This window comes from Mesorhizobium sp. 113-1-2 (assembly GCF_016756475.1).
Lineage (GTDB): Bacteria > Pseudomonadota > Alphaproteobacteria > Rhizobiales > Rhizobiaceae > Mesorhizobium > Mesorhizobium loti_C.
This window is the reverse complement of sequence record NZ_AP023242.1, coordinates 4,278,936-4,394,278: the sequence shown is the minus strand read 5'-3', so window position 1 is coordinate 4,394,278 and position 115,343 is coordinate 4,278,936. Positions and strand designations below refer to the sequence as shown.

Genomic DNA, 115,343 nt, shown 5'->3' with positions numbered 1-115,343 from the left:
ATCGACGCGCTGCGCGACAAGTTCGGCCGCAAGGCGGTGGAGACCGGCTATACGTTCGGCCGAGGCCGCGACGCCCACCCGCCGGAACCGCTGGAGGACTGAGCGCGGTCAGGTCCGCGTCAAGTCTATACGGCTCGTCACCACGCTCTTGCCGGTTTTCGGATCGGTATCGGTGACCGTCAGCCGGATGCCGTTCTCGCCTCGCTTCTCGACCGTCATCTGGGCCTTGCGATCGCCGTTGACCTCCTTCGCCCAGCGGATGCCAAGATTGATCGCGTTGCCCGCTCGGCTGCCGTTCAGCTGTGCCGGTCCGGTGCGGGACCCGACGTAGATGCCGCTGTATTTCGCGCCCGTAACCTTCAGATTGGCGCTGATGGCCCGAGACACCACAACGAGACCGCGACAATTGCCATCCAGGGAGAGCGAGGTCGGGGTCGCATTCGAATTGAAGCTGCAGGAAACACTGACATTCGGAACATCCGTGGTCACCTGGACAGTGCCCTTGCCGGCGAAGTTACCTTGGAACGACTGGAGAAATTTGGTCTCGTCGGCACGAGCTGCACCCGCGACAATCACGAGGCAGCCGGCGAGCGCGACTTGCACGAATGGTCTCATGAAACTCTCCTTGTCGATATTGGAAAGGCGGGTTTGCAATGCAGGGACAAAATATCGGGACTCAACGTCCATGGCCGTATCGGGTTCCGCCCGCGGCACGACTGTTTTTGCAACGCCATCGCTGCGACTGGCCCAGAAGAATGGAGCAACTAACGATTGCGGGAGAGGCCTGGGCCTGCGAGATAGCTGCCATGGCACCCACCCCCTCGATCCCCAAGGCCGCGTTCTGGATGGCGCTGTCGATTACCTCGTTCCTGGTGATGTCGGTCGCCGGCCGCGCCACGACGGCCGAGCTCAACGTCTTCCAGGTGCTGGAACTGCGCTCGGTGATCGGGTTCTTCATTCTGCTGCCGCTGGTTATGACGAGCGGAGGCTTTGCGGCAATGCGCACACGGCGCCCCGTCGCCCATATCGCCCGCAATGTCATCCACTATACCGGCCAGGCGGCCTGGCTCTATGCACTGACACTGATCCCGCTGGCCGTGCTGATCTCGATCGAATTCACCACGCCGATCTGGACCGCAATCCTGGCGGTGACGTTTCTCGGCGAACGGCTGAGCCGGCCGAAACTGGCGGCAGTTGTGCTCGGGCTGATCGGCGTGGTGGTCATCGTTCGCCCCGGTGTCGGCTCGGTCGATCCGGGACATCTCGTCGTGCTCGGTGCCGCGGTCTGCTTCGGCATCTCGGTGGTCATGGTCAAGTCGCTGACGCGCACCGACAGCGTCGTGCGCATCATCTTCTGGATGCTGATCATCCAGTCGGTGGTCGGCCTCGTTCCGGCGCTCTATACGTGGCGCAACCCGCCACTGGAGCTGTGGCCGTGGATCGTACTGATTGCCTTCACCGGCATGTCGTCGCATTTCTGCATGGCCCGCGCGCTCGGCTATGCCGACGCCACCGTCATTTCGCCGATGGATTTCCTGCGCGTACCGCTGTCGGCCCTGATCGGCTGGCTGCTTTACCACGAGCAGATCGACGCCTTCACCGCCGGCGGCGCGCTGCTGATCCTGATGGGCAATCTGCTCAACCTGCAGCGCAAGCCGGCACAAGCGGCCGAAGTAGCGGCGTCGTAGCGCTGCCGCCGGTCAGTCGCCTGCATCCGGTATGTTGAGAACATGCCCGCAGGCCTTGCGATGCCAAAGCCGCCGTCCGCGCGTCCACGGCCCTCCAGCTTCCAGCGAATCGGCTCTATACAAGCTCCACTTCGACCACGCCGGGCACGGCGCGCATCGCCGAGGCGATCTGCGGCGAGACGCGGTAGCCGCCCTGCAAGGCGATCTCGACCTCGCCCTGCGCCTCTTCCTTGATGACGATGATGCTCACCTGGCTTTCGCCACGCTGGGTGAGCTGGGACTGGATGATCGCGGCCGGTCCATCATTCCTGACGAAAATGCGCAGCGCCTTCTGGATGCGGCTTGCCTCGTCCTCCAGCGATTGCACGGAGTTGATGCGCAGATTGACGCCCTCGGGCCTGTCCTCCGCCTGAACGGTGATGACGACGGAGCGGCCGGCTTCCAGGAGGTCACGGTACTGCGCCAAGGCTTCAGAAAACAGCACGGCCTCGTACTGGCCGGAGGTGTCGGAAAAGGCCACCACACCCATCTTGTTGCCGGTGCGCGTCTTGCGCTCCTGCTTGCTGGTGACCGTGCCGGCCAGGCGGCCGGCGGAAGCGCCGCGCTTGACGGCAGCCGAGAACTCCGCCCAGTTCTGCACCCGCATCTTCTGCAGCGCCGCCTTGTACTCGTCGAGCGGATGGGCCGAAAGATAGAAGCCGACGACCTGGAATTCGCGGTGCAACCGGTCGGCTGCGAGCCACGGATCCGTCTGCGGCAGATTGAGCGCCTGCGACTGTGCGCCGAGCGAGGCGCCGAAAATATCGGCCTGGCCGGAAACGGCATTCTGCTGGGCGAGCGACGCCAGCCCCATCATCCGTTCGACACCGGCCAGCATCTGGGCGCGGTCGTGGCCGAAACAGTCGAGCGCGCCGGCCATGATCAGGCTTTCGAAGACCCGCTTGCCAACGATCTTGGGATCGACCCGCTCGCAGAAATCGGCGAGGTTCTTGAACGGCTTTTCGCCACGCACGGCAACAATGTGTTCGACCGCCGCATCGCCGACGCCCTTGAGCGCCGCCATCGAATAATAGATGCGGTTCTCGCCGACCTCGAACGGCCGGAAACTCGTCATCACCGACGGCGCCAGCACCTCGATGCCGAGGCGCAGCGCATCCTGACGGAAATCGGCGAGCTTGTCGGTATTGCCCATGTCGAGCGTCATCGACGCCGCCAGGAACTCGACCGGATAATGCGCCTTGAGATAGGCAGTCTGGTAGGAGACGACGGCGTAGGCGGCGGCGTGCGATTTGTTGAAACCATAGTCGGCGAATTTGGCCAGCAGGTCGAAAATGAAGTCGGCTTGCGGCTTGCTGACGCCGCGCTCGACAGCACCGGTGACGAAGCGCTCGCGCTGCTTGTCCATCTCGGCGCGGATCTTCTTGCCCATGGCGCGGCGCAGAAGGTCGGCTTCGCCTAGCGAATAGCCGGACAGCTCCTGCGCGATCTGCATGACCTGTTCCTGGTAGACGATGACGCCTTGCGTCTCCTTCACCAGATGGTCGATCTTGGGGTGGATCGACGCCATCTCCTCCTCGCCATGCTTTCTGGCGTTGTAGGTCGGGATGTTCTCCATCGGGCCCGGCCGGTAAAGCGCGACCAGGGCGATGATGTCCTCGATGCAGTCGGGCCGCATGCCGATCAGCGCCTTGCGCATGCCGGCACTTTCCACCTGGAACACGCCGACCACTTCGCCGCGCGACAGCATGGCATAGGTGTCCGGATCGTCGAGCGGTATCGTCGCCAGGTCGATGTCGATGCCGCGCCGGCGGATCAGCTTGACCGCCGTCTCCAGCACGGTCAGCGTCTTCAAGCCGAGGAAGTCGAACTTCACCAGCCCGGCCTGCTCGACATATTTCATGTTGAACTGGGTGACCGGCATGTCCGAACGCGGATCGCGATACATCGGCACCAGTTCCGACAGAGGCCGGTCGCCGATGACGATGCCGGCGGCGTGCGTCGAAGCGTGGCGATAGAGGCCTTCCAGCTTCTGCGCCATGTCGAGCAGCGTCTGGACGATCGGCTCTTTCTCGGCCTCTTCGGCAAAGCGTGGCTCGTTGGCGATGGCATCCGCCAGCTTGACCGGATTGGCAGGGTTCTGCGGCACCATTTTCGACAGCTTGTCGACCTGGCCGTAAGGCATCTGCAGCACGCGGCCGACGTCGCGCAGCACGGCGCGGGCCTGCAACGTACCGAAGGTGATGATCTGGCCGACCTGGTCACGGCCGTATTTCTGCTGGACGTAACGGATCACCTCCTCGCGGCGATCCTGGCAGAAGTCGATGTCGAAGTCGGGCATCGACACGCGGTCCGGATTGAGGAAGCGCTCGAACAGCAGGGAGAAGCGCAGCGGATCGATATCGGTGATGGTCGTCGAATAGGCGACCAGCGATCCGGCGCCCGAACCACGGCCCGGTCCGACCGGAATGCCTTGCGCCTTGGCCCATTTGATGAAGTCGGCGACGATCAGGAAGTAGCCCGGAAATTTCATCTTCTCGATGATGCCGAGCTCGAATTCGAGCCGCTCGCGATATTGCTCGATGGTGTAGCCCGGGGTCGGTCCGTGCAGCGCAAGCCGCGCGTCGAGCCCCTCGCGCGCCTGGCGGGCGAGTTCGGCGGCCTCGGCCTTTTCGGCCGCGTCCTTGTCGGAGGCATCGCCGCCGGTGAAGCGCGGCAGGATCGGACTGCGGGTCTTTGGATAGTAGGAGCAACGCAGTGCGATCTCGACCGTGTTGTCGATGGCTTCCGGCAGGTCGGCGAACAGCTTTGCCATGTCGGCCTGGCTGCGCAGGAAATTGTCCGGTGACAGCCGGCGGCGGGTGTCGACGGCGACAACGGAGCCCTCGGCGATGGCGATCAGCGCGTCATGCGCCTCATAATCGTCGCGCGAGGAGAAAAACGCCTCATTGGTGGCGACAAGCGGAAGTTCGTGCGCATAGGCGAGATCGATCGTCTGATGTTCGACGACCCGGTCGTAACCGGCAACCCGGTCCAGTTCGACATAAAGCCGGTCGCCGAACAGCGCCTTGAGCGTCAAAAGCCGCACTTCGGCCAGATCGCGGCGATCCTCCTTCAAGGCGTTGCCGATCGGGCCGCGCGGCCCACCGCTGAGGCAGATCAGCCCATCGGCCTTGCCCTCCAGCATCTCGGTTGTTAGGTGCACCGCCTCGCCGGGCGGTGTTTCCAGATAGACGCGGCTTACCAGCCTGACCAGGTTAGAATAGCCGGCTTCGGTAGCCGCGAGCAGCACGACCGGCCGCATCTCCGGGCCTTGCCGCCGGCGGTCGCGCTGGCCGTCGCTGTTCTCGCCGGAAAAGGCGAGCGCGATCTGGCAGCCGATGATCGGCTGGATACCGTCCTTGACCGCCTTCTGTGCGAACTCCAGGGCACCGAACAGATTGTTGGTGTCGGTGACGGCGATGGCCGGCGCTTCGTCTTTCACGGCGTGGCCGACGACCTTGCCGAGCTGAAGCGCGCCCTCGAGCAGCGAATAGGCGGAATGCACGCGCAGATGGACAAACGGCCGCGCCGGCACCTCCGGACGCGCCGCCGCAATCGCGGCTTCGCGCTTCAGGGGATCGCGTGGAAGTCTGTCATCCGCCATGGTTTCTTGCGCTGCCTAAGGCTCTGAGTCGATGGAGATGTATTGTCCGGGACCGGGCGATACCAGTCCAGCACAAACGACTGCTGACCACAGAGTTCCAGCCTGATCAGGCAAACTCCATGATCACCGCGTCCACCGCCAGGCTGTCGCCCGGCTTAGCGTTGAGTTTCGACACCACAAGGTCGCGCTCAGCACGCAGCACGTTTTCCATTTTCATCGCCTCGACCACGGCCAAGGTTTCGCCGGCCTTGACCTCCTGGCCTTCGGCGACGGCGATCGACACCACAAGGCCGGGCATCGGGCAAAGCAGCAGTTTCGACGTGTCGGGCGCCACCTTCTCCGGCATCAATCTTTCAAGCTCGGCGATGCGCGGCAGCATGGCGCGGGCGGTCACCGACATGCCTTTCCAGGCGATCCGGAGGCCGTTGGCGACAGGCCTGATCTGGGCGACAACGGAGCGCTTGCCGACCGTGCCGCGCCAGATCAGGTCGCCGGGCCGCCAGTCGGATGAAACGGTCAGCGCCTTGCCGCCGTCGATCGACAGGTCGATCTCCATCGGAATGGAAATCATGCCTTCGAGGATGGATGCCTGGAGATAGTCGTCGCCCAGCTTCACCACCCAGTCGCGCTTGAGCACCCCGGAATGCGGTGCCAGCCGCCCACCCAGCCGGTCGAGCCGGTCTCGGCGCAACAGTTCCACCGCGGTCACGATCGAGGCAAGAACGGCCTTTTCTTCGCTGTTCGGCACGACAGGCGCAAAGCCGTCGGGATATTCCTCGGCGATGAAGCCGGTCGATATCGCCCCTTCCCGCCAGCGCGGATGCTGCATCAGCGCCGCCAGGAACGGAATGTTGTGCTCGATGCCGTCGACGACAAAACTGTCCAGCGCTTCCGACATGGCATCGATTGCTTCGATGCGCGTCAGCGCCCAGGTGCACAGTTTGGCGAGCATCGGATCGTAGAACATCGAAATCTCGGAGCCTTCGGTGACGCCGGTGTCGTTGCGGATGACGACATCGCCGAACTGCCCCTCCTCCGGCGGCCGGTAGCGGGTCAGCCGGCCGATCGACGGCAGGAAATTGCGATAGGGATCCTCGGCATAGAGCCGGCTTTCCACCGCCCAGCCATTCAGCTTGATGTCGCTTTGCTTCAAAGCGAGCTTCTCGCCGGCGGCGACACGGATCATCTGTTCGACCAGATCGATGCCGGTGACGAGCTCCGTCACCGGATGCTCGACCTGCAATCGTGTATTCATTTCAAGGAAATAGAAGTTCTTGTCCTTGTCGACGATGAACTCGACCGTGCCGGCGCTCTGGTAGTCGACGGCCCTGGCCAGCGCCACCGACTGCTCGCCCATCGCCTTGCGTGTCTTGGCGTCGAGGAATGGCGACGGCGCCTCTTCGGCCACCTTCTGGTTGCGGCGCTGGATCGAGCACTCGCGCTCGCCGAGATAGAGCGCATTGCCATGCGCGTCGGCCAGCACCTGGATCTCGATATGGCGCGGATCGACGACGAATTTTTCGATGAAGACGCGATCATCGCCGAACGAGCTCTTTGCCTCGGATCGAGCCCGATCAAAGCCGTCACGCACTTCCGACTGGTTCCAGGCAATGCGCATGCCTTTGCCGCCGCCGCCGGCCGAGGCCTTGATCATCACGGGATAGCCGATCTCGCCGGCGATCTGTTCGGCATGATCGGCATTCTCGATGACGCCGAGCCAGCCGGGCACGGTCGAAACCTTGGCGGCGTTGGCGAATTTCTTCGATTCGATCTTGTCGCCCATCGCCTTGATCGCCTTGGGCTTCGGGCCGATGAAGACGATGCCTTCCTTCTCCAACGCTTCGCAGAAGGCCGCCCGCTCCGACAGGAAGCCATAGCCGGGATGCACGGCCTGAGCCCCGGTCTCCTTGCAAGCGGCAATGATCTTTTCAGGGACAAGATAACTCTGCGCGGCGGGCGAAGGCCCGATATGCACCGCCTCGTCGGCCATCTCGACATGCACGGCATCGCGATCGGCGTCGGAATAGACGGCGACCGTGGCAATCCCCATCTTGCGCGCCGTCTTGATGACACGACAGGCGATCTCGCCACGATTGGCGATCAGGATTTTCGTGAACATGCTGAGGTCATTCCCCTCCGGTCAGTCGTTCCTTTTATGGCCTGTGCTTGCGGGGTCAAGCCGACCATGCAAATCACTGCCTTTCAATCGATTTGCGATTCCAATTCATCGCTGTGGCCCAGTCTCGGCACCAGCTTCCAGTTGATCGTGTCGATAAAACCTGAAACCTTAGAAAAAAATTCGCATTGGAGGACGCCTGATGAAAACCCGCGCCGCTGTCGCTGTCGCCGCCGGAAAGCCGCTGGAGATCATGGAGGTCGACCTCGACGGTCCGCGCGACGGCGAGGTGCTGGTCGAGATCAAGGCGACCGGCATCTGCCACACCGACGAGTTCACTTTGTCGGGTGCCGATCCCGAAGGCTTGTTTCCAGCCATTCTCGGCCATGAAGGCGCCGGCGTGGTGGTCGATGTCGGCAAAGGCGTCACCTCGGTCAAGAAGGGTGATCATGTCATCCCGCTCTACACGCCGGAATGCCGGCAGTGCCCATCCTGCCTGTCGAGAAAGACCAATCTGTGCACGGCCATCCGCGCCACGCAGGGACAAGGCTTGATGCCGGACGGCTCGTCGCGCTTCTCGATCGGCAAGGACAAGATTTTCCACTATATGGGCTGCTCGACCTTCTCCAACTTCACCGTTCTGCCCGAGATCGCGGTGGCCAAGGTCAACCCCGACGCCCCCTTCGACAAGATCTGCTACATCGGTTGCGGCGTCACCACCGGCATCGGCGCCGTCATCAACACCGCCAAGGTCGAGCAAGGCGCGACCGCTGTCGTCTTCGGCCTCGGCGGCATCGGCCTCAATGTTATCCAGGGTCTGAAGCTGGCCGGCGCCGACATGATCATCGGTGTCGATCTCAACAACGACAAGAAGCAATGGGGCGAGCGGTTCGGCATGACGCATTTCGTCAACCCGAAGGAGATCGACGGCGACATCGTCCCCCACCTCGTCAACATGACCAAGCGTGGCGCCGACCAGATCGGCGGCGCCGACTACACATTCGACTGCACGGGCAACACCAAGGTCATGCGCCAGGCGCTTGAAGCCTCGCATCGCGGCTGGGGCAAGTCGGTCATCATCGGCGTTGCCGGCGCCGGCCAGGAGATTTCGACCCGGCCGTTCCAGCTGGTCACCGGCCGCACCTGGATGGGCACCGCCTTTGGCGGCGCGCGCGGCCGCACCGACGTGCCGCGGATCGTCGACTGGTACATGGACGGCAAGATCCAGATCGATCCGATGATCACCCATTTGCTGAAGCTGGAAGACATCAACAAGGGGTTCGACCTCATGCATGAGGGCAAGTCGATCCGCAGCGTCGTCGTTTATTGAAGCAAGCCACACGCCGCCGACCGACCGGCCAGCGACCTCTGTGGTTCAAAACTGGGAGGAGAAAAGAATGGCGGAGAAACTGCATCCGAAAATCGACAATGGCCTGCCCAAGGAAAGCGCGAGCTTTGCCGGCGGCACGCTGGTCTGTGCGTGCACCAGCAAGCCGGTCAAGGTGAAGGTCAAGGGGCAGATCGCCCACAACCATGCCTGCGGCTGCACCAAATGCTGGAAGCCGGAAGGTGCCATATTCTCGGTGGTTGCCGTTGCCGGCACCGGCGACGTCACCGTCACCGAGAACGGTGACAAGCTGAAAGTGGTCGATCCCTCGGCGCTGATCCAGCGCCATGCCTGCACCGGCTGCGGCGTCCACATGCATGGCCCGGTCGAGCGCGACCATCCGTTCAAGGGCTTGTCCTTCATCCACCCCGAACGCTTCGTCGAGGACGGCTGGTCGCCGCCGGGCTTCACCGCGTTCGTCTCGTCCATCATCGAATCCGGTGTCGATCCCAAGCGGATGGACGGCATTCGGGCTCAACTGAAGTCAATCGGGCTGGAGCCCTATGACTGCCTCAACCCCGGCCTGATGGATTATATCGCCACCTGGACGGCGAAGAAGTCAGGCGCCTTGCCGGCCTGAACGCCATAAGATTTCAGGCAGGGGCCGGAAACGCTTCCGGCCCCTGTCCGTTTCGGAGAGACAATGCCTGCACCTGCCATCTACGTCGACGCCGATGCCTGCCCGGTCAAGGCCGAGGTCGAGAAAGTCGCCGAGCGCCTCGGCGTCGTCGTCACCTACGTCTCCAATGGCGGTTTGCGGCCATCGCGCGACCCAATGATCCGCAATGTCGTGGTCTCCAAGGGTGCCGACGCCGCCGACGACTGGATCGTCGAGAATGCCAAATCCAATGATATCGTGGTGACTGCGGATATTCCACTCGCCGCTCGCGCCGTGGCGCTCGGCGCGCATGTGCTCGGGCCAACCGGGCGCCCGTTCACGCCCGAAACCATCGGCATGGCGGTGGCCATGCGCGACCTCAAGCAGCATCTGCGCGAGACCGGTGAGAGCAAGGGCTACAATGCCAGCTTCGCACCGCAGGACCGTTCGCGGTTCCTTGGTGAACTCGACCGCATCTTGCGGCGCGCGCTGAAATCCGCCACACCCAGCTAGAAACCGAGCGCCATCCAGGGTGGAGACCGCCATGGCCGCCGCGATCCAGAAACCCATGCAGCGCCATATGCTGTTCGCAATGTCGGCGTGTTTCGGTGCGTTTGCGCTCCTTGTGGCATTGCTGCTGCACGCCCCGCTCGCCTACTCGATCGGCGCCAACGCATTTTTCGCCGCTTACGTCATTCTTGTCGTCAGCCATATGCCAACATTCACCGGCAAGTATCTGAGCAAGAATGCGCGTGCCACCGACATGCCAGTGCTGGTCATCTTCGCGGTGACGCTTGTTGTCGTCGTGTTCGCCGTTGTCTCGTTGTTCCTGCTGATCAATCAGAAGGACAGAGGCAACTCCGTCGAGCTCGGCTTCGCGCTGCTGTCGATCCCGCTCGGCTGGTTCACCATCCATGCGATGGCCGCACTTCATTATGCGCATGTCTACTGGATGGACGGCGATGCGGTCGACGCTGAAACCAAGAAGAAAATCCCGGTCGGCGGATTGCTGTTCCCAGGCGACAAGCGGCCGGAAGGCTGGGATTTCCTCTACTTCTCGACGGTGATCGGCATGACGGCGCAGACCGCCGACACCAATATCTCGACGACGCATATGCGTTGTGTCGTGCTCGTCCACTCGATTCTGTCGTTCTTCTTCAACACCGTCATCGTCGCGGCGGCCGTCAATCTCGCCGTCAGCCTGGGTGGTCCGTAATAAATCCGTGATCGGATGAAACATCGGTTTGGATCGCGACGTATCAGGAGGACAATGAACGCGCAGGCCACGCCGTGAGGCCGGGAGACGAGACAAGATGGAATCCGTTGCCAGAAGCCAATCCGCCACCGGACCGGACGCTCCCGTGTCGAGCGACAGCACACTGATCTACCGGCAGTCGCGCTGGACGCGGCTGACGCACTGGATCTGGGCGATCTCGCTGTTCTTCATGCTGCTTTCCGGCCTGCAGATCTTCAACGCCCGGCCGCAGCTCTACATCGGCAAGCAATCCGGCTTCGGCTACAACAACACCATCTTCGAAATTGGCGCGGTGAACACCGATGCCGGTCCGCGCGGCTACACCGAAATCTTCGGGCACCGCTTCGACACGACGGGCGTGCTCGGTTGGTCAGGTCCGCCAGGCAACGAAACGGCGCGCGGCTTCCCGTCCTGGGCGACCATCCCGTCCTATTATGATCTCGGCACCGCCCGCGTCATCCATTTCTTCTTTGCCTGGATCCTGACGACGACCTTGCTCGTCTGGCTGGTCGCCAGCCTGGTCAACGGCCATATCAGGCGCGACCTCGCCCCGCGCCTTGACGACCTCAGGCGCCTGCCGCGCGACATCGTCGACCACGCCAAGCTGAAATTCCACCACACGCGCGAATACAACACGCTGCAGAAGATGGCTTATGGCGGCGTGCTGTTCGTGCTGTTGCCGCTGATGATCATCACCGGCCTTGCCATGTCGCCCAGCATGAATTCGGTGCTGCCGTTCCTCAACGAGTTGCTCGGCGGCCGGCAGACGGCACGCACCATCCATTTCACCGTCATGCTGCTGCTCGTCGGCTTCTTCATCATCCACATCCTGATGATCCTGGCCGCCGGCCCGATCAACGAACTGCGCTCGATCATCACCGGCTGGTATCGCACCGACCCTCCCGCGCATGACGACAAGACGACCGAGAGGAGTGCCTGACATGGCGAAGTTTGAGATCAGCCCCAATTTTCAGATCAGTCGAAGGAAATTCCTGACCGCCGCCAGCCTCGGCGCCTCCGGCATCATGCTGTCGGGCTGCGACGCCTTCGACAGCCAGTTAAGCATCGGCAGCGGCCTGCGCGGTTTCCTCGAAAACGCCAATGGCCTGACCTATCGCGCGCAACGCCTGCTTGCCGGCCGCGATGCATTGGCGCCGGAATTCACAGAAGCCGATATCCGCCAGCCGCAGCGGCCGAATGGCGTCACCGCCCCTGACGATGACACCTACAAGGGTCTGCTCGCGAACAATTTCGCCGACTGGCGGCTGGAAGTCTCGGGCCTCGTGGAAAAGCCGCTGTCGCTCAGCCGCGAGCAACTTCAGAACATGCCGAGCCGCACCCAGATCACCCGCCACGACTGCGTCGAAGGCTGGAGCTGCATCGCCAAATGGACCGGCACCCCGCTGTCGCTGGTGCTCGACCAGGCGGTGGTCAAGCCACAGGCGCGCTATGTCATGTTCCATTGCCTCGACACGATCGACCGCAGCCTGTCCGGTGACATCAAATATTACGGCACGATCGACCTGATCGACGCCCGCCACCCGCAGACGATCCTCGCCTACGGCCTGAACGGCAAACCGTTGCCGGTCGAGAACGGCGCGCCGTTGCGTGTCCGTGTCGAGCGCCAGCTCGGCTACAAGATGCCGAAATATCTCTACAAGATCGAACTGGTCGACGGCTTCGCCAATGTCGGCGGCGGCCGCGGCGGCTATTGGGAAGACAATGGCTATGACTGGTATGGCGGGATTTGATGACCGGTCGCATAAAGGCCGAGCACGATTTGTCGCCGATAGAGTTGAGTTCGCTCGAGGAACGTCTCCACAGCGCCAACCGACGTGCGACAGACTGCGCCGATGACCGTGGCTTGGCTTTCGTTATTCGCGACGGTGCAGGGAACGCAGTCGGTGTTGCTGCCGGGTACTCTTGGGCGAGCACGTCCGAGCTGACATTGATGTGGATTGACGAGGCCCATCGAGGCCGCGGCTATGCAAGGCAGTTGCTCAGCGCTTTTGTCGCCGAGGCAGCCGAGCGCGGCGTCACGAGAATTTGGGTCTCCAGCCACGACTTCCAGGCACCGGGCCTCTACGAGAAGGCTGGCTTCCAACGCATTGCCGAACTCGCGGAATGGCCCGAAGGCCATTCCAACATCATCCTCTGTAAAACGATAGCAGCGGACGGCGCGCTTTAGGCAACCTTGTCGAGCAGCGGCCTCAACGCGGGATGGATCTCCGGCGAGGCATGCTTGATGAGCGTCAGCAGCGCGCGCTCGTTTTCGTAGAGAGGCCGGTTCGCCCCGATATGCTCGACAAGCCATTTGGCTTCGCCGGCACCGATCGTCTCGGCGCGGCGGGCCAGCGCCTCGGCCGCCCTGTTCTTGGCCTCCCATTCGGCCTCGATGTCATCCGGGGACCGATAGGCCTCGATGATGCCGGCAAGACCACCGGAAACCATGCGGCTGAAGAAACCGCCGATTTGCGGATCGGCGTGTTCGAGGAAGTTTTCCTGGCGCAGCGCCACGTCGCGGGTCGGCGCTTCATAGCCGGCCGAGCACATCACGAAATTGGCGATCGCCTTGACGAAGAGGTCGTTCCAGGACGGATCGTTCTTGGCCTGCGCGGTCTGTTCGTTGATCTTGAACAGCACCTCGGCCTCGCCCTGGGTGATGGCGATGTTGCCGTCGCCGCCATGGGCGTGGAGGATGCGCCGCAGCAGCTCGACTTCCGCCTTGGCGATCAGTCCGGGCACCAGCGCGCCACCCAGCATCAGCGGCCCCTTGCCGTCGATGACGGCGTGCGCAACTTGCTCCAGCGCATAGACGCAAAGCTTGCCCGGCGAGGATCTCGCCTCTTCCAGCACATGGACCAGCAATTCGAGTTCGGTGCGGCTGTCGACCATGCCGTCGCGCGAGATGGTGCGGACCAGCCAGTCGGCATTGTCCTGCGAAATATAGCCCGACGGCTTTTCCTGATGGACGATGTAGTCGGTCACCGCCTCGACGAAGAAGGGCGCCCACTCCGCGCATTTGTCCCGCGCCGTCTGGTCGAGCGCGAACAAGGCCTCGGCCTCGTCGCGGGTCACCACGCCATCGGCGAACACGTCGCGGCGCAGCATCACCACATCTTCCGAGGCAATGCGATTCTTCGACGTCAGCCCTGCCACCGGCGCGCTCATGATCAATTCGCCCATTGTCGTCCCCGTCCGCCCCAAAGCGTTACATCGGCCTGCTATATCAGGAGTGTCTTGAAAAACCGGCAAACGGCGTGGTTAGCGAAGACTTGTCGGCGCGGCGCGCTTTAGGTGTGTTGAGATTCAGGTCAGGCCGAGTCGAAAATGGCTGATACCGAGAACCGGAGCGGAGCGTACTTTTCGTACGTGAGCACAGTTCTATTGCGACGCAATAGAACGGGGAAGCGCAGGTATCAGCCATTTGCAGGCCGGCCTCACCTGAATATCAACGCACCTTTGATGTCGCTGGGAGGTGACAAGGTGTCGCCGACAGGCTATGGATGGCGCGTCGAGGGCTCAGTTCTGAGTCCTACCTGTTTGCGGGAGAGAGCAGCGAGAGCTGCCGCCGAAGGGGAAATCGCCCGAAATCTCTCAGGCAAAAGAACCGTAGACGGGAAAGACACTCTGGAAAGTCGGGGCTTGCCCCCGCGCCGAAGGTGTAAGCGCCGCTGACAGAGTTCCGGCTGCGCGAGTCTCTCAGGCTTCAGACAGAGGGGCACGGACTGGTCGCCATTCGCGGCCGATTGCGTGCGACTCTGGAGACGACATGACGGGCGACGACTCAAAACACCTTCCCCTCGAAGATATCCACACAGCCGCCGGTGCGCGCTTCGGCGCCTTTGCCGGTTGGTCGATGCCGCTGACCTATCCGGCCGGCGTCATGAAGGAGCATCTGCACACCCGCGAGCATGCCGGCCTGTTCGACATCTCGCACATGAAGCTGTTCGAGGTCAGCGGACCGCAAGCGGTTGCGCTGCTCAACCGCGCTTGCCCGCTGGATGCCGGCGCGCTCGAAATCTCGCAGTCGAAACTGTCCTTCTTCCTCAATGAGGCAGGTGGCATCCTTGACGACCTGATCGTCACCCGCCTCGGCGATACCAGGTTCATGGTGGTCGCCAATGCCGGCAACGCCGTCGCCGACGAAAAGCATCTGCGTGAGCTGGCCACGAATTTCGATGTGAAGGTCGAACCGCTCGACCGCGTCTTCCTGGCCATCCAGGGACCCGAGGCCTGGGCTGTGCTGTCCCGCGCCGGCATCGAGACCGGCTCGCTGTTGTTCATGCACGGGGTCGAACCGCGGAAAGACTGGTTCATGAGCCGGTCGGGCTATACCGGCGAGGACGGTTTCGAGATCGGCCTGCCTGAAGCCGATGCGCGCGCCCTAGTCGCGAAGCTGCTCGAAGACGAGCGCGTTCTGTGGATCGGCCTTGCCGCGCGCGACAGCCTGCGGCTGGAGGCCGGGCTTTGCCTGCATGGCCAGGACATCACGCCGGAGACCGACCCTGCCGCCGCCGCGCTGATGTGGGCGATCCCCAAGGAGATCCGCGCGTCCGGCGCCTTCATCGGCGCCGATGCCTTGCGCGCCGCCGTGGAACGCGGCCCGGCGCAAAAGCGTGTCGGCCTGAAACCCGAGGGCCGCCAGCCGGTGCGCGCCGGTGCTGCTCTGTTCGACGCCGACGGCAATCCCGCCGGCCATGTCACGTCAGGCGGCTTCGGGCCCTCGGCTGGCCATCCGGTCGCCATGGGCTATGTCGCCACAGCGCTGGCAAAGCCCGGCACAAAACTGTTCGCCGATGTTCGCGGGACAAAAATCCCGATCGAAATCAACCCCTTGCCTTTCACTCCTCATCGCTACCGCAAAGGATAATCCCGATGGCAACGACCTATTTCACCGCCGATCACGAATGGCTCCGCGTCGAAGGCGGCATCGCCACCGTCGGCATCACCGATTACGCCCAGGAGCAGCTCGGCGACCTCGTCTTCGTGGAACTGCCGGAGACCGGAAAGAAGCTTGCCAAGGGCGATACAGCCGTCGTGGTCGAATCCGTCAAGGCGGCCTCGGACGTCTACGCGCCGGTCGACGGCGAGATCACCGAGGCCAACGGCACGCTGTCGTCCGACCCGTCGCTGGTCAACTCGGCCGCAACCGGCGCCGGCTGGCTGTGGAAGATGAAGCTTGCCGACGAAAGCCAGCTCGCCGGCCTCATGGATGAGGCCGCCTACAAAGCCCATATCGCCTGAAATCAGGACCAGAGATGATGACCACAGCACTCACCCCCTTCTCGGCCCGCCATATCGGTCCTGGTGTCAACGACGTCCGGGCCATGCTTGCCGTGATCGGCGTTCCCTCCGTCGAGACGCTGATCAGCCAGGCCGTGCCGCAGTCGATTCGCCTGGACCTGCCGCTGACCTTGCCGGCGCCAGCCAGCGAGGCCGAGGCATTGGCCGAATTGTCGGCTACGATGGCGAAGAACACGGTGCTGAAGAGCTTCATCGGCGCCGGCTATCACGGTGTCCATGTGCCGCCGGTCATCCAGCGCAATCAGTTCGAGAATCCGGCCTGGTATACGGCCTACACGCCCTATCAGGCCGAGATCAGCCAGGGCCGTCTGGAAATGCTGTTCAATTTCCAGACCTTGGTCACCGAATTGACCGGCCTGCCGGTGGCGTCCGCCTCGCTGCTCGACGAGGCAACCGCCGTCGCCGAAGCGGTCGGCATTGCGCTTCGCCACCACCGCGACAAGCGCACCAAGGTGGCGTTCGCCGGCACGCCGCACCCGCAGACCCTGGATGTCGTGCGCACCCGCGCCGAACCGCTCGGCATCGAGATCGACGGCGAGACGATCGACGACAACACGGCCGCTTTGCTCGTCTCCTGGCCCGACACGTTTGGCGTCTATGGCGACCACAAGGCAGCGATCGACAAGGCACGCGCCACCGGCGCTCTGGTCGTCTTCATCGCCGACCCGCTTGGCCTGACGCTGACAGACGCGCCGGCGAAGCTCGGCGCCGACATTGCGGTGGGCCCGATGCAGCGCTTTGGTGTTCCGATGGGCTTTGGTGGCCCGCACGCCGCCTATTGCGCCGTCTCCGACAGACTGACCCGACTGATGCCCGGCCGCCTGGTCGGCCAGTCGACAGACAGCAAGGGCCGGCCCGGCTATCGCCTGGCCTTGCAGACGCGCGAGCAGCACATCCGCCGCGACAAGGCGACCTCCAACATCTGCACCGCGCAGGCGCTGCTCGCCAACATGGCGACGGCCTACGCCATCTGGCACGGCCCCGCCGGCCTGCAGGCGATTGCCGGGCGCATCCACGCGCTGGCCAACCGTCTGGCAGGCGGCCTCCAGGCGGCGGGCGTGTCGGTGCTCGGTGCCAGCCGTTTCGACACGGTGACGGTGGAGGTAAAAGGCAAGGCCGCTGAAATCGCTGAAGCCGCCGAAAAGACCGGCCGGCTGCTGCGCGTCCTCGATGCCGACCATGTCGGCATCGCCTTCGACGAGACCTCGACGGATGCCGATCTCGACGCGATCGCTTCCCTGTTCGGCGCCAAGGCCGCTCCCTCGGCCGACCGCACCGTTCCCGGCAAGCCGCGTGGAAAAGAGTTTCTGACGCAACCGGTCTTCAACGAGAACAAGTCGGAAACCGACATGATGCGCCTGCTGCGTCGGCTGGCCGACAAGGATCTGGCGCTCGACCGCTCCATGATCCCGCTGGGCTCCTGCACGATGAAGCTCAACGCGGCGGCCGAAATGATGCCGGTGAGCTGGCCAAGCATCGCCAATCTGCATCCCTTCGCGCCGGCCAGCCATTCGGCCGGCTATCGCGCCATGATCGGCGAACTGGAGGGCTGGCTGTCGGAGATCACCGGCTTCGACGCGGTCAGCCTGCAGCCCAATGCCGGCAGCCAGGGCGAATATGCCGGCCTGCTCGCCATTCGTGCCTATCACCGCTCGCGCGGCGAAGGCCATCGCACCGTCTGCCTCATCCCCTCCTCCGCGCATGGCACCAATCCGGCAAGTGCGGCGATGGCTGGTATGAGCGTTGTCGTCGTGCGCTGCCTGGAAGACGGCAACATCGACATGGACGATATGCGGGCCAAGGCCAACGAGCATTCCAAGAATCTCGCCGCGCTGATGTTCACCTATCCCTCGACGCACGGCGTCTATGAAGAAGGCGCCCGCCATCTCTGCGCGCTCATTCACGAGCATGGCGGCCAGGTCTATTTCGACGGCGCCAACCTCAACGCGCTGGTCGCGCTCGCCCGGCCCGCCGATATCGGCGCCGATGTCTGCCATATGAACCTGCACAAGACCTTCTGCATCCCGCATGGCGGTGGCGGCCCCGGCATCGGCCCGATCGGCGTCAGGGCGCACCTGAAACCCTATCTGCCGGGCCATGTTACCGAGGGCTCGGCGCATGCCGTGTCGGCGGCACCGTTCGGCAGCGCCTCCATCCTGCCCATCACCTGGATGTATATCCGCATGATGGGCGCCGCCGGCCTGAAGCAGGCGACGGAGACCGCCATCATCTCGGCCAACTACGTGGCGACCCGCCTCGCGCCGCACTTCCCGCTGCTCTACAAGGGCCGGCACGATCGCATCGCGCATGAATGCATCCTCGACACCCGCGTGCTCAAGGAGAGCGCCGGCATCAGCGTCGACGACATCGCCAAGCGCCTGATCGACTACGGTTTTCATGCGCCCACCATGTCGTTCCCGGTCGCTGGCACGCTGATGGTCGAGCCGACGGAATCCGAGCCCAAGCGCGAGCTCGACCGTTTCTGCGAGGCGATGATCGCCATTGCGGGCGAAGCGGCGAAAGTGGCGAAGGGTGAATGGCCTTTGGCCGATAACCCGCTGGTCAACGCACCGCACACCGCGGCGGAAACGCTGGCCGGTCAGTGGAACCACCCCTACTCGCGCCTGGAAGCGGCCTATCCCGCCGGCGACGCCGACACGGCGGCCAAGTACTGGCCACCCGTGTCGCGCATCGACAATGTCGCCGGCGACCGCAATCTGGTCTGCTCCTGCCCGCCGCTGTCTGATTATCTGGGAGCGGCGGAATAACTACGCTGAGCGCAAGGCCGGCTTGACCGGTTCGGCCTTGCCGATCCTTTTGCGGCTGATGACGCAATTGCGGCCGGCGCGCTTGGCCGCGTAGAGTGCTGCGTCCGCCTCAGCCAGCACCTCGTCAAGGCTGCTGCCGTCGGCGCCGCCAAAGCCGATGCCGCCGCTGACCGTGCTGCGCAACGGACCGTGCGGGGTGGCAACGACTTCGGTGCCAAAGGCAACGCCGATCTTGCTGGCGAGATCATAGGCGCGCTCTTCCGTCATCCGCGACATGACGATGGCGAACTCCTCGCCGCCGAGGCGAAAGGCGTCGACACCGGTCCTGGCATATTTCCGGATGACGGCGGCGAAGCGGCACAGGACCTGGTCCCCGACCGGGTGACCGTAGACGTCATTGGTCCTCTTGAAATGATCGAGGTCGAACATGACGACCGCCATGAACGGGCCGAACTGCCGCTCGCCGTGCAGCGACATCAACCCGCGACGGTTCATCAGCCCGGTCAATGGATCGGTCATGGTCTCGGCCTTCAACTCGATCTGTGCCTGCAGATGGTGAAGCGAGAGCGTCAGGGCGCCGAGGCCGGTCATGCAGGCCACCGCCACGACGGAATTCAGGCGTTCGGCCCAGTTGTCGGGCGCCGCCCCGAGCGTCCATTGCCCCTTGGCCACCAGAACCGCGCCGCAAAGCGCAAACGACACCGCGCAGGTGCCGCTCAGGAACGAGACCACCAGCAGGATCCGGCGATCGTGACTGCCATTGACCCAGAACATGGCTCCGATCGTCGACAAGAGCACGGTGACCGTTGCGTAGGTGACGATGAAGCCGACACCGTCAAGGCCGAGGAAGGTCACGGCCGCGCAGATCGCCATGGCGGCAAGGGTCGGCACGGTCGCACGCCTGTAGTCCCGCACGCCGAGATACTGCATGGCCGAAAGGCAGATGATCAGGAAGCCCAGGCTGAGCAGCGCCAGCGCTATCTGGCAAAGCAGCGGATCAGGCCCCTTGGTGTAGCGCCAGAACAGGGTCACATGCGCGACAAGCACGAGGATGCCGCACGCCACCGTCAGCACGAAACGCGCCCGCGGCGCGGTGAGCCAGATGGCAAACATGGTGACGGCCAGGCAGGTGCCCGACAGCGCGGCCGCGAGCAGGAGCGAACTGAAATCCAGCATATCGGGCGGGGGCCTCTCGAGCGTCGGCGGTTACGCCGCATTCTAGGTCAGCGGCTGCCCTCGGACATGGTTTTCAGCCGATCTTTCGACCCAAGCTGCGGTTACGGTTTACAAAGCGTCGACACCGCCTGTCTGGAAATCGCGCCCTTAGCCGGCGCGAGGATCAAGCGCGCGTCAGCCTTTGTTCAGCAGTGCGAGATTGGCGTTGACGACCGTCGGGTCGGCCATGCCGGCCTTCGCCTCGAGCAGCAGCGCCCTGGCCTTCTTCTTGTTGCCGCGCAACAGTTGCGAATAGCCCATATTGTTGACGATCTGCGGCTTGCGGCCGGCGACCTTCAGGAGCTGGCCGTAGGCGCGGTCGGCAAAATCGAAGCGGCCGAGCTCGTCATAGGAGGCGGCAAGCCCCATCCAAGCCTCGGCATTGTCGGCCTTTAGCTCGACGGCCTTGCGGAAATGCTGTTCGGCGAGACCATAATTGGCGTCGCGAAACTGCGCCTTGCCTTGCGCCAGATCGGATGTGTCGACATCCCTGGCCGCCGGCTGGATCGCGGTCGTCTTGGTCGTGTCGACGTTGGTGTTCGTCGTGCACCCGGTGATCATCATAACGGCCGCCATCGTGGCCACCGCCGCAAATTTTGTCTGACGCATGCCCTGCCCCGTCGCCCGATTTGCCGGGTCGTTCTTCGGGAAAGACACTACAGCACAGCCGTTAAGCTTCGGTGCCGAAATGCATCCAAGATTAGGGCCCAGGAAAACCGGCCATTAACCACTGGGCGGCAACGCTTCAAGCGGATGTGAGCGGCGGTCTCACGGCGGGTCCATTGCCTTGAGCGCGGCCGGAACCGGATAGCGGCTGCCGTCATAGCGCAGCCAGTAGGTCCGGCTCACCGACTTGCCGGGATGCGACTGGCACTCGCCATCCTTGTCAGGAGCCGGCTCGTCGGTATCCTTCCGCTCGACCACGATGATGTCGTGGTAGCCGCGATGGATCGTCGGGCTCATCGCCAGGCTGACCTGGCTCGAATGAAAGGATCCCGCGCAATTGGTGTCGCCTTCGCCGCCAAAGCCGGCCACGGCAAGCCCGTCGAGCACCCCTTGCAGCGCATTGCCGGCGAGGGCGTAGAGCCGCAGGTCGGTTTCGTTGAAGGGATTGGGCTGCGAATGATTGGCCATGTCGATGCGCAGGCCGAAGGCGGTGACACCGGGCGCCAGCCCATAACGGGCGGTATCGAATTCGATGCCGCGGATGGCGACGGCATCGTCGTTCATCAGCCTGGGCTGGAGCAGGCGCTGGCGTGGCTGCAGGGTCTTCCTGTCGACGACCAGAAGCTCGATGTCGCCAACATGCTGGCCGTCGACGGATTGGACGCTGTCGATCAGCGGCACAGCGACCAGCAGCAGATCGTCATGGGCAGGCCAGACCTTGCAGACCAGGCCCGGCATACCGTCCTGCGGGACGGCGAGCGGGATGCTGGTATGCGGCTCGAGCGTGAACGAGCGGCCGTCGGCGCTTTTTTGAACCGTGGGATAAGCCTGCCGCAACAGCGCAGCGGCATCGCCGCAATCGTCGGCAGAGGCCAGGGCGGGCGACAGGCCGGCGGCGGCGAGGCCGAGGGCAAGAAACAGTATTCGCATGGGGTTCTCATGTCGCAGGGCCGCGTCCGGGCAGGATGATGGTTGTCGGCCCCGGCTCTGGATTTGTCGACTCGCATTTGCTGAGTTTGCAAGTATCCGTAAACCTCATCCAAGCGTTCGGGCGCGCCTGCTTCCCACTGGCAATGCCGAATTGCCGGCAATTCCCTTCACCGTAATTCGGATTCTCAGTTGGAAAACATCCTGGCGCGATTGAAGTGCGTCAGAAGCGCCCTTGTCTGGAACAGAGACAGCATTGCTAAGACCTAAGAACGGTTTTTTCTGCCAGCACCTGATGGCCGATTGCACACAGATCACCGAGTGGGTTTGTCATTCTTTCTAAAAGGAAAGAAATAATTTATAAAGACAAGCATAACCATAAGTATTCCAGATATTATTGTGACATGTCTTAAAATAGATAAGACATACATCTGCTCAGAAGTTACATAAACAACAATACCCTTGACATTATAAGGGATAATTAGCCCCCTATCAGGATCAGTAACTCTTGGATACCCTACGTATGTATTGTCTAGTAGCGTATTTGCGGCAACGGCTGCTATCCAGGCAGTAGCGATAGCTACCACCAACGCAGATCTAAACCTTTTGAGCATGTTTCACCATTATTCGAATGGATCGTAGACCGTCGTATAAGTTCCTGCTGCGGTAAATGATGCGCCTGCTGCAGCCCCTACCGTTGCGCCGCCGCCCGTCACCGGGCCATGAGGACTATCTCCAGTAAAGTAGTCCATAGACCCACCGAGCCCAAGCCCGCCGTGACCCGCAATGTTGCCAAACCATCCTCGTAGGTCGCCAATTGTCTGGGCATTTGGAATTACGGTGACAGTGCACTTTAATCCCTCTTTGCCCCGTATAGACTCACTGCATGGCCGCCTCTGAACATCAGTGAAACTGGCCGTTCGTCATTTTGACGATGATTGGAATGACCGCGATCATCAGCACCACCGGCAGGATGCACACCGTCACCGGTATCGACATCTTGGCCGGCAGGGCATGCGCTTTTTCCTCGGCCAGCGACATGCGCTTGTGGCGCATTTCGTCGGAGAAGACGCGCAGCGCGCCCGACAGGCTGGTGCCGAGTTCCTTCGACTGCTGCAACAGCGTGGCGAAGGAGCGGACCTCGTCCAGGCTGAGGCGCTCGGCGAGTGCCTTCAGCGCATCGTCGAGGCTGCGCCCGGCCCTCAGTTCCAGTGACACCAGCTGCAAATTCTGGCTGAGTGCTGGATAGGTCTTGGCGAGCTCCTTCGAGAATTACGGTGACAGTGCACATTAATCCCTCTTCGCCCCGTATAGACTCACCGCACGGCGCCTCTGAACATCAGTGAAACTGGCCGTTCGTCATTTTGACGATGATCGGGATGACCGCGATCATCAGCACCACCGGCAGGATGCAGACCGTCACCGGTATCGACATCTTGGCCGGCAGGGCGTGCGCCTTTTCCTCGGCCAGCGACATGCGCTTATGGCGCATTTCGTCGGAGAAGACGCGCAGCGCGCCCGACAGGCTGGTGCCGAGTTCCTTCGACTGCTGCAGCAGCGTGGCAAAGGAGCGGACCTCGTCCAGGCTGAGGCGCTCGGCGAGAGCCTTCAGCGCGTCGTCGAGGCTGCGCCCGGCCCGCAGTTCCAGCGACACCAGTTGCAGGTTCTGGCTGAGTGCCGGATAGGTCTTGGCAAGCTCCTTCGAGACGCGCTCGATGCCGGCCTCCATGCTCATGCCGGCATCCGAGCAGACGATCATCAAATCCATGAAGTCGGGAAAGCCGTTGCGGTATTCGCGCATCTTCTCCCGCACCTTCTGGGTCAGCACCAGACCAGGCAGGAAATACCCGGCAACGCCCGACAGGATGACGAACGCCCAGCGGCTGGCCATCGTCGCTTCGGCGCTGGCCATCCACTGGTTGAGGACAAAGGCGCCGAACGCGGCGCCGATCAGCGCCGAGAAGCGGATGATGAAGAACGTGCCGACGGCGCGCGGCTCCATATAGCCGGCCTGGATCAGCTTCATGCGCAACCGCGCGACATTTTCCGGATCGCTCTTGGCGTAGAATTCCTGCGCCCGCTTGACCGCCTTCTCGCGCACGACGCCGGTGTTCTTCTTCTGCAGCGGCTCGGGCTTCGCGGTCACGGCACTTTGGTCGACCTTGAGCCGGCGCTTCACCTCGTTGCGGTCGCCCTTCGCCATGACCATCGGCCAGGCAACCGCGACACTGCCGAGCGCCAGAAGCAGGATGGCCACCGGTATCAGGGAGGTCGGCGCAAGCGAGGCGAGGAACTCGATGAAGCCCTGCATGTCAGAACCTGAAATTCGACATTTTGAACATCATCAGATTGCCCAGCATCAGCCAGGCGACCGACCCGCCGATCAGGTACCAGGTTTTCGGCTCGCCCCAGACATCGCGGTAGAAGCCCGGCATCAGCGCCATGATGGCGGCAAACAGCAGCGCCGGTATCGCCGTCAGGATGTAGGCCGACATGCGGCCCTCGGTCGAGATGGCGCGCACCTTGCGGCGCAGCTTGCCGCGCTCGCGGATCGTCAACGCCAGGCCGTCGAGGATCTCGCGCAGATTGCCGCCAGAACTGGACTGGATCGAGACGGCGGTGATGAACAGCGGCAGGTCCTCATGACCGACCCTGTCGAACAGCGAATTCAAAGCCGAGACCAGATCGGAACCATAGGTCACTTCATCGGCGATGACGCCGAACTCTGTGCCGATCGGATCGGGCATTTCGCGCGACACCATGGCGACGGCCACCGGCACCGGGTGACCGGCCTTGAGGCCGCGCGTGATCAGCTCCAGTGCCTCGGGCAACTGCATGCCGAAACGCTTGAGCCGGCGCTTGCGCTTGAAGCGCATCACCATCACCGGCAGCAGCGGCAGCAGCACGACGAACAGCAGAAGCCCCATCAGCAGCGGCAAGCCATACCAGATGGCGACCAGGGCCATGGCCATCGCCACGCCCGAGGTGATCATCAGGAATTTCGACAGCGGCATGATCATGCCTGACTGCGTGCGCAGCGCGCGGAACCGGTCCGGCGAGAACAGCGAGGTGCCGGCGTCGAGGCCGCGCTCCTTGCGCAGCTGGATCAGCACCTGCTCCTGGCTGATCTTGTTTTCCTGCAGCTTCATGCGCCGGTTGATGGCGGTGCGCTTGTCACTGCGGCCGGCATAGAGGAGATAACAGGCCTCGGCGATCATGATGCCGGTGAGCGCTGCTCCGGCGTAGACGACATAGATCGCGCTCAGCCCATCGAACACCTGGCTTACTCCTGCGGCCGGCCGGGTTCGAAATACCGCCCGGGAAACTCGATGCCCATGGCGCGCATATCCTCGAGGAAGCGCGGCCGGATGCCGGTCGCCTCGAAATGACCGAGAATGCCGCCATCGGCATCCATGCCGGTGCGTACGAAGCGGAAGATCTCCTGCGTCTGGATGACGTCGCCTTCCATGCCGGTCACCTCGGCGACGCTTGTCACCTTGCGCTTGCCGTCGGAAAGCCGGGTCAGCTGAACGATGATGTCGATGGCGCTGGCGATCTGGCTGCGGATCGACTGCACCGTCATCGGCATGCCGGTCATGCCGAGCATCTGTTCGAGGCGCGAAATGGCATCGCGCGGCGTGTTGGCGTGGATGGTCGCCATCGACCCTTCATGGCCGGTGTTCATCGCCTGCAGCATGTCGAAAGCCTCCTCGCCGCGGCACTCGCCGAGGATGACGCGGTCGGGGCGCATGCGCAGCGCGTTCTTGACGAGATCGCGTTGCTTCAACTCGCCATGGCCCTCGATGTTGGCGGGGCGCGTCTCCATGCGCGCGACATGCGGCTGCTGCAGCTGAAGTTCGGCCGCGTCCTCGATGGTGATCAACCGCTCGTCTTCGGGAATGAAGGCCGACAGTGCATTGAGCATCGTCGTCTTACCGGTGCCGGTGCCGCCCGAAATGATCGTCGTCTTGCGGGCGTGCACCGCCGCCGCCAGCACTTCGGCCATGTTCTGGGTGATGGCGCCGAATTCGACCAGCTTGTGCAGGCCGAGCTTGTTCTTGGAGAATTTGCGGATCGATACCAGCGGCCCGTCGACGCCAACCGGGCGAATGGCGGCGTTGAAGCGCGAGCCATCCAGCATGCGGGCGTCGACCATCGGCTGCGATTCGTCGACGCGGCGGCCGACAGCGGCGACGATCTTGTTAATGATTCTAAGCAGATGCGCCTCGTCCTTGAACGGGATATGGACCTGCTGCAGCTTGCCTTTCTTTTCGATGAAGCAGTTCTGGTGGCCGTTGATCAGGATGTCGTTGATGTCGGGGTCCTTGAGCAGTGGCTCGAGCGGACCGAGGCCAACCATCTCGTCGACGATATCGTCGACCAGCGCTTCGAGTTCGACGGTGTTGATCGCCATCCGCTCCTGGCGGGTTTTTTCCGAAACGAAATCATGCACCTGCCGGCGCATCTCCTCCTTGGGCAAACGCTCCAGCGCCACGAGGTTGATTTCTTCGAGCAGCATCCGGTGAATGCGCACGCGTGCATCGAGCACCTTGTTGGCACTCTTTGCCGGCGCGACGTCAGGCTTTGCCGGCGAGGCTTTCCGGTTGGTCGGGATGACGACCGCGTGATGTGCCACCGGCGTTGTATCAGCCGGACGTAGCGGGCGCGCGTCGCGGTTCTGCAGGGTGGAAAAACGGCTGGTCATCCGGCCTTCCTCCTCAAGAAGCCCTTGCCGAGACCGAACAGCGACTTCGACTTGGCGCCAGTCGCGGCCGCCTCTTCCGGAAGGATGATCTTCTTCAAATCGTTGACGACATTGGCATTGGGGTCGATCTCGTGCAGTGGCACGCCGCGGTCGACCGCCTCGCGCACCAGCCGGTAGTTGTTGGAGATACCGCCGACGAAATGCTCGCCGAGGATCTCCTGGACGTCGGCCTGCTTGATGCCATTGTCGAACATCTTCTGCTCGAAACGGTTGACGATGACGTTCGGCTTCACTTCCTTGCCGGCGGTCTCATAGACCGCCTGGATCAGCCTTTGCGTGTGGCGCAGGCACGGCACCGTCATCTCGGCGACGATGTAGAGCTTGTTGGAGCCAAGCAGCACGGTCTCCGTCCACGGAAACCAGGTGCGCGGCATGTCAATGACGACATTGTCGAAATAGGCCGAGACGAGGTCGAGCATGCGCACCACCACATCGGTCTTGAACGAGCGCATCTCCGAGGGATGCGTCGGTGCCGCCAGCACGCACAGCCCGCTGGCATGCTTGGACAGCATCACATCGAGCAGTTGCCGGTCGAGGCGTTCGGGCTGGTTCTCGATCTCGGTGATGTCGAAACGCGGCTCGAGGTCGAGATATTCGGCGCAGGCACCTTGCTGGAAATTCAGGTCGACCACGCAGGTCGAAGCGCCACGCGTCACCGAATGATGCAGCTGGAACGCGGTCTGCAGCGCCAGTGTCGTGGTGCCGACACCGCCGGCGGCCGGCATGAAGGTGTAGATCTGCGACTCGGTGTTTTCCTCACGCCCCGGCCCTTGCAGCGCCCGCACCACCGAGCGCACCAGATCGGCCGTGGTGATCGGCTTGACCAGGAAGTCCGCGACCTTGAGCTGCACCAGGATGCGCACGGCAGCGGCGTTGAACTCCTGGGTGACCACGACCACCGGCGCCTTGCCCTCCAGCCGGCGCATGATGCGCTGCAGCGACTCGACCTCCTCCAGCCTCGCCGCGTCCATGTCGACGATGATGGCGCCGAAGTCCGTCTCCTGGATCTCGCCGCGCAATTCGATGACATTCTTTTCCACCGTCGAGAGCTGGATGATCTCGGAGGCGGCGAATGCGGTCCGCGTGTCCTGCACGAAGGTCCTGTCCGTCGATACGAGCAGGATTTTCCGGGTCTTGATGCCATTTGCCATTTTTGTCAGCCTGCGGGCTCGATCGCCCTTTGAGATCAGTTGCCCGAGGTGCCCGTGGTCGGCTGAGATGCCTTCGCGCCCGCCGCCTGATCGGGCGTGACAGGTCCGGCATCGCCACGCTTGGCAGGCACGAGAAGCCTGGTGTTCTGGACGCCGTATTTCCACGGATCGACCATCTGCATGACGGTATTGGCGGCCTGGGCGTTGCCGGCGCCTGGCGTCACCCCTTCGCTGCGGACATAATCGTCGCTGGTGCAGCCGCCGGCCAAACCGGCAAGAAGCAAGGCGATGCTCGATCTCAGGACCAGTCGCATGGCTTCAGTCCTTCGGCAGGTCGAGGAAATGCCCGACCGTGGTGGTGGGAGCGGTCCGTGCGGTGTTGCCATCGGCCAGCGCCAGCGCGCGGCCGCTGTCCGACGTCTTCACTTCCTCGGTGTTGTTGAGGAAATAGTCGGCATTGCTGGCCGGCTGCGTGCCGCCAGTCGGCTCGGCCATCTTCTTCGACGGATCGACCGGCTTGACCAGGTAGGGCGTGACGATGATGACCAGATCGGTCTCGCGCCGCTGATAGGATTTCGACGAGAACAGCGCCCCGAGCACCGGCATCTTGCCGAGGCCAGGAATGCGCGATGTGGTGATGTCGTTTTGCGACTGCAGCAGTCCCGCGATCATGAAGCTCTGGCCGTTCTTGAGATCGACCGACGTCCTTGCGCGGCGCACGATGAAGCCCGGCACGGAGATAGTGCCGATGTTGTAGGAGGACGACGCATCGATCGAAGAGACTTCCGGCGCGATGTCCAGGCTGACCAGCCCGTCCTTGAGCACGGTCGGCGTGAAGTCCAGGCTGACACCGTATTTCTTGTAGGTGACGGAGATCTTGCCGTTGTCTTCCGAAACCGGGATCGGGAACTCGCCGCCGGCCAGGAAGCTCGCCGTCTCGCCGGAACGGGCAATAAGGTTTGGTTCCGCCAGTCGCCGGGCGAGGCCGCGCTCTTCCAGCGCCTTGATGGCGATGTCGATCGACACACCGTTCGACAACAGCCGGCCGATGATCTCGCCGGTGCCTGCCGCCGGCACGGTTCCCGGATCGATGGTGACGTCGCGCCCGCCGAGGCCATAGGCGAAATTGGCGCTGTATTTGGCACCGAGATCCTGGCCGGCCTGGCGGTTGATCTCGACAAAGCGGACGTTGAGCTGAACCTGCTGCGAGGACGAGATGTTGACCGAGTTGATCACTTCCTCATTGCCGGAAAAGCGGCTGGCGATCTTGCTTGCCTTGTCCGCCGCCACCGCGTCATCGGCCTCGCCCGACAGCACGACACGGCCATTGGCCGAGCCGACCTTGATCTTGGCGTCCGGCACGCTGGCGCGGATGGTGCTGGCCAGCTGGTCGGTGTCGAGCGTCACCTCGATGTCGATGGTGCCGACAAGCTGTTTTTTGTCGTCGAACAGCGCGATGCCGGTGGTGCCGAGATTGTTGCCCAGCACATAGAAGGATTTGTCGGTCAGCGGGTTGACGTTGGCGATCTCCGGATCGCCGATGACGATCTGGTAGAAGGCGGCGCTCGTCATGATTGTCTTGGGCTTGCCCTTGGCGACCTTGATCGACGCATTCTTGGTCGACGAGACATAGACCACATCATTGCCCGCCTTGGCCGCGCCGGGCAAGGTGAGCATCCCGCCCGTAGCCAGAGCAACCGCCATCGCCAGGATGCGCACGAAGCGCAGCCGGCCCGTCATTCGATATAGGGTACGCATCAACATTGCCCTGTCCCGTCCGGTCCCCACCGGCCTTTACTTCTGGTCCCGCGCGGGAACCTGATATTCCTCGGCCTTCGTGCCGCGCGTCACGATGATTGTCTTGAATTTCGGCTTCTCAGGCTCCTTGGTCATCGCATCGAACAGCGAGCCGGCCGCGGCCTGAGCCTTGGCCGCCACCGATCCGCCGAAGGAAGAGATGGTGGTGACGCCGTTCTTGCCATCCCCGCCTTCGCCCGCGGAACGAAGCGACAGCGACAGTGTGCCGACGGTGCGGGCAAGCGCCACTTTCTGCGCACCTTCGGTCGTCACCTCGATGGTCACCGAATTGGAGATCTGTGGCGTCGTCTGGCGCACATCGGCACCCTGGCCGACGCTCAGTACCTTGGCGTCGGCAACGACGATCTCGGACGTGACGGTCGACCCGGCCGCCCCTTGCGCGTTCTTGGCCACTTCCTGGATTTCGCCGGCATCGCGCGTCAGCACGACATCGACGCGGTCGCCCGGCGTGACGAAGCCGCCGACACCGGCGATCTCATCGGTGCGGATGGTCACCGCCCGCATCCCGGGCGTCATCATGTTGGAAAGCGTCGCACGGCCATTTGGCCCCGACAGCTTGGTCAGCAGCACCGGCTCGTTGACCTCGATCGGCGACAGCACGATGCGATTGCCCGCGCCGAGCAATCCATCGATGGTGGCAAAGGCGCCCTGCGGCAGCGAATCCTGCGGCCAGGGGATTTCGATCAGCTTGGCACGGTCGAGTTCCATGCCGTAGCGCAACGGCGCGCTCGCCACCACGATGGTCTTGAACTCGATCCTGGGCGGTGCCGGAGCGGCGATTGACGCCGTCTTCTCCTCGGCATTGGGCTTAGCCTGGCTCTTGACCCAGAAATCCGCGGCAAAGATCGAGATCGCGCCGAAAACGGCGGCGATGCCGATCATCGTTATGGCCTTGCCCCTCACGCCGAAACCCCTGATGCCCGCAGTTTCTTGTTATGTTGGGCTCACGCTAGGCCGCTTTGTTAAAGAATCAGGAATGCAGAATGGCGGCATTCGATCTATTTCCGCCCGCTTGGTTATCGAATGGTTTTAGGATATGAGGGGGTCAAATCCCCGAACGTAACAGGAACCTCCGTCGCTTGGCGCCGAAAAGCGTGGCAGTATCGACGGGTGATTCGCAGCACCGGACCGTATGGCAGGCATGGACGACAACAACGACCTCTTCGGTAATATGGACAAGCAGCCTCAGCCGGTCCGCACACCGGCGCGCCCGGCGGATCCGCTGGTGCAGGCGGCAGCCAAGCGCCCGGCCGCGACCAAGGACGGCAGCGAAGGCTATAGCGCCGCCGACATCGAGGTGCTCGAAGGCCTGGAGCCGGTGCGGCGCCGGCCGGGCATGTATATTGGCGGCACCGACGACAAGGCGATGCATCATCTGTTCGCCGAGGTCATCGACAATTCCATGGACGAGGCGGTTGCCGGCCATGCCACCTTCATCGACGTCGAGCTTTCAGCGGACGGGTTTCTGACCGTTACCGACAATGGCCGCGGCATCCCGGTCGATCCGCATCCGAAATACAAGAAGCCGGCGCTCGAAGTCATCATGACGACGCTGCATTCGGGCGGCAAGTTCGACTCCAAGGTCTATGAGACCTCGGGCGGCCTGCACGGCGTCGGCGTTTCCGTCGTCAACGCGCTGTCGGACCATCTTGAGGTCGAAGTCGCGCGAGGCCGCCAGCTTTACCGCCAAAGGTTCTCGCGCGGCATTCCTGTAAGCGGTCTGGAGCATCTCGGCGAGGTGCACAACCGCCGCGGCACCAAGACCCGCTTCCATCCCGACGAGCAGATTTTCGGCAAGGGCTGCGCCTTCGAGCCGGCCCGGCTCTACCGCATGACGCGCTCGAAAGCCTATCTGTTCGGCGGCGTAGAAATCCGCTGGACCTGCGATCCCTCGCTGATCAAGGAAAAGGATCCGACGCCGGCCAAGGCTGAGTTCCATTTTCCGGGCGGCCTGAAGGATTATCTGAAAGCGTCGCTCGGCGACGACTTCCAGGTGACGCGCGAAATCTTCGCGGGAAAAAGCGAAAAGCAGGGCGGCCATGGCTCGCTCGAATGGGCGGTGACCTGGTTCGGCGGCGACGGCTTCATCAATTCCTACTGCAACACCATCCCGACGGGTGAAGGCGGCACCCACGAGGCTGGCTTCCGCAACGTGCTGACCCGGGGCTTGCGCGCCTATGCCGATCTCGTCGGCAACAAGCGCGCCTCCGTCGTCACCTCCGAGGACGTCATGATCTCGGCGGCCGGCATGCTGTCGGTGTTCATCCGTGAGCCGGAATTCGTCGGCCAGACCAAGGACAGGCTGGCAACGATCGAGGCCATCCGCATTGTCGAGACCGCGATCCGCGACCCGTTCGACCATTGGCTGGCCGACAATCCGCAGGAAGCCTCGAAGCTGCTCGATTGGGTGATCGCGCGCGCCGACGAGCGGGTGCGCCGGCGCCAGGAAAAAGAAGTGTCCCGCAAGAGCGCGGTGCGCAAGCTCAGGCTGCCCGGCAAGCTCGCCGACTGCACGCAGAACGCGGCGGCGGGTGCCGAACTCTTCATCGTCGAAGGCGACTCGGCCGGCGGCTCGGCCAAGCAGGCACGCGACCGTGCCAGCCAGGCCGTGTTGCCGTTGCGTGGAAAAATCCTCAACGTCGCCAGCGCCGGCAATGACAAGCTGGCCGCCAACCAGCAGATATCGGATCTGATCCAGGCGCTCGGCTGCGGCACGCGCTCGAAGTACCGCGACGAAGATTTGCGCTACGACCGCGTGATCATCATGACCGACGCCGACGTCGACGGTGCTCACATCGCTTCGCTGCTGATCACCTTCTTCTACCAGGAAATGCCGGCGCTGGTGCGTGGCGGCCATCTCTATCTGGCGGTGCCGCCGCTTTACTCGATCAGACAAGGCGGCAAGGTCGCCTACGCCCGCGACGATGCACACAAGGACGAGCTTTTGCGCACCGAGTTCACCGGGCGCGGCAAGGTCGAGCTTGGCCGCTTCAAGGGTCTGGGCGAAATGATGGCCTCTCAGCTCAAGGAGACCACCATGGATCCGAGGAAGCGCACGCTGCTGCGTGTCGATGTGATCGACGCCGAGGCGGCGACCAAGGACGCGGTCGACGCACTGATGGGCACCAAGCCGGAAGCCCGCTTCCGCTTCATCCAGGAACGTGCCGAATTCGCTGAAGCGGAAGTGCTGGATATCTAGCCTCCGGCCAGTCCATAACAGGCTCAATTTGCGGAGACGAGCATGTGACCGGCGCCCGGCTGAAGGCCTATTTCGAAACGAGTCTGGCCGGGCTGACGCAGCCGACGCGCTCGGACTGGATTTTCGCCTTGCGCACCGTTTCGGCCGGCCTGATCGCGCTGCTCGCCGCCTACGCCCTCAAGCTCGACCACCCGCAATGGGCGATGATGACGGTGTTCATCGTTGCCCAGCCTGTTGCCGGCATGGTGCTGGCCAAGGGTTTTTACCGGCTGCTCGGCACGCTTGCCGGCGGCCTGGCGGCGATCGGGATCACCACCGTCTTCGGCACCAACCCATGGGTGCTGGTGACGGTACTCGCCGTCTGGATCGGCATCTGCACTCTGGTTTCCTCGCTGCTGCGCAATCCCGAAGCCTATGGCGCGGCACTTGCCGGCTACACCGCGATGATCATTGGCCTGCCCGCCTTCGGACAGCCGCATCTGGTCGTCGACCTCGCGGTCGCGCGCTGCGCCGAGATCGTGCTCGGCATCGTCTGCGCCGGCGTGACCAGCCGGCTGATTCTGCCGAAACTGGCCAGTGACGCGATCATCTCGCGGCTGAAACGCTGCATTCTCGACCTTGCCACCTACGCCGCGGGAGCCTTCTCGGGAGGTGATCCAGCGACACTTTCCGCGCTGCATCGCAAACTCGTCGCTGACACCCAGACGCTCGGCGAAATGCGCGCCTATGCCAGGCTGGAAGCGCCGAGCTTCGCGCCGCGCGCCCATCCCGTCCGGCGCACCATCGGGCAACTGCTCTCGGCCCTATCGGCGGCCCGGGCACTGCACTCGCACACCGCTCCGAAGAACGCAGCCCTTATCCCGGTGCGCTCGGAATTGCAGGCGCTTGTCAGCGAGCTAGCCGCCAAGCCCGGCGCCTTGGATGACACCACGCCTTGGGCGGCACGCCTCGACGCCATCTCGGCCAAGGCCCGGCAAATGCCCGATGCCGCGACCGATCAGGGCGACGACAGGGTCGGCACCATCACCCGCCTCACCATCGCCGCCGATTTCGCCGAAGCGCTGAAGCAGGTGCTGCGCGGGCTCGACGCACTGCGCGCGCCGGTTACGCGCCGGCCGGGCCCCGGCAACCGGCAGCCGGCCCTGGTGGTGCATCGCGACTATCCCGGCGCGGCGCGCAATGCCATCCGCGCCGCCCTTGCCACACTGCTGGTCGCGGCGTTCTGGCTGACGACGAAATGGTCGGAAGCCGCCGGCACCGTCATTCTCGTTGCCGTCGTGTCGAGCCTGTTTGCGGCTCGCCCCGACCCCGTGCAGGTGTCCTGGGGCTTCTTCAAGGGAACGTTGCTGGCTTTGCCCTTCGCCTTCCTCGTCGGCCAGATCGCATTGCCTGCCCTGCCCGGCTTCGGCTGGTTCGTCCTGTTTGTCGTGCCGATCCTGGTGCCGACGGCACTGGGCATGGCCAATCCGCGCTATGTCGGGGTAGCCACAGCCTTCGCCATCAACTTCCTCGCTTTCCTCAGCCCGCATCAGGCGATGATTTACGATCCCGGCCCCTTCTTCGCCGGCTCGGCGTCGGTGCTGGTGGGCATCCTGCTGGCAATCGGCGTCTTCATTGTCGTGCTGCCCGCCGATCCATGGCTTGCCGCCAACCGCATCGTGCGGGCCATGCGCGAGGATCTGGCGCGGCTTTGCCTGCACGAGCGCGTGCCGAGGCGTTCGGCCTTCGAAAGCCTCGCCTATGACCGGATCAACCAGCTGATGCCGCTGGTGCAGAATTCCGGCAGAAAGGGCGAGGCGGTTCTGGGCGGCGGCGTCGCCGCCGTGACGGTCGGCCTGGAGATCCTGCGGCTGCGCGATGCCAGCCAAAACCATGCCATCCCGTCCGAAACCACGCTTTCGATCGCCAACTTCCTGAGAGGGCTGGCGCGCGAACTGCTCTTTCGCGCCCCCGGCGATCCGCAGACAGCGACCATCGCTGTCGCCCGGCAATATGCGGCGGGCATCGCTCAGCGAAACGCCACCGGCGACATGCTGCAGATCGCGGCATCACTGCGCATCATTGCCGCCGCGATGGAGGATTTTCCCGATTTCTTCGCAAAGGACCGAGGCTAGGCAGCAGCGATCGCCAGTGCATGCCCACGCGCATTCTCGCGCAGCGCGTCGAGGTGGATCGACTTGACCAGGGTGGCGAGATCGCCCTCCGCGGATTGCCCGCCCAATTCCTTGAGCATCAGCCAGCTGACTTCCTGCACGCCGGCGACGCGCTTGCCATTGGCAACCTCGCGCCAGATTTTCAGCGCACGCAGGATGACCGCATGCGTTGCCGCAGCCAGGCCCGCGCTGCGGAACAATGCCTGCAGGGCCACGTCGTGGCCGCCGGCCAGCAGCGCCCTCACCCGTGGCTCGGATTGCTGGCCGAGTGCCACCAGCGTGGAGCCAAAGAAATCGACCTTGCCATGCGCGATGGTGCGGATGAGGAAGCTCGCGGTGAGGTCGCCGCGCAGCCTGAGATGCTCGATCAGCGCCGCATGTTCCTCCTGGCGCGTACCCTCGATCAGCGTCACCGAGGCCTTGACGCAGGCGTCCCGCATGACGCGATCGGCACGCGCGGCGCCCATCAACGCCATCACCAGTGGCGACGTCTTCAATGTCTCGCCGAGCTTGATGAGCAGCATATGCCTGCAATCGGCCGGCAGCCTGATATCCGATATCAGCGCCTCGCGCACCAGCGGCAGATGCCCATGGCGCTCGGCCATGCGGCGGAAGCTCAGCGAAGCGATGTCGGCGCCGCTGTTGGCCAGCAGCACGGCGCAGGCTTCCGCCTCGCCGATCTCGGCGATCGCCGCCGACAGCGCCATCGAGACGAGCGGGCGGTCGGCGATAAGCTTCTGCGTTGCCTTCTGGCTCGCCGCGACACGGTTGATCAGATCAGCGTCGGTGAGCAGCGGCGAGCGCGCCAGCACGACACCGGCGACTTCCGGTTGGTCGGAGGCCAGCGCACTGATGATCTGCAGCGGCGCGTGGTGGCTCATGGAGAGCGCTTCGGCCATCGCCAGCCGCACTTTCGAGGAGGCATCATCGAGCAGCAGCGTCAGTGCCGCTTCCGCCGCGCAGCGATCCTCGAACGGCAATTCGGAATTGACATAGGCCCGCGCCAGCGCATTGGCCGCGGCGGCGCGCTCGGACACTCTTGCCGTGTAGATCCACTTCAGGAAATGCGAAACAACAACCATGCCCGTCTGCTTACGCCCCTTGCCGGAAGGTTCCGGCCCCGCTGAAGACGGTAGGGAGAAATGGTTTACGAACGGTTCACCATGTTCATTAACTGGCTTGCGAGCGCTGAATGCAGCGCCTATCAACCGTCAATCAGCGCAGGAGGCAGGACATGGCCGGGTTATATCTCGAGGAATTTGTCGTCGGCCATGTCTTCCAGCACACGCTGCGCAAGACCGTAACCGAGAGCGACAACATGCTGTTTTCGGTGATGACGCTGAACCCGCAACCGCTGCATATCGACTTCGATTTCGCCGCCAGGAGCGAATGGGGCAAGCCGCTGGTCAACTCGCTGTTCACGCTTGGGCTGATGATCGGCATTTCGGTCAACGACATTACGGTTGGCACGACCGTCGCCAATCTCGGCATGAAGGAGACCGTGTTCCCACATCCTGTCTTCCACGGCGACACCATCCGCGTCGAGACAACAGTCGTCTCGGTGCGCGAGTCCAAGTCGAAGCCGGATCGCGGCATCGTCGAATTCGAGCACCGCGCCTACAACCAGCATGGCGATCTCGTCGCCAAATGCACCAGGCAAGCGATGATGCTGAAGAAGAAGGCGGCCTGATGCGCTCGCTGCTGTTCGTTCCCGGTGATTCCGAGCGAAAGCTGGAAAAAGGCTTTGGCGCCGGCGCCGACGTGGTGATCGTCGACCTCGAGGATTCCGTGGCGCCGCAAAACAAGGCAAATGCGCGCGACATTGCGGCACGCTTTATCGCCGAACGCAGGGGGCAAACCAGCTCGGCGATCTATATCAGGGTCAACGACCTCTCGACCGGATTGACCGACGACGATCTCGCCGCACTCGTTCCGGCAAAACCGGACGGCATCATGCTGCCCAAGTCCAACAGCGGCCAGGACGTCCAGCAGCTCTCGGCAAAGCTCAGGGTGCGCGAGGCCGAAAACGGCTTGGCCGACGGCGCGATCAAAATCCTGCCGATCATCACCGAAACCCCGGCGGGTGTGCTCGCAGCGGCCACCTATGCCGGCGCAAGCGCGCGGCTCGCCGGTCTCACCTGGGGCGCGGAAGACCTGTCGGCGGCGATCGGCGCACGCGCGGCCCGCGACGAGCAAGGCCGCTACACCGACGTGTTCCGCCACGCCCGCCTGACGACCATCCTTGCGGCAGGTGCCGCGGAGGTCGCGGCGATCGACACCGTGTTCCCGAATTTTCGCGACATGGCGGCCTTCGCCGTGGAATGCACAGAGGCCGAGCGCGACGGCTTCACCGGAAAGATGGCGATCCACCCCGATCAGGTGCCCGTCATCAACGCCGCCTTCACGCCCTCGGCCGAGGCGGTGAAACAGTCGGCGGCAATCGTCGCGGCGTTCGAAGCGGCCGGAAATCCCGGCGTCGTCGGCATTGGCGGCAAGATGTTCGACCGCCCGCATCTGCGCCTGGCCGAAAGGCTGCTGGCACGCGCCAAGGCCGCAGGCATTTCCGCTTAGTCCGGCGGGCGTTTAGCTACTCAGTCCCGCGCCAGAACGATGATCCGGTCCTCCGGCAGATAGGCCAGCGCTTCCGACTTCAGGGGATTGACGGTGACGCCGCCCAGTGCCCGCTGGTCGGTGTCTCCAGCGCGGATGCGCCGATAGCCAATGGCGATCTCGCCGCGCAACCGTGCCGATTCAGCGATCGTCCAGAAGGTTACCGGCTGATCGATGGCGACATAATCGGCGACCGCACGCATGTAGATTTCAGAACCCTGCTCGTCGAGCAAATCATCGAAGATCGCGGCCAGGTGCTGGTTCTCGGACGCCTGCGCCAACATCAGGCTGACCAGCCGGTTGCTGACGACGAAATCATCGGCCTTTGTCACTGCCGCAAGCTCCCGGTTGCGCACGTCGATCATCTCGCTGACGATGGAGATGTGCAGGCCGGCATCATCCGAGATCTTGCGCAGATGCAGCAGTGTCACCAGCGTGCGCGTATCGGCAGGCTGCGCGGCCATTGTTTCGCTGTAGCCGAGGACGAGCACGTGGTCGTAGGACGGCACGTCCAGGCTTGAAAGCGCCGTGCTGCTCGACGTGTCGGTGATGCGGCAGGTAACAGATAGATTGTCGCCGGCGACCGGCATTCCGGCAACTTCCTGCTCGAGGCCAGGTGTGTCGGCGGCGATGGTCAGGATCGAACCGGGCGCGACGTAGCGCGACAGTTCATAGGTGATGATCGGCCCGCGCCGGTTCCAGCCGAGGATCAGCGTGCGCTCCGGTTTCGGCTCGATAGACCGAGGCCCGCGGATCGCCGCCCCGTCGATCTTGATCCCGGTGCTGCCGAGCTTGATCGCCGCGTCGTCCTCGGCGATGACAATGGCGCGCATATCCCCACCGATCACCAGCTCCGACGGCGGGTTTAGATTGACGCTCCCCTTTTGGTCGCAAAGCCCGATCAGCGCGCAGTGCTCATACGCCATCACTGCCTCGCCAAAGGTCTTGCCGGTGAGATCAGGCTGCTCGATCGTATAGATTTCGCAGCCGTCGAAATCGAGCAGCTCCGAATAGACGCCGCTGAGGCCCGACTGCCGGCTCGAATGCACGACGATGCGCGAGATCAGCTGATCGGCCAGCACGAGCTGCACCTCGGCCCCGCCGACGACGCGGGCGACCTCGGCGTTCTTGCCATCGCGGATCTCGGCGGCGACGTTGTAAGGGTCGCTGCGCCGGTTCGGGTCGTTGACCAGCGCCAGCACCGTCTTGATGACCTGCGAATCGGGATCGTCGCCGTCCGGCGACAGCACGATGACCGACCGCGAGCTCTGCGGATTGACGATGGCGAGATCATAGAGATCGGTCGGATCGCCACTGCGGCAGATGATGCGCGTGTTGCCCAGTTTGCCGACCTTGGCCGCGATCTCGTCCTCCATCGCGACCTTGTCCATATTGGCCATGACGACGATGCGAGGACGGCGGCGGCTGGCATTGGCAATGACGAGTTCGGAGATCACGTCGAAGATCGACGGCGACCAGTTGAGGATGATGGTGTGGTCGCTCTCCAGCACCCGAGAACGGCCCTTGCGCAATTCATCGAGCTTGCCGTCGACACCGGCGCTGAGCACGCCGATAAGGGCCGACACGACGAAGATGCCGGCAAGCGTGACGACCAGCATGACGAGACGGAATGCCCACCCGGTGTCGCCGCCCATCGTGCCGGAATCGAGCGTGCGCATCAGCGATTCCCAGAGCGCTTCGAAGAAGCCCAGAGGCTCGCCACCCTCGGGCGCGATGCGGGTGACCGCAAGGAAAGCAGCGGCGGCGATGATGATCAGCAGGGAAACGACGGCAAGCCAGCCGATCAGCGCGATCGGGCCGGCGGCCATGCTCTTGTCGAAGCCGTAGCGCAGCCGGGTTCCCAGCGAGTCTCTTTTCTTCATGCCGCCGGTGCCCCCGCACTATCCCCAAGGCCGATGCGCCAACCCAACGCATCGCCGAAGCCGCTCTCTTAGCCTGTGTTTGGAGGAAGGGGAATCGCTTTTCGCGTGGTCATGGCTAAGGACTCCTTCCGTGGTGGCATACCTGCCGCACGCGACTGGTACGGCTGCTACCAGACCATCGGGATCAGGCGGTAGCGGACCCGGGTTGCGTAGTCGTCATAGCCGCGCAGGCCGGAGCGAAGGGTCTTTTCCTCGATGAAGGTGCGGATGGCCAGGAGAATGATGAACGCAAGCACCGATACCAGCCCCCACCAGGAGCCAAGCAGGAGTGCCGTGCCGGCGAAGAACAGGATGGCGCCGGCATACATCGGGTGGCGGACGTAGCTGTAGGGACCCGTGCTGATCACGCGCTGTCCGCGTTCGTCCTGGATCTTCACCACGGGTGCCGCGAAACTGTTCTCCAGCATGGTCAGGTAGCAGATCCAGATGCCGACCAGCAGGACCAGCGCGCCGACCACCTGCACCCAAACGGGAATCGCCGACCAGCCGAAACGGAAGTCGAATCCCATGAAGATCTGCCAACCAAAGATCCCGATGAGAAGTATGGAGAGCAGGACCTTGTCGGCCGCTGCCTGATTCTTCTGGATCGGAGGGCTCAGCCGCTCCTTCATCAAACCGGGATCGCGCCGCGCCAGTGCCACGCCCATTGTGAGACTGAGCCCTACCATCACCACCAGGTAGATCCAGGCACCCGGCCAGGCAAGCGTACCGGCCGACAGGAAGAGCAAGGCGCCCATGACGCCGAACCAGATGAATGTCTGAAGCACCAATCTCGCAATCATGATCGACCTTCCACAGTATGCCCCTCGCCCATATTGGCCGAAACAGACCAATGGTCTATCATACCGACCAGTGGTCTATAGTTCAAGCGAACTATCCGATATCCGTGCTGGACGGGAACAGCCATCGCGTGCAGAAGGTTTCGTCATGCCCCGTGTCATCAAGCATCCAGAGATCAGACGAGAAGACATCCTGGACCATGCCCAGGCGCTGTTCCTGACGCAGGGCTACGACAAAGCGAGCCTCAACGACGTGATTGCCTCCGCCGGCATCTCGAAGGGCGCCTTCTATCACTACTTCGCCTCCAAGGAGGCTCTTCTGGAGGCATTGGCCGACCGCTTCGCCCGACAGGCGCTGGCTGGGGTTCAGGGCATAGTCGACGATCCCGGCCTCGACCCGCTCGGCCGCCTGAACGGCCTGCTCAGCCAGTCACGGCAGGCCAAGATCGAGACCGCGGCCGAAGCCTGGGCTCTTTTCGAAACGATGTTTCGGCCGGAGAATCTGGTGCTGTTCCACCGCATCAACCTGGCGGCCAGCGCGTCGTTTTCACCCCTGCTGGTCAGGATTATCCGGCAAGGTGTCGAAGACGGCAGCTTCAGGACCTTCGATCCCGAGGGCGTCGCCGACATCGTCATGCAGTTCGGCCTGGCCACGCATGACGTCGTCGCCAAGGCGATCGCCGGCGGCAGCGACGCCGATATGGAGATGGCGATCGAAATCCTGGAAAAACGCGTCAGGCTCTACGAGATCGCTCTCGACCGCATACTCGGCCTTCGCGACGGCAGCATTCGGATCGGCGAACCCGGCTATATCAGAGCCGTCATGACGGCTCGACGCAAAGCCGACAAGGCGGGGTGACGCGCCAAGTCTGCGAGCCTATTCCTTGCCCCAGCGTGGCCGCCGCATCGAAAACACCTCGCTGACGCTGGCATAATCCATATAGCCGAGACGAGCCACATTGCCGGCCTTGGTGATGTCGAACAGGCCGTCCGTCAGGAAAGCATCGTCAATGTGCACGCCGACCACTTCGCCGGCAACGACAACGGCGCTCGTCGGTGTTCCGTCCAGCGCCTTTGGTCGAAAGACCTCCGTCACCCGGCATTCCAGCGCGGCAGGCGCTGCCGCCACGCGCGGCGGCTTGACGAGACGCGACGGCGCCATGGCGAGATCGGCATAGACGAACTCGTTGACGCCACGCGGCGCGTTGACGGACGTGTAATTCATCTTCTCCGCCAGATCGCGGCTGACCAGATTGGCAACGAACTCGCCGGTCTCCTGGGCGAAGGACGCGCTGTCCTTCTCGCCCTCCGAGGAGAACCAGACGATGAAGGGCCGCGTCGAAACGGCATTGAAGAAGGAGTATGGCGCCAGATTGATCTCGCCCGCTCCGTTCAGCGTCGATATCCAGCCGATCGGGCGCGGTGCCACGATCGCCTTCGACGGATCGTGCGGCAGCCCGTGCCCCTTGGACGGCTCGTAGAACATTCAGCCCGCCCAAGGTCCTGAGTAATCGGCGTAGAGCTTTGCCGGATCCGGCCGTGGCCGCTCCGGCGCCGGGCCGGCATAAGAGCCGATATGGACGAAACCGACGACGCGCTCCTGCGGCGCCAGTCCGAGGATCGCCCTGCCCTCCGGCACGTCGGAATACCAGTTGCTGATCATGTTGGTGCCATAGCCCAGCGCGTTGGCAGCAATCATCAGGTTCATCGCCGCCATGCCGCCGGACAGGAACATCTCCCATTGTGGGATCTTGGGGTTCTCCTTCGGCACCGACACCACGCCGATCACCAGCGGCGCGCGCGAAAAGCGCGCCAGTTCCTGGTTCCTGCGGCCTTCGGGCAGCGGTCCTTCCCGCTGTTCGGCAAGCGCCGCCAGCTTTTTGCCGATCTCGATGCGAGCGTCGCCGCGATAGAGGATGAAGCGCCACGGCTCGAGCCGGCCATGGTCCGGCACGCGCGCTGCAGCAGCGATCATCATTGCGATATCGGCGTCGCTGGGGGCCGGCTCCTTGAGGTCCGGAATCGGCGCTGAATTTCGGGTCAGCAGGAAGTCGATGATCGGCGACGCCATGGGCGCTAGTCTCCTAAACACTCTGTTTTGAGCTGAAGCGCACCATCGGGAATTCGGGCGGCTCGGGCAAAGGCGCGCAAGCGCCGGGCGGAAGAGTCAGGGATTGGACTCTTAAGCCTTGAAATTGCCACCGCCATGGGCTTCAACGCAAGGCATGTTTGAGGGGCGACTGCGTCTTTTCCTGGTCTGGCTTTGCGCCGCGCTGTTCCTGCTGCCGGTCTCCATGGCTGCTGCGCAGCAAAAGGACGGCGTCGGCGACCTGAAACTTCCCGGAATTTCGAGCTATGCGACGCCCAAGAGCGAAACCCCGCTGGCGCTTGGCGGCGGTGGCTCCATCACCTTGTCGGCCCAGCTGACCGACAAAGGCACCGACATCACCCGCGGCCTCGTCTGGCGTGTCTTCAAGCCTGAAGCCGTCAACGGCAAATTGCCGATGGTCGCCTCCGCCCATGGCGGCAGCGCCGTCTTTCAGCTCGAGCCCGGCAGCTATCTGGTCCACGCCTCCTATGGCCGCGCCGGCGCCACCAAGCGCATCACTGTCGGCAAGGAAGCCAAGCGCGAAAGCCTGGTGCTCGATGCCGGCGGTTTGAAGCTCGACGCGGTCCTGTCCGGCGGCGTGCGCATCCCGCCGAAAAAACTCCGCTTTTCGATCTATGAGGGCACCGCCGAGGCCAATGGCGACCGCGCGCTGATCATTCCCGATGTCGAGCCGAACAGCGTCGTGCGGCTCAATGCCGGCATCTACCATGTCGTCTCGACCTATGGCGCGGTCAACGCGGTGATCCGCTCCGACATCCGCGTCGAGGCCGGCAAGCTGACCGAAGCCACCGTCGAGCATCACGCCGCCGAGATCACCATGAAGCTGGTGCGCGAAGCCGGTGGCGAAGCCATCGCCGACACCTCCTGGTCGCTGCTCAACGAATCCGGCGATCCGATCAAGGAGACTGTCGGCGCCTTCGCCTCGATGGTGCTCGCCGAAGGCGACTACACCATCATCGCCAAGAACCGCGACCGCATCTACCAGAAGGATTTCACGGTCGTGGCCGGACAGAACCAGGAGATCGAGGTTCTCGCCACCGAAGCGGCGGCGATGGATCCGGAAGAAGGCGCGGATTAGCCTTAGGCTGCCAGTTTCGCCCGCGCCGGCAGGAACGGAATGCGGCGGCGCGGCACTTGCGGCGCCAGGTCGAATACACCGCGGTAAAGGCGCTCCAGCAACAGCTTGCGGTCGCGCAGCGGCTCGAGTTCGCTCCAGCTCAGCACCTCGCCGACGCGCACGTCGATCGCCTTGCCGGACAGCCGCGCGAATTCGTGGATGAGCATCGAAAGGCGCAGTGTCAGCGAAGCCTTGCCGACGAATTTGGCGACGCGGCCGTCGCGTTCGGCCATGTTCATCGGCCCGCTCACCAGATGGAACAGCCTGCCGTTCTGTCCGGAAAAATGCATCGGAATGACGGACGCCTTGGCATCCTGGACCAGGCGTGCCGGAAACATCTTCCATGGCAGGTCGCGCGCCCTGCCAAAGCCTTTCGGCGCGGTGGCGACGCCGCCGGCCGGAAACACCACGATGGTGACGCCTTCCTTCAGCAGCCGCACCGCCTCGTGGCGGACGGCCATGTTGTTCTTCAGCGCTTCCTTGGTCTCGGAAAAGTCGATCGGCAGCGAATAGGGCTCCATCTCGCGGATCTTGAGCAGATCCTTGTGGATCATCACCCGGAAGGGCCGCCCCAATTGCTCCACCAGCGACAGCACGGCGATGCCGTCGCCAATGCCGAACGGATGGTTGGCCACAATCACCAGCGGCGTGTCCGGCAATGGCGCGGGCGGCCATTGGTCGGGGGTGCGTATCCGCACATCGATCAGGTCGAGCATGCGGCTGAACACGCGCTCGCCTGATGGCACCACCTGGCGGCGCCAGAAGTCGTAGAGCACGGCATAGCGGTCGCGCCCCGACAGGCCTTCAATGGAATGGATGACCCAGCGCGTCAGCGCCGGCTGTCGCGGATTGGCATAGGAAAGCTCGGGAAACGGTTTTTCGCGCAATTTCAGCTTGAGCATAGGGGCTCGTTACAAGATCGGCGTGACAGGAATATGAAAACGGCGGTGGATCGCTCCACCGCCATTCCTGGGAACTATGCGGATCAGGCAGCGCGTTTGCGCCTGCGGTCCGGCGTCACGGCCTCTTCGGTCAGTTGCGCAATCGCTTCGGCAAGGCCAAGCGATTCCTGGTCGCGCGAGCCGAGCCGGCGGATATTGACCGTCTGCTCCTCCGCCTCGCGTTTGCCGCAGACGAGGATGACCGGCACCTTGGCCAGCGAGTGTTCGCGGACCTTGTAGTTGATCTTCTCGTTGCGCAGATCGGCTTCCGCCAGCAGCCCGGCGGCCTTCAGCTTTGCCACCACTTCGGTCGCATAGCCGTCCGCCTCCGAGGTGATCGTTGCCACCACCACCTGCAGCGGCGCGAACCACAGCGGAAAATGGCCGGAATAGTTCTCGATCAGGATGCCGAGGAAACGCTCCATCGAACCGCAGATGGCGCGATGCACCATGACAGGCTGCTTCTTCTCCGAATCCGAGCCGATGTAGAAGGCACCGAAGCGTTCCGGCAGGTTGAAGTCGACCTGCGTCGTGCCGCACTGCCATTCGCGCCCGATGGCGTCCTTGAGCACATATTCGAACTTCGGCCCATAAAAGGCGCCCTCGCCCGGATTGATAGAGGTCTTGATCCGGTTGCCCGACCGCGTCCGGATCGTCTCCAGAACGTTGCCCATGATCGCCTCTGCATGATCCCAGGCCTCGTCGGTGCCGACACGCTTGTCGGGCCGCGTCGACAGCTTGACGCTGATTTCGTCGAAGCCGAAATCGGCATAGGTCGACAGGATAAGATCATTAATGCGCAGGCATTCCGACGCCAATTGCTCCTCGGTGCAGAAGATATGCGCATCATCCTGCGTGAAGCCGCGCACGCGCATCAGCCCGTGCAACGCGCCCGACGGTTCGTAGCGATGCACATTGCCGAATTCCGCAAGTTTTACGGGCAGATCGCGATATGATTTCAACCCATGCTTGAAAATCTGCACATGGCCCGGGCAGTTCATCGGCTTCAGCGCGAAGACCCGGTCGTCGTCGGTGTCGTCGCCGGCGACCGTCACCTTGAACATGGCGTCGCGGTACCAGCCCCAATGGCCTGACGTCTCCCACAGGCTCTTGTCGAGCACCTGCGGCGCGTTGACCTCTTGGTAGCCCTGCTCGTCGAGGCGGCGGCGCATGTAGTTGACCAGGTTCTGGAACATCTTCCAGCCCTTGGCGTGCCAGAAGACGACGCCCGGTCCCTCTTCCTGGAAATGGAAGAGATCCATCTCGCGGCCAAGCTTGCGGTGGTCACGCTTCTCGGCCTCTTCCAGCATCGTCTGGTAGGCATCGAGCTGCGCCTGGTCGGCCCAGGCGGTGCCGTAGATGCGCGTCAGCATCGGGTTGTTCGAATCGCCGCGCCAATAGGCGCCGGCCACCTTCATCAGCTTGAAGGCGTTGCCGATCTGGCCGGTCGAGGCCATGTGCGGGCCACGGCAGAGATCGAACCAGTCGCCCTGAGCGTAGATCTTGAGATCCTGATCCTCGGGGATGGCGTCGATCAGCTCGAGCTTGTAGCGCTCGCCCTTGTCGGCGAAGACCTTCTTGGCCTTGTCGCGCGACCAGACCTCCTTGGTGAACGGCTTGTTGCGCGCGATGATCTCGCGCATCTTCTTTTCGATCACCGGAAAGTCGTCCGGTGTGAACGGCTCGTTGCGGGCGAAGTCGTAATAGAATCCGTTCTCGATCACCGGCCCGATGGTCACCTGCGTCCCCGGCCACAATTCCTGCACGGCTTCCGCCAGCACGTGCGCAGTGTCGTGGCGGATAAGCTCAAGGGCGCGCGCATCGTCGCGGGTGATGATCTCGACCTTGCCGGACTTGCCGAGCGGGTCGCTGAGGTCGCGCACGGTGCCGTCGATGGCGTAGGCCACGGCCTTCTTGGCCAGCGACTTCGAGATCGATTCGGCAAGGCCGGCACCGGTCATCGCCGCATCGTAGTCGCGGACGGAGCCATCGGGAAATGTCAGGGAAACGGAATTCAGCATAAGGTTCTCCTATCCAGTCCCGCAAACGAGCGCGGGTGGTTGAAAATGCATGTCACCCAAAAGTGTATGGCGGCTTTGGGGTTGCGACATCCACAAGTAAGCCGGATGCATCCGGCAGCGGGCGGGTTTTAGAGGCAGTGCCGGGCCAGGTAAAGAGCACTGATTGGCCTGGCCGTCAGGAAATGTCGGCAGGGATGTCGCAGGCCCGTCGCCCAGGCTTGCGAATATCTCCGCAATAGCCTGGAATTGTCGATATGGAAGACGCTACACCCAGCCGAACCGCCCTCAGCGTCGCCCGCATGAGGGCTTTGCATCAGTTCTCACCGCAGGCAGGGCTGTTTCGCGATCCCTACGCGATCGCGATTCTGGGTGAAGCTGCTCCCGCGGCACAGGAGCTTGAGCAGGAGGACGAGCGCCGCCGGCGCATGCGCCTGTTCGTGGCGGCGCGCGCCCGCTTCGCCGAGGACTGGCTGGCGGCGGCGGTGCGTCGCGGTGTCCGCCAACTCGTCGTGCTTGGCGCTGGCCTCGACACGTTTTCGCTGCGCAATCCTTATGCGGATCTCAGCGTGTTTGAAGTCGACCACCCGGCCACGCAAGCCTGGAAGCGCAAATGCATTGCCGATAGCGGTCTCGCCGAGCCGGCCGCCACCAGATTCGTGCCGGTCGATTTCGAGCGGCAGAGCCTGTCCGCGCAACTGGCCGCGGCCGGCTTACAGTCGACCGCGCCGAGCTTCTTCATGTGGCTGGGGGTCGTGCCCTATCTAACGAAGGAAGCGATCTTCAACACGCTGTCCTGGATAGCCGGCGTCCCCGGCTCGGAGGTCGTGTTCGACTACAGCGAACCGGCGGAGAACCGCGACGCGGCGGGACAGGCAGCGCTCACCTTCCATGCGGCGCGCGTCGCTTCTGTCGGGGAGCCATGGATCAGCTTCTTTGTTCCGGCCGAGCTGGCGAAATCCATGGAGAAGCTCGGCTTCGATGAGATCGAAGACATCGAGAGCGGCGATATCGCCGCTCGCTTTTCCGGGGCGCCGAACGGGACGACGGCCAATTCCGGCGGCCACATCATCCGCGCCCGCCGAACCGCCTGACCGGGCTACTTCACCAGCAGCGGCAGGTCTTTCAGAAACGCCGCCCGCGTCTTGAGGCCCTTTGGCATGTCGGTGCGGGTGGCATCGACAACCAGGCGTGCGAAGACGATCTGCTGACCGTCCTTTTTCGCCCAGCCGACGAACCAGCCGAGCGAGCGCTTGTCCCTGATCTTGTCGGCATCGTTGGCCAACCTCGTGCTGCCGGTCTTGCCTTGCACCGTCCAGCCGCCGGCCTGGAATGTCGGTATGATGGCTAATGTCATGTCATAGGCCTTGGCCGAGACCGGCAGTTTGCGGGCCAGCAGCTTGCGCAGGAAATCGACCTGCTCGACCGGTGTGATCTTGAGCGAGGAATTCACCCAGGAATGGGTCAGGCCGTCATTCTTGCCGGGATTGCCGGAAACGTCATTGTTGCCGTAGTCGAGTTTCGAGACATAGCCGGCAAACTTTTCGCTGCCGAGCTGTCGCGTAATCTCCCGGGAGAACCAGATAATCGAATCGCGTTCCCAGATCACCGGATCGACGGTCTTCTGATCCCGCTTCACCGCATTGAATTCCGGCTTGTAATCCCAGCTCGGCGTGTGCTCGTCGCTCAGGATCCCGGCGTCATAGCCGATCAGCGAAAGCGGCACCTTGAACGTCGAAGCCGGGCTGAAGCGCTGGTCGCAGGTGCCGTCCTGGTAAAGCGTCTTGCCGCTCGCCGCATCGGCGATCAGCGTGCACTGCACATCCCCCAGCGGCGCCGATTGCGCACGCATCGGGAACCCCAGCAGCCAGGCGAGCAGGAACAGGACTCCAGCCAGGATAAAGGGAAGACGGTCGATGTTACGCATTGATGCTCGCTCCAGAAAGGGTGTTCGCGAGCGGGCTTAGCGAGGTCTCTTGTCTCGATTTTGTCTCAAATGCGCAGTCTTTGTGCAGGCTTGCGTTAACCCTACCGGATCGTAAACACGCACTGCCATCCGGGGCGTGACCAGCGCAATCAGGTCTTCGTTTCGGCGCGCTTGCGGCCGATCCGCCAGTACCGCCACGGCATGAACCAGACATAACGATCGGCCAGCACTTCCGGCACCAGATCGATGCCATGCGTGCCGAACGGTCCACAGCGCAGCACGCGGAAAAACCCCATCCAGCCGCCGGCCCACAGGCCATGGCGGGCAATCGCCTCATGCGCGTATTCGGAACAGGTTGGCAGATGCCGGCAGGAATTGCCGACAAAACCGGACAGCGTCAGCTGGTAGAGACGCACGAACGACGTGCCGAGCAGACGGCCTGGCGTCTTGCGCCATGGGCCAGGCCAGTTGCGGCCGCGCCCCGGCGGCCTGGCAGTGTGGGCATGCCCATGCAGGTCGTGCACCGCAGTCTCCGTATCGCGTTCTTCCCCGCGATAGATGTGAGCTTCGCCGGTAGAACGCAATCCCTCCGCCCTTATCCGCCGTGTTGCCATGGGCGGGAGCGGCGAAACGGCTGCCTGTCGGCAGAAGGCGCCCAGCGGCCGGGGCCGGCCGGCTCCTCGCTGCGCTTTGCATGGTGCCTGTCGTCGCGCCATTGGAACGTTGCGATCCGTATGACATCGCCAAAAATGTTCAGGAACTGCATCATGGTCGCGTCTCCTTTGACGCGATTAGACCGCCGCTGGCCTTGGCCTTCAAACGAGTATAATTTCCGCTTCGGATAACCTTGGATTATGCGAAAATGAAGCGCGGGCGCCTGCCGTTGACGGCATTGAGGAGTTTTGAGGCGGCCGGCCGACAGCTGAGCTTCAGCCGGGCCGCCGAGGAGCTTTTCGTCTCCCAGGCGGCGATCAGCCGGCAGATAAGGGAATTGGAAACTCTGGTCGGCAGGCCGCTGTTCGAACGGCTTCACCGCAGGGTCGAACTGACAGAAACCGGGCAAACTCTGCTCAGTCAATTGACCACCAGCTTTGACGACATCGACCGTCGGCTGTCGGAAATCATCAGCAAGCCGGCTCAGAGCCCGTTGCGGGTCAGCGTCGAGCCGTCCTTTGCGGGCGAATTTCTGATACAGCGGCTCAATTCCTTCCAGCAACGCCACCCTGAGATCGACATTTCAGTCGACGCGGACTCGCGGCTCATAGAGTTTCGTGGACACGAAGCGGAAATCGCGATTCGATACGGAGCGCATACGCGGTCCTGGCCACGCACCGAGGCGCGGCATCTGGTCGACGTGCTGGTGACGCCAGTCCTGGCATCGGGGTTACTCGCCTCGGGCGCTCCCCTGACATCACCGGCTGACCTGCGGCATTACACCTTGCTCCACGACTTCAATCGCGATGGCTGGGCGAGCTGGTTTCAGGCAATGGGCCTGCCAGATCTCGCCCTCCAGAGAGGACCGCTTTACACGGATGCCGCGCTGGCCATGCAGGCCGCGAAACTCGGCCACGGCGTCGCTTTGGGCGACCGCATCCTGAACGGCGCCGATCTTCGAGCGGGTCTCTTGGTCCGTCCCTTCGAAGTGGAAGTCCCCTACGGCGCGTACTGGCTTGTCGCCCCTGACTTCCAGCGCCTTAGCCGACAGGCGGAGATTTTTGTGGACTGGCTTGTCGAAGAGCTCTGCGCGGGATCAGCAGACGGCGAAGTCTAAGCCGCTTCTTCGGCGCGCTTCTTTTCGATCTGGCCGATGGCGTCGACCACGGCGTCGAAGGTCAGCATGGTCGAGGCATGGCGTGCCTTGTAGTCGCGCACCGGCTCAAGGTACTTCAGGTCGGCGAAGCGGCCTTCCGGCGGCGCGCCGTTCTCCTTCAGCATCTTCAGCATGGTGTCGCGCACCGCGCGCAATTCCTCGGCACTCGCGCCGACGACATGCTGCGCCATAATCGAAGACGACGCTTGGCCGAGCGCGCATGCCTTCACGTCATGAGCGAAGTCGGTGACCACGCCGTCCGCCATCTTGAGATCGACGGTAACGGTCGAACCGCAAAGCTTGGAATGCGCCTTGGCGGTCGCGTCAGGATGATCGAGCCGGCCGATGCGGGCGATATTTCCGGCAAAGCCGAGAATTTTCGCGTTGTAGACATCGTTGATCATTATTTTCCAATCCGTCGCCGCCAAGCGAACAGCGATTGCCGCTGTTGCGTCTTCCTTTCGCTCGCTACGACCTTATATAATGCGGGCAGTCCGGTAACGACAAGGCGATGAGCGCCACTGTCCTGGCCGGGAAGTTCACGCCGCTTACGGGGCTGGAAACGGGGCGAGTTTCCGACACCGAAAGGTCGTGGTCCGTTCAACTCGTTCCTCCTTGGAGAGGAACTACGGGAGACGCCTTTTATGGATGCCGTCATCAAGAAATTCATGCCCCAGTCCGCCTACATGGAAAAGCCGGTCACCGACCGGCCGAGCGAAGCCGAAGTCGAGGCCGCCGTGCGCACATTGCTGCGCTGGACCGGCGACAATCCGGACCGCGAAGGGCTGATCGACACGCCCAAGCGCGTGGCCAAGGCCTACCGCGAAATGTTCGGCGGCTACGACATGTGCCCGGCCGACGAACTCGGCCGCACCTTCGAGGAGGTCGCCGGCTACGACGATCTGGTCATCGTCAAGGATATCCAGTTTCATTCGCATTGCGAGCACCACATGGTGCCGATCATCGGCAAGGCGCATGTCGGTTATCTGCCGGATGGCAAGGTGGTCGGCCTGTCGAAGATCGCGCGCGTCGTCGATATCTTCGCCCATCGCCTGCAGACGCAGGAGGCGCTGACCGCGCAGATCGCCGGTGTCATCCAGGACGTGCTCAACCCCCGCGGCGTCGCCGTCATGATCGAGGCCGAGCATATGTGCATGGCCATGCGCGGTATCCGCAAGCAGGGTTCCACCACGCTCACCTCCACCTTCACCGGCGTCTTCAAGGATACGCCCGAAGAGCAAGTTCGTTTTGTCACCATGGTGCGTGGCGGGGCGTAAGCCCGTCACCGGCATCACGGTCAACAGGAAAATAGACCGGCGATGTCGGCACTGGAATTTCCGAAAGCTCCATCAGACAAGAAGGCCTTGGAAGAAGGCGCGGTGTTGTCACCGCGCTTTGACGCCGCCGGCCTCGTCACCGTCGTCGTCACCGATGCCGAAGACGGCATGCTCCTGATGGTCGCGCATATGAATGCGCAGGCATTGGCGCTGACCTTGGAAACGGGCATCGCCCACTACTGGTCGCGCTCGCGCAACGCGCTCTGGAAAAAGGGCGAGACGTCGGGCAATTTCCAGCACATCGTCGAGATGCGCACCGACTGCGACCAGGACGCATTGTGGCTGCGCGTCAAAGTGTTGGGCCACGACGCAACCTGTCACACCGGCCGGCGTTCATGCTTTTATCGGACGGTGGGGCTTGTCGACGGCAAGGGGACGCTTCTTGACGACGGCAGCAAGCCGCTGTTCGATGCGGAAATCACGTATCGGAAACCATCAGCTTGAACCTTCTACTTCACAGCAACCACACAGATTCATCATTTCGATACGGCCCGTCCGTATATTAGCTTTGGGACAAGGGAGATCGTGATGCTCGAGTGGGCGTCATTGCGAAGCAGACCGGATGTCAGGGAGGCCAACGGCCTGACCTCTTCCGGCGGCGCACCCGAAACGAAATCTTCCAAGAAAACAGGCATTTCGCTCGCTTTGGGCGGTGGTTGCGCCAGGGGCTGGGCTCATATCGGCGTGCTGCGCGCGCTGGATGAAGCGGGCATCGAAGTTTCGATGATCGCCGGCACCTCGATCGGCGCGCTGGTCGGCGGCTGTTATCTCGCCGGCAAACTGGATGCGTTGGAAGAGTTTGCACGCAGCCTGACCAAGCGGCGCATTTTCGGCTTGCTCGATCTCAATCTGCGCGGCAGCGGCCTGTTCGGCGGCATGAAGCTAGACGCCCGTCTGCGCGAACATGTGAACGGCATCCGTTTCGAGGACCTGCCCAACCCCTTCGTCTGCGTCGCGTCGGAAATCCGCACCGGCCACGAGATCTGGCTGTCGAGCGGTTCGCTGATCACGGCCATGCGCGCATCCTACGCACTGCCTGGCGTGTTCGAGCCGGTGAGCTGCAACGGCCGTGTGCTGGTCGACGGCGCGCTGGTCAATCCGGTGCCGGTATCGGTTTGCCGTGCCTACGAGCAGCCGCTCGTCGTGGCGGTCAACCTTCACTACGATCTGTTCGGCCGCGCCGCCGTGATCAAGCACAGCGCCGGCGAACTGGTTGTCGAAAAGGACGCGCCGCGCCCCGGCCGTGTCGACGCCGAGCACCAGTCGCATCAGAGCCGCCTCGGCATCACCGGCGTCATGGTCGAGGCCTTCAACATCATCCAGGACCGCATCTCGCGCGCCAGGCTGGCGGGCGATCCACCTGATATGTCGCTGCAGCCGAAACTCAGCCATATCGGCCTCACCGAATTCCACCGTGCCGACGAGGCGATCCAGCTCGGCTACCAGGCAACAATGGCGCAGATCGGCGAACTGACCCGGCTGCAGACCGTTCTGGCTTAGCCAGCCACCCTCTACGCCCGCGCCGCATCGACAATGCGGAATTGCACCGTGCGGTTGCCGTTCCAGTGATTGGCCGACAGCGAGCCGGCCACATGCACGGTCTTGCCCCGGTTCTTGAACAGGAATTCACCAAGCACCGTATCGACGGCGCGAAAGGCGATCGCCTGGATTCGGCCGCCGCTGTCCGACTGCAATTCGCAGCGTATGTGGTTGGTGCCGACCGGCCGGGCGTCGGCCAGCTTATGACGCGGCAGCACGAAGACCGGCGCGACGTGGCCAGCGCCGAAAGGGCCGGCCTTTTCCAGCGCGTCGAGCAGGCTCAGCGTAGCGCCTTCGGCGGCAAGCGCGCCGTCGATCGCCAGGCTTTCTTCGTCCTGCAGCCGAAACACGTCGGCCGCAGCCCGCTCCTCGAAAAACGCCCTGAGCTCGCCCAGCCTGGCGCGCTCCACGGTGATGCCGGCCGCCATGCCATGGCCGCCGCCCTTGACGATCAACCCGGCATCGGCGGCCTCGCGCACCAGCCGGCCGAGATCGAAGCCCGACACCGAACGGCCCGAACCGGTACCGATGCCCACAGCGTTGAAGGCAATGGCGAAAGCCGGCCGCCGCGCGTGATCTTTCAATCGTGACGCGAGCAGGCCGACAATGCCGGGATGCCAATTGTTGCTGGCGGTGACGACAATCGCCGGGCCGTTGCCACCGGCGAGCTCGGCATCGGCCTCGGCACGCGCCGCAGCCAGCATCTCCTGCTCCATCAGCTGTCGCTCCTGGTTCAGCCGGTCGAGCGTCTCGGCGATGGTCCGCGCCTCGACCGGATCGTCCGTCGCCAGCAGCCGGCTGCCGAGCGCCGCATCGCCGATGCGCCCGCCGGCATTGATGCGCGGCCCGATCAGATAGGCGAGATGAAAGGTGCTGATCGGCTCGCCAATGCGCGACACCCGCGCCAGGGCGGCCAACCCCTCGTTCTTCTGCTGGCGGGCCATTTGCAGCCCTTTGACGACGAAGGCACGGTTGACGCCGGTGAGCGGCACCACGTCACAAACGGTGGCGAGCGCCACCAGGTCAAGCAGCGAAAGCAGGTCGGGCGGCGCGACATCGCTGAGGCCACGCAGGACTTTTGCGGTCTGCACCAAGGTGAGGAAGACGACACCGGCGGCACAGAGACGGCCTTGCCCGGAAAGATCGTCGTCACGATTTGGATTGACGACGGCAATTGCCGCCGGCAACGCACCGCCGACCTGATGATGGTCGAGCACCACGACGTCGGCGCCGGCTTCATTGGCCGCATCGACGGACACCGCGCTGTTGGTGCCGCAATCGACGGTGACGATAAGCGTCGCGCCGCGCGAGACAAGTTCGCGCATGGCATCGGGATTGGGGCCGTAACCCTCGAAGATACGGTCCGGAATATAGATTTCCGACGGTATCGAGAAATGCGCCAAAAATCGCTTCAGCAAGGCGGACGAGGCTGCGCCGTCGACATCGTAGTCGCCGAAGATCGCCACCTTTTCCCTCGCCATCACTGCCGCGGCGATGCGGGTGGCAGCCTTGTCCATGTCGGTCAGCGAGGCTGGATTGGGCAACAGGTCGCGGATCGTCGGGTCGAGGAAGCGCTCGGTCTCATCGGCGGTCACGCCGCGTCCGGCAAGCACGCGCGCGACGATGTCGGGCACACCATGGCCCTGCGCGATGGCAAGCGCGACCATATCCTGCCGCTCGGTCAGCCGGTGCTCCCAGGAGAGGCCGGTTGCCGACTGCCTGACATCGAGGAAGAGGCGCCTGTCCCCCATCATGCGCTTTGCCAATTCATGGTTGGCCGCAGGATAGTGCATATCGCCCAAAAAGTGTGCAGCGGTTTTGAGATAACGGCATGGACAAACAACAGCCTGAATCCCGTCGCCTGAACGCGACGCGCTTTAGGGCCAAAGGCGGGCAAAGCCAATCGGTTCGCGGCGGGTGGCGTCGCTGGAAAATTCAAGAAAAACTACGCTTTCCGCTTTTCAGCCTGACGCCGGATCCATTCGTCTGCGGCGTCCCCCATCGTCTTTTCCCGGCCGTCCTTGAGCCAGGCCATGAAAGGCCGGTCGAACCTGAACGCATCGCCGCATTCCCGCGTGAAAAAGCGGCGCACATTCTGGGTGTTGCGATAGGATTTGGTGACGAGCGTGGCGCGCGAGATCGGATCCGCGTGCCAGTCGAACGCATTCATCGTCAATCCTTGCGCGGCCAGGGTTCAGGTGCAGCCAAGGGCTAGCAACTGCGGTGCGGCTTCGCAAGCAAGTCTAGAACTTATCCAAATCCTGGTGCCGGGCCTTGATCTCGCGCACGGTCCGCGACGAGGAGCGCAGCACGATCGTGTGCGTGGTGATGTAGGTACGGCCGAATTTGACACCGGCCAGCATGTTGCCGTCGGTGACGCCGGTGGCGGCAAACAGCACGTCGCCGCGCGCCATGTCTTCCGCATGGTAGATCCGCTTCGGGTCGGAGATCCCCATCTTCGCCGCGCGTGCGACCTTTTCCGGCGTATCAAGGATCAGCCGGCCCTGCATCTGGCCGCCGGTGCAGCGCAATGCGGCCGCGGCCAGCACGCCTTCCGGCGCGCCGCCGGTGCCGAGATAGATATCGATGCCGGTTTCCTCCGGGTCCGTTGTGTGGATGACGCCGGCGACGTCGCCATCACCGATCAGCCGGATCGCCGCTCCCGTGGCGCGCACGGCATCGATGAGCTTGGCGTGGCGCGGCCGGTCGAGGATGCAGGTGGTGATGTCGGACACCGCGACACCCTTGGCCCGCGCCAGGCTCGCAATGTTTTCGGCCGGCGAGGCGTCGATGTCGATGACGCCCTCGGCATAGCCCGGACCAATGGCGATCTTGTCCATATAGACGTCGGGCGCGAACAGCAGGCTGCCCTTTTCGGCAATGGCGATGACGGCAAGCGCGTTGGGCAGGTTCTTGGCGCAGATCGTCGTGCCTTCGAGCGGATCGAGCGCGATGTCGACCGCCGGACCTTTGCCGGTGCCGACCTCCTCGCCGATATAGAGCATCGGTGCCTCGTCGCGCTCGCCCTCGCCGATCACCACCGTGCCCTTGATGGCAAGGCGGTTTAGCTCCTGGCGCATGGCGTCGACCGCGACCTGGTCGGCAGCCTTCTCATCGCCGCGGCCGCGCAGCCTGGCGGCCGCCACCGCGGCCCGTTCGGTGACGCGCACCAGTTCCATGGTGAGTATCCGGTCAAGGCCGGCGACGATGTTCTGGGCCACATTCATATTCGGGAAATCCTCGTTCGCATACCGCCTCCCGCGGGAGGCGCGCCTGTTTTGTCAAACGAGCATGACAACGGCAAGACCTGCCGCACGTTTTATCGAAAGGTAAGCAATATCAATCGATTGAACCACATTCCCAACAAGATTACGGCCCGGTCGGAAACGACCGGGCCGCCTTGAACAAGCACTGAGGACTGCCGTCGCGATCTAGAAAACCGCGAGATATCTGAGCAGTGAAATAATGCCGATGATGATGACGATGACCTGCACGATCTGACGCATCCTGGCGTCGAGCGGCAGGCGCTGCACCAGATAGAGAACAAGAATGATGACAAGGAATGTGATCAGAATGCCGATCAACACGGATGAAGCCATGAAGCCCTCCTTCAAATGATTTCCTGAAACGGGAGCCGGCAACGCCGGCTCAAGACCGGCGCGCTCAGTACCAGCGGCGCGACGTGTCGTTGCTCAACGACTGGCCGACGGCGATTCCGGCCAGAAAGCCGAGCAGGCCGATGACGCCGACCACGGCGGTCGTCGTGCCCGGGTTTTCGCGAGCCACGTCCGAAACCGCCTGGGCCTGGCTGCGCAGCTGCTGTGCCGTGCGCGATGCACGCGCCGCAGTCGTCTCGTAGAAATCCGAAGCCTGCTCGCTGGCATCATCGAGCATTTCCGCGCCCCGCGCCGAAATGCTCTTGTTGATCTTGGTGATCTCCTTGCGCAGCTCGGCGATCTGCTTTTCCAGGGTTTTCTGGATGTCGTCGATGCCTGGCGTGTCGGATTTGTTGGTATCGGCCATGAAGTGGCTCCCTTGGTTGCTGACCAAGAGAACGGCGCCGCAACAAATTCGTTCCGGCCTATTCGTGGCTGACCGCCATCGAGCCGACAGCAGGCGCGGAGAAATTCTTCCCCCTTGGGCGAAAACTACCCTGCCCGCTCGATGCGGATGACCTGCGGCTTGTCGGTCAGGTGACCGTCCTTGGTGATGCCGTCCACGGCCTTGCGCACGGCGGCCTCAGTGGTCTCGTGCGTGACCAGGATCACCGTCTTCTGCGCCTCGGCCTCGCCATTGACCGCGTGCTGGACGATCGATTCCAGCGAAATATCATTGTCGGCCATGCGCTTGGCGATCGCGGCGAAGACGCCGATGCGATCATGCACGGTCAGCCGGATAAAGTAGCCGCCGGCATGGCTGCGCATCTGCGCCTTCTTGTAGGGCCTGAGCTCCTTAGCCGGCCGGCCGAAGACCGGACCATGCTGGAAGCCGGGCCGGCTCTTGGCGATGTCGGCGACGTCGCCGATGACGGCCGAGGCGGTGGCGTTGCCGCCGGCGCCGGGGCCGGAGAGCAGCAGTTCGCCGAGGATGTCGGTCTCGATCGCCACCGCATTGGTGACGCCATGCACCTGCGCGATGACGGAGGCCGTCGGCACCATGGTCGGATGCACGCGCTGCTCGATGCCGCTTTCGGTGCGCTGGGCGACGCCGAGCAGCTTGATCCGATAGCCGAGATCGCCCGCCGCGCGGATGTCGGCCTGGGTGATGTTGGAAATGCCTTCCATGTAGATGTCGTTGGCGGCGATCTTGGTACCGAAGGCAAGGCTGGTCAGGATCGACAGCTTGTGCGCTGTGTCGTGGCCTTCGATGTCGAAGGTCGGATCGGCCTCGGCGTAGCCCAGCCGCTGCGCATCCTTCAGGCAGGCGTCGAACGAGATGCCCTCGGCCTCCATGCGGGTCAGGATGTAGTTGCAGGTGCCGTTGAGGATGCCGAAGACGCGGGTGACAGAATTGCCGGCCATCGCCTCGCGCATCGTCTTGATGACGGGAATGCCGCCCGCCACCGCCGCCTCGTAGTTGAGCAGCACGCCCTTCTTCTCGGCGATCTCGGCCAGCGCCACGCCATGCTTGGCGAGCAGCGCCTTGTTGGCGGTGACGACATGGCGGCCTGCTTCGAGCGCCGCTTTCACCGACAGGCGTGCCGGCCCCTCGTCGCCGCCGATCAGTTCGATGAACACGTCGATCTCGGCGCTCTGCGCCATCTTGACCGGATCGTCGAACCATTTCGCCGAACTGACATCGACGCCACGGTCGCGCTTCGGGTCGCGCGCCGAAACCGCTGACACGACAATGTCGCGCCCGCATTGCCGGGTCAGCTCCGCCGCCTTGTCGCGCAGCACGCGCGCCACCGATGCACCGACCGTGCCAAGTCCGGCAATTCCAACACGCAGAGCTTCAGCCATGGAAGGCGACGTCCCTCAAATCAGATCGAATTTTTGCTTACCGGTGGGCGGACAGCGGCACCACATTGTTGGGCTGCTTGGCGCTGCTCGACAGGAAGCGCTTGATGTTGCGCGCCGCCTGGCGGATCCGGTGCTCGTTCTCCACCAGCGCCACGCGCACGAAATCGTCGCCATGTTCGCCGAAGCCGACACCGGGCGCCACCGCCACGTCGGCGTGCTCGATGAGCAGCTTGGAGAATTCGAGCGAGCCGAGATGCTTGAACGGTTCAGGGATCGGCGCCCAGGCGAACATCGAGGCGGCGGGTGCCGGGATGGTCCATCCAGCGCGTCCGAAGGAATCGACCATCACGTCGCGGCGCTTGTGATAGATGTCACGCACCTCGGCGATATCGGCGCCGTCGCCATTCAGCGCATGCGCCGCCGCCACCTGGATCGGCGTGAAGGCGCCGTAGTCGAGGTAGGATTTCACCCGGGTGAGCGCCGAGATCAGCCGCTCGTTGCCGACGGCGAAGCCCATGCGCCAGCCGGGCATGGAGAAGGTCTTCGACATCGAGGTGAACTCGACGCAGACATCGATGGCGCCCGGCACCTGCAGCACCGAAGGCGGCGGATTGCCGTCGAAATAGATCTCCGAATAGGCAAGGTCGGACAGGATGATGATGTCGTTCTTCTTCGCGAACGCCACCACGTCCTTGTAGAAATCGAGCGAAGCGACCAGCGCCGTCGGGTTCGACGGATAGTTGAGGATCAGCGCCAGCGGCTTCGGGATCGAATGGCGAATGCCCCGCTCGACCGCCGGAATGAAGCCGTCATCGGGCTCGACCTGCAGCGAACGGATGACGCCGCCCGACATGATGAAGCCGAAAGCATGGATCGGATAGGTCGGGTTCGGGCACAGGATGACGTCGCCGGGCGCGGTGATCGCCTGCGCCATATTGGCAAAGCCTTCCTTCGAGCCGAGCGTGGCGACCACTTGCGTGTCGGGATTGAGCTTCACGCCGAAGCGGCGCTGGTAATAGGCGGCCTGGGCGCGGCGCAGACCCGGAATGCCGCGCGAGGAGGAATAGCGATGCGTGCGCGGATCGCGCACCACTTCGCACAATTTGTCGACGATGGCCTTGGGCGTCGGCAGGTCGGGATTGCCCATGCCGAGGTCGATGATGTCGGCGCCGCGCGAACGGGCGCTGGCCTTGAGCCGGTTGACCTGCTCGAACACGTAAGGCGGAAGCCGGCGGACCTTGTGAAACTCTTCCATGGCAGTTCCAGACAGCAAAAGGGGTATTGGGCGCGCGCTATATACTCATTTGCAGGTAGGGTCGAGGGTGGGATCGCATTTGCCTTCGATCTGCTCCAGCGTCTGCGGGCCATGTTTCTTGGCCAGATCGGTCAGTGCTGCCTGATTGCCGGCAGCGCCACCGGCGCTTTTGGCGCCCTGCCCGTTCTTGGCGGCCTTGAGTTCGGCGAGCTTGGCTTTGCTCTCATCCGCGGTGAATTGTTTGTTCGCCACTTGTGGCGGGATGTTAAGGTTCGGGAAGGTGCCGGTATCCTTCGGGCCTGCATTCTCGGCCATGGGCACCGGTCTACTGGTATTCGTGCTCGAACACCCGGCGATCCCCAGCAGGGCGATCGCCATGCCGACGCGACAAAAGCGTGCGGCGCCAAAAAAAACAGTCTCGCCAATATTAATCGTCATATTGTTTCCTTGGCATCCGAGGTAGAGCGAGATTGGACCCTGTTGGATGTCCCATGTTAATATGTCAAGAAAACGCCTCGGGAGGAACCCCGCGAACCATGTCCAAAACACCCGATTCGGGCAAAGCGGAACATGACGAGCCTTCGACCGTCGAGCAATATCTGGTGAAGGATCCGGAGCGCTTTGCGTTGAATATGGCGCGTATGATCGAGCAGGCCGGCAAGGCAGCCTCCGCCTGGGCCGAACCGCGCGAACGCGGCGAAGTGCGCGACCACGTCGCCGAGCCGGTCGTCGACATGGTCAAGACCTTCTCGAAACTCAGCGAATACTGGCTTGCCGACCCGCAGCGCGCGCTCGAAGCGCAGACGCGGCTGTTCGCCGGCTATATGACCGTATGGGCAAACGCCATCCAGCGCGTCAGTCCCAACGCGGAAGCACCCGACGACGCCGTCAAGCCCGATCGCGGCGACAAGCGCTTCCAAGATCCGGAATGGGGCCGCAACGCCTTCTTCGATTTCCTCAAGCAGGCCTATCTCGTCACCTCGCGCTGGGCGTCCGAACTGGTCGATCACGCCGAAGGTCTGGACGAGCACACCCGCCACAAGGCGAGCTTCTATGTCAAGCAGGTGTCCAACGCCATCTCGCCGTCGAATTTCATCCTGACCAATCCGGAACTGTTTCGCGAAACCGTCGCTTCCAACGGCGAGAACCTGGTGCGCGGCATGAAAATGCTGGCCGAGGACATCGCCGCCGGCAAGGGCGACCTGAAGCTGCGCCAGGCCGACTATTCGCCCTTCGAGATCGGCAGGAACATCGCCACCACGCCCGGCAAGGTGGTCGGTCGCAGCGATGTCGCCGAGATCATCCAGTATGATCCCGCCACCGAAACGGTGCTGAAGCGCCCGCTGCTGATCTGCCCGCCCTGGATCAACAAGTTCTACATACTCGACCTCAACCCGCAGAAATCCTTCATCCGCTGGGCGATCGAGCAGGGCCACACCGTCTTCGTCATCTCCTGGATCAATCCCGACGAGCGCCACGGCGCCAAGAGCTGGGAAGCCTATATCAGGGAAGGCCTGCAATACGGCCTCGACACGATCGAGAAGGCCACTGGCGAGCGCGACGTCAACGCCATCGGCTACTGCGTCGGCGGCACATTGCTGGCGGCGGCGCTGGCGCTGATGGCCGCCGAGGGCGACGACCGCATCAAGTCGGCGACCTTCTTCACCACGCAGGTCGACTTCACCCATGCTGGCGACCTGAAAGTCTTCGTCGACGAGGAACAGGTCGCGGCCGTGGAAAAATCGATGAACGAGAAGGGCTATCTCGACGGCACCAAAATGGCGACCGCGTTCAACATGCTGCGCTCCGGCGACCTGATCTGGCCCTATGTCGTCAACAATTACATGCGCGGCAAGGATCCCCTGCCCTTCGACCTGCTCTACTGGAATGCCGATTCGACCCGCATGGCGGCGGCCAACCACTCCTTCTACTTGCGCAATTGCTATCTCGAGAACAACCTCTCACGCGGCACGATGGAGTTGGCTGGCCGCACGGTCTCGCTCGGCGATGTCACCATTCCGATCTACAACCTCGCCTCGAGGGAAGATCACATCGCGCCGGCGCTGTCCGTCTTCCTCGGTTCGAAATATTTCGGCGGCAAGGTCGACTATGTCATGGCGGGTTCAGGCCATATCGCCGGCGTCGTCAATCCGCCCGCATCCAACAAATACCAGTACTGGACCGGCGGCGCACCGATTGGCGATTTTAGCGAGTGGGTGGCCAAGGCTATCGACCATCCGGGATCCTGGTGGCCGCACTGGCAAAGCTGGATAGAGGCCAAGGACAACACCCGCGTGCCTGCCCGCAAACCCGGCAAGCATATGAAAACCTTGGGCGATGCTCCCGGCACCTATGTGAAGGTGCGTGTGTAACGGACTGTAATGTGTGGTGAGTTGACGGCTTGTCAAAAGCGGGCGAAATGGTGTCGTCAACCATCAAGCAGCCGTAATTCGGCAATCACTGCAAAAATACTTCCAGGCTTGCGGATTTGACACAGGTCTCGTTTCCGGATCGGAGACAAAGGTCACCTCGGCGCAGACATTCAGGGCTGCGCCAAGGACATACCGACCGGACATCGAGGGGGAATTTGACTTTGAAATCAGCAGGATGGAGCCTCGCAAAGGGAGAACGCCGCGCCATCGTGGCAGCGCTCTGCTCTGTGCTCCTGGCCTCCTGCACATCGGCCGGCGACCCGACAATGTCGGTCGGCATGCCCGGCTACAACGCCTCCGCCTCGGACATCAATGCTGCCGCCACCGGCAAGCCCATCGCCACCGCCGATTCGACATCACAGACGACGACAACGCAAACGACCGTGATGAGCGAGGGCGATACGGCGCTGCCCGAAAAGGTCGCTTACGTACCTGTAGCCAAGCCGCAAGCCGCCTTCCCGCTGACGACGCCGGCCGGCGCTGAAACGATCGTGGGACAAACACCGCAGGCCTTGCAGCAGCCGGCACAGACGGCGCAGCAGACCGACGCGGTTGCGCAGAAGATCGCCGCCGCCGACGCCGCGGCGACAACGCCAAAGCCGGCCGCGGCACCTGTGATGAACAATCCGGTCTATGTGACCGCGGGTGAGGCGCCGCAAGCCGAGGCGCCGAAGAAAAAAGGCTTCCTGGCCTCCATGTTTGGCGCCACACCCGCTTCAGCCACACCCGCTCCGCTGATCAACACGCGCACCGGCGAACAGCCGGCGGTTCAGGCCAAGCCCGCGCCGGCCGCACCGGCAAAGCCGATCATCACGCTGGCCTCGGCCGACTCCACGGCAAAACCGATACAGTTGGCTTCGACCGGTGACGACGCCGGTCACATCACAGGCAGCGATGCCTTGCCCGGCGTGCGCCAGACGGCGCTGTTCGAGATCAAGCGCAAATCCGGCCTCGACGATGAAAGCGACGTCGACCTCAATGAGGACGAGGGTCCGATCGGCGGCTCCTATCAAGTCGCGTCAGCCGCCGGCATGGCCAGGCTCGCGCCCAACGGGCTGCTGAGGCAGAACGAAAGCGTCGACGTCGCCTGCCTGAAGCCGTCGCTGGTGCGCGTGCTGAAGACGATCGAAGGCCATTACGGCCGCAAGATGGTGGTCACCTCGGGCTATCGCGACCCCGCCCGCAACCGCCGTGCCAACGGCGCCAAGAACTCGCTGCACATGTATTGCGCCGCCGCCGACATCCAAGTGCCCGGCGTCTCCAAATGGGAGCTGGCGAACTACATCAGGACCATGCCGGGCCGTGGCGGCGTCGGCACCTATTGCCACACCGAATCGGTCCACGTCGACGTCGGCCCCGAGCGCGACTGGAACTGGCGCTGCCGCCGGCGCAGCGGCGGTGGCGATGACGGCTAGCGGCGGGATTTGACGGGCCGGAGCCTGTTGGCAGCCACGATCGTTCCACCAATATCGTTGCGGTGGACCATCCTGAACATTCGCGATTGGCCGAAGCGTCCCCAACTTCGTCATCCAGGGGCGCAGCAGGAGCGAAGCTCCGTCGCGAAGACCCCTGGAGCTGCTCCGCAGCCCAAGGGATCCATGCCGGGAGTCAACTGAGGAACGCAGCGGAGCAGAATTCTGCACCGTTTGCGGCGCTCCAACGTCGCGGCATGGATTCTAGGGTTTGCGCCGCGTCGCTCCGCTCCTTGCTCCATCCTAGAATGACGAAGCGATGGGCGTTTCTGCCAATCGCCAAGCCGCGCGGCCGTGATGCCCAACCCTGGCGAGATCGCCAATCTGGCAGGCGCGCAAAAAAGTTGTCCAAGGCGGCAACTGACGGGTTGCCGGTTGCGCACAACGTCAGTATAAGCCGCTTCGTCTGAGCGCGCCCATCGTCTAGCGGTTAGGACACCGCCCTTTCACGGCGGTAACAGGGGTTCGATTCCCCTTGGGCGTACCAGACCTTTCAATGACTTAGCGAATTTTGGAAGCGATGCGTCGAATATGCATCGAATAAACGCCCGGGTGTGAACATTTATTAGACTCCAGGGGGGGACGCTAGGTGGCTCAGCAGAACATCGGCACGGTGAAGAATTCCGTCGTCCAACTGATTACCGTTGGCATTTTCGGCGCCATGGTCGGAGCGGCGGTTTTGCTATTCCTGGCGGAAAAGTTCGCCGCCACCTCGGATCATGCTACCCTCCTAGCCGGCTTTGGCGGAGCGGTCATAGGTTCGGTTTTGAGCGCCTTAGTGTCTTTCATCTTGGCCAAGCAGGCCTCTGCAGAAACGCTCCTCAGGGATTTTGAGGCGCGGTTAGCAGAGCAAAAGTCGTACGTCCTTCGATTAATGGTCAAGGCGTCGGTTGTGTTGAGCGACCTGGTCGCTATCCGGAAGGCGATCGACGAATCCCTGTCGAACGCCAATGATCGAAATCTCACTGCGGAGCCGCTCTGGAAACGGGTCCTCCCTATCGTTGGCAGCTATCAGACGTTCGATATTGATGCAGCGGAGCTGTCGCCTCTGATAGCCGCCAAAGACAATGCTCTTATGCAAGCTTCAGTCACGCTATTTATGCAGCATCGGAATCTTATCGAAGCAGTTAGGGTCTATGCCGACCTTCGCGGCCGGGTGAAAGAAATCGTCGTCCACCACTTTGGCTCATCTGAAGGGGTACTGACTTCAGGTCTCACCCAGGAGCAGATGTCCAAATTGATGCCGCTGGAAATCGAGCTTGAATCATTGATCAAGACCATTCGGGCGATGCTTACCGACCTGATACCTCTGGCAGAGAAAGTCACTTTCGAAATCGGGCCAGCGATGCAAAAGTTCTTCGGCTCGCAGGATTTTCCAGTTTTCGCGCCGAAAGGCGCTGGAGAAGAATAGCCCGCCACCGGGAGGCAGCGGGCTTAAGGCATGTGACGAGCAGTCAGCCCTGCATGAGCTTGCACACGTCCTCAAGGCGGTTTGTCGAGCCGTTGAGCGCTTCGCGGACTGGCGTCAAAACGCCGTCGTCCTCGAGGTCAACCGTATTGCCCATCGCCAGCCAGATAGTGCGGAGCTCGTCCCCGATCTGGTGCAGATGGTCGATGGCGTCGACTGGTATCGTGCGCGTGGCGCTCATGACTGCCCCTCCAGATAGGCCACCACAGCGGCAAGCAGCGGAGCGACCATCGGATTTGTCGCACAGCCTTCATTCTCGTCGACGGCCAGCCTGAGCGCTTCCAGGGCGCTCCTGTGCGTGGTCGCCGGCGCCTCCCATTCCTCGATCCCGGTCATCGGCGGGCCGTACGTCTGTTCGGCGTAGGCGTCGGCCGCATCGCCCTCGGGGGCGTTGGCGTTGTAATCAGCCAGGCTGGCACGATAGGCCCCGATCGCATCGAGGAGTGGGTCAGCGGGCTCAACAGGCGCCGCCGGGATCCTTCCAAAATCAGGAAACACTTTTGGCGACGTCTGGACGGCGGCAGCGCCGCGGTCGAGCCTCCAACGGCAGCGAAGGGCCAAGCAAGGCGCGGCGGGAAAATCTCCCAATGATCGGCATTACCTCGGCAGCGGGCATAGCTTCGCCGGCGGCCGGAACAGTGGTGTTCGGCATGGTCGTGAATCTCCAAGTGGTGATATTTACACCATTTACAATACGATTATCACCGGTTTGCTGTCAATGGTGATTGGTGATAAAAACACCACATGAAGCCAGTTCAATGCCGTATGGGGCGTGCAGCTCTCAATTGGAGCACTCTCGACCTTGCCAAGGCAGCTGGCGTTGGAGGGAATACCGTCAACCGTTTTGAGGCTGGCCAGGATGCTCGCGTCAGCAGCGTGGACAAGATGCGCGCGGCCCTCGAATCGGCCGGCGTTGAGTTCATCCCTGAGAACGGCGGCGGAGTTGGCGTGAGGCTGAGGAAATGACCCCGGAACAAGAGGCACATATCGAGCGCCTCAAAAAGAGACGTCCGCAGGCTCTTGGCGTTCTTCTGGTGGGGCTTCCCTTGGCTCTCTTGCTTGTAAAGTTCTGCAAGGCCGAAGGATGGAATGGGCGGATATATGTGCCCATCGTAACCGTCATTTCGATCCTCATCGGCCGCGTCTCAACCGTGCTTGTGCAGCGGTTAGTGGCTAAGAAGTAAAGCGACTCTCTCATTCGCCGATATCGTCGAGCGCTCCCTTCGGGGAGCCCGCTTGCGCGCCGCTATGGCTAGGCGCACACTGCAAAACGGATGCAAATGTGGGGAAGCAAAGTGGCAACTACTGTGTTTTTCGACAAGGTTATTCGAGATGTAGAAGAGCCGTCGACCGCCATCGCAATTGAGTTCGGACGTTCATCTGCGTACGGCCAAAATCTCATGTATTTTACCCTGGACGATAAAATGGTCATCGTTGACGAAAAAACAGGTCGAGAGATCTACGACGCTATGCAGCGCCTAGCTGCCTATTTGAGTTACGACATGTAAGCATTGGCATCCAAACCGGGAGGGGGAAACCGATGGCACTGGTAACTTGTGGAGAATGTGGTCGCGAATCTCGGACAAAGCTGCGAACTGTATAGGCTGCGGTGCTCCGATCGAAGCGGCCGGCAATAAAGCAGCCCAACCGACAAAGGCTCAGCTTCAGCCTGACGGTACATTCATCGGCACTAAAGCACTCCTTGTGAGGCTAGCAGCGAAGGCAGTGCTACAGATCGGATGGAGACTCGACAACGCGGACGAACAGGCTGGCCTTGTCGCCTTTACCACTGGCGTGACTTGGGGATCTTGGAGCGGAGTATCAGGAACCGTTTATATCGAGGATATGGGCAACAACGGTTTCCGCCCTGTCGGGTCGGCAAAGCAGAACGTGCGCGGCGGCGCCATGTTGTCCCTAAACCTATTTAATGAAGCAGAGAGCAAGATAGAGCGCATTATTGAAGTGATGCGCTCTCTGGCCAATGACGAATGGAGATAGGAAGACGGGGTGCGCTTTTAGCGCTTCTTCGGCTTCGGCGTGATCTCCTCGACCCGAGCCTTCGCGCCGTCCTGAAGCATCGCCTGCTCCAGCGCCCGGGCTTCGCCTTCATCCTTTGTGGTCAGGATTGTGCGCCAGTGCGCCTTGTCGAAGACGCTCGCGATGTAGGTTGTGACCGGCTTGTCAGTCATCTTTCCCCTGGGCACTCAAGACGGTGCATCCGCCTTAACGCTTATTCAATTCGCATATATTAGAACACGCTAATGCGATTCTCCATTCTGCTTTTTTGCTTGGGGGCCTTCTTCTGTTGGGATTTCGCCGCCAACAACGGCGAATTCACCACTAGGCTTGGCATGCAAGTTGCCAACCTGATGCAGAAGTCAGGGATTTGACGCCGGCCAGGCACGGGATCGCTAGGCCGAACCGCCACCAAACCAGCGGATGAACTCAACCTCCTTGCCGGTCACTTCCCGAACGGTCTTCAACAGCGCTTCATGCAGGACACGCGTTGCCCGGTAGTGCTCGCAGTGTGGCGATACAAAAGGCTTGATGATGCTCTTGTGCAGCGCTTCCGCCACCTCCAGAAAGCACTCGATTTCAGCCTCGGTAACTGCTTGAGGGTTTTGATCCGGCCATTGGCGATCTCCGTTTTGAGAGGTTCGCGGTAACGAGAGGATTATCTTCCTCGCCGAGGTCGAACTCGCAAGAGGGAGGATGCAGTTGTCAATTGCGGTAGCCTGGATAATCAGACCGTCAAGCCCCTCCCGGCGGCCTTTCCACCGTAGCCGGTGCCTAGGTCAACCCGCCTCTAAAGGCCAGTTTTGATCCACGGATCGGTGTCGTATCCCAGGCGCGGCTTTTCCGGCGTTGTTCCGTCCGGCAATTTGGCTGTTCCGGTCAAGTTGCAGTCCAACTCTGGCCTCGGCTTCTTGCTCGAATGTTTCGTAGAGCATAGGGCCGTAGCATCACTGACCGCGACCTTCTTCTCCTTGGCAACGGCGACACCAGTCGCAGCGACCAAGAGTACGGCGCAAAATATAACCACTTTCATCGCACTTCCCCACGGTTTCGCATCCCCAGATGCTGGGAGTGACGTTACGTCACTTTTATATTAGCGCAAGCGAATATTAGCCTCTTGGCCCGCTCCTGCCGGTACACCGTGGTCGGCGACGACGCCCGGGCAAGCCCGACGGTCTAGAAAGGCCTCGCCAGCGCGCGTTCTGTCCGGCCTCTGTCCTACGTCGCCGCATCGTCCCTCATGTCTTGGTGGCTGCCTGTGGCCAGCCTAGCCCGATGCTCTTGCAATACGAACCCTCAGATTAACCGTTCCAATCCAACATATTAGCAAATACTTGTATTCCTCATAAAGCCGGATCATTATCCAACCATGAGGTCGCTGAAGGGGTAGAGCGCCATGGAACTGAGTTGCTATGATCAGAGCGGGAGCATCTTTGCATCACCCGCCTTCCTGAACCTCACGGCTGTTTTCATCATTCTGGCCGCCTTCGCCGTTGCGCAGTTGATTGCAATGTCGCGCGCGGATTCCCTCGTCCAGTTTCAGCCCGCGCCGATCCAGCCGGCAAATTAAGGGACTGTCGTTTCTTGCCTTTAGCGGACATGCTTTCGACGGTGTGCGCAATAACGATGTTGTGGGAGCGCCATCTTGTTCGTTGACTACTACGAGCTTTTGGAAATCAGCCCGAACGCCAACTCGGAAACCATAGAACGGGTATTTCGTTATTTTGCCATGCGCTACCATCCTGACAATCAGGACACTGGCGATGAATCACGCTTCAGCGAAATCTTGGAGGCCCACAATGTTCTCAAAGATCCCGTCAAACGTGCGCAATATGACATTCAGTACAAAGACCATTTGAACCTGCGAACAGAGTTGGTTGGAGAAGCCAGTAACAGCACAACTATCGAACGTGATGTTGTCATTCAGGAAAAATTGCTCTCGCTGCTTTACGTCAAACGCCGACAAGACGTAAACAATCCCGGCATTGGTGACACTGAAATCGAACGGTTGTCAGGCTGCCCGCGAGAACATCTTGAGTTCCATCTCTGGTACCTGAAAGCCAAGGGCTGGATCGGAAGGATCGAAAACGGGACGTTCGCGATCACCGTGGAAGGCATCGATCGCGCCAATGCCGAACATCGTCGTGACACGACGACGACAAGACTGCTGGACCATGCGGGCTGAAAGCGGAAGCTCGAGCCGGGCTCGTGGTGACTAACCGCCGACCAGCGGCACCGTGACGGTCGTGGCGTAGTTGATCGGAAAGCTGTCGAGGTAAGGGAAGTCGACGACAAAGGCGTAGGTGGCGGTCAGATGCGCCATGCGGAAGCCGCCGCTCGCCGGGTCGATGGCGATCGTCACGTTCACATCCTTCAAACCCAAAGCCTGCAATTTCTGCGTCGCGATCGCTTGGATGTCGGCCTGGGTCAATGTGTTCTGAAGCTGCAGCGAGCGCGACGACGTTTCCAGCGTATAGCGGACGCTGGAGACGGAGTTCATTGACCAGCCCAAGGCGAAGATCCCGAACAGCAATATAATGAGGAAAGGCGCGATCAGCGCGAACTCCAACCCGGCTCCGCCCGATCGGTTCCGCCTGAACGCGCTAGCCCTACCGAACACGGATCACCTCCAGGTGGCCGATGACGCTCGGACCAGAAAAGACGCCGAAGGTGAAGGGCGGCGTCCAAGTGGCGGATGCCTGTATCTGGACATAGACCGATGGCACTTTTGGCCCGCTGCACAGGGTGGAGGCATCGACCACGGTCGTCCCGCACATGTAGATCCGGCTTAGCGTGACCTGGCCGTCCGCCGGCCGTTTCTCCCAGCTCGAAATGGCAACGGCCTGCGTCGCCGTATCATTGCTCGAGCCTCCCATGATCAGATTGGCGGCGGTCTTCACGCCGGCACGCATCGACAGCGAGCTCGTCACATAGGACCAGCCGTCGATGATGCCGAGCAGCGCCACGCACAGGAAAGGCAGGACCATCGCGAACTCGACCGCGGCAACTCCCGCTTTGTCGCTCAGGATCGGCGCAGATCGGGGTTCCACGGAGGCTACTCTACCAGCGCCACGGACTGCGCCGCCGGAATGTCGCGCATTCCGAGGCTCGTGCAATCCTGATTGATGGTTGTGCTGCCGGACCATTGAATCGTATTGGCGACGACTTGGGTGCAGCCGCTGTTGCCCGAGAAGTTGCCAAGATAATTCACTTGCTGTTTGGGGAAGTAGATGGCCCCGGTTAGCAGCGAATCCGCTGTGCCATTGAATGTGCTGGATGCGCTGTTGCCGGTCCTGTCGCCGTAGAACAGCACACCGGAATAGGTGCCCGAGGTCGGCGCGCTGAGCTTCACGGAGGCGTTGCCATTCATGCTGACGGTGGAACTGCCCGACATGAAGATCGTCACACCGCTGCCGATGACGGCCGCGTTGGCGTTTATCTTGAGATCGCCCTGAACGACATAGACGCCGGGCGAAAGGGCGACATTGCCCTTCAGCGTCATGCCGCTGCAATAGGTGCCTGGACTCAGCGTCGCCTTGTTGTCGTTCTGGCAAGGGTTCGAGGCCGCCGGGGTCGGAAGGTCGGCAAATGGATCGGCGGCAGGCAGCGCCTGGGTAATCGGTGCCGCGCAGACGGTGGTGATGGGATTGCTGAGAGAGACGCCGCCCGCCGATATCAGGCAATCGACCTGAAGGCCCGCCGAGCCCTGAAGCTTGATGGCGTCCGAGGCGATCGAATTGGACATTATCACGCAACCGGTGACCTTCACGCTGGTATTGCCTGAAAACAGTACAGCCTGCGAGGCGGTCGGATCGAGTGCCTCCATGCAGGCTTTCGAGGCATTGGTGATGAGGGCCACCGCCCTCGCCTGCTCGGGAACCTTGCCTTGCGTAAAGATCGAGGTGAAAATCCGGTCGAGGTTCTGGCCGACGATAACCTCAACCGCTTTCTTCGCCGTGTTCGGTCCGGATACAGGCGGCGTGTTGACGACGATCGTGCCCGAGCCCAGCCCATTGCTCGCTGCCGACCGCGTCGCGGCCGCGACGATCGTCGACTTGTCGGAACCCGAGATCTGTTCAAGCGCGCCGGCATAGGCCGCGGCATCGGCCGTCGCCTGCAGTTTCAGGCTGTTGTAGTACCAGTAGGAGGTCTCCACCCCGAAGCCGGCGGCGCCGACAACGATCGGCAGGCTTAGGGCGAAGATGGTAGCGACATTTGCACTTGTACCCCGGCGTATACCGGTTGCCATGAGCCGAATTAGGGTGAAGCAATTCAAAGCCATAGCTTGAATTAGAAAGCACGCATATATGAAGGAACGGCTAAAAAGTTCCGTTCATTTTTTGAATTGGCTTCAAAACACCCGACCGTTGGCTGACCGGTGCGCGCAGACATCGCTGAACACGCGCCCCACGCGGACGCCGGCGATGGTTCCGCCGTTCCTTGGTGGAACGATTGCGCGGCAGCGACGAGTCACCGAGGGTCCGGCAGCGAAGGCAAGCGTCGATGCCTCAGAGCTGCCAGCCTGCTATAGATGCGCTATGTCTTGACCGGCGAGCCCTCGCCTACCAGTTCACCCTGAACCCGACATTGCCACCATAGGTCTGCACCCGGTCGGCGAACTTGCCGTCGAAGGTGGCGAAGACCGATGTGTTGCCGCTCCAGTTCAGCTTGACGCCGGCGTTGACGGTGACCGCGTCCTCGGCCGCCGCGGCCCCCTGGACGACGAAGGCGTAGCCCGGTGCCGCCTGGAAGGTGGGTTCGACCGAGCGGTCCGGCTTGAACTCATGCAGCCAGGCGGCACGGCCCCAGGCCTGCAGCGTCTTCGTCTCGCCGATGGCAACCGTGGTGTCGAGTTGCAGGCCGAGCGAGACCGGCAGCGAGATGACCGTGCGGCTGTCGAAGTCGAGGCCGAGCGCTCCGTCGCTGGTCGACTTTTCCGAGAAGGCCTGCATCGCCAGTGCTTGGAACTGCAGCCCTGCGAACGGCGTGATGGCGCCGGCGCCGAATGGCTGCCGCCAGCCGGCCTCGAGGCTGGTGCCGAAGCCGGCGCTCATGAAATCGCCAGTCCAGTGTTCCCTGGTGATTGCCGGCACCGGATTGAGCGGATTGGGCGCGCCAGGCACAGAGGTGAAGCGGTCGGTCGTATTGCTGTAGAGATCCATCGCCAGCGAACCGTTGATGTAGAACTGGCCCCATTTGCGTGCGCCATAGGCGCCGGCATGGCCGCCAATGATGTTGCCCGAGGTTTCGCGATCCGGCACGGTGAAGGATCCGGCGACGCCGCCGAGCGCGAAGCCCATCAGCACGTCGGGATCGCCTTGCGAGTCGAGGCCGACGGCGAAGTTGCCCGACTTGTAACCAAGGGCCGCGCTGCCGACCACGGGATCGCCGGAAGCCACGCCCGAATTGCCGCCCGCCGTTGCCCAGTAATTCCAGCGCTGCGGGTTGGGCGCCTTGGTCAAGGCATCGAACGGATGCGCCTTGCCCGGCGGTTCGGCATAGGCCGCCTCAGGCACCTTCAGCGACTGGCTCATCGGATCCGTCGACAGGCCCATGCGCCAGGCATCGGACTGCCGGTTCATCTGCGCCAGGAAGGTGTTGTTGGCGTCGAACTCCGGCTGCTGGAAGCCGCTGATGCCCTCGCCAGAGATCGTGTCGTAGACGGCGCCAAGCTGGTCGAGCGTCGGAATGTAGAAGATCGCGTTGGCGATCTTGGTGAAGTTCGGCGACGTCAGATCGGTCTGGATCGCGTTGATCGCCTGACCCACCGCGGTCTGGTTCTCGGTCAGGCCGGTGCGGGCGAAATTGATGTCGACATTGAGGACGATATCCTCAGGATTCGGATATTTCAGCGAATATTGCGCCACCGCGCTCGGGATCGTATCGAGCTTCAGTCCATTGTCGGTGACACCGCCCTGCGCCTCCAGGATGACGTAGTCCTGATTGCCTGGCTTTGCCGCGCCGGGGTTCATGATGTTGATGCTGACCAGGCCATTGACGTCGGCCTTCCCGCTCACATTGATGCGGTCCGCTTCAGGGTCGAGATCGAGATCGAGCAGATAGACGCCGCCAAGCGACTGCGACCAGTTGCCGGTGACCTCGGTCGTCATCACGCGGTCGAGACCGCCGGGAGCAGCGAAACCGTCATTGTTGAACTGGCCAGGCAGGTCGAGGTAGACCGTGTCGCCCATCAGATAGACCGCGTTGGTCTTGTTGTTGAAGATGTTGAGACCGGCGCCGAGGTCCATCGATCCGACCGTCAGGTACTTGTTGTCGAACGTTTCATTGCCGACGCCGCCGCGCATGGCATAGCCGTCGATCAACGATATCGAACGGACGGTGCCGTTGTTGGTCAGGAGATTGTCCCTGCCGTCCTTGTAGCTGATGCCGGCACCCGCACCTGAGCCGCCGGTGATCGTCACGCCGCTGGCAATGGTGACGTTGATGTCGCCATTGTCGGCAATGTCGCCAGTGCCGCCGGCGCTCTGCTCCATCAGCGCGAAGGAATTCTTGCCGGTGACCGCGAGGTCGGCCGTTTGCGTGAAGGTGATGGCGCCGCCGGTGCCGCCGCCGCCGGCGCTGCCCATGAACCCTTGCGGCGCGGCGACCATGGCCATCATCATGCTGCTTGCGGCCTGCACCTGGTCGAGGCCGAGATAGTTGCCGGAGAAGCCGCCGACGCCACCGCCGCCGCCGATGCTCTGGCCGAACACGCCGACCGAATTGTCGCCGGTGATGAGCATGGCGACGTTGCTGTTGATGGTGACCACACCGCCATTGCCGCTGCCGCCGGCGACCGCCTGGACGATGCCGTCGGTGCCAGCGGTCACCACGCCGCCACCGCCGCCGACGGACTGCGCGAAGATACCGACCGAGCCATTGCCGGTAAGCCTGATCTGCCCCGTATTGGTAACGGTGACATCGCCGCCCTTGCCGGTCGCGCCAGTATCGCCGCCGATGAACACCGGCACGCCGATGGCCGCCGCAATCGCGGTGCCGCCCGAGCCGCCGCCGCCGCCGACCGATTGCGCGAAGATCGCGACGGAATTGTCGCCGTCGAGCTGCATGGCGCCATTGTTGATGACGGTAACAATGCCACCGTCGCCGCCAGCGGCACCCTTGCCGCCGAGCGCGATGGCAAGGCCGGGCGGACCGCCCGATACGGAATAGGACGCGCCGCCGGCACCGCCGCCGCCGCCCACCGACTGCGCCATGATGCCGGTCGAGCCGAAGCCCTTTGTGTGGATGATGCCGTCACTGAAATTGGTGACATTGACGTTGCCGCCCTTGCCATTGGTGCCGCCGTCGCCGCCGATGCCGAAGGTGAAGGCGCCGGGCGCTGGGCTCGCCGCCACGCTCATGGCGCCCGTGCCGCCGCCGCCGCCGATCGATTCGGCGAAGATCGCCACCGACGAGGCCGACACTGTCGTGATGTCGCCATGGTTGTTGACGGTGACGACGCCGCCATCGCCCGAACTGCCGCCGCCACCACCGACGCCGATCGCAACCGGCACGATGCTGACGCCGAAGGCGCCGCCGCCCGAGCCGCCACCGGCGCCGACCGACTGCGCGAAGATGCCGTGCGCGCCGACGCCTTCGACCGTGATCGTGCCATTGGCATTGTTGTTGACGGTGACGACGCCGCCAGAGCCGGTGCTGCCGGCCGTGGTGCCGTTGCCGACATCGCCACCCTTGCCGCCGACGGCAATGAAGCCGATCGCGCGGCCGCCCGAACCACCGCCGCCGCCGATCGACTGGGCGTTGATGCCATCCGCGCCGGCGCCATAGGTGTGCAGGCTGTTGTCGTTGGTGACATTGACGATGCCGCCGATGCCGGACGAGCCGCCGGCGCCACCGATCGAGATCAGGGCCGGGATCGAGCCGGTGATGCCGCCATTCTTGCCACCGCCCGAACCACCGCCGCCACCCACCGACTGCGCCTGGATCGCGTAGGAATCGATGCCGTGCGTCTCGATCATCGCGTCGTTGATGACATCCACCTGGCCGCCGGAGCCGCTGGCGCCACCCGAGCCGCCCACCGCGATCGCGCTGATGCCGAGCGAGCCGCCGGCGCCACCGCCGCCGCCGATCGATTGCGCGAAAATGCCAACCGAATCATCGGCATGGGTGAGGATGCCGCCATAATTGTTGACCGTGACATGACCGCCGGTGCCGCCCGCCTTGCCTGAGCCGCCGAGCGACAGCAGGCCGCCGGCGCCACCGCCCGTGCCACCACCGCCACCGACCGACTGCGCAAAGATGCCAGCCGAATAGCCCTGCTCCGGCTCGGCGCTCGGCGCGCCCTCTGCCGGCGGCGTCGGCGACGTGCCGAATGTCTGGATGATGGCCATGCCGGCCTGGCTGAGGTCGGACTTGCCGTTGGTGACGGTGACCGAGCCGCCATTGCCGGCGGCCTTGCCCTGGCCGCCGATGCCGACGGTGCCGAGCGCGCCCGCCTCGCCGTCGCCGCCATCGCCGCCGCCGCCGCCGATCGACTGGGCGTGGATGCCGTCCGACTTGGTGCCGTTGGTGGTGATCACGCCTTCATTGGTGACGATGACGGTACCGCCATTGCCGCCGCCGGCGCCGTTGCCGCCAATGGCGACCGTGCCGGAACGCGTCAGGCTGCTGGTGCCGAGCGGCTTCAGGAGCAACGTCGGATCGACCGGCACGTAAGGTATCGCAAGCAGGCCGCCGGTACCCACATAGGCATCGCCGCCAATGCCGCCGCCGCCGCCGATCGACTGGGCGACGATGCCGGACGACTTGTCGCCATGCGTGGTGATGAAATCATAGTTGCCGACATCGACGGTCTGGGCGTCATTGCCGGTTCCGCCAGCGCCACCGACCGTCGCCTGCAGGTTCCAGTTCGGCTTGCCACCGGCCGGTTCACAGACTTTCGGCAGGGTGCATTTCGCACCAAGCTGCAACGAGATCGAATTGGCGCGGCCGCCGGTGCCGCCGCCGCCGCCGATCGATTGCGCCAGGATGCCGAAGGCGCCCATGCCGTTGGTTTCGATGCCGCCATACTGCCTGATAGTGACGTTCCCGCCCGTGTTGCCGTTGCCGGCCGAGCCACCAACGGCGACGCTGACATTGACCTGCGTGCCCGCATTGTTGCCGTTGAGGCCGAGCACGCCGGTGATAGCGTTGCCGCCGGAGCCGCCGCCGCCGCCGACCGATTGCGCGAAGATGCCGTAGGCGCCGTCACCATTGGTCACGGTCTGGCCGGCCGCGAGCAAGCCGGTCTGCAACAGGCCGTGATTGGTCACGAAGACGGCGCCGGCAAAGCCGGCGTCGCCGCCGAAGCCGCCGACGGTCACGCCGGCATTGAAATTGGTTCCGGTACCGAGCGAGCCGATCACGGCCGAGACGGCCATGCCGCCATTGCCGCCACCGCCGCCGATCGACTGCGCCTGGATGGCGTGCGATTCGACGCCGTAGGTCGAAATCGCACCAGTATTGTCGATCGTCACCTTGTCGCTGTTGGTGCCGGCGCCGCCGAAGCCGCCGACGCTGGCCGACAGGGTCTTGGCATCGGTGCCGGCAATCACGCCGGAGATCGCCATGCCGCCATTGCCGCCGCTGCCGCCGACCGATTGTGCGAACAGGCCGACAGACTGATCGCCGGTGGTGATGGTCGAGCCGTGGCGCGTCAGCAGAACTTCGCCGCCGGTGCCGCCGCCGCCGCCCTCGCCGCCGACCGCGGCGGTGATCTGGTTGCCACCCTCACCGAGGTTGAGCGCTGCCGCCACGCTAAGCCCACCGGTGCCGCCGCCACCGCCGACCGATTGCGCCAGCACGCCGAAGGCCTTGTCGCCGCCGGTCTGGATAATGCCGGTGGAATCGACCGTGACCTTCTCGGCATCGCCGCCGGAACCGGCGCCGCCACCCAGCGATACCGAGACCGCGCCGTTCTTGCTCGGGTTCTTGCCGAGCGAGCCTTTGATCGTCGCGGCAAAGGAGAACCCGCCATTGCCGCCACCGCCGCCGACGGACTGCGCCAGGATGCCGTTCGCGCCATTGCCTTCGGTCAGGATGTTATCCACCGAGGTGACGTTGACGATCTTGCCATCGCCGGAACCCGCACCGGAGCCGCCGACAGAGACGGCGATCGCGGCCTTGGCATTCTGGCCGGTGACCGAAACAGCGCCGGAGAAGCCGCCATCGCCGCCGCCGCCACCGACCGACTGCGCGAAGATGCCATTCGAATCCCCGCCAACGGTGTGAATGGTCGCGTTGTTATTGGCGAGCGTGGTGCCGACATTGCTGTTGACGACGACGCGGCCGCCATCCTGGCCGGCACCACCATTGCCGCCGACGCTGACGCTGGCGCCACCGGCGCCGTCGACGACCATTTCGCCGGAAATGGCGAAGCCACCGGTGCCGCCGCCGCCGCCGATCGACTGGGCAAGGATACCGTTCGCCTTGTCGCCGGTCGTGTCGATCGTGCCGATATTGTTGACCGTGACCAGCTGGGAGGTGCCGCCCTTGGCGCCGGCGCCGCCGACAGAAACCGCAGCGGCCGCTTTCTGGCCGGCGCCAGCGATGGTGACCGCGGCTCCGCCATTGCCGCCGCCGCCGCCGACCGATTGCGCCAATATGCCGTTCGAACCGTTCTTGAGGGTCACAATATTGCCGGTCGAGGTCACGGTGACCGTGTCGGCGTTGCCGCCGCCCTTGCCGGAACCGCCGACACCGACGCCGATCGCACCGGCTCCCGTGGTGATCGCAAGCGCGCCGGTGAAGCCGCCATTGCCGCCGCCGCCGCCGATCGACTGCGCCAGGATGCCGTCGGCCTTCAAACCTTCGGTCCTGAGATCGCCGGTCGAGGTGACGGTCACCGCTTTGGCGTTGCCGCCATTGTCGCCGGAGCCGCCGACGCCGACGGCCAGACTGCCCGTGCCCTCGCCGGTCAGCGTGCCGGCTATCGCGCCGCCGCCATTGCCGCCGCCGCCGCCGACCGATTGCGCGAAGATCGCATGCGAGCCGTCGCCGTCGGTCTCGATGTTGCCGTGGCTGGTGACGGTGACGACCGCGGCGTCGCCGCCGCTCGAGCCGGAGCCCCCCACCGCGACACTGGCCGCCATATCCTTGCTGCCGGCCAACGCAATGGCAAAGCCGCCATTGCCGCCACCACCGCCGACCGACTGCGCCATGATGCCGAAGGAGTCTTTCCCTCCGGTCAGGATGTTGTTGTAGCTGGTGACGGTGACCGTATCGGCGGTCGAGCCGGATCCGGCGCCGCCGCCGATGCTGACGCCCAGCCCGCCACCGCCGAGCCCAACGCCGAGGCTGCCGGCGAAGCCGCCCGAGCCGCCGCCGCCGCCGACCGACTGCGCGAAGATGCCGGACGAATTGTCGCCCTGGGTCCAGATCGAGACCGTGTTTGCGGCCGGCGCCTGCAGCACCGGCTGGCCATTGGAGTCGACGAGGCTATAGCTGTTGACGATCACCTTTCCGGCGGTCGAGCCGGTGGCGCCCGTGCCGCCGACGCCGACGCCGATGCCGGCATTGCCTGTGGTGGCCGAGCCGGCAACCGCGAAGCCGCCATTGCCGCCGCCGCCGCCAATCGACTGCGCCAGGATGCCGTTGGAGAATTTGCCCGTCGTCGTGATCGTGCCGGAGCTTGTCACCGTCACGTCCTTGCCGACGCCGCCGACGCCACCCTTGCCGCCGATCGCGACCGACGCCGTCGCCGCATCGGGGTCGCCGAGTGCACCGGTGACGGCAACGCTGAAGCCGCCATTGCCGCCACCGCCGCCGATCGACTGGGCGATGATGCCGGACGAATTGTCGAAATTCGTCGCGATGTTGCCGGTCGAGGTCACCTTGACGATGTCGGCGCTGCCGCCGCCCGCACCGCTGCCGCCAAACGCCACGCCGACGGCGATCGACTTGCCGCCGCCGAGCGTGCCGGCGAAGCCGCCATTGCCGCCGCCGCCGCCGACCGATTGCGCCAGTATGCCGGCGGCGCCCGTGCCGCGGACACCACCTGATATGAAGCCGGCGCCGGTTGAGATGTTGCCCGTCGAGATGACGGTGACATCGAGGCCGTTGCCGGCCGCGCCGCCCTTGCCGCCAAGCGCCACGCCGATACCGGCATCCTTGGCCAGCGCCAGCGAAACGGTCGAGCCGCCATTGCCGCCGCCGCCGCCGACCGATTGCGCCAGAATGCCGATCGCCTGGTCGCCATAGGTGGTGATGTCGCCGGTCGAGGTGACGCGGACGGTTTTCGCGCTGCCGCCACCGGCGCCACTGCCGCCAAGCCCGACCGCGGCGCTGACGCCCTGCAGCGTGATCGCGCCGGCGCCGGCGAAGCCGCCATTGCCGCCGCCGCCGCCGACCGATTGCGCCAGGATGCCGATCGACTGGTCGCCATGGGTTTGGATGTTGCCGGTCGAGGTCACTGTCACCTCGCCGGCACTTTGCCCGCTACCGCCACTGCCGCCAACGGCCACCGAAGCGCCCAGCGCTCCCGTCGTGAATGTGCCGGCGACGCTGAAGCCGCCATTGCCGCCACCGCCGCCGATCGACTGCGCCAGGATGCCGTCGGACTGTTTGCCGTAAGTGGCGATGTTGCCGTAGCTGGTGACGAAAACATCCTTGCCGACGCCACCGGTGGCGCCGCTGCCGCCGACCGAGACGGCGGCCGCGCCACCGGCGCCTTCATAGGAACCGGAGACGCTCAGCGTCACGGCGAAGCCGCCATTGCCGCCGCCGCCGCCGATCGATTGCGCCAGGATGCCGGTCGAGTTGTCGTCTATCGTCAATATGTTGTTCTGGGTGACGGTGTTGCCGACCTTCTTGCCATTGTTGACGGTCGCCGTTCCGGCATCGCCGCCGCCCCCGCCGGTGCCGCCGAGGCTGACACCGACGCCGACAAGCCCACCCGCCGCGAGGCTGCCGGAGAAGCCGCCATTGCCGCCGCCGCCGCCGATGCTTTCAGCCTGAATGCCGACCGCGTTCTTGCCTTCGGTGACAAGGTTCCAGGTGCCGGTATAGCCGGTGGCGACCGCATGGCCGGCGCCGTCGGCATTGACGGTGACGTTGCCGGCATTGCTGCCGTCGGCGCCGGCGCCCCCAAGTCCGACGCTCGCCGCGCCACCGCCAAGGGCGGCCGAGATGGTGAAGCCGCCATTGCCGCCGCCGCCGCCGACCGACTGCGCCAGGATGCCGGTCGAATTGTTGCCTTTTGTGTGGATCGAACCGGAACTGCCGACAATGACGTCGGCACCATAACCACCGCCGGCACCCTTGCCGCCAATATTGACGGCAATACCGACCGCGCCGCCGATGGCACCGCCGATCGAATAGCCGCCATTGCCGCCGCCACCGCCGACCGATTGCGCAACGATGCCGCCGGCATTGTTGCCGGCCGTCGAGATGTCGCTGAGGCTCGACACGGTGACGAGTTTCGATGCACCGCCGGCGCCGCCATCGCCGCCAATGCCGATCGCCGCGGCGAATGTCCCGGTAGCGTTGACCGCGACCGCGATCGCCGCGCCGCCGTTGCCGCCTGTGCCGCCGATCGATTGCGCGAAAATGCCACGCGATCCCTGGCCATAGGTGGTCAGGGAGCCGGCGGTCTCCACCGTCACGATGTTGCCGTCGCTGGCATTGCCGGCAGCCCCGCCCATGGCGAGCGCAAGCACGCCGACCGCGCCCGAAACCGAAAATCCGCCATTGCCGCCGCCACCGCCGATCGATTGCGCGAAAACGGCATCCGACTGGTCGCCATGGGTGATGATCGAATAGGCGGTATCGTTGGCGTCGCGCAGCACCTCCACCGCGCCGGACGTGCCGCCACTCCCGCCGGCGCCGCCAATCGCCACGCTGAAGCCGATGCCGCCGGAGAAAGCACCACCGCCATTGCCGCCGCCGCCGCCGACCGATTGTGCGAAAATGCCGGCGGAATTGACCGAGCCGGCACCATTTTTTCCGGTTTCGATATCGCCGGCATTGATCACCGTCACCCGCGCGCCATTGCCGCCGGCGCCGCCCTTGCCGCCGGCCGAGAACAGGCCGCCGGAGGTGCCGCCATTGCCGCCGCCGCCACCGACCGACTGTGCGAAGATGCCGGCGGACTGCTTGCCGTCGGTGCTGATCGAACCGGCGGCGGTGTTCGTCACTTCGACGATGCCGCCATTGGTGGTCGAGGCGCCATCGCCGCCAAGCGACACGAGACCGCCGGAATTGCCGCCATTGCCGCCACCGCCGCCAATCGACTGCGCCAGGATGCCGTTGGAATCCTCACCATGGGTGACGATCGCGCCGGAATTGGTGACGCCGACGGTCACGACATTGGCCGGGCCGCCATTGCCGCCGAGACTGCCGCTGCCGCCCGAAGCGAACAGACCGAAGTTCGAACCGCCGTCGCCGCCGCCGCCGCCGATGGTCTGGGCCAGGATGCCCTGCGAATTGTTGCCCCAGGTGGTGATATTGGCATTGTTGGTGACCTGGACGATGCCGCCATTGCCGCCATTGCCGCCGCTGCCGCCGGAGGACGAAAACAGGCCGAAACCACCGGCGCTGCCGCCGCCGCCACCGCCGATCGACTGCGCGGCTATGCCGTGCGAGTAGATGCCATAGGTGGTGATTGTCGTGCCGACGCCGGTGAAGACATTGGCGTTGCCGCCAGCACCGGCCGGACTGCCGCCGCCCGGATTGAAGACCAGGCCGCCACCGCCGCCGCCATTGCCGCCATGGCCGCCCTGGCTGATGGCTGCGATGCCCGCGGAATAGTTACCCAGCGTTTCGACACTTCCGCTGTTGAAATTGACGGTGGCGTTGCCACCGCTGCCACCCAGCCCGCCATCGCCGGCATCGCCCGAAATGCCCTTGGCATCGCCACCGTCGCCACCATCGCCGCCGACGCTGCTCGCGACGATGCCCGCATTGGGGCAAGCCGTCGGCAACACGCAATTGTTGCTTGTCCTGATGGCGCCGTCGACGTTGACCGTAATCACACCGCCATCGGCGCCATTGGCGCCGTCACCGCCATCGGAGAAGACGTAGCCGTTGCTGCCGTTGCCGCCGCGGCTGCCATTCGAGGCGCCGAGAACACCGATGGTGCCGGTTGCGATCACCGCCCCGCTATTTGGCGTATTGGTGTTGGCCGTGGGTTGATAGTAGTTGACCACAAGTGTCGGGCCGGAATTGCCCGAAGGCCCCCCGGCAGCCTTGACCGGCGGTGCGACGCAGCTTGTTCCGGAAGGCGCGCCGCTGGCGACCGCGCAGCTCTCGGCGACGGCGGGATTGCCGTTCTGGGCGGGTTTCTCCGGGGTAATGACGCAGTCGGCCGCGTTGCCGGTGCTGCAGGTGTAGTGCTGGACTTCCGTTGCCGCCGACGGGCTCGCGCCCGAACCGGTCAGCGATATGCGGCTGGGGTCGATCGTCAGCGTGTTGACGTTGAGCGTCGTAACGCCAGGCGCGGTGTAGCTGATGTCAGACTGTGTCCCGGCTCCCGCGCAGGTCTCGACGCCGCCACTCGGTCCCGTGCATGTCGCCTTGGCAGGACCCGTCGAGCCGACGAACAGCGTCAGCGCCATGAGAATGGCCGCTATCGCCGCAAAGCCTGAAAGGCCAAGAAATCTCTGCTTCAACCAGCCTGAAACAAGGCGAGACTCGGCTACGTCCCAACGAACACGAGTCATCATCATCCCCCTGATCCGCACCGCCCCCGGCGCGAATCTGCCCTTGCTAATGCAACCTAACAGATTGCAATGGCAATAAGCGCTCCTAAGAATAGAGGTGATGTAAATTAGGTGCAGTGTTGCCGTTCAAGCACACAGACCCACAGCAATCGGTAGAATTTACGCGCTATTCGAGTAGCTAGCGTGTCGCAATAATGCGACCTTTGCTTCAGGCGGAAAGAACTGGAGCGGGCTCAGCAGCCAGGCCGGCCGAAAGCTCTCTTTGTACGGCCAGGAAAAACCTGCGCACTTCATCACTGGCTGTGGCTCTGTCCCTGCCCGACCCAACAACGAGGTCAAGCAATTCGGCTGCTTTAGCCCTCCAGAACGAGGCTGCAGGCTCACCATGCAGATGGTGGAGCTTGGCTGCAACTTCTCTGACTAGGAATAGCTGACGGTCGATCGGGAATGCACGGACTTTTTCTGGGGACATCTTCCAAACCATGAACTGACGCAACGAATCAACCATTGCTGAACAAGCAATGGCGTAGCCTCCGATGTGGAAACGGAAGCTTAACGCCGCAGTCGATGCACCGTCATAGGACGAGATGCGCGTGATGATCCGCAAACGAGATCATCCCGTTCATTCAAGCAGAGTTGGTTGGGAAGCGGAGTGGTTATGGGGCGAACGGCCCTCAAGCCTGCAGCGTTCTCGCCTCGCCGCCACGCTTGCGCGGCGCCATCATGTCGCTGGCCATCAGTCCGGTTACACGGCAAAACGCCATGAACGCACGGCAGGCATCCTCGGTCTTGACCACGTCAACCGTGGCGCCGAAGCAGGCATTGAAGGCTTTTTGATACACCGGCCCCTGCCGGCGTGCCGGCCAGTCCTGAAGAAAATCCAGCGCCTGCTCGACGCTGTAAATCTCCTCGACCGGCAAGCCGGGGCCTTGCGCAATGCGCACCGGCACCTCGAATTGCAATCTGTCCATCAGGCATCTCCCGAACTGGCGTCGCCCAAGCAACGCCGTTCGTTGTCAAAAGTTGCTTTGACCGGTTGGTGCCACGCAAATGTGTCGTCACTGCGGAAACGGCGGTTTTGCTGCAAACGGGCGGAGGAAAGTTCGCCGGCACCAGTTGGTCCGGCAGAACCTTCCAAGTTGGCGGCGCGATTACTGGTTGGCAGGGTCGGTCTCCGCGTCGAAGGCCATGCGCACCACGGTCAGCAGAACATAGGCCGATGGCAAGGCGAACAGGGCGCCAAGGACGAGCGCTCCGGTTCCCGACAGATAGAGCGTCTCGGCGATTGCCCAATAGACGGTTCCGATACAGATGAACGCCTGAACGGACAGAAAGGATGCAGCCGAGGCCGCACGCGTCAGGCTTTTGAATGTCTTGATACGTTGTTGCATTTGCAATCATCCGGAAATGACGCGCCACGCCGCCCATGCGCGGCTGAAAGGCCGCCGCACGGGTCGCGACGCGAATGGCTTGAGGTGAGGTGCGGTCCTGGACCGCTCAGGCCTGCGTGGACGGCGGCGCACGCGGCTGGTTGGTGCTCGCGCTGGGAGCGGAGATCGTGCCAGAGCCGGCAACAGGCGCGGCCGGGGAAGTCCGGTCCAGCCAAAGGAAAACAGCTTGCGGAGCCGGCAAGGCCGGATGACCGCCGGTGAACTTGGCCAGCATCGGCCGGGCGGTGCGAACCTCCAGTGCCTGCGCCTTGTTGGTGACGCGCAACAGCGCCGCGACTTCGCCCGACCGTTCGACGCCAACGCCGGCACCGCCCTGTGCAGGATCCGCGAAGGTAGGCAAGTCGGGCCGGCCGAGGCACAGCATCGCCAGCAGCACCAGGCCCATCAGACATGAGCAGGCTGCGGTCAGCGGCGCTTCAAGCGATCTGGCGCGCTTCGGGGCTGGACGCGATCTCCAAAACATCGTCCCGCCTAGCCCACGATGGCCGGAAAGGAAAGCAAACCATGTGAAAACCGACAAGAGACCGCCCCAACGAGACGAATATCCGGGCGGCTCAGGCTGCATCAGGCAGTTCTTCCTTGAACCTTTTGCCTCCAAGTGCCAAATCTGGTGGGATTTTCACGTCAGCACTCCTGCAGCGCCCCACCTTCTATACGGACAAAATGGTCACCTATCTCGACGCCGCCACGGCCCCCCTCAGAAACACCGGCCAGATCCGCCTCTATGGCAAGGACGGTTTTGCCGGCATGCGCAAGGCATGCGACCTCACCGCGCGCTGCCTGGACGCGCTGGTGCCGATGGTCGTACCCGGCGTCACCACGGACACCATCGACCGTTTCGTCTTCGAGTTCGGCATGGACCACGGCGCGCTGCCGGCGACGCTCAACTATCGCGGCTACACGAAATCGTCCTGCACCTCGATCAACCATGTCGTCTGCCACGGCATTCCCGACAACAAGCCGCTCAAGGATGGCGACATCGTCAACATCGACGTGACCTACATCCTCGACGGCTGGCACGGCGATTCCTCGCGGATGTATCCGGTCGGCACGATCAAGCGCGCCGCCGAGCGGCTGCTCGAGGTCACTCATGAATGCCTGATGCGTGGCATCGCCGCGGTCAGGCCTGGTGCGCGCACCGGCGCCATCGGCGCCGCCATCCAGACCTATGCCGAGGCGGAGCGCTGCTCGGTGGTGCGCGACTTCTGCGGCCACGGCGTTGGCCAGCTGTTCCACGACGCCCCGAACATCCTGCACTACGGCAGCGCCAATGAAGGCGTAGAAATGCGGCCCGGCATGATCTTCACCATCGAGCCGATGATCAATCTCGGCCGGCCGCATGTGAAGGTCTTGTCGGATGGCTGGACGGCGGTGACGCGTGACCGTTCGCTGTCGGCACAGTACGAACACACGATCGGCGTCACCGATACGGGCTGCGAGATTTTCACGCTCTCGCCCAACAATCTCGACCGGCCCGGCCTGCCGGCCTGATGTTTTAATACGTCGGGCGGCCGGCTTTGCCCGACTGATTGGCTGGATGCGGGGGCTGATGGGGACAACGGGCGACGACGACGAGCGGAGTTTCTTTGCCGAGGTGCCGGTTCGGCCTGCGGCGAAGGCCAGGCCGGCTCCAGCCGAAAAACCTGGATATCTCGGCCATCGCGACCGCTTGCGCGAGCGCTTTGCCTCGGCAGGCCCTGACGCCCTGCCCGATTATGAGCTTCTGGAGCTCTTGCTCTTCCGGCTGATCCCGCGCGCCGACACCAAGCCGGCCGCCAAGGCACTGCTGGCGCGCTTCGGCACGCTGGCCGAAGTGCTTGGCGCGCCCGTCAACCTGCTGCAGGAGGTCAAGGGCATCGGCCCGGCCGTGGCGCTCGACCTGAAAATTGTCGCGGCGACAGCGCAACGCATGGCGCATGGCGAAGTCCATGGCCGCGAAGTCCTTTCGTCGTGGACGCAGCTTCTCGCCTATTGCCGCTCGGCCATGGCCTTCGAAGCGCGCGAGCAGTTCCGCATCCTGTTCCTCGACAAAAAGAACGCGCTGATCGCCGACGAGGTGCAGCAGACCGGCACTGTCGACCACACGCCCGTCTATCCCAGGGAAGTGGTCAAGCGGGCGCTCGAACTGTCGGCCACCGCGATCATCCTGGTGCACAACCATCCCTCGGGCGACCCGACGCCATCGCGCGCGGACATCGAGATGACGAAGGAGATCATCGAGGCGGGCAAACGGCTGGGCATCGCCGTGCACGACCACATCATCATCGGGCGCAAGGGATACGCGAGCATGAAGGGTTTGTTGCTGATCTAGGGCGTCGACCAATAAGGCGGCCAGTTCGCCTTTGCCGACAGGAAGGCAACAGCGTTTCTCGCATCACGCATCCGACAAGGCTTCCGTCATCGACTTCCCACATTCCAGCGCGTTTCCGACCAATCGCTCGGCGACACTGGCCGGCAGCTAGGACCATGGTCTGGCCGACATGGGACTTCAGTAGCACAGCGACCTGACGGTGTTTATTTTCATGAAATATCAAATAGTTACGCCGCTAGCCATCATCGAGATCGCGCATTGCGACCGCATTTGTCTAAAGTTTACTCAGTACGATTAGTGGTTTCTCATATTAGCTGATCTAGCGCGGTGGGGCGGAGGCGGCGATTCCCCGAGGAGACACCATGACAAACCGAAAAACTCTGTTCGCGGCGCTTGCCGCATTGGCGCTTCTGGCGTCCCCGGCGCTCGCCGGAGCCGGCGGCAACGGGCACGGCAATGGCGGCGGCAATGGTGGCGGCAACGGCAACGGCAACGGCAACGCTGGCGGCAATGGCAATGGCAATGGCAACAGCAGTGCCTCGCATGGCAAGTCGGCATCGGCTCCAGGCCATGTTGGCAAGGTGGACGCGGGCACAACGACCTCCACCACGGTCGACACCACCACTGAGGTCGCATCCGTGCCCAAGGAGAAAAACATCCATGCCAAGCTCGGCCGGCTGAACTCCCTGCAGCGCAACATCAACGCCTATATGAATTCCAAGAGCAAGAAGTTCGCCGGCATCCAGGCCTTTGTGACACAGTCCGCGAAAGCCAAGGTCGCCCAGGCCGCGGCTGAGACCGCTGCGACCACGGCGGCGGCCGCCCAGGCGCAACTGGATACGCTGAATGCGCAGTTGACCGCGCTGCAGGCGGATCCGACCGCTACGCCTGAACAGATCCAGGCGGTGAAAGACCAGATCACCGCCCAGCAGGCCGTCGTCGACGCCGACAACGCAGCGGCCGACGAGGCAGAGGCGGCAGCGGCTACGGCGACCGTTGGCACCGACCAGGCATCGCTCGATGCAGCGCTGACGGACATGGCCAACAAGCCCGTCGATGATGAGGTCACGGCCTGGGCCCAGGGTGTCCTTGCCGACAAGATCGACCAGATGGCTACCAAGATCGAAGCGCAGACCACGCCTTAGGCGTCGACCAGAACGGCAGCATCTGATTTGGTCCAAGACGATGCCGTCGGGTTCTGCCCGGCGGCATTGCTGTTTCTGGCCGTAGCGGAAAACCGCCCAAGGGCCATTTCCGGTGTGGCAGCTGCTAGCTGAGCTGCTGGAAGGCGCTGCGATGAGCGTCCGATCAGGCGCCGCGAACGAACATACGGAAATTTGAAAATCGTTCAAACATGGAAAGGGCGATCCAGTTATCCCAGCCTGATTGGATCAATCTTCCAATGAACAAGCGCGATCTCCAGTTTTTTGGAAAACAGTTTCGTTGAGGCGCCGCGTTTCCACTGCTACCGTTTGAAACGCTTCAATCGGAACCAGGCAATTGCAACGCAAGCGCCCTACCATAGCGGATGTCGCACGGACCGCCGGTGTCTCCATCGGCACGGTGTCGAACTTCATCAATGGCACCGCCGGCCTCAGGGAAGACACACGCGAGCGCATCGAGAAGGCGGTCGCCGCGCTGATGTATCGGCCGAGTTCCTTTGCGCGGTCCCTGCCCGGCCGCGCGCCCCGCAGGCCAAAAAACCTCGATCACCTGCCAAGGCTGCTGGTCGCCGGCCGCGTCAGCGTCGACTTCCTGTGCCGTGTCGACGTGCTGCCGCATCGCGACGACCGCATCACCGCCAGCCATATCGAAAAGGCGTTGGGCGGGCCGGCCGCCAATCTCGCGGTTGCCGCGGCCGGCGTTGGCGCGCCCTACGCTCTTGACGTGGAACTGGCGACGGCGGTCGGCAGGGACGCCGAAAGCGACTGGGCCTTGGGCGAGCTCGCCAAGCTGGGTGTCCACGCCTTGCCGATCCGCAGCACGCCCAACAACCGGCTTTCGCAGGCGATCGTCATCATCGAGCGCAACGGCAGCCGCACCATCATCAGCGAACCGTTCGAGCTTGGCGAGGTCGACCTGACCGCCAATCTGGACATCCAGCCCGAGCAGCGCCCGGCCTGTCTGCATATCGAAGGCTTTCACTATGAGACGATGACCGCCTCCATCGCGCGCTTTCATCAGGCAGGCTGGAAAGTGAGCCTGCATTCGGCCGGCTTGCCCAAAAGCGCTCGCACGCCGGAAACCTTCGCGCAGATGGTCAGGCAGATCGACCTGACCTTCATCAACGACGTGATGATGCGGGAGATTTTCGGCTTTCGCACCGGGATGGCGAGCATGATCGAAGAGGTGCGGCTGATGCTGTCACGCATCAAGCCGCGCGGGACCGTCGTGCTCACCCTTGGCGAGTTTGGCGCGGTCGTCTTCCCGGCTGGCGGCGGCCCACAGATCGAGGTGCCGGCACTGCCGGTCAACCGCGTCGACGCCACCGGCGCCGGCGACAGCTTCGCCGGCATCTTCCTCAGCCTCTGGCTGCATGGCGCGTCGCTGGATGCCGCCGCCCGCTATGCCGCGATCGGCGCAAGCCTGACGACCACGGTCGAAGGCGCGCAGGGCTACATCGCGGATTTTGCCACCCTGAAGGCGACCGCCTTGGCGAATGACACTGTTATGGCAAGTTAAATCAAAGACTTATCGATTTCTGGACATCCCCCATCGGGCGAAATCAGGAGAATATGATCATGGCGAAAGCAAAAGTCCTTCTGGTCGGCGAGAGCTGGATGAGTTCGGCGACCCACTATAAGGGCTTCGACCAGTTCGGCAGCGTCACCTTCCATCTCGGCGCAACACCGCTCGTTGCAGCCCTGAAGGACAGCGAGTTCGATCTTGAGTACATGCCGGCCCATGAGGCGGTCGAAAAGCTGCCCTTCACCATGGAAGGCCTGTTGCAATACAAGGCGATCATCCTCTCCGACATCGGCGCGAACTCGCTGCTGCTCCATCCCGATGTCTGGCTGCACGGCAAGACGGTCCCCAACCGGCTCAAGCTTCTGCGCGACTGGACGCTGGCCGGCGGCGGCCTGATCATGATCGGCGGCTATTTCTCCTTCCAGGGCATCGACGGCAAGGCCCGCTGGCACCGCACGGCTGTCGAGGATGCGCTGCCGGTGACCTGCCTTCCCAATGACGACCGACTGGAAATCCCCGAGGGCTTTCGGCCTGCGATCACCGGCCCCAGGGATCATCCGCTGTTTGCCGGCATCGACGGTGAATGGCCCATTCTTCTCGGCGCCAACGAGGTCGTTGCCCGCGACCAGGACGATGTCGAAGTGCTGGCGCGGCTGCCGCAGGACCAGGGCGGCCACCCGCTGCTGGTCACCGGGCGCCATGGCGAGGGTCGCACCCTGGTCTGGACGTCGGATATCGGCCCGCACTGGCTGCCCAACAGCTTCGTCGAATGGCCCGGCTATGCGCGCCTTTGGACCAATGTGCTGCGCTGGGTGAGCAAAGCCGTCTAGCCAATCCGCAGTCACCGGGGAACCCGTCATGACAGAGCCTTTTCTTGTGGCCAGAAACATCGCCAAGCGCTTTGGCGCGCTGACAGCGCTTTCAAATGTCGACTTGGATATCCGTTCCGGCGAGGTGCTGGCGCTGCTCGGCGACAATGGCGCGGGCAAATCGACCTTCATCAAGATCCTGGCCGGCGCCCATCCGCCCAGCGATGGCGAACTCGTCATCGAGGGCAATCCGGTTGCCTTTCATTCGCCCAAGGATGCAGCCTCATCGGGGATCGCAACGATCTTCCAGGAACTGGCACTTTCCGAGAACCTGTCGATCGCCGAAAACGTCTTTCTCGGCCGCGAATTGAAACGCTCCATTTTGGGCATTCCGTTTCTGAAGCGCCAGGAAATGCGCCAGCGCGTCGATGGCCTGCTGAAGGAACTCGATGCCCATATTTCCGATCCGGAAGCGCCTGTCGGCAGCCTGTCGGGCGGCCAGCGCCAGGCTGTCGCCATCTGCAGGGCGCTCAATCTGAATGCCAAGCTGGTCATCATGGACGAGCCGACGGCGGCCCTTGCCGTCGCCGAGACCCGCAAGGTGCTGGCGCTGACACGGCGGCTCGCCGCGCGCGGCTGCGCCGTCGTCCTCATCAGCCACAACATTTCCGAAGTCTTCGAGGTTGCCGACCGCATCGTGGTGTTCCGGCGCGGCCGCAAGGTGGCCGAGCGGCTGGCCACCGAGACCAATCACGAGGAAGTCGTTTCGCTCATAACAGGCGCTCATCCCGACGTGCGGGCGCTCGAAAAAACAAACTGAAACGCACGTCATTTCCAGAGAGGATCAAACCAAAATGCTTTCACAGTTCAAGAAAGTGCTCGCCGCCTCCGCGCTCTCCCTTATTGTCGCAACGGCCGCCCATGCCGCCGACAAGCACAAGGTCGCCTTTGTCCCGCAGCTGATCGGCATCCCCTATTTCAACGCCATGGAAGCCGGCGGCAATCGTGCCGCCAAGGATCTCGGCGTCGACTTCATCTATTCCGGCCCGGTCGACACCAATCCGGTCGACCAGCTGCAGATCGTCCAGAACCTGATCGACCAGGGCGTCGAGGCGGTCTCGGTCAGCGTGCTTGATGCCTCCAGCATCGCCCCCGTCGTCGAGGCCGCCAAGGCGAAGGGCATCAAACTGTTCACCAGCGACAGCGATGCGCCCGACAGCGGCCGCGCGGTCTATGTGGCGCAGGCGACCGACGAAGGCCTTGGCACGACGATCATCGACGAACTCGTCAAGCGCGTCGGCGAGGACGCGACGATCGGCATCGTCTCCGGCGAGGCGACCGCGTCCAACCTCAACGCCTGGATCGGCTTCATGCAGAAGCAAGCCACCGCCAAATATCCGAAGCTGAAGCTGCTGGCGCCGCAATTCGCCGGCGGCACGGCGGAGCGCGCCGCGCAGATATCAGGCGATATCATGGCCGCCAATCCCGACATCAAGGCCATCATCGCCGTCGCTTCCTCGACTTGCCCGGGTGTCGCCCAGGCCATCGAGACCGCCGGCAAGATCGGCTCGGTCATCGGCGCCGGCTATTGCAGCCCGAACACGGCGCGCTCCTACCTGAAGAGCGGCGCTTTCGGCTTCACCGTGCTGTGGGATCCCGAGCAGCTCGGCTATCTCACGGTGTGGGCCGGCAAACAACTGATCGACGGCAAGGCCTTCGAGGCCGAGAACAAGATCGCCGGCCTGGAAAAGCCTGTCACCTATGATGCCGCCAAGGGCATCCTGCTGCTTGGACCGCCGGCTGTCTTCACCAAGGACAATGTCGACAAGTTCAACTTCTGAGCCGGACATGACCGCGGTGCGACAGTCTGCAAACGGTGTCTTCTCCATGAACGGACGAGAGTGGTCTCTGCTTGTCGCCTGTTTGCTGGCGATCCTCATCTTTTCTGTCGCATCGCCCCACTACGCCACCTCGGGCAACGTGGCGACGGTGCTGCGCAACAGCGTCGAACTGCTGCTGATCGGCCTTGGCATGACCTTGCTTCTGGCCATGGGCGGCATCGATGTGTCGATCGGCATCGTCATGGGGCTCGCGGCCATCGCCATCGGCCGCGCGCTCGGTGCCGACGGCAATCCGGTGCTGGCGATCATTGTCGGCCCGCTGGTCGGGGCCTTGCTGGGATGCGTGACGGCAACCGTCGTCGTGCTGGGCCGCGTTCCGGCCATCGTCGGAACGCTCGGCCTGCTCGGCGTCTACCGCACCGCCGTCTTCGTCCTGCTCGGCGGGCAATGGCTTTCCGGCCTGCCCTCGAGCCTCACCGATGTTCTTGCAACCACCATACTTGGTGTCCCGGTTCCTGCCCTGGTGATCGCCATGGCCTATCTCATCGTCTGGCTGGCGTTGCGGCGAACGCCCTATGGGCTGCATCTGCTGGCGATCGGCAATTCGGAGGAAAAGGCGCGGCTGTCGGGCATCCCGGTCATCAAGACCCGCTTCATGACCTTCCTCATCAGCGGCCTTCTGACCGGCATTGCCGCCACTTTCTATGTCGCCACCTACCGCAATGTCGAAATGACGATCGGCAGCACGCTGGCGCTCGATGCCATTGCCGCGGTCATTCTCGGCGGCACCAGCATATTGGGCGGCAAATGCAGCCTGATCGGCACCGTGCTCGGCGTGCTGCTTCTGAGAATCCTCCAGAACGGATTGCTGCTGATCGGCGTCCCCTCGCTCTGGCAGCCCGTCGTCACCGGCGTTCTCATCATCGGCGTGCTCGGCTTTGAGGCTGTCTCCAACCGGCTGCCGCTTGGCCTGATACAGCGGGCCCGCGCATGAAAACGCTCCGCAATCTGCAGGGCCCAGCCCTCACCTTGGCATTGCTGTGTGCGCTCTGGCTGGTCGTGATCGTCGGCCTGCTGGCGCTTAGGCCTTCGGTCTTCAATCTCGGCACCGTCACCACCATCCTTCAGTTCTCGACCATCCTGGCGCTGGTCGGCCTCGGCCAGGCGCTGGTCATCCTGGCTGGCGGCGCCGGAATAGACCTGTCGGTCGGCGGCGCGGTCTCGCTCTCGGCCATCCTTGCCATGCTTTGCATCAAGCTGGGCCTGCCACCTGTCCTGCTGCCGGCCGTCTGCATCCTGGCCGGGGCGCTGCTCGGTGCGTTGAACGGATGGCTGGTCAACGGGCTGGCGCTTCTCCCCTTCATTGCGACGCTCGGCACATTCTTCGTCTATTCCGGCGCGGCACTTGCCGTCACCGGCGGCGCGGCACAGGCAGGCGTACCGTCATGGCTGCTCCTGTGGGGGCGTGGCGTCGTCATGGGCATTCCCATGCCTTTCCTCACGCTCGCCATCCCGTGCTTCGTCCTGGCCGGCCTGGTGCTGATCTCGACGGCCTGGGGGCGCTGGATCTATGCCATGGGCTTCAATGAACGCTCGGCCAAACTGGTCGGCATTCCGGTCGATCGCGTGCGCTTCATTCTCTATTGCTTGAGCGGCGCGCTCGCTGGTGCCGCCGGTCTGGTTTCGCTGGCCTGGCTCGGCAGCGGCAGGCCCAATATTGGCCAGAACCTCGAACTCGAATCGCTGACCGCCGCCATGCTCGGAGGCATCGTCATCACCGGTGGTCGCGGTGGCGTCGGCGGCGTGTTCGCGGCCGTCCTGCTGCTGGTCACGCTCAAGACCGGCCTTCTGCAATTGAACATCAACACGGTTTGGCAGGTGGGGATTGTCGGCGCCCTTCTGGTTTTCGTCCTTCTCGCCGACCGACTTTCCCAACGTTGGAGATCATGATGCCATCCAAAGAAGAGATCATCGCCGCACGCGTCGAGGCCGCCGCCGACCGCATCGTCGCAACGTTGAGCGATCTCGTCGCCTTCCCCTCCATCGTGAAATCCAATCCGAAGGAGGCCGGGCCAGGCGAGCGTGACTGCCAGCTCTATCTGCAAAAACGCATCGAAGCGCTCGGCTTCACCACCGATCTCTGGGATCCGGACGGTCCGGCGCTCTATGAAAAATACAAGGGACGCGCCGGCGCCAACAAGGGCAGGACTTTTGACGGCCGGCCCAATCTCGGCGGCGTCCTGAAGGGTACGGGCGGCGGACGCTCCATCATGCTCACCGGCCATATCGACGTCGTCCCACCCGGCGCCGCCAGCCATTGGACGACCGACCCGTTCCAGCCCGTCCTCAAGGATGGATTCCTGCACGGCCGCGGCACGGTCGACATGAAAGGCGGCGTCGCCTGTATGCTCATGGCCGTCGAAATCCTCAGGGAGCTCGACATTCCCCTGTCCGGCGACATCGTCTTCACCACTGTCGTCGACGAGGAGATCGGCGGCATGGGCTCGCTTGCCATGGTCGATCGCGGCTTTCACGCCGACGCCGGCATCATGACCGAACCGACGGCAAACAAGATCGCACCGCTCTGCCACGGCATATTGTGGGGCAAGATCATCATCGACGGCATAGGCGGCCATGCGGAGTTGACGCCGAACGCCTGGTATTCGAGCGGCCCGGTCGATGCCGTCCAGCTTTGCCGGCAAATCCTCGACGGCATCGACATTCTCAACCGGCGCTGGATGTTCGATCCCAAGAAGAACCATCCGCTGATGGACCTGCCCAATCAGATCATCGTCACCCAGATCAATGCCGGCGAACACCCCTCCTCCATGGCCGGACGCGGCGAGATCATCATCGACGCGCAATACCTGCCGAGTGAACATGACGAGTTCAGGCTGGGCGGCAACGTCAAACGCGAAATCGAAGAGCACATCGCCAACGTCTGCCAGGCGGACCCCTATCTGCGGAAACATCCAGCCCGCGTCGAATGGATCCTCGACGCCGATTGCGCCGAGATCCCGTCGGACAATCCGTTCGTCGGCGTCTTTCAGCAGGCGGTCGAGGAAGCCAATCTGTCGCCGATCCTCAGCGGTTTCGGCGCGCACAGCGACATCGGCCTGCCGACCGGGCTTGGCAACACGCCGACCGTCAATTTCGGCCCCGGCGACCCGGCGCAGGCGCATCAGCCGAACGAACGGGTCTCGGTGCGTGATCTCGTCGATTGCACAAAGGCGATCGCGATTGCGGTCGAGAAATGGTGTCGCTAGAGCAATTCCAGGAAAAGTGTGAAACGGTTTTCCGTCCGGAATTGCGTCAAAACAAAGAGTTAGAGCGTTTCACCGTTTCTGTGAAATGGTGAAACGCTCTAGCCCTCACCCGCCAAATCGCGGCTCCGGAACACCGGTCACGCCGAGGCCAGTGATGGCGAACAGGCTGCCGCGCAGAACACCGTCACCGGGAAAGCGCGGCAGCGGCGGCTTGGCCATCGAGGTGACGTAGAGCGTGTCGAGCTTCGGCCCGCCGAACATCACGCTGGTGATCTTCTTCACCGGCATGTCGATGATGCGATCGACGGTACCGTCCGGCGCATAGCGCACCAGGCGTCCGTCATAGACCAGCGCATTCCACAGGTATCCCTCGGCATCGACAGTCGAGCCATCGGCCGCACCGCCCTTGCTCGTGTCGACGCGCACGAAGGTGCGGCGGTTGGTGGCAGCCCCCGTGGCGATGTCGTAATCATAGGCCCAGATCTCGCCGGTCCAGGTGTCGGCGAAGTAGAAGGTGCGGTCGTCGGGGCTCCAGCACGGGCCGTTGGAGCAGATGATGCCGGAATCGATCCTGGTGACGGAGAAATCCGGATCGAGCCGGTAGAGCCCGCCGGAAGGCCCCTCCTCCATCGTGTCCATCGAGCCGGCGAAGAAGCGGCCGCGCCGATCGACCTTGCCGTCATTGAGACGGTTCATCGGCCTGTCCGGCTCCGGATCGTGGATAAAGGTCACATCGCCAGAGGCGAAATCGAGCAGATGGAAGCCGCGCTGCAGCGAGACGACCGCGCCGCTGCCATCCCTGCGCAGCGCCATCGAGCCGATCTTCATCGGCACGTCCCAGGAGCGGATCTCGCGCCCGTCAGCGGTGGCGCGGAACACGCGCCCGTCGAAACTGTCGATCCAGTAAAGCCGCTCCTGTTCGACGTCCCACAGCGGGCCCTCGCCCAGCGTCGTCTTCACGTCCACCACGACTTCGATCTTCATGCCATCCTCCTGTGTATTGGTGTGCGGCGATTTGGCCGCGTCAGAAGGCGACCTTGTCGCCACCTTTCAGGGACAGGATCTCGCGCGCCTCGTCCGGCGTCGCCACTTCCATGCCAAGCCCCTCGATGATCTTGCGCGCCAGCAGGACCTGCTCGGCGTTGGACTTGGCGAGTTTGCCCTTGCCGGCCCACAGGCTGTCCTCCAGCCCGACCCGGATATTGCCGCCGAGCGCTGCCGATTGCGCCGCGATGCGCAGCTGGCTGGCGCCGGCGCCGAGCACCGACCAGCGGAACTGGTCGCCGAACAGCCGGTCGGCGGTGCGCTTCATATGGGCGACGTCTTCCGGATGGGTGCCGATGCCGCCGAGCAGGCCGAACACCGACTGCACGAAGAACGGCGGCCTCACCAGCCCGCGATCGGCGAAATGGGCAAGGTTGTAGAGGTGCGCAATGTCGTAGCACTCGAACTCAAAGCGCGTGCCATTGTCGTAGCAGGTCGCCAGTATGTACTCGATGTCCTTGAATGAGTTGCGGAAAACGAGGTCGCGCGTCGCCTCCAGATGCGGCTTTTCCCAGTCGAACTTGAAGGTCTCGTATTTGTCGGCGAGGTGATAGAGGCCGAAATTGATCGAGCCCATGTTGAGCGAGGCCACTTCCGGCTTGAACTGGGCGGCCGGGCGCACGCGCTCCTCGACCTTCATGTAGGGGCTGCCGCCCGTGGTGATGTTGATGGCGGCATTGGTGCCTTGCTTGACGCGCGGCAGGAAGCGGGCAAAGGCCTCCGGCGTCTGGTCGGGCTTGCCGGTTTCCGGGTCTCGTGCGTGCAGATGCAGGATCGCGGCACCGGCCTCCGCCGCCGCGATCGCCTCCGAGGCGATCTGATCGGGCGTAATCGGCAGATAGGGCGACATGGTCGGCGTATGGATCGCGCCTGTCACCGCGCAGGTGATGATGACCTTACCCTTGACCGCCGATGCGCCTGATTTGCGGCTGGTTTCTTTCATTGTCCGAACTCCTGATCCGATTTCTTCTTGTGCGCCGCCAGCGCCATCAGCCGGCGATCCCGCCAGACCTGCCGCTCACCCAGGCTCTCCCTTGGCAAGCGCTTGCTGCGTTCGGCCTCGACGGTTGCCATGACCTCGCCCGCCCAGTCGACCCGGCGCAGCATCTGCGGAAAAATGTTGGAATAGATGCCCTGGTAGCGATCGACATAATCGCGCACGCCGCCGGGTGCGTTGAGGTCGATGGTCTCGAACGGTCCCATGAACGACCAGCGCAGCGCCAACCCGTCGCGGATGCCGATGTCGATATCCTCGACGCTGGCATAGCCATCCGCGACAAGCCGGAAAGCCTCCTCCAGCAAGGCGCCCTGCAAGCGGTTCATGATGAAGCCGTCGAGCTCGCGCTTCATCACCAGCGGTGCGTGGCCGGCATCGATGAGGAAGGCGCGCGTCCTTTCCAGCGTCTCGGCGGAGGTCCACGGCGCCGGCACCACCTCCGCCGCCGGAATGAGGTACGGCGGGTTGATCGGATGCACGACCAGGCAGCGATGCCGCCCTTCTAGATGGTTGGTGAATTTCGACGGCAACAGCGCCGAGGTGGAACTGGCGATCACCGTTTGCGGACCGGCAAGCCTGTCGATCAGGGAGAATACTTCCCGCTTCACATCGAGGTTTTCAGGTGTGTTTTCCTGCACATGGGCGGCATCGGCCAGCGCCTCCGCCAGTTCGCCGACGACTGCGATGCGACCCAGCACAGCGTCGACGGATTGCCCGCGCAGCAGATCGTTCGCGCCGAGATCGCCGAGCACGCCTTCTATGTAGTCGCGGGCGCCATCCGTCGCAGCCGGCGACTGGTCCCACATGCGCACAGCATGGCCGGCGCGGGCGAAGCTGATCGCCCAGGCCCGCCCGATGAACCCGCTTCCGACAATCGCGACATTGGCCATGGATTGTTCCTCAGAGTGTTTCGACGTTGCCGTCGACGCCGAGCGACTGGCCCGAAATGTTGATGCCCGCGTCGGACAGCAGAAACGCCACCATCGAGGCCACGTCATAAGGGCTGGTCATGCGGCGCAGCGAAATGTTCTGCAGATAGCGCCCGGTCATCTCCTCATGGCTGATGCCGATTTGCTTGGCGCGTGCCGCGATGACGCCCTCGATACGTGGCCCCTCGATGATGCCGGGCAAGATGGCATTGACCCTGATGCCGTGCGGTCCAAGCTCCTTGGCGAGGCTCTGCGTGAAACCGATGACGCCGAACTTGGCCGCCGAATAGGGCGTGCGGAACGCGTAGCCATGGCGGCCGGCCGCCGATGACATCGACACGATCGAGCCGCCGCCTGCCGCCTTGATCAGCGGCACGGCGCGCCGGGCACAGAGGAACTGGCCCGTCAGGCAGATGTCGATGCAGCGCCGCCAGTCGTCCGGTTCGATCTCGTCGACACCGCCGGTCGGTCCGGCAATTCCGGCATTGTTGATCAGCGCATCGAGCCCGCCGAGTTTTTCCTGGACCGTCTCGAACAGCCGGTCGACATCCTCGTCGCGCGAGACATCGGCCTTGACCGCCGCGACCAGGTCGATCTTGCCGGGAGCGGCGGCCAGCGCCTCGTCGGAGATGTCGCAGACGACGATGCGGGCGCCGAGCCGCGACAGCGTTTCGGCGATGGCGAAGCCGATGCCGCCAGCGCCCGCCGTCACCAGCACACGCTGTCCTTTCAGCCCGGCCAGAAATTCGTCCGCCGTTGCGGGTGCCTTTGCGCTCATCGTCCTGTCCTTTTCATTGCAGCCGCCGTTCGCGCAGCGCCATGACGGCACCGAGAACGACCAACCCGTAAAGAATTGCCCTTGTGGCGTAGGGAAGCGTGGTGCCGGCCAGCAGCATCTGCAGCGCCGTCAAAAGCAGCACGCCGCCGAGCATGCCGAGATAGTGGCCGCGCCCACCGGTGATCAGCGCGCCGCCGACCACCACCACCGCGATCGACGGCAAGAGATAATCGTCGCCCATGCCAAGGCTAGCCTGGCCGGAAAAGCCGGTCAGCATGATGCCGACGATCGCCGCACAAACGGCCGACAGCATGTAGACCAGGATCAGCGTGCGCTCGACGCCGATGCCGGACAGGCGCGCCGCGCGCAGCCCGTTGCCGATGCCGTAGACCCGGCGTCCGAACGGCGTGCGCCCGAGCAGCAGCACCGCAACGGCCACGAAGACGATCATCAACAGCACGATCGGGGTGACAAAGCCGAGCTTGGCCGTCATGAACCAGCGCAGCATCGGCGAGGAGAAACCGGCCGGCGTTCCCTGCGAATAGACAAGCGCGAAGCCCTGCAGGATGCCGTTGGTGGCCAGCGTCATGACGATCGGCGAGATGCCGAGATAGGCGATGCCGAAGCCATTGGCGAAACCGATGGCGCAGGCCATCACCAGCACGACCGGGAGGGCATAGAGGAGTGCGGCGTCGGAGCCATTGACCATGCCGGCCAGGATGATGCCGGAAATGCCGATCGTCCACGGCACGGAAAGATCGAGGCCACCGGTCAGAATGACCGTTCCCTGCCCCAGCGCCAGGACGGCGAGGAAGGACGACAAGACCAGCAGCGAGTTCCAGTAACCCGGATTGAGGACGGCGCGACCGAGCCAGATCTGGGTGACGACCACGATGATGAGCAGGCAGACATAGGCGGGCAGCGCATAGCGCAGCGTCTCGGCGTTGCGGAGGCGGAAAGCCGGGCGCGGCGATGCCGGACCGCGCGGGCCTTGCGACGGCCCAGTAATCTTGAGCCGCCGGTCGATCGGCTCGAGCTGCGAAGGCAATATGCCAGCACGCCAGGCAGCGAGCCGGGCGCGCGCCGCGCGCAGTTGCACGGCCAGCACCGATGCGTGGGACAAGGATCCGGCAAGGGCCGCCAGCACCAGGATGGTGCCTTCCGCGATGGTCGAATAGTAAGCCGATACGTTGAGCACCAGCAGCATGTTCACCACCATCATCAGGATATAGGCGCCGAAGACGGTGCCGACCGGACCGCCCTGCCCGCCGCCAAGCCGCGTGCCGCCGACGACGACAGCCGCGAACATCGAAAGCAGCAGCGGATTGCCGACCAGCGGGTCGGCACTGCCGGTCTGCGCGCTGATGAACACGCCGGCAAGGCCGTAGCAGCCGCCGGCCATGACATAGACGGCAAAGCGCACCAGCACGACATTGACGCCGACGGCAGCGGCCGAATCCGGGTCGCTGCCGACGGCATAGAGTGCGGTGCCGAAACGGGTTCCCTTCAGCCAGAACCAGGCGAGCAGGACGACGCCGATCACCACCAGCGGCATGGGCAGCCAGCCGGTGATCGCATCGCCCAGATAGAATGTGCCGAGATCGGGCGACACGAAGCCGCCGGGCTTGTCCATCACCAGCAACGTGACGCCTTGCAGGATGAACATGGTGGAGAGCGTCACCACGATGGGCTGCATGCGCAGCACCGCGATGAAGAAGCCGTTGAAGGCGCCCACCGCCATGCCGACGCCGATGCCGACGGCCGTCCACAAAAGGATGCTCGCGCCTGGCGCCATCGGGTCCATGCTCGATGCCAGCACGACATTGACCAGCGAGATCACCGCGCCGGCGGACAGGTCGAAGCCGCCCGACAAGATGACGATGGTCTGGCCGATTGCCGCCAGCGCCGAGGTCGCGCCGCCGCTCGACAGGAACGACACGTCGAAATAGGTCAGCGGCCCGGCACTGATCCAGTCGACGATGAAAAGCAGGATCGCAAGAACGATGGCGGCGATCAGCGCGCCGCGATGGCGCATCAGCGCGCGGCGCAGGCCGAAACCTGCCAAAACAGGGGATGAAACTGCAGCGCTGCTCATGCGGCTTCTTCCCCGGCATGGCCGAGCGCCGGCCGCATGATGGCGGGTTCGGTGATGGCGTCACCTTCGAGCTCGGCCGCGATGCGCCCGTCATAGAGAACCAGGACCCGGTCGCATTGGTGGACGAGTTCGGGAATCTCCGTCGAGTGCAGCAGGATCGAGCCGCCGGCGGCGACGTAGTTTCGCATCATCACATAGAGCTCATGCTTGGTGCCGACATCGATGCCGCGTGTGGGATCGAACAGAAGCAGGATGCGGCTCTGCGCCACCAGCCATTTTGCGATGGCGATCTTCTGCTGGTTGCCGCCGGAAAACGCCCCGGCCCGCGTCCACAGCGCGCGGCGGTCGACCTCGACGGTGGCGAATGCTTCCTCGACGGAACGAGTCTCGGCCTGCGCGTTGACAAGGCCGAAGCGCGTGAAACGCGACACCACGGGCAGCGTGGCGTTCTGGCTGCCCGAGAGTTTCAGGAACAGGCCTTCGGATTTGCGGTCTTCCGGCACCAGGCCGATGGCCATGTTGGGCCGCAGCGCATCCGCCGGCGAGCCGAGCCAGACCTTGCGACCATCGACAAGCACGTCGCCGCGGGTGATTTCGGCCATGCCGAAGCAGGCCAGGAACAGGTCTTGCTGGCCCATGCCCTGCAGTCCGGCAATGCCGAGGATCTCGCCCCGGCGCAGGTCGAAGCGCGCGCCGTCGAGCTTGCGCCCGACCTTGAGGTCGCGCACGCCAAGAACCGGCGGGCCGAAAGCCTGGGCGCCGTCGGGTTTGGGCGGGAAGGTCTGCTCGATGGAGCGGCCGATGATCTTTTCGATGACGTCCGCATCGGAAACATCTGCGACCGGCGCGGTTACGATATGCCGGCCGTTCCTCAGGATCGTCAGCGTGTCGCAAAAGGCGCGAACCTCGCGCATGCGATGGGTGATGAAGACGATGGTGGTGCCCGCCGCCTTCAGCCTGGCGATGATGTCGCCCAGCCAGTCGACGTCGCGACCGGCAAGCGTCGAGGTCGGCTCGTCGAGCAAAAGAATGCGCGGCTTACGGTAGAGGGCACGCGCAATCTCGATCTTCTGGCGCACCGAAAGCTCGAGTTCGCCGACCTCGGCATCGAGATCGACGGAAAAGCCGAGTTCGTCGATGTGGCGGCGGACAGCCTTGCGCGCGGCACTGCGCCTGATCAGCCCCGAGATGCCAACGGGCGCGTAGGGTAGCAGCATATTGTCGAGGACGGAGAGATCGCGCACCAGGGTCATTTCCTGGAAAGCCGTCTGCACGCCGAGCGCATGCGCCGCGCGCGGCGCGCCGTAGCCGATCTCCTTGCCGAAAACCCTGATATGACCGGCGCTCGGCCGCACCAGTCCCGACAGAAGTTTCACCAGCGTCGACTTGCCGGCGCCATTCTCACCCAGCAGCGCGTGGACACTGCCGGGGGCGATGCGGAACGACACGCCGTCCAGCGCCACGGTCGCGCCGAACGCTTTGCTGATGCCGTCAATCTCGATGGCGGAAAGCGCGGAATGTTCTGTCATATCCTCGATCGCAGGCTGCGCACTTTGGGACGCCACGCACTAGCGCGGATCGACGATGCACGGGCAAGGTCCGTGCATCGTCGCGATTTGCAGGGGGAGGCTCAGTTCTCCGGCTGTCCGACGAGGGCGGCGTTGAGCCCGATCTCGGGCGTCTGGTCCGAAAAGATCGAGGCGAACCAGCCGGGGTTGGAGACCAGCGACGGCTTGAAGACGTTGCAGCCGGCCTTCATCTCCGCCCAGGTGCCTTCATCGCACAGCTTGATCGTCTCATTGGTGACGAGCGGCAGCGGCAGGATCGTGGTCTTCGGCACATCCTTGCCCTCGATCGCCTCGACGGCAAGTTTCAGCGCCAGCGCACCGGAATAAGGCGGCGAGGCATAGGAGATGCGTTGCGCGCCCGCCGGTGCGTAGGGCGGAGCCGAACCCTCGACGTCGGTACCCTCCGGCAGCATCTGGATGCGGCCGCCATTGGAGCCCTCGCCCGCGCAAGGCAGGAGTTCGCTGGCCTTCTTGCCGGCCTCGAGCTGCATGGAGTTTGCGGTGAAGCAGCCGACCTGCATCCACAGCCCGTTAATATCGCCCCAGCTGCGCGTGGCGAGGATCTTGGAGAGTTCGGTGCGGGCGACCGCCTGGCTCCACATGCCGACGGCCTCGCCGACGATCTTGATGTCGGGATACTTGGCAAAGACTTCCTTGGCGGCCTTTGTGCGCTGGTCGTCGACGGATGTTCCGGGAACACCGGTGATGGCGATGATGTTGCCCTTGCCGTTGAGCTTTTTCACCAGCCATTCGGCGGTCACCCTGCCTGCTTCCAGCTGGTCGATATGGACGTTGTAGGCGCAAGGTTCGGTGATCTCGGCGTCGTAGGCAAAGACCTTCACCCCCTTGTCGCAGGCGTTCTTCACGACCTGGTTGAGCGCGGTCGGCGAGATCGGATAGACGACGATCGCCTCGGCGCCGCTTTGCACCATGGCGTTGATCTGTTGGATCTGGCGTTGTGCGTTGGGCCCGGCGACCTGGACCTGCAGGTCCACCTTGTCGGCAAGGCTCTTGTGTGCGGCCATGGCCTTGACCATGTTCGCCGCCTCGGCCTGCCAGTCATTGCCGATGTAGCTCATGCTGAGAAAGATCTTGTGCTTTTCGGCTGCCTCGGCGGCCGACATGCCAAAGGCGCATACGGCCATGCCGGCCAGCAGCGCGAGCCGCCGGACTTTCAATCCGATACCCATGTGAATTCCTCCCGATACGAACGACCGAATGCCTCCCAAGGGCACGAGACGTGGCCCTTGTCATTCGATGTCGGCGACCGTATCAGCATTTGATCAAAGATCAATGATAAAATAACTTGACGGCAAAGCGACAGGCGCGGACGCTTGACGCGACAGCCGGAACCCTGCATTCCGAGACCGGGTTGAGACGCGGCCTTGCGCGGAAAGGTTTATGGGAGATGGCCGGAGCGGCGTTCAGGAAGCCTGGTGTCGAGATCGTGCCCCTGTCCAGGGAGACCCTGCAGGACAGGGTCTATCGCCATGTCACCGAACTGATCCTCGACGGCAGCATCGTCCCCGGCGAGATGGTGACGGTTCAGAGTCTCGCCGACGCCTTCGGGGTCAGCCCGATGCCGGTCAGGGAAGCGTTGCGGCGGCTTACCGCGGCCAATGCCTTGATGGTCGTTTCAGGCCGCTCGATCGGCATTCCCGCACTCAGCCGCGCGCGCCTCGTCGATCTCAGGAATGTCCGCTTCGAAATCGAGGCGATCGCCGCCGCATGGGCGGCTGAGCGTATCGACGACCAGGGCATTGCGCAGTTGGGCCAACACCTGACCGCCCTCGAACAGGCCAATGCGGCGGGCGACGTCAAATCCTATCTGCGCGCCAACTACGCCTTCCATTTCTCCATCTACCGGGCGGCGGGCTCGGAAAACATCCTCAACATCATCGAAAATCTGTGGCTGCAGATCAGCCCCTATTTCAACATGCTGCATGATTCCGGAAACTATTCGACCGCCAACGAGCACCACCAGGCGATGTATGCGGCGCTGCGCAACCGCGATGCCGAAGCCGTCCGCCAAGCCATCCGCGCCGACATCGACGCCGCCTTCGACGTCCTGGTCGACCTGCTGAAATAGGACTGCGAAGCCGGCTAAGGTGTGTTGAGATTCAGGTCAGGCCGAGCCGAAAATGGTTGATACCGAGAACCGGAGCGGAGCGTACTTTTCGTACGTGAGCACCGGAAGCGCAGGTATCAGCCGTTTGCAGGCCGGCATCACCTGAATATCAACACACCTTAAAACAAGCGCGTGCCTCCGCTCAAATTCTCCTCGAGCGCGGTCCGGAATTCCCGCTCGAACGCCTGCTGCAGCATGGACGAAACCTGGGCTCTGTTTCTGACCATGTAGATGTCGCAGAGAAGACCGGGACTGAAGGGGCGTACCGTCAATTTGCCTTCCCATCGCGCCGCCGAGAACGGGTCGACGATCGACACGCCGAGGCCCTGCGCGACCAGGGCGCATGCCGTATCGGCGAACGGTGTTTCGAAACGGTGGTCGACGGCAACGCCGGCACTATCCAGCGCGCGCTCAATATCCTGCCGCGTGCGGTCCTCGCGGCCAAGCGCGATGAATTCCTGCCCTTCGAGCTGGGGCGCGAAAATCAGGCTGTCATTGGCGAAGGCATGGTCGAGCGGCGCCACGCACACGCATTCCGTCTGGAAAATCAGATCGCAGGCGATGGCCGGATCCACCACCGGCATCTGAATGAGGCCGAGATCGATCTCCTTGTTCGCCGTCAATTCCGCGATCCGCAGCGAGGCCGCCGGAAAGATGCTCATGCGCGCCTTCGGATGATGCCCGGCAAATGACTTCAGGAAACGCGGCAAGACGATGCTGGCAAGCGCCGGATAGACGCCGATCATCAACCGCCCGGCTTCCAGTTGCCTGATATCTCCAGCCAGGCGCCGTATCCTCGCCATTCCCTTGACGATCCGCCCGACCTCTACGTTGAGAAGCATGGCTTCCGCCGTCGGAACCAGGCGTCCCGCCCGACGAATGAAGAGCGGGATTTTCAGCGCATGTTCCAGGTTTGCGATATGCGCGCTGACCGAAGGCTGGGCGATATGCAGTATCTCGCTCGCGCCGGTGACCGTCCCTGCCTCCATGACGGCCCGGAATGCTTCAAGCTGCTTGTAGTTCATCGGCCATCCCGAGCGGTTCCAGTGAGAAAAATCATATAGGAAAAAGCTATATTCCGCGCATTATTTCGTATTGGAATGCATCGGAAAATTCCTTTCTAGTCGAGCGAATAACCCGCTCCAGTCAGTCCTGGGTCCTGGATAGGCATTCGCCGACAGCGGAAAAGATCGATGCCTCGTCTGCCCCGTGTGAGGATATCGGTTTTTCCTATCGTCGCTGAGGCTGCGGGCGTTTCAAAAACAAGAGTGGGAGCTTCGCATGATCAGAAATATCATCCTGGCGGCAGCTGTATCGCTGGCTGGCCTTTACTCAAATGGTGAGGCGTTTGCGCAGGACGCGCTCCACATCCGCATCGCGACCGAAGGCGCCTATGCGCCGTGGAACTATACGCTCCCGGACGGCACGCTTGCCGGCTATGAGATCGATCTCGCCAAGGAATTGTGCAAGCGCATGAAGGCGCAATGCGAGATCGTCGCGCAGAACTGGGACGGGATGCTGCCGGCGCTGAACGCCGGAAAATTCGATGCGATCATCGCCTCCATGGGCGTAACGCCCGAGAGGGAGAAAGTGGCCGCATTCTCGGATCCCTATTCCACCGCGCCCAACGCTTTCCTGGCGCTTAGAGGCAGTGGTTTGGCTGAGGCCCTGCCCTGGCATGACAAATTCGATCTTCGCGACAAGGCTTCCGGATCAAAGGACATTGTCGAAAAGCTCGACGCAGCACTGAAGGGAAAAGTCCTCGGCATCCAGGGATCGACGACGGCGGGTAAATTTGTCGACGAGTATCTGAAGGACGCGGTCACGGTCAGATCTTACAAGACGCAGGACGAAGCCAATCTCGATCTTCTGGCCGGTCGCATAGATCTCACAATGGCCAACATCACGGTTCTCGCCGAGGCGCTGAAAAAGCCTGATATGGCTGAGGCACAACTCGTGGGGCCAACTTTTCTCCTCGCCAGCGGCACAAGCGTTGCCTTGCGCAAGGGCGACACGGCGCTGAAGGACAGGTTCAACGCCGCGATCCACGCGGTCAACGCCGACGGTTTCAACAAGGCGCTGACGGAAAAATGGTTCGGCGTCGATATCTCCGTGAAGAATTGAACCGGACAAGCGCGAGCAGCGCCGGGTTTTTCCGCGATTATCGCACATGGCGGGACAAGCGACCCGGCGCGCTGGGGCGCCCTGCACATCTCTCATGCTGCTTGTTTCAGGGATTTGAGCCTCCAATGACCCCTGCTCCACGCTGCTGCGCTCTGCGCGAAGAGCCACCGCAATGACTGCATCCAATTTTGTTCTGGGATTTGGCGAAGCCGGCTGGGGAACCGCACTGCTTCAGGCCGCGATGATGACGCTTGCTGTGGCATTGACCGGCTACGCCTTCGGCCTCCTGGTTGGCAGCTTCTGCGCATGGGCAAAGATCAAGGGCGGCACTCTTCCGCGATTGATCGCCGACGCCTACACCACCGTGCTTCGCGGCATACCCGACATCCTCGTCATCTATCTCTTCTACTTCGGTTCAAGCGCGGTCCTCACGCCGCTGGCCGGTCTGTTCGGCATTTCGGGTTTCGTCAGCCTGCCGGGCTTCATGGCGGGTGCGCTGGCGATCGGGCTGGTGTCAGGCGCCTATCAGGCCGAGATCATGCGCGGCGCGTATCGCGCGGTCTCGCCCGGGGAAATCGAAGCGGCGATCGCCGCCGGCATGTCCCGCCTGACGATGTTTCGCCGCATCATCGCACCGCTGGTGCTGCGGCACGCCCTGCCGGGTCTCGGCAATGTGTGGCAGCTGGTGCTCAAGGAATCCGCACTGGTCTCGGTCACCGGCCTCGTGGAAATCCTGCGGCAGGCGCAGATCGGCGCCGGATCGACCGGCCAGCCCTTCACATTCTTCTTCGCCGCCGCTGTCCTGTATCTGGCCATATCGTCGTTCTCGACATGGCTTCTACGACAGGCCGAGGAGCGGCTCGCACTTGGCGCGAGACGGGCCTGATGGATATTCCGTTCCTGTACCAGACATTGCTGAAACTGCTGATCGGGGTGCCGCTGACATTGCAGCTCGCAGTATCCTCCGTCGGGCTGGGCGCCATTCTGGCCGTCATGCTCGCTTTGGCGCGGTTATCCGGCTTGCGGCTCCTGGCCTGGCCCGCATCCTTCTACGTCTTCATCTTCCGCTCCACGCCGCTGCTGGTGCAGATTTTCCTGATCTATCATGGTCTCGGCCAGTTCCATGCGGTGCGGGCGAGCTTTCTCTGGCCTCTCCTGCGCGAACCCTATTGGTGCGCGCTCATCGCCTTGACTTTGAACACCGCGGCCTATTCCTGCGAGATCGTTCGCGGTGCATTGCTGTCGGTTCCATCAGGCCAGATCGAGGCCGCGCGGGCCTGCGGCATGTCGAACTTCACACTCCACCGTCGCATCGTCTTCCCGCTTGCCTTGCGCCATGCTCTGCCGGGCTACGGCAACGAATTCATCCTGATGATCAAATCGACGGCGCTGGCCTCCATCATCACGCTGATGGAGGTGACCGGCCTGGCGGCGCAGCTCATTTCCGAATCCTTCCGCGCCATCGAAATCCTGATCGCCGCGGCCGCGATCTATCTGTCCATGAATTTCATCGTCACGCGCCTCGTTCAGTGGGTCGAATACGCGCTGAGTGCCGAACTGAGGCCGCCGCCGGCTGCCACATCAGGGCAAGGAGGAACGGTATGACAGACCAGATCAATCGGGCCGTGCGCCTGACGGCGCTGCGCAAGAGTTTCGGCGCCTTGGAGGTGCTGAAAGGCATCTCGCTCGAGGCGATGGAAGGCGATGTCGTTTCCATCCTCGGCTCCTCCGGCTCCGGCAAGTCCACGATGCTGCGCTGTATCAACATGCTGGAGACGCCCGATAGCGGGCGGATCGAGGTCGGCGGCGAGACCATCCAGTTGAAGCAGGTGGGCGGCAGGAGGCGGGCGGCCGACAGACACCAGTTGCAGCGCGTGCGCGCAAGCATCGGCATGGTGTTTCAGAACTTTAATCTCTGGTCTCATATGACCATCCTGGAAAACCTGATCGAGGCCCCAATCCACGTCCAGAAGCGTTCGCGCGCCGATTGTGTGGAGGAGGCTGAAGCGTTGCTGGAAAAGGTCGGCATTGCCGAGAAGCGCAATCACTACCCCGCCCATCTGTCCGGCGGCCAGCAGCAGCGGGCGGCGATCGCCCGGGCACTGGCCCAGCACCCGAAAGTCATGCTTTTCGATGAGCCGACCTCCGCACTCGACCCGGAGCTTGTCGGCGAGGTGCTGCGTGTCATGCGCGCGCTCGCAGAGGAAGGCAGGACGATGCTGGTCGTTACCCACGAAATGGGCTTCGCCAGGGACGTCTCCAGCAAGATCGTGTTCCTGCACAAGGGCGCGGTCGAGGCGGAAGGCTCTCCGCACGACATGTTCGTTGCCGGCCGGTCCGACTGCTTCAGGCAATTTTTGTCGGGCGGCAACGGCTTGAAGTAAGCCAATTTTCCCACGCATGCGATACACGCGAAAATATCCGAGAAGGAACTGACAGCATGACCACACAGGCCACCGCGTCCGAAATCGTGATCGTCGGAGGCGGCATCTATGGTGCGAGCCTCGCCTATGAACTGGCGCAGGCCGGCAAGACCGTGACGCTGCTCGAAGCCGACGACATCGCAGGCGGCGCATCGGGCGGCCCCGGCGAACGTGGCGTGCGGGCAAACGGCCGCGACTTGCGCGAACTGCCTATGGCGACGGTCAGCTTTCCGCTCTGGGCCAGATATCAGGAACAATTCGAAGGCGGCGTCGGCTATCGCCGGATCGGCGGGCTTCATCTCTTCAACGTCCCCCACGGCGCTCATGAGCATGAGGTGCGCGGCACCATGGAAGCCATGGCCATGACACAGAACGCGCTTGGCGTTCCCTCCCAACTGCTCAGCCGAGACGAAACGCGGGAACGTGAGCCGGAATTGTCGGGGGACCTGATCGGTTCGATCTACTGCCCGAATGACGGCGTGTGTGATCACACCTTTGCCACGCGGGCCTTCGCCGAACAGGCCCGCAAGGCCGGAGCGACCTTGCGCACCGGCACGCGCGTCACCGAAATCCTCCACGACAAAGGGAGGGCAACAGGAGTGAGACTGGCGAGCGGCGAAGTCGTGCCGGTTGGCGAGAAACTCGTTCTCCTGGCCAACAAGGGCGTGCTGCCGCTGCTGAAACCGGTTCTCCAGCCGCAGGAAATCATGCCCGTGATCAGCTTGATGCCGCAGATGATGTTCGTCACCAACCCGCACGGCAAGAATATCAATCATCTTCTCGGCCATGCCCACCGCAAGCTGTCGGTGAAGCAGATCCAGGATGGCACGTTGATGCTTTCAGGCGGCCAGAGTGTCGCCTATACGCCGGAAGGCCGCTGGAAGGGGTCGCTCAGCTCGATAGCGCTCGGCCTGACCGATGCCATCGCGACCTTGCCCTTCATCGACGAGTCCTCGTTCCTGAAGGTCGATGCGTCCCGCGTCGAGAGCTGTGCGGTCGACGGCATCCCGATCGTCGATACGCCTGCTGCCTTGCACAACACCATCTATGGGTTCGCCTGGACCGGCCATGGCTTCGCCATCGCCCTTGGTTTCACCAAATACCTGACGGACTGGATTGTCGGTGGCGAAAAGCCGCGAGCGCTCGAAGTCTTTTCGGGAAAACGGTTTCGAGCGCCGCCTTCTAACTAAGCGTCGCTTCCAATTGCCTCTATTGGCCGCCACCCTGCTCGAGGCCGTCGAAATACACCCTCGAAGTACCGCCGTGCCAAAATCGACGTCAGGCATCGGCCGGTGAAAAGCAACGTTTTGCACATCGAATAGACGGCTCTGGAATTTCAACCGGAAAGCGAGCATGATGCGGCCTGGTATTTCGCAGGCCTGCTTCGCGCGCCGCGAAATATCCGGAGGAACGGGACATGGCCATTGCGCTTGTACTCGTTTTGATCGTTGTGGGCTCGGTGTTGTTCCACTTCCTGAGCCCATGGTGGTGGACGCCGATTGCCTCGAACTGGGACTATATCGACAACACCATCATCATCACGTTCTGGATCACCGGCGCCGTCTTCGCCGCCGTCGTTCTTTTCATGGCCTATTGTGTGTTCCGCTTCCGGCACAAGGAAGGCAACCGCGCGGCCTATGAACCGGAGAACAAGCGGCTGGAATCGTGGCTGACGATCGTCACCGCGGTCGGCGTAACCTCCTTGCTGGTGCCTGGCCTGTTCGTCTGGAGCCGCTTCGTCAACGTTCCGAGCGATGCCACCGAGATCGAGGTCATTGGCCAGCAATGGCAGTGGAGCTTCCGCTTGCCCGGCAAGGACGGCAAGCTCGGCACGTCGGACACCCGCGACGTATCAGCTGAAAACCCGCTCGGTGTTATCCCCGGCGATCCCAACGGCCAGGACGATGTCGTGGTCGAAGCGGCGGACCTGCATCTGCCGGTCGGCAAGCCGGTCAAGGTGCTGCTGCGCTCGATCGACGTGCTGCACGATTTCTACATACCGGAATTCCGCGCCAAGATGGACATGATCCCGGGTTCGGTCACCTATTTCTGGTTCACCCCGACCAGGACCGGAAGCTTCCAGGTCCTGTGTGCCGAACTGTGTGGCCAGGGCCATCCCCTGATGCACGGCGTGGTCATGGTCGACACCGCACAGGACTACCTGGCCTGGCTCGGCCAGCAGCAGACTTTCGCGCAACTGTCGGCGCCCCAGAAAACAGGCTCGGCAGACCAGACGCCGGGCAGGACGATGCCGTCGGGTTTAAAGGTTGCAGCACAGCTCGAAACCGTCGGGTCTCGCTGAAAAGAACACGGAGGTGTTCCTATGGTCGACATCACCCCTGCAGATGGCATCCCGCCGGCCGAAGTCGCGGAAGTGGAACTCTACCATCCGCACAGCTGGTGGACGAAATACGTCTTCTCGCAAGACGCCAAGGTCATCGCCATCCAGTATTCGGCGACGGCAACGTCCATCGGCCTTGTGGCGCTGGTGCTGTCCTGGCTGATGCGGCTGCAGCTCGGTTTTCCCGGCACGTTCGACTTCATCACCCCGGAGGCCTACTACCAGTTCATCACCATGCACGGCATGATCATGGTGATCTACCTGCTCACCGCGCTCTTCCTCGGCGGCTTCGGCAATTATCTCATCCCGCTGATGGTCGGCGCACGCGACATGGTCTTTCCCTATGTCAACATGCTGAGCTACTGGATCTATCTGCTCGCCGTCCTGGTTCTGGTGTCGAGCTTCTTCGCACCGGGCGGACCGACAGGTGCCGGCTGGACGCTCTACCCGCCGCAAGCCATCATGAGCGGCACGCCCGGTGGCCAGGACTGGGGCATCATCCTGATGCTCTCCTCGCTGATCCTGTTCATCATCGGCTTCACCATGGGTGGCCTGAACTATGTCGTGACGGTGCTGCAGGGCCGCACGCGCGGCATGACAATGATGCGCCTGCCACTGACGGTCTGGGGCATCTTCACGGCGACCGTCATGGCGCTGCTCGCCTTTCCGGCGCTGTTCGTCGCCTGCGTGATGATGCTGCTTGACCGCACGCTCGGCACCTCCTTCTTCATGCCGGCGATCTCCGAAATGGGCGAGCAACTGCAGCACAATGGCGGCAGCCCGATCCTGTTCCAGCATCTGTTCTGGTTCTTCGGCCATCCCGAAGTCTACATCGTGGCGCTGCCGGCCTTCGGCATCGTATCCGACCTGATCAGCACCCATGCGCGCAAGAACATCTTCGGCTACCGGATGATGGTCTGGGCCATCGTCGGCATAGGCGCGCTGAGCTTCGTGGTCTGGGCGCACCACATGTATGTCAGCGGCATGAACCCCTATTTCGGCTTTTTCTTCGCCACCACGACATTGATCATCGCCGTTCCGACCGCCATCAAGGTATACAATTGGGTGCTGACCCTGTGGCGCGGCGACATCCATCTCACCATACCGATGCTGTTCGCGCTGGCCTTCATCGTCACCTTCGTCAATGGCGGGCTGACGGGGCTGTTTCTCGGCAACGTCGTCGTCGATGTTCCGCTGTCCGACACCATGTTCGTCGTCGCCCATTTCCATATGGTCATGGGTGTCGCCCCGATCATCGTGGTGTTCGGCGCGATATACCATTGGTACCCGAAGGTCACCGGTCGCATGCTCAACGAGACGCTGGGCCGGTTCCATTTCTGGGTCACGTTCCTCGGCGCCTACCTGATTTTCTTCCCCATGCACTATCTCGGCCTGATGGGTGTGCCGCGGCGCTATGCCGAACTGACCGACATGACCATAATGACGGAGTCGGCCCATCACCTGAACTCGTTCATCAGCATCATGGCCTTCATCGTCGGCTTCGCCCAGATGGTCTTCCTATTCAATCTGATCTGGAGCATCCGCCATGGCCGCGAGGCCGGCGGCAACCCATGGCGGGCCACGACGCTGGAATGGCAGACGCCGCAAACACCGCCGGCGCATGGCAATTTCGGCAAGGACCTGCCGATCGTCTACCGCTGGGCCTACGACTACAGCGTGCCGGGCGCCAAGGAGGACTTCATCCCGCAGAACGTGCCGGGCGCCTTCGCCCCCTCCAGGGAGCCGGCATGAGTGTCATCCTGGTCTTCTTGCTCGTGATCGCCGGCTTTGCCGGCTGGTGGCTTTCGCACCAGCGGCTAACAACGAAGCCATGGCTCGAACAAGGTCTGGCCAGCGACATTGTCGGCTTCGACCGTTCGGCGCTGCCCACCGCCAAGATCGGCCTCGGCGTTTTCCTCGCCGTCGTCGGCTGCCTGTTTTCGCTGTTCACCAGCGCCTACTTCATGCGCATGGGCCTGTCGGACTGGCAGCCGCTGCCGCTACCGCGCCTGCTCTGGCTGAACACCGGCGTGCTGGTGCTGAGCAGCGTCGCGTTGCAATGCGCCGTGTTCGCCGCGCGCAAAGGCCAGATCGACAACGTCCGGCTCGGCCTTGCCACGGCCGGGTTGACCGCGCTCGCCTTCCTGGTCGGACAGCTCGTGGCGTGGCAGCAACTAACCGAAGACGGCTACCTGCTGAGCGCCAATCCAGCCAACAGCTTTTTCTACCTGATCACCGGAATGCATGGCCTGCACATACTGGGCGGTCTGATCGGTCTCGGCAGGACGACCGCCGGCGCCTGGAACGGGGTGCGGCCGCAGCGGCTGCGCCTCAGCGTCGAGCTCTGCGCCATGTACTGGCATTTCCTGCTTTTCGTCTGGCTGGCCATTTTCGCTCTTTTGGCCGGCTGGGCTGCGACGTTCATCGATATTTGCCGGCAACTGCTGACCTAGGGAGACAGGGATGGCCGAGACGACCGTGACGCATACCGGCCAAGTGGGACCAAGACCAACTGGTTGGCATGGCATTGCCGCCGACTGGGCCTCCGACCAGCGCGCGTTCAAGAACGTGTCCTGGGGCAAGGCCATGATGTGGATCTTCCTGCTCAGCGACACCTTCATCTTCGGCTGCTTCCTGCTCTCCTATATGACCGCGCGCATCTCCACGCGCGTGCCGTGGCCAAATCCGAGCGAGGTCTTCGCGCTGCGCATCGGCGGCCAGGAAATTCCCCTGATCCTGATCGCCATCATGACCTTCGTGCTGATCTCGAGCAGTGGAACCATGGCGATGGCGGTGAATTTCGGCTATCGCCGCGACCGCCGCAAAACCGCGATCCTGATGCTTCTGACGGCTGCGCTGGGCGCGACCTTCGTCGGCATGCAGGCCTTCGAATGGACCAAGCTGATCACCGAAGGGGTACGGCCCTGGGGCAATCCCTGGGGTGCGGCGCAATTCGGCTCATGCTTCTTCATGATCACCGGCTTCCACGGCACGCATGTGACGATCGGAGTGATCTTCCTGATCATCGTGGCGCGCAAGGTCTGGCGCGGAGATTATGACACCGGGCGGCCCGGCTTCTTCACCAGCCGCAAGGGCCGCTACGAGAACGTCGAGATCATGGGGCTGTACTGGCATTTCGTCGATCTGGTCTGGGTGTTCATCTTCGCTTTCTTCTATCTTTGGTGAGAGGCAGATATGGCTGAAGCAACCGCAAACGGCCTCGGGCAACACGCACTTCACGCACATGATGCGCCGGTGGCGCCCGCCCATGCCGAAGTTCACCAGGAGCACCCGATCAAGCTCTATCTGGTGGTCTGGGCGTGGCTGTTCATCCTCAGCACCTGCTCCTATCTGGTCGACTATTTCGGCCTGCACGGCTATCTCAGATGGTCGCTGATCCTGATCTTCATGATCCTCAAGGCTGGGTTGATTGTCGCTGTCTTCATGCATATGGCCTGGGAAAGGCTGGCGCTCGCCTATGCGATCATCCTGCCGCCGATACTGGTGCTGGTGTTCGTGGCGATGATGCTCTTCGAGGCCGATTACACGCTTTTGACCCGGATGACGTTTTTCGGCGCTGGCCCCTGACCGGCACTCCGGGTCGGCCGGCGACATCCGCGGCCGGAAATCGCCCGCGCCGCTTGCCAGTCGGCGGCCTTGAAACGAGCGGCCGCTGATGCATTTCTCCTGGTACCGGAAACGACAGGAGGAACGAATTGCCCTCGTTTCCGCATGCGTCGCGAACTCAAGCAAGAGGGACGCCAAAAATGACCATCGCAAACAGACTTAGGGAATTTATCGACGGCAAGGGAATTTCCTACGACACCGTCCCGCACCATCGCACATCCACCAGCAGGCAGTCGGCAATAGCCGCGCATGTGCCCGGCAGCATCATGGCCAAGTCAGTGGTCGTTCACCACGAACTTGGCTATGCGCTGGCCGTGGTTCCAAGCACGCACAGGATCGAGCTCGGCAGGTTGCAGGACGTCATGGACAGACGCC

Annotated in this window: 105 protein-coding genes, 1 tRNA gene, 2 pseudogenes and 1 riboswitch (2 of these 109 cut by a window edge); of the genes and pseudogenes, 54 read left to right on the top strand and 54 right to left on the bottom strand. The window is 63.2% G+C overall.

The annotated features are described in order from the left end of the window. Window positions 1-102: the final stretch of a DNA polymerase IV gene (locus JN279_RS21295; protein ID WP_202350170.1), read on the top strand. The gene continues 1,227 nt to the left of window position 1, outside the view; only the last 102 of its 1,329 coding nucleotides appear in the window; its start codon lies off the left edge, out of view; its stop codon occupies window positions 100-102. Between the two features lie 6 nt (window positions 103-108). On the opposite strand, the gene JN279_RS21290 is transcribed toward JN279_RS21295, so the two are convergent. Beyond that, the gene (locus JN279_RS21290) at window positions 109-615 is read right to left on the bottom strand and encodes a hypothetical protein (RefSeq protein WP_202353772.1); all 507 of its coding nucleotides are present in this window, start codon (window positions 613-615) and stop codon (window positions 109-111) included. Window positions 616-806: 191 nt separating this feature from the next. On the opposite strand from JN279_RS21290, the gene JN279_RS21285 reads away from it, so the two are divergent. Further along, window positions 807-1,688, top strand: coding sequence for a DMT family transporter (locus tag JN279_RS21285; protein ID WP_202350169.1), 882 nt, complete (start codon window positions 807-809; stop codon window positions 1,686-1,688). Window positions 1,689-1,803: 115 nt separating this feature from the next. On the opposite strand, the gene dnaE is transcribed toward JN279_RS21285, so the two are convergent. Both dnaE and JN279_RS21275 read right to left on the bottom strand, forming a co-directional pair. Further along, on the bottom strand, window positions 1,804-5,331 hold the full coding sequence (dnaE, locus tag JN279_RS21280) for a DNA polymerase III subunit alpha (RefSeq protein WP_202350168.1): 3,528 nt from the start codon (window positions 5,329-5,331) through the stop codon (window positions 1,804-1,806). Between the two features lie 106 nt (window positions 5,332-5,437). Next, entirely contained in the window at window positions 5,438-7,450 is a 2,013-nt protein-coding gene (locus tag JN279_RS21275; RefSeq protein WP_202350167.1) for an acetyl-CoA carboxylase biotin carboxylase subunit, read from the bottom strand. Window positions 7,451-7,649: 199 nt separating this feature from the next. On the opposite strand from JN279_RS21275, the gene JN279_RS21270 reads away from it, so the two are divergent. From JN279_RS21270 to JN279_RS21240, 7 genes are all read left to right on the top strand, one after another. Beyond that, a complete protein-coding gene (locus JN279_RS21270; protein WP_202350166.1) occupies window positions 7,650-8,777 on the top strand; it encodes an S-(hydroxymethyl)glutathione dehydrogenase/class III alcohol dehydrogenase in 1,128 nt (375 codons plus the stop codon). A gap of 67 nt (window positions 8,778-8,844) precedes the next feature. Next, complete coding sequence (gene gfa / locus JN279_RS21265; RefSeq protein ID WP_096446550.1) at window positions 8,845-9,414, top strand: S-(hydroxymethyl)glutathione synthase; 570 nt, start codon at window positions 8,845-8,847, stop codon at window positions 9,412-9,414. A gap of 63 nt (window positions 9,415-9,477) precedes the next feature. After that, entirely contained in the window at window positions 9,478-9,945 is a 468-nt protein-coding gene (locus JN279_RS21260; RefSeq protein ID WP_027058775.1) for a YaiI/YqxD family protein, read from the top strand. A 31-nt stretch (window positions 9,946-9,976) separates the two neighbouring features. Then, a complete protein-coding gene (locus tag JN279_RS21255; RefSeq protein WP_096446552.1) occupies window positions 9,977-10,648 on the top strand; it encodes a DUF1345 domain-containing protein in 672 nt (223 codons plus the stop codon). Window positions 10,649-10,745: 97 nt separating this feature from the next. Next, a complete protein-coding gene (locus tag JN279_RS21250; protein WP_096446554.1) occupies window positions 10,746-11,627 on the top strand; it encodes a cytochrome b/b6 domain-containing protein in 882 nt (293 codons plus the stop codon). Between the two features lies 1 nt (window position 11,628). Beyond that, on the top strand, window positions 11,629-12,438 hold the full coding sequence (locus JN279_RS21245; protein ID WP_202350165.1) for a molybdopterin-binding protein: 810 nt from the start codon (window positions 11,629-11,631) through the stop codon (window positions 12,436-12,438). Then, window positions 12,438-12,875, top strand: coding sequence for a GNAT family N-acetyltransferase (locus JN279_RS21240; RefSeq protein WP_202350164.1), 438 nt, complete (start codon window positions 12,438-12,440; stop codon window positions 12,873-12,875). The genes JN279_RS21245 and JN279_RS21240 overlap by 1 nt, the downstream gene beginning before the upstream one ends. On the opposite strand, the gene JN279_RS21235 is transcribed toward JN279_RS21240, so the two are convergent. Next, on the bottom strand, window positions 12,872-13,873 hold the full coding sequence (locus tag JN279_RS21235) for a hypothetical protein (RefSeq protein WP_202350163.1): 1,002 nt from the start codon (window positions 13,871-13,873) through the stop codon (window positions 12,872-12,874). The two genes, JN279_RS21240 and JN279_RS21235, sit on opposite strands and share 4 nt — an antisense overlap. Before the next feature lie 350 nt (window positions 13,874-14,223). Beyond that, window positions 14,224-14,310: riboswitch (glycine riboswitch) on the top strand. 149 nt (window positions 14,311-14,459) lie between these two features. On the opposite strand from JN279_RS21235, the gene gcvT reads away from it, so the two are divergent. Genes gcvT through gcvP form a run of 3 tightly spaced genes read left to right on the top strand, consistent with a single transcriptional unit; the run spans window position 14,460 to window position 18,762 of the window. Continuing rightward, window positions 14,460-15,560: a glycine cleavage system aminomethyltransferase GcvT gene (gene gcvT / locus JN279_RS21230; protein ID WP_202350162.1), complete on the top strand. Its 1,101-nt coding sequence runs from the start codon at window positions 14,460-14,462 to the stop codon at window positions 15,558-15,560. A gap of 5 nt (window positions 15,561-15,565) precedes the next feature. Beyond that, on the top strand, window positions 15,566-15,934 hold the full coding sequence (gene gcvH / locus JN279_RS21225) for a glycine cleavage system protein GcvH (RefSeq protein ID WP_096446562.1): 369 nt from the start codon (window positions 15,566-15,568) through the stop codon (window positions 15,932-15,934). A gap of 14 nt (window positions 15,935-15,948) precedes the next feature. After that, window positions 15,949-18,762, top strand: coding sequence for an aminomethyl-transferring glycine dehydrogenase (gene gcvP, locus JN279_RS21220; protein ID WP_202350161.1), 2,814 nt, complete (start codon window positions 15,949-15,951; stop codon window positions 18,760-18,762). On the opposite strand, the gene JN279_RS21215 is transcribed toward gcvP, so the two are convergent. The 11 genes and pseudogenes from JN279_RS21215 to cpaB all read right to left on the bottom strand — a co-directional run bounded on the left by JN279_RS21215 (window position 18,763) and on the right by cpaB (window position 30,207). Continuing rightward, window positions 18,763-19,938: a GGDEF domain-containing protein gene (locus JN279_RS21215; protein WP_202350160.1), complete on the bottom strand. Its 1,176-nt coding sequence runs from the start codon at window positions 19,936-19,938 to the stop codon at window positions 18,763-18,765. Window positions 19,939-20,112: 174 nt separating this feature from the next. Next, complete coding sequence (locus tag JN279_RS21210) at window positions 20,113-20,586, bottom strand: tetratricopeptide repeat protein (RefSeq protein ID WP_096446566.1); 474 nt, start codon at window positions 20,584-20,586, stop codon at window positions 20,113-20,115. 159 nt (window positions 20,587-20,745) lie between these two features. Further along, complete coding sequence (locus tag JN279_RS21205) at window positions 20,746-21,573, bottom strand: hypothetical protein (protein ID WP_096446568.1); 828 nt, start codon at window positions 21,571-21,573, stop codon at window positions 20,746-20,748. Between the two features lie 900 nt (window positions 21,574-22,473). Then, a pseudogene (locus JN279_RS21200) lies at window positions 22,474-22,839 on the bottom strand (type II secretion system F family protein); the annotation flags it as partial. Window positions 22,840-22,909: 70 nt separating this feature from the next. Next, window positions 22,910-23,881, bottom strand: coding sequence for a type II secretion system F family protein (locus JN279_RS21195; protein WP_096446570.1), 972 nt, complete (start codon window positions 23,879-23,881; stop codon window positions 22,910-22,912). 1 nt (window position 23,882) lies between these two features. Further along, window positions 23,883-24,848: a type II secretion system F family protein gene (locus JN279_RS21190; protein ID WP_202350159.1), complete on the bottom strand. Its 966-nt coding sequence runs from the start codon at window positions 24,846-24,848 to the stop codon at window positions 23,883-23,885. A 5-nt stretch (window positions 24,849-24,853) separates the two neighbouring features. Next, entirely contained in the window at window positions 24,854-26,275 is a 1,422-nt protein-coding gene (locus tag JN279_RS21185; protein WP_096446574.1) for a CpaF family protein, read from the bottom strand. After that, a complete protein-coding gene (locus JN279_RS21180; RefSeq protein WP_202350158.1) occupies window positions 26,272-27,486 on the bottom strand; it encodes an AAA family ATPase in 1,215 nt (404 codons plus the stop codon). The genes JN279_RS21185 and JN279_RS21180 overlap by 4 nt, the downstream gene beginning before the upstream one ends. A gap of 35 nt (window positions 27,487-27,521) precedes the next feature. Beyond that, window positions 27,522-27,800 (bottom strand): hypothetical protein, encoded by a 279-nt coding sequence (locus JN279_RS21175; RefSeq protein ID WP_202350157.1) that lies wholly within the window; start codon window positions 27,798-27,800, stop codon window positions 27,522-27,524. 4 nt (window positions 27,801-27,804) lie between these two features. After that, window positions 27,805-29,250 (bottom strand): type II and III secretion system protein family protein, encoded by a 1,446-nt coding sequence (locus JN279_RS21170; protein WP_202350156.1) that lies wholly within the window; start codon window positions 29,248-29,250, stop codon window positions 27,805-27,807. Window positions 29,251-29,280: 30 nt separating this feature from the next. Next, entirely contained in the window at window positions 29,281-30,207 is a 927-nt protein-coding gene (gene cpaB, locus JN279_RS21165; RefSeq protein WP_244734069.1) for a Flp pilus assembly protein CpaB, read from the bottom strand. 238 nt (window positions 30,208-30,445) lie between these two features. Between cpaB and parE the strand changes: the two genes are divergently transcribed. Continuing rightward, complete coding sequence (gene parE / locus JN279_RS21160; protein WP_096457371.1) at window positions 30,446-32,503, top strand: DNA topoisomerase IV subunit B; 2,058 nt, start codon at window positions 30,446-30,448, stop codon at window positions 32,501-32,503. 44 nt (window positions 32,504-32,547) lie between these two features. Then, window positions 32,548-34,617, top strand: a complete 2,070-nt coding sequence (locus JN279_RS21155; protein ID WP_202350155.1) for an FUSC family protein — start codon at window positions 32,548-32,550, stop codon at window positions 34,615-34,617. Here JN279_RS21155 and JN279_RS21150 read toward each other — a convergent pair. Next, on the bottom strand, window positions 34,614-35,738 hold the full coding sequence (locus JN279_RS21150) for a DUF2336 domain-containing protein (protein WP_096446586.1): 1,125 nt from the start codon (window positions 35,736-35,738) through the stop codon (window positions 34,614-34,616). The two genes, JN279_RS21155 and JN279_RS21150, sit on opposite strands and share 4 nt — an antisense overlap. 110 nt (window positions 35,739-35,848) lie before the next feature. On the opposite strand from JN279_RS21150, the gene JN279_RS21145 reads away from it, so the two are divergent. After that, the gene (locus tag JN279_RS21145; RefSeq protein WP_446720355.1) at window positions 35,849-36,346 is read left to right on the top strand and encodes a MaoC family dehydratase; all 498 of its coding nucleotides are present in this window, start codon (window positions 35,849-35,851) and stop codon (window positions 36,344-36,346) included. Next, on the top strand, window positions 36,346-37,227 hold the full coding sequence (locus JN279_RS21140; protein WP_202350154.1) for an HpcH/HpaI aldolase/citrate lyase family protein: 882 nt from the start codon (window positions 36,346-36,348) through the stop codon (window positions 37,225-37,227). The genes JN279_RS21145 and JN279_RS21140 overlap by 1 nt, the downstream gene beginning before the upstream one ends. A 20-nt stretch (window positions 37,228-37,247) precedes the next feature. Here the strand turns inward: JN279_RS21140 and JN279_RS21135 are convergent, their stop codons facing one another. Together JN279_RS21135 and JN279_RS21130 are read right to left on the bottom strand one after the other, a co-directional pair. Beyond that, window positions 37,248-39,149 (bottom strand): CASTOR/POLLUX-related putative ion channel, encoded by a 1,902-nt coding sequence (locus JN279_RS21135; RefSeq protein WP_202350153.1) that lies wholly within the window; start codon window positions 39,147-39,149, stop codon window positions 37,248-37,250. Between the two features lie 167 nt (window positions 39,150-39,316). Continuing rightward, the gene (locus JN279_RS21130) at window positions 39,317-39,991 is read right to left on the bottom strand and encodes a methyltransferase family protein (RefSeq protein WP_202350152.1); all 675 of its coding nucleotides are present in this window, start codon (window positions 39,989-39,991) and stop codon (window positions 39,317-39,319) included. A gap of 145 nt (window positions 39,992-40,136) precedes the next feature. On the opposite strand from JN279_RS21130, the gene JN279_RS21125 reads away from it, so the two are divergent. Continuing rightward, window positions 40,137-40,847: a TetR/AcrR family transcriptional regulator gene (locus tag JN279_RS21125; protein WP_202350151.1), complete on the top strand. Its 711-nt coding sequence runs from the start codon at window positions 40,137-40,139 to the stop codon at window positions 40,845-40,847. An 18-nt stretch (window positions 40,848-40,865) separates the two neighbouring features. Here JN279_RS21125 and JN279_RS21120 read toward each other — a convergent pair whose 3' ends face one another. Then, window positions 40,866-41,474, bottom strand: a complete 609-nt coding sequence (locus JN279_RS21120) for a flavin reductase family protein (protein WP_202350150.1) — start codon at window positions 41,472-41,474, stop codon at window positions 40,866-40,868. Beyond that, on the bottom strand, window positions 41,475-42,059 hold the full coding sequence (locus JN279_RS21115) for a nitroreductase family protein (RefSeq protein ID WP_202350149.1): 585 nt from the start codon (window positions 42,057-42,059) through the stop codon (window positions 41,475-41,477). A gap of 154 nt (window positions 42,060-42,213) precedes the next feature. Between JN279_RS21115 and JN279_RS21110 the strand changes: the two genes are divergently transcribed. Continuing rightward, a complete protein-coding gene (locus JN279_RS21110; RefSeq protein ID WP_095199979.1) occupies window positions 42,214-43,176 on the top strand; it encodes a hypothetical protein in 963 nt (320 codons plus the stop codon). Between the two features lie 2 nt (window positions 43,177-43,178). Here the strand turns inward: JN279_RS21110 and JN279_RS21105 are convergent, their stop codons facing one another. Together JN279_RS21105 and thrS are read right to left on the bottom strand one after the other, a co-directional pair. After that, window positions 43,179-44,117, bottom strand: a complete 939-nt coding sequence (locus tag JN279_RS21105; protein WP_202350148.1) for a lysophospholipid acyltransferase family protein — start codon at window positions 44,115-44,117, stop codon at window positions 43,179-43,181. A gap of 83 nt (window positions 44,118-44,200) precedes the next feature. Next, the gene (gene thrS / locus JN279_RS21100) at window positions 44,201-46,177 is read right to left on the bottom strand and encodes a threonine--tRNA ligase (RefSeq protein WP_202350147.1); all 1,977 of its coding nucleotides are present in this window, start codon (window positions 46,175-46,177) and stop codon (window positions 44,201-44,203) included. Between the two features lie 254 nt (window positions 46,178-46,431). Here thrS and JN279_RS21095 point away from each other — a divergent pair, with 254 nt between their 5' ends. Further along, window positions 46,432-47,268, top strand: a complete 837-nt coding sequence (locus JN279_RS21095) for an SAM-dependent methyltransferase (protein WP_202350146.1) — start codon at window positions 46,432-46,434, stop codon at window positions 47,266-47,268. Window positions 47,269-47,273: 5 nt separating this feature from the next. On the opposite strand, the gene blaOXA is transcribed toward JN279_RS21095, so the two are convergent. The 3 genes from blaOXA to JN279_RS21080 form a co-directional block, all read right to left on the bottom strand. Beyond that, window positions 47,274-48,101, bottom strand: a complete 828-nt coding sequence (gene blaOXA / locus JN279_RS21090) for a class D beta-lactamase (protein WP_202350145.1) — start codon at window positions 48,099-48,101, stop codon at window positions 47,274-47,276. Between the two features lie 149 nt (window positions 48,102-48,250). Further along, entirely contained in the window at window positions 48,251-48,625 is a 375-nt protein-coding gene (yidD, locus tag JN279_RS21085; protein ID WP_202350144.1) for a membrane protein insertion efficiency factor YidD, read from the bottom strand. Window positions 48,626-48,696: 71 nt separating this feature from the next. Next, window positions 48,697-48,870, bottom strand: coding sequence for a hypothetical protein (locus tag JN279_RS21080; RefSeq protein WP_202350143.1), 174 nt, complete (start codon window positions 48,868-48,870; stop codon window positions 48,697-48,699). Between the two features lie 93 nt (window positions 48,871-48,963). Between JN279_RS21080 and JN279_RS21075 the strand changes: the two genes are divergently transcribed. Continuing rightward, window positions 48,964-49,872, top strand: a complete 909-nt coding sequence (locus JN279_RS21075) for a LysR substrate-binding domain-containing protein (RefSeq protein WP_202350142.1) — start codon at window positions 48,964-48,966, stop codon at window positions 49,870-49,872. Here the strand turns inward: JN279_RS21075 and JN279_RS21070 are convergent. Then, on the bottom strand, window positions 49,869-50,315 hold the full coding sequence (locus JN279_RS21070) for an iron-sulfur cluster assembly scaffold protein (RefSeq protein WP_096446618.1): 447 nt from the start codon (window positions 50,313-50,315) through the stop codon (window positions 49,869-49,871). The genes JN279_RS21075 and JN279_RS21070 overlap by 4 nt on opposite strands. Before the next feature lie 240 nt (window positions 50,316-50,555). Between JN279_RS21070 and folE the strand changes: the two genes are divergently transcribed. From folE to JN279_RS21055, 3 genes are all read left to right on the top strand, one after another. Next, entirely contained in the window at window positions 50,556-51,188 is a 633-nt protein-coding gene (gene folE, locus JN279_RS21065; protein WP_096446620.1) for a GTP cyclohydrolase I FolE, read from the top strand. Between the two features lie 42 nt (window positions 51,189-51,230). Then, window positions 51,231-51,692, top strand: a complete 462-nt coding sequence (gene hisI / locus JN279_RS21060) for a phosphoribosyl-AMP cyclohydrolase (RefSeq protein WP_202350141.1) — start codon at window positions 51,231-51,233, stop codon at window positions 51,690-51,692. An 84-nt stretch (window positions 51,693-51,776) separates the two neighbouring features. Further along, window positions 51,777-52,748 carry a patatin family protein gene (locus JN279_RS21055; protein ID WP_202350140.1) on the top strand — a complete coding sequence of 324 codons (972 nt, stop codon included), beginning with the start codon at window positions 51,777-51,779 and terminating at the stop codon, window positions 52,746-52,748. A gap of 11 nt (window positions 52,749-52,759) precedes the next feature. Here JN279_RS21055 and recJ read toward each other — a convergent pair whose 3' ends face one another. The 8 genes from recJ to JN279_RS21015 all read right to left on the bottom strand — a co-directional run bounded on the left by recJ (window position 52,760) and on the right by JN279_RS21015 (window position 59,942). After that, on the bottom strand, window positions 52,760-54,541 hold the full coding sequence (recJ, locus tag JN279_RS21050) for a single-stranded-DNA-specific exonuclease RecJ (RefSeq protein WP_096457374.1): 1,782 nt from the start codon (window positions 54,539-54,541) through the stop codon (window positions 52,760-52,762). Between the two features lie 191 nt (window positions 54,542-54,732). Continuing rightward, entirely contained in the window at window positions 54,733-54,957 is a 225-nt protein-coding gene (locus JN279_RS21045) for a DUF6434 domain-containing protein (protein WP_096446626.1), read from the bottom strand. 73 nt (window positions 54,958-55,030) lie between these two features. Next, window positions 55,031-56,014, bottom strand: coding sequence for a class II fructose-bisphosphatase (gene glpX, locus JN279_RS21040; RefSeq protein ID WP_096446628.1), 984 nt, complete (start codon window positions 56,012-56,014; stop codon window positions 55,031-55,033). Window positions 56,015-56,218: 204 nt separating this feature from the next. Continuing rightward, window positions 56,219-56,386 carry a Thivi_2564 family membrane protein gene (locus JN279_RS21035; protein WP_080643948.1) on the bottom strand — a complete coding sequence of 56 codons (168 nt, stop codon included), beginning with the start codon at window positions 56,384-56,386 and terminating at the stop codon, window positions 56,219-56,221. A gap of 64 nt (window positions 56,387-56,450) precedes the next feature. Continuing rightward, the gene (locus tag JN279_RS21030; protein WP_096446630.1) at window positions 56,451-56,810 is read right to left on the bottom strand and encodes a hypothetical protein; all 360 of its coding nucleotides are present in this window, start codon (window positions 56,808-56,810) and stop codon (window positions 56,451-56,453) included. 125 nt (window positions 56,811-56,935) lie between these two features. Then, a complete protein-coding gene (locus JN279_RS21025; RefSeq protein ID WP_096446632.1) occupies window positions 56,936-58,249 on the bottom strand; it encodes a homoserine dehydrogenase in 1,314 nt (437 codons plus the stop codon). A 37-nt stretch (window positions 58,250-58,286) separates the two neighbouring features. After that, window positions 58,287-59,504 carry an LL-diaminopimelate aminotransferase gene (locus JN279_RS21020; protein ID WP_096446634.1) on the bottom strand — a complete coding sequence of 406 codons (1,218 nt, stop codon included), beginning with the start codon at window positions 59,502-59,504 and terminating at the stop codon, window positions 58,287-58,289. A 45-nt stretch (window positions 59,505-59,549) separates the two neighbouring features. After that, window positions 59,550-59,942 carry a hypothetical protein gene (locus JN279_RS21015; RefSeq protein WP_244734067.1) on the bottom strand — a complete coding sequence of 131 codons (393 nt, stop codon included), beginning with the start codon at window positions 59,940-59,942 and terminating at the stop codon, window positions 59,550-59,552. A gap of 98 nt (window positions 59,943-60,040) precedes the next feature. On the opposite strand from JN279_RS21015, the gene phaC reads away from it, so the two are divergent. The 4 genes from phaC (at window position 60,041) to JN279_RS20995 (ending at window position 64,819) form a co-directional block, all read left to right on the top strand. Further along, entirely contained in the window at window positions 60,041-61,876 is a 1,836-nt protein-coding gene (phaC, locus tag JN279_RS21010; RefSeq protein WP_096446636.1) for a class I poly(R)-hydroxyalkanoic acid synthase, read from the top strand. A gap of 215 nt (window positions 61,877-62,091) precedes the next feature. Continuing rightward, window positions 62,092-63,351 carry a YcbK family protein gene (locus tag JN279_RS21005; RefSeq protein WP_096446638.1) on the top strand — a complete coding sequence of 420 codons (1,260 nt, stop codon included), beginning with the start codon at window positions 62,092-62,094 and terminating at the stop codon, window positions 63,349-63,351. A gap of 469 nt (window positions 63,352-63,820) precedes the next feature. Continuing rightward, window positions 63,821-63,895, top strand: a tRNA-Glu gene (locus JN279_RS21000). Between the two features lie 102 nt (window positions 63,896-63,997). After that, window positions 63,998-64,819: a hypothetical protein gene (locus JN279_RS20995; protein ID WP_096446640.1), complete on the top strand. Its 822-nt coding sequence runs from the start codon at window positions 63,998-64,000 to the stop codon at window positions 64,817-64,819. 43 nt (window positions 64,820-64,862) lie between these two features. Here JN279_RS20995 and JN279_RS20990 read toward each other — a convergent pair whose 3' ends face one another. Together JN279_RS20990 and JN279_RS20985 are read right to left on the bottom strand one after the other, a co-directional pair. After that, window positions 64,863-65,057: a hypothetical protein gene (locus JN279_RS20990; protein WP_096446642.1), complete on the bottom strand. Its 195-nt coding sequence runs from the start codon at window positions 65,055-65,057 to the stop codon at window positions 64,863-64,865. Beyond that, complete coding sequence (locus JN279_RS20985) at window positions 65,054-65,374, bottom strand: hypothetical protein (RefSeq protein ID WP_202350139.1); 321 nt, start codon at window positions 65,372-65,374, stop codon at window positions 65,054-65,056. Before JN279_RS20985 ends, JN279_RS20990 begins: the two co-directional genes overlap by 4 nt. Window positions 65,375-65,838: 464 nt before the next feature. On the opposite strand from JN279_RS20985, the gene JN279_RS20980 reads away from it, so the two are divergent. The 3 genes from JN279_RS20980 to JN279_RS20970 all read left to right on the top strand — a co-directional run bounded on the left by JN279_RS20980 (window position 65,839) and on the right by JN279_RS20970 (window position 66,874). After that, the gene (locus tag JN279_RS20980; protein ID WP_096446647.1) at window positions 65,839-66,060 is read left to right on the top strand and encodes a hypothetical protein; all 222 of its coding nucleotides are present in this window, start codon (window positions 65,839-65,841) and stop codon (window positions 66,058-66,060) included. A gap of 111 nt (window positions 66,061-66,171) precedes the next feature. Next, window positions 66,172-66,384, top strand: a complete 213-nt coding sequence (locus tag JN279_RS20975) for a hypothetical protein (RefSeq protein WP_202350138.1) — start codon at window positions 66,172-66,174, stop codon at window positions 66,382-66,384. Between the two features lie 55 nt (window positions 66,385-66,439). After that, window positions 66,440-66,874 carry a hypothetical protein gene (locus JN279_RS20970; RefSeq protein ID WP_096446651.1) on the top strand — a complete coding sequence of 145 codons (435 nt, stop codon included), beginning with the start codon at window positions 66,440-66,442 and terminating at the stop codon, window positions 66,872-66,874. 17 nt (window positions 66,875-66,891) lie between these two features. On the opposite strand, the gene JN279_RS20965 is transcribed toward JN279_RS20970, so the two are convergent. Further along, window positions 66,892-67,065 (bottom strand): hypothetical protein, encoded by a 174-nt coding sequence (locus tag JN279_RS20965; RefSeq protein WP_202350137.1) that lies wholly within the window; start codon window positions 67,063-67,065, stop codon window positions 66,892-66,894. 222 nt (window positions 67,066-67,287) lie between these two features. Then, window positions 67,288-67,510, bottom strand: a pseudogene (locus JN279_RS20960) (hypothetical protein). Window positions 67,511-68,288: 778 nt separating this feature from the next. Between JN279_RS20960 and JN279_RS20955 the strand changes: the two are divergent. Next, on the top strand, window positions 68,289-68,462 hold the full coding sequence (locus tag JN279_RS20955) for a hypothetical protein (protein WP_202350136.1): 174 nt from the start codon (window positions 68,289-68,291) through the stop codon (window positions 68,460-68,462). Between the two features lie 75 nt (window positions 68,463-68,537). Continuing rightward, window positions 68,538-69,077 carry a DnaJ domain-containing protein gene (locus tag JN279_RS20950; protein WP_096446655.1) on the top strand — a complete coding sequence of 180 codons (540 nt, stop codon included), beginning with the start codon at window positions 68,538-68,540 and terminating at the stop codon, window positions 69,075-69,077. A gap of 30 nt (window positions 69,078-69,107) precedes the next feature. Here the strand turns inward: JN279_RS20950 and JN279_RS20945 are convergent, their stop codons facing one another. The 8 genes from JN279_RS20945 to JN279_RS20910 form a co-directional block, all read right to left on the bottom strand. After that, window positions 69,108-69,512, bottom strand: a complete 405-nt coding sequence (locus JN279_RS20945; RefSeq protein WP_096446657.1) for a TadE/TadG family type IV pilus assembly protein — start codon at window positions 69,510-69,512, stop codon at window positions 69,108-69,110. Then, window positions 69,502-69,942: a TadE/TadG family type IV pilus assembly protein gene (locus JN279_RS20940; protein WP_096446659.1), complete on the bottom strand. Its 441-nt coding sequence runs from the start codon at window positions 69,940-69,942 to the stop codon at window positions 69,502-69,504. Before JN279_RS20940 ends, JN279_RS20945 begins: the two co-directional genes overlap by 11 nt. Window positions 69,943-69,947: 5 nt before the next feature. Beyond that, window positions 69,948-71,174 carry a pilus assembly protein TadG-related protein gene (locus tag JN279_RS20935; protein WP_202350135.1) on the bottom strand — a complete coding sequence of 409 codons (1,227 nt, stop codon included), beginning with the start codon at window positions 71,172-71,174 and terminating at the stop codon, window positions 69,948-69,950. Between the two features lie 280 nt (window positions 71,175-71,454). Then, entirely contained in the window at window positions 71,455-82,548 is an 11,094-nt protein-coding gene (locus tag JN279_RS20930) for an autotransporter outer membrane beta-barrel domain-containing protein (RefSeq protein ID WP_202350134.1), read from the bottom strand. Window positions 82,549-82,756: 208 nt separating this feature from the next. Next, on the bottom strand, window positions 82,757-83,155 hold the full coding sequence (locus tag JN279_RS20925) for a DUF6074 family protein (RefSeq protein ID WP_244734063.1): 399 nt from the start codon (window positions 83,153-83,155) through the stop codon (window positions 82,757-82,759). Window positions 83,156-83,222: 67 nt separating this feature from the next. After that, window positions 83,223-83,519 (bottom strand): DUF982 domain-containing protein, encoded by a 297-nt coding sequence (locus JN279_RS20920; RefSeq protein ID WP_202350133.1) that lies wholly within the window; start codon window positions 83,517-83,519, stop codon window positions 83,223-83,225. A 180-nt stretch (window positions 83,520-83,699) separates the two neighbouring features. Beyond that, complete coding sequence (locus JN279_RS20915) at window positions 83,700-83,939, bottom strand: hypothetical protein (protein WP_202350132.1); 240 nt, start codon at window positions 83,937-83,939, stop codon at window positions 83,700-83,702. 106 nt (window positions 83,940-84,045) lie between these two features. Further along, the gene (locus JN279_RS20910) at window positions 84,046-84,384 is read right to left on the bottom strand and encodes a hypothetical protein (RefSeq protein WP_202350131.1); all 339 of its coding nucleotides are present in this window, start codon (window positions 84,382-84,384) and stop codon (window positions 84,046-84,048) included. Window positions 84,385-84,662: 278 nt separating this feature from the next. Between JN279_RS20910 and map the strand changes: the two genes are divergently transcribed. The 10 genes from map (at window position 84,663) to JN279_RS20860 (ending at window position 94,914) form a co-directional block, all read left to right on the top strand. Beyond that, entirely contained in the window at window positions 84,663-85,490 is an 828-nt protein-coding gene (gene map / locus JN279_RS20905; protein WP_096446669.1) for a type I methionyl aminopeptidase, read from the top strand. 58 nt (window positions 85,491-85,548) lie between these two features. Beyond that, complete coding sequence (radC, locus tag JN279_RS20900; protein ID WP_096446671.1) at window positions 85,549-86,310, top strand: RadC family protein; 762 nt, start codon at window positions 85,549-85,551, stop codon at window positions 86,308-86,310. Between the two features lie 362 nt (window positions 86,311-86,672). Continuing rightward, on the top strand, window positions 86,673-87,455 hold the full coding sequence (locus JN279_RS20895; protein ID WP_096446673.1) for a hypothetical protein: 783 nt from the start codon (window positions 86,673-86,675) through the stop codon (window positions 87,453-87,455). 355 nt (window positions 87,456-87,810) lie between these two features. Then, window positions 87,811-88,992, top strand: a complete 1,182-nt coding sequence (locus JN279_RS20890; protein ID WP_096446674.1) for a carbohydrate kinase family protein — start codon at window positions 87,811-87,813, stop codon at window positions 88,990-88,992. 59 nt (window positions 88,993-89,051) lie between these two features. Further along, the gene (locus tag JN279_RS20885; protein WP_096457385.1) at window positions 89,052-89,828 is read left to right on the top strand and encodes a glutamine amidotransferase; all 777 of its coding nucleotides are present in this window, start codon (window positions 89,052-89,054) and stop codon (window positions 89,826-89,828) included. 28 nt (window positions 89,829-89,856) lie between these two features. Then, window positions 89,857-90,627, top strand: a complete 771-nt coding sequence (locus tag JN279_RS20880) for an ATP-binding cassette domain-containing protein (protein ID WP_096446676.1) — start codon at window positions 89,857-89,859, stop codon at window positions 90,625-90,627. A 34-nt stretch (window positions 90,628-90,661) separates the two neighbouring features. After that, window positions 90,662-91,648 (top strand): autoinducer 2 ABC transporter substrate-binding protein, encoded by a 987-nt coding sequence (locus JN279_RS20875; protein WP_096446678.1) that lies wholly within the window; start codon window positions 90,662-90,664, stop codon window positions 91,646-91,648. A gap of 7 nt (window positions 91,649-91,655) precedes the next feature. Next, on the top strand, window positions 91,656-92,642 hold the full coding sequence (locus tag JN279_RS20870; RefSeq protein ID WP_096446680.1) for an ABC transporter permease: 987 nt from the start codon (window positions 91,656-91,658) through the stop codon (window positions 92,640-92,642). Continuing rightward, on the top strand, window positions 92,639-93,598 hold the full coding sequence (locus JN279_RS20865; protein ID WP_096446682.1) for an ABC transporter permease: 960 nt from the start codon (window positions 92,639-92,641) through the stop codon (window positions 93,596-93,598). The genes JN279_RS20870 and JN279_RS20865 overlap by 4 nt, the downstream gene beginning before the upstream one ends. Beyond that, window positions 93,598-94,914, top strand: a complete 1,317-nt coding sequence (locus tag JN279_RS20860) for a M20 family metallopeptidase (RefSeq protein WP_096446684.1) — start codon at window positions 93,598-93,600, stop codon at window positions 94,912-94,914. The genes JN279_RS20865 and JN279_RS20860 overlap by 1 nt, the downstream gene beginning before the upstream one ends. A 105-nt stretch (window positions 94,915-95,019) precedes the next feature. On the opposite strand, the gene JN279_RS20855 is transcribed toward JN279_RS20860, so the two are convergent. The 7 genes from JN279_RS20855 to JN279_RS20825 form a co-directional block, all read right to left on the bottom strand. Beyond that, window positions 95,020-95,898 (bottom strand): SMP-30/gluconolactonase/LRE family protein, encoded by an 879-nt coding sequence (locus tag JN279_RS20855; RefSeq protein ID WP_096446686.1) that lies wholly within the window; start codon window positions 95,896-95,898, stop codon window positions 95,020-95,022. A 40-nt stretch (window positions 95,899-95,938) separates the two neighbouring features. Next, window positions 95,939-96,901, bottom strand: a complete 963-nt coding sequence (locus JN279_RS20850; RefSeq protein ID WP_096446688.1) for a 3-keto-5-aminohexanoate cleavage protein — start codon at window positions 96,899-96,901, stop codon at window positions 95,939-95,941. Beyond that, window positions 96,898-97,845: a 3-hydroxyacyl-CoA dehydrogenase gene (locus JN279_RS20845; protein WP_096446690.1), complete on the bottom strand. Its 948-nt coding sequence runs from the start codon at window positions 97,843-97,845 to the stop codon at window positions 96,898-96,900. Before JN279_RS20845 ends, JN279_RS20850 begins: the two co-directional genes overlap by 4 nt. A gap of 10 nt (window positions 97,846-97,855) precedes the next feature. Then, on the bottom strand, window positions 97,856-98,662 hold the full coding sequence (locus JN279_RS20840) for an SDR family oxidoreductase (RefSeq protein ID WP_096446692.1): 807 nt from the start codon (window positions 98,660-98,662) through the stop codon (window positions 97,856-97,858). A gap of 13 nt (window positions 98,663-98,675) precedes the next feature. Then, the gene (locus JN279_RS20835; protein ID WP_096446694.1) at window positions 98,676-100,757 is read right to left on the bottom strand and encodes an ABC transporter permease; all 2,082 of its coding nucleotides are present in this window, start codon (window positions 100,755-100,757) and stop codon (window positions 98,676-98,678) included. Then, a complete protein-coding gene (locus JN279_RS20830) occupies window positions 100,754-102,286 on the bottom strand; it encodes a sugar ABC transporter ATP-binding protein (protein WP_096446696.1) in 1,533 nt (510 codons plus the stop codon). Before JN279_RS20830 ends, JN279_RS20835 begins: the two co-directional genes overlap by 4 nt. Before the next feature lie 101 nt (window positions 102,287-102,387). Continuing rightward, window positions 102,388-103,515, bottom strand: a complete 1,128-nt coding sequence (locus JN279_RS20825) for a sugar ABC transporter substrate-binding protein (protein ID WP_096446698.1) — start codon at window positions 103,513-103,515, stop codon at window positions 102,388-102,390. A gap of 218 nt (window positions 103,516-103,733) precedes the next feature. Between JN279_RS20825 and JN279_RS20820 the strand changes: the two genes are divergently transcribed. Next, window positions 103,734-104,414 carry a GntR family transcriptional regulator gene (locus JN279_RS20820; RefSeq protein ID WP_096446700.1) on the top strand — a complete coding sequence of 227 codons (681 nt, stop codon included), beginning with the start codon at window positions 103,734-103,736 and terminating at the stop codon, window positions 104,412-104,414. A gap of 158 nt (window positions 104,415-104,572) precedes the next feature. On the opposite strand, the gene JN279_RS20815 is transcribed toward JN279_RS20820, so the two are convergent. After that, complete coding sequence (locus tag JN279_RS20815) at window positions 104,573-105,478, bottom strand: LysR substrate-binding domain-containing protein (RefSeq protein WP_202350130.1); 906 nt, start codon at window positions 105,476-105,478, stop codon at window positions 104,573-104,575. A 256-nt stretch (window positions 105,479-105,734) separates the two neighbouring features. Between JN279_RS20815 and JN279_RS20810 the strand changes: the two genes are divergently transcribed. The 11 genes from JN279_RS20810 to JN279_RS20760 form a co-directional block, all read left to right on the top strand. Further along, window positions 105,735-106,577 (top strand): transporter substrate-binding domain-containing protein, encoded by an 843-nt coding sequence (locus JN279_RS20810; protein WP_202350129.1) that lies wholly within the window; start codon window positions 105,735-105,737, stop codon window positions 106,575-106,577. 172 nt (window positions 106,578-106,749) lie between these two features. Then, the gene (locus JN279_RS20805) at window positions 106,750-107,463 is read left to right on the top strand and encodes an ABC transporter permease (protein ID WP_096446706.1); all 714 of its coding nucleotides are present in this window, start codon (window positions 106,750-106,752) and stop codon (window positions 107,461-107,463) included. Beyond that, window positions 107,463-108,182 (top strand): ABC transporter permease, encoded by a 720-nt coding sequence (locus JN279_RS20800; protein ID WP_202350128.1) that lies wholly within the window; start codon window positions 107,463-107,465, stop codon window positions 108,180-108,182. Before JN279_RS20805 ends, JN279_RS20800 begins: the two co-directional genes overlap by 1 nt. Further along, window positions 108,179-108,961 carry an ABC transporter ATP-binding protein gene (locus JN279_RS20795; RefSeq protein WP_202350127.1) on the top strand — a complete coding sequence of 261 codons (783 nt, stop codon included), beginning with the start codon at window positions 108,179-108,181 and terminating at the stop codon, window positions 108,959-108,961. The genes JN279_RS20800 and JN279_RS20795 overlap by 4 nt, the downstream gene beginning before the upstream one ends. A gap of 56 nt (window positions 108,962-109,017) precedes the next feature. After that, entirely contained in the window at window positions 109,018-110,190 is a 1,173-nt protein-coding gene (locus JN279_RS20790) for an NAD(P)/FAD-dependent oxidoreductase (RefSeq protein ID WP_202350126.1), read from the top strand. Window positions 110,191-110,417: 227 nt separating this feature from the next. Next, window positions 110,418-111,302, top strand: a complete 885-nt coding sequence (locus JN279_RS20785) for a cytochrome c oxidase subunit II (RefSeq protein ID WP_096446714.1) — start codon at window positions 110,418-110,420, stop codon at window positions 111,300-111,302. A gap of 21 nt (window positions 111,303-111,323) precedes the next feature. Further along, entirely contained in the window at window positions 111,324-113,093 is a 1,770-nt protein-coding gene (ctaD, locus tag JN279_RS20780) for a cytochrome c oxidase subunit I (protein ID WP_202350125.1), read from the top strand. Then, a complete protein-coding gene (locus tag JN279_RS20775) occupies window positions 113,090-113,794 on the top strand; it encodes a cytochrome c oxidase subunit 3 (RefSeq protein WP_202350124.1) in 705 nt (234 codons plus the stop codon). Before ctaD ends, JN279_RS20775 begins: the two co-directional genes overlap by 4 nt. A 10-nt stretch (window positions 113,795-113,804) precedes the next feature. Continuing rightward, window positions 113,805-114,527, top strand: a complete 723-nt coding sequence (locus tag JN279_RS20770; protein WP_202350123.1) for a heme-copper oxidase subunit III family protein — start codon at window positions 113,805-113,807, stop codon at window positions 114,525-114,527. A 9-nt stretch (window positions 114,528-114,536) separates the two neighbouring features. Then, window positions 114,537-114,929: a cytochrome C oxidase subunit IV family protein gene (locus JN279_RS20765; RefSeq protein ID WP_202350122.1), complete on the top strand. Its 393-nt coding sequence runs from the start codon at window positions 114,537-114,539 to the stop codon at window positions 114,927-114,929. Window positions 114,930-115,108: 179 nt separating this feature from the next. After that, window positions 115,109-115,343, top strand: partial view of an aminoacyl-tRNA deacylase gene (locus JN279_RS20760; protein ID WP_096446720.1) — the beginning only. 239 nt of this gene lie beyond the right edge of the window; the window shows 235 of its 474 coding nt (coding positions 1-235); its start codon is at window positions 115,109-115,111; the stop codon falls past the right edge of the window.

Bases quoted from the DNA above. Each gene is read 5' to 3' on its own strand.
- JN279_RS21290 (WP_202353772.1), bottom strand. From the start codon at position 615: ATGAGACCATTCGTGCAAGTCGCGCTCGCCGGCTGCCTCGTGATTGTC.
- JN279_RS21285 (WP_202350169.1), top strand. From the start codon at position 807: ATGGCACCCACCCCCTCGATCCCCAAGGCCGCGTTCTGGATGGCGCTG.
- dnaE (WP_202350168.1), bottom strand. From the start codon at position 5,331: ATGGCGGATGACAGACTTCCACGCGATCCCCTGAAGCGCGAAGCCGCG.
- JN279_RS21275 (WP_202350167.1), bottom strand. From the start codon at position 7,450: ATGTTCACGAAAATCCTGATCGCCAATCGTGGCGAGATCGCCTGTCGT.
- JN279_RS21270 (WP_202350166.1), top strand. From the start codon at position 7,650: ATGAAAACCCGCGCCGCTGTCGCTGTCGCCGCCGGAAAGCCGCTGGAG.
- gfa (WP_096446550.1), top strand. From the start codon at position 8,845: ATGGCGGAGAAACTGCATCCGAAAATCGACAATGGCCTGCCCAAGGAA.
- JN279_RS21260 (WP_027058775.1), top strand. From the start codon at position 9,478: ATGCCTGCACCTGCCATCTACGTCGACGCCGATGCCTGCCCGGTCAAG.
- JN279_RS21255 (WP_096446552.1), top strand. From the start codon at position 9,977: ATGGCCGCCGCGATCCAGAAACCCATGCAGCGCCATATGCTGTTCGCA.
- JN279_RS21250 (WP_096446554.1), top strand. From the start codon at position 10,746: ATGGAATCCGTTGCCAGAAGCCAATCCGCCACCGGACCGGACGCTCCC.
- JN279_RS21245 (WP_202350165.1), top strand. From the start codon at position 11,629: ATGGCGAAGTTTGAGATCAGCCCCAATTTTCAGATCAGTCGAAGGAAA.
- JN279_RS21240 (WP_202350164.1), top strand. From the start codon at position 12,438: ATGACCGGTCGCATAAAGGCCGAGCACGATTTGTCGCCGATAGAGTTG.
- JN279_RS21235 (WP_202350163.1), bottom strand. From the start codon at position 13,873: ATGGGCGAATTGATCATGAGCGCGCCGGTGGCAGGGCTGACGTCGAAG.
- gcvT (WP_202350162.1), top strand. From the start codon at position 14,460: ATGACGGGCGACGACTCAAAACACCTTCCCCTCGAAGATATCCACACA.
- gcvH (WP_096446562.1), top strand. From the start codon at position 15,566: ATGGCAACGACCTATTTCACCGCCGATCACGAATGGCTCCGCGTCGAA.
- gcvP (WP_202350161.1), top strand. From the start codon at position 15,949: ATGATGACCACAGCACTCACCCCCTTCTCGGCCCGCCATATCGGTCCT.
- JN279_RS21215 (WP_202350160.1), bottom strand. From the start codon at position 19,938: ATGCTGGATTTCAGTTCGCTCCTGCTCGCGGCCGCGCTGTCGGGCACC.
- JN279_RS21210 (WP_096446566.1), bottom strand. From the start codon at position 20,586: ATGCGTCAGACAAAATTTGCGGCGGTGGCCACGATGGCGGCCGTTATG.
- JN279_RS21205 (WP_096446568.1), bottom strand. From the start codon at position 21,573: ATGCGAATACTGTTTCTTGCCCTCGGCCTCGCCGCCGCCGGCCTGTCG.
- JN279_RS21195 (WP_096446570.1), bottom strand. From the start codon at position 23,881: ATGCAGGGCTTCATCGAGTTCCTCGCCTCGCTTGCGCCGACCTCCCTG.
- JN279_RS21185 (WP_096446574.1), bottom strand. From the start codon at position 26,275: ATGACCAGCCGTTTTTCCACCCTGCAGAACCGCGACGCGCGCCCGCTA.
- JN279_RS21180 (WP_202350158.1), bottom strand. From the start codon at position 27,486: ATGGCAAATGGCATCAAGACCCGGAAAATCCTGCTCGTATCGACGGAC.
- JN279_RS21175 (WP_202350157.1), bottom strand. From the start codon at position 27,800: ATGCGACTGGTCCTGAGATCGAGCATCGCCTTGCTTCTTGCCGGTTTG.
- JN279_RS21170 (WP_202350156.1), bottom strand. From the start codon at position 29,250: ATGTTGATGCGTACCCTATATCGAATGACGGGCCGGCTGCGCTTCGTG.
- parE (WP_096457371.1), top strand. From the start codon at position 30,446: ATGGACGACAACAACGACCTCTTCGGTAATATGGACAAGCAGCCTCAG.
- JN279_RS21150 (WP_096446586.1), bottom strand. From the start codon at position 35,738: ATGGTTGTTGTTTCGCATTTCCTGAAGTGGATCTACACGGCAAGAGTG.
- JN279_RS21145 (WP_446720355.1), top strand. From the start codon at position 35,849: ATGCAGCGCCTATCAACCGTCAATCAGCGCAGGAGGCAGGACATGGCC.
- JN279_RS21140 (WP_202350154.1), top strand. From the start codon at position 36,346: ATGCGCTCGCTGCTGTTCGTTCCCGGTGATTCCGAGCGAAAGCTGGAA.
- JN279_RS21135 (WP_202350153.1), bottom strand. From the start codon at position 39,149: ATGAAGAAAAGAGACTCGCTGGGAACCCGGCTGCGCTACGGCTTCGAC.
- JN279_RS21130 (WP_202350152.1), bottom strand. From the start codon at position 39,991: ATGATTGCGAGATTGGTGCTTCAGACATTCATCTGGTTCGGCGTCATG.
- JN279_RS21125 (WP_202350151.1), top strand. From the start codon at position 40,137: ATGCCCCGTGTCATCAAGCATCCAGAGATCAGACGAGAAGACATCCTG.
- JN279_RS21120 (WP_202350150.1), bottom strand. From the start codon at position 41,474: ATGTTCTACGAGCCGTCCAAGGGGCACGGGCTGCCGCACGATCCGTCG.
- JN279_RS21115 (WP_202350149.1), bottom strand. From the start codon at position 42,059: ATGGCGTCGCCGATCATCGACTTCCTGCTGACCCGAAATTCAGCGCCG.
- JN279_RS21110 (WP_095199979.1), top strand. From the start codon at position 42,214: ATGTTTGAGGGGCGACTGCGTCTTTTCCTGGTCTGGCTTTGCGCCGCG.
- JN279_RS21105 (WP_202350148.1), bottom strand. From the start codon at position 44,117: ATGCTCAAGCTGAAATTGCGCGAAAAACCGTTTCCCGAGCTTTCCTAT.
- thrS (WP_202350147.1), bottom strand. From the start codon at position 46,177: ATGCTGAATTCCGTTTCCCTGACATTTCCCGATGGCTCCGTCCGCGAC.
- JN279_RS21095 (WP_202350146.1), top strand. From the start codon at position 46,432: ATGGAAGACGCTACACCCAGCCGAACCGCCCTCAGCGTCGCCCGCATG.
- blaOXA (WP_202350145.1), bottom strand. From the start codon at position 48,101: ATGCGTAACATCGACCGTCTTCCCTTTATCCTGGCTGGAGTCCTGTTC.
- JN279_RS21080 (WP_202350143.1), bottom strand. From the start codon at position 48,870: ATGATGCAGTTCCTGAACATTTTTGGCGATGTCATACGGATCGCAACG.
- JN279_RS21075 (WP_202350142.1), top strand. From the start codon at position 48,964: ATGAAGCGCGGGCGCCTGCCGTTGACGGCATTGAGGAGTTTTGAGGCG.
- JN279_RS21070 (WP_096446618.1), bottom strand. From the start codon at position 50,315: ATGATCAACGATGTCTACAACGCGAAAATTCTCGGCTTTGCCGGAAAT.
- folE (WP_096446620.1), top strand. From the start codon at position 50,556: ATGGATGCCGTCATCAAGAAATTCATGCCCCAGTCCGCCTACATGGAA.
- hisI (WP_202350141.1), top strand. From the start codon at position 51,231: ATGTCGGCACTGGAATTTCCGAAAGCTCCATCAGACAAGAAGGCCTTG.
- JN279_RS21055 (WP_202350140.1), top strand. From the start codon at position 51,777: ATGCTCGAGTGGGCGTCATTGCGAAGCAGACCGGATGTCAGGGAGGCC.
- recJ (WP_096457374.1), bottom strand. From the start codon at position 54,541: ATGATGGGGGACAGGCGCCTCTTCCTCGATGTCAGGCAGTCGGCAACC.
- JN279_RS21045 (WP_096446626.1), bottom strand. From the start codon at position 54,957: ATGAATGCGTTCGACTGGCACGCGGATCCGATCTCGCGCGCCACGCTC.
- glpX (WP_096446628.1), bottom strand. From the start codon at position 56,014: ATGAATGTGGCCCAGAACATCGTCGCCGGCCTTGACCGGATACTCACC.
- JN279_RS21035 (WP_080643948.1), bottom strand. From the start codon at position 56,386: ATGGCTTCATCCGTGTTGATCGGCATTCTGATCACATTCCTTGTCATC.
- JN279_RS21030 (WP_096446630.1), bottom strand. From the start codon at position 56,810: ATGGCCGATACCAACAAATCCGACACGCCAGGCATCGACGACATCCAG.
- JN279_RS21025 (WP_096446632.1), bottom strand. From the start codon at position 58,249: ATGGCTGAAGCTCTGCGTGTTGGAATTGCCGGACTTGGCACGGTCGGT.
- JN279_RS21020 (WP_096446634.1), bottom strand. From the start codon at position 59,504: ATGGAAGAGTTTCACAAGGTCCGCCGGCTTCCGCCTTACGTGTTCGAG.
- JN279_RS21015 (WP_244734067.1), bottom strand. From the start codon at position 59,942: ATGACGATTAATATTGGCGAGACTGTTTTTTTTGGCGCCGCACGCTTT.
- phaC (WP_096446636.1), top strand. From the start codon at position 60,041: ATGTCCAAAACACCCGATTCGGGCAAAGCGGAACATGACGAGCCTTCG.
- JN279_RS20990 (WP_096446642.1), bottom strand. From the start codon at position 65,057: ATGAGCGCCACGCGCACGATACCAGTCGACGCCATCGACCATCTGCAC.
- JN279_RS20980 (WP_096446647.1), top strand. From the start codon at position 65,839: ATGACCCCGGAACAAGAGGCACATATCGAGCGCCTCAAAAAGAGACGT.
- JN279_RS20970 (WP_096446651.1), top strand. From the start codon at position 66,440: ATGTGGTCGCGAATCTCGGACAAAGCTGCGAACTGTATAGGCTGCGGT.
- JN279_RS20965 (WP_202350137.1), bottom strand. From the start codon at position 67,065: ATGACTGACAAGCCGGTCACAACCTACATCGCGAGCGTCTTCGACAAG.
- JN279_RS20955 (WP_202350136.1), top strand. From the start codon at position 68,289: ATGGAACTGAGTTGCTATGATCAGAGCGGGAGCATCTTTGCATCACCC.
- JN279_RS20935 (WP_202350135.1), bottom strand. From the start codon at position 71,174: ATGGCTTTGAATTGCTTCACCCTAATTCGGCTCATGGCAACCGGTATA.
- JN279_RS20930 (WP_202350134.1), bottom strand. From the start codon at position 82,548: ATGACTCGTGTTCGTTGGGACGTAGCCGAGTCTCGCCTTGTTTCAGGC.
- JN279_RS20920 (WP_202350133.1), bottom strand. From the start codon at position 83,519: ATGGACAGATTGCAATTCGAGGTGCCGGTGCGCATTGCGCAAGGCCCC.
- JN279_RS20915 (WP_202350132.1), bottom strand. From the start codon at position 83,939: ATGCAACAACGTATCAAGACATTCAAAAGCCTGACGCGTGCGGCCTCG.
- JN279_RS20910 (WP_202350131.1), bottom strand. From the start codon at position 84,384: ATGGGCCTGGTGCTGCTGGCGATGCTGTGCCTCGGCCGGCCCGACTTG.
- map (WP_096446669.1), top strand. From the start codon at position 84,663: ATGGTCACCTATCTCGACGCCGCCACGGCCCCCCTCAGAAACACCGGC.
- radC (WP_096446671.1), top strand. From the start codon at position 85,549: ATGGGGACAACGGGCGACGACGACGAGCGGAGTTTCTTTGCCGAGGTG.
- JN279_RS20895 (WP_096446673.1), top strand. From the start codon at position 86,673: ATGACAAACCGAAAAACTCTGTTCGCGGCGCTTGCCGCATTGGCGCTT.
- JN279_RS20885 (WP_096457385.1), top strand. From the start codon at position 89,052: ATGGCGAAAGCAAAAGTCCTTCTGGTCGGCGAGAGCTGGATGAGTTCG.
- JN279_RS20880 (WP_096446676.1), top strand. From the start codon at position 89,857: ATGACAGAGCCTTTTCTTGTGGCCAGAAACATCGCCAAGCGCTTTGGC.
- JN279_RS20875 (WP_096446678.1), top strand. From the start codon at position 90,662: ATGCTTTCACAGTTCAAGAAAGTGCTCGCCGCCTCCGCGCTCTCCCTT.
- JN279_RS20870 (WP_096446680.1), top strand. From the start codon at position 91,656: ATGACCGCGGTGCGACAGTCTGCAAACGGTGTCTTCTCCATGAACGGA.
- JN279_RS20865 (WP_096446682.1), top strand. From the start codon at position 92,639: ATGAAAACGCTCCGCAATCTGCAGGGCCCAGCCCTCACCTTGGCATTG.
- JN279_RS20860 (WP_096446684.1), top strand. From the start codon at position 93,598: ATGCCATCCAAAGAAGAGATCATCGCCGCACGCGTCGAGGCCGCCGCC.
- JN279_RS20855 (WP_096446686.1), bottom strand. From the start codon at position 95,898: ATGAAGATCGAAGTCGTGGTGGACGTGAAGACGACGCTGGGCGAGGGC.
- JN279_RS20850 (WP_096446688.1), bottom strand. From the start codon at position 96,901: ATGAAAGAAACCAGCCGCAAATCAGGCGCATCGGCGGTCAAGGGTAAG.
- JN279_RS20845 (WP_096446690.1), bottom strand. From the start codon at position 97,845: ATGGCCAATGTCGCGATTGTCGGAAGCGGGTTCATCGGGCGGGCCTGG.
- JN279_RS20840 (WP_096446692.1), bottom strand. From the start codon at position 98,662: ATGAGCGCAAAGGCACCCGCAACGGCGGACGAATTTCTGGCCGGGCTG.
- JN279_RS20835 (WP_096446694.1), bottom strand. From the start codon at position 100,757: ATGAGCAGCGCTGCAGTTTCATCCCCTGTTTTGGCAGGTTTCGGCCTG.
- JN279_RS20830 (WP_096446696.1), bottom strand. From the start codon at position 102,286: ATGACAGAACATTCCGCGCTTTCCGCCATCGAGATTGACGGCATCAGC.
- JN279_RS20825 (WP_096446698.1), bottom strand. From the start codon at position 103,515: ATGGGTATCGGATTGAAAGTCCGGCGGCTCGCGCTGCTGGCCGGCATG.
- JN279_RS20820 (WP_096446700.1), top strand. From the start codon at position 103,734: ATGGCCGGAGCGGCGTTCAGGAAGCCTGGTGTCGAGATCGTGCCCCTG.
- JN279_RS20815 (WP_202350130.1), bottom strand. From the start codon at position 105,478: ATGAACTACAAGCAGCTTGAAGCATTCCGGGCCGTCATGGAGGCAGGG.
- JN279_RS20810 (WP_202350129.1), top strand. From the start codon at position 105,735: ATGATCAGAAATATCATCCTGGCGGCAGCTGTATCGCTGGCTGGCCTT.
- JN279_RS20805 (WP_096446706.1), top strand. From the start codon at position 106,750: ATGACTGCATCCAATTTTGTTCTGGGATTTGGCGAAGCCGGCTGGGGA.
- JN279_RS20800 (WP_202350128.1), top strand. From the start codon at position 107,463: ATGGATATTCCGTTCCTGTACCAGACATTGCTGAAACTGCTGATCGGG.
- JN279_RS20795 (WP_202350127.1), top strand. From the start codon at position 108,179: ATGACAGACCAGATCAATCGGGCCGTGCGCCTGACGGCGCTGCGCAAG.
- JN279_RS20790 (WP_202350126.1), top strand. From the start codon at position 109,018: ATGACCACACAGGCCACCGCGTCCGAAATCGTGATCGTCGGAGGCGGC.
- JN279_RS20785 (WP_096446714.1), top strand. From the start codon at position 110,418: ATGGCCATTGCGCTTGTACTCGTTTTGATCGTTGTGGGCTCGGTGTTG.
- ctaD (WP_202350125.1), top strand. From the start codon at position 111,324: ATGGTCGACATCACCCCTGCAGATGGCATCCCGCCGGCCGAAGTCGCG.
- JN279_RS20775 (WP_202350124.1), top strand. From the start codon at position 113,090: ATGAGTGTCATCCTGGTCTTCTTGCTCGTGATCGCCGGCTTTGCCGGC.
- JN279_RS20770 (WP_202350123.1), top strand. From the start codon at position 113,805: ATGGCCGAGACGACCGTGACGCATACCGGCCAAGTGGGACCAAGACCA.
- JN279_RS20765 (WP_202350122.1), top strand. From the start codon at position 114,537: ATGGCTGAAGCAACCGCAAACGGCCTCGGGCAACACGCACTTCACGCA.